General features: G+C 51.7%; 101 protein-coding genes and 1 pseudogene (1 of these 102 running past the window's edge). 38 read left to right on the top strand and 64 right to left on the bottom strand.

Features of this window, described 5'->3' with window-relative positions; all coding sequences use genetic code 11:
* Positions 1-513, bottom strand: the 5' end (the start) of a protein-coding gene (locus tag ABD949_RS26685) for a M20/M25/M40 family metallo-hydrolase (protein ID WP_345248844.1). It extends 975 nt beyond the left edge of the window; the window shows 513 of its 1,488 coding nt (coding positions 1-513); it begins with the start codon at positions 511-513; the stop codon falls past the left edge of the window.
* Positions 514-752: 239 nt separating this feature from the next.
* Here ABD949_RS26685 and ABD949_RS26680 point away from each other — a divergent pair, with 239 nt between their 5' ends.
* On the top strand, positions 753-2,816 hold the full coding sequence (locus tag ABD949_RS26680; RefSeq protein WP_345248842.1) for a S9 family peptidase: 2,064 nt from the start codon (positions 753-755) through the stop codon (positions 2,814-2,816).
* Between the two features lie 77 nt (positions 2,817-2,893).
* Here the strand turns inward: ABD949_RS26680 and ABD949_RS26675 are convergent, their stop codons facing one another.
* Positions 2,894-3,145 carry a hypothetical protein gene (locus ABD949_RS26675; protein WP_345248840.1) on the bottom strand — a complete coding sequence of 84 codons (252 nt, stop codon included), beginning with the start codon at positions 3,143-3,145 and terminating at the stop codon, positions 2,894-2,896.
* 148 nt (positions 3,146-3,293) lie between these two features.
* Between ABD949_RS26675 and ABD949_RS26670 the strand changes: the two genes are divergently transcribed.
* Positions 3,294-4,691 carry a DUF2254 domain-containing protein gene (locus tag ABD949_RS26670; RefSeq protein WP_345248838.1) on the top strand — a complete coding sequence of 466 codons (1,398 nt, stop codon included), beginning with the start codon at positions 3,294-3,296 and terminating at the stop codon, positions 4,689-4,691.
* Positions 4,692-4,695: 4 nt separating this feature from the next.
* Here the strand turns inward: ABD949_RS26670 and ABD949_RS26665 are convergent, their stop codons facing one another.
* Complete coding sequence (locus ABD949_RS26665) at positions 4,696-6,909, bottom strand: bifunctional alpha,alpha-trehalose-phosphate synthase (UDP-forming)/trehalose-phosphatase (protein WP_345248836.1); 2,214 nt, start codon at positions 6,907-6,909, stop codon at positions 4,696-4,698.
* Positions 6,910-7,239: 330 nt separating this feature from the next.
* On the opposite strand from ABD949_RS26665, the gene ABD949_RS26660 reads away from it, so the two are divergent.
* The 8 genes from ABD949_RS26660 to ABD949_RS26625 all read left to right on the top strand — a co-directional run bounded on the left by ABD949_RS26660 (position 7,240) and on the right by ABD949_RS26625 (position 14,847).
* A complete protein-coding gene (locus ABD949_RS26660) occupies positions 7,240-7,755 on the top strand; it encodes a GNAT family N-acetyltransferase (RefSeq protein WP_345248834.1) in 516 nt (171 codons plus the stop codon).
* A gap of 50 nt (positions 7,756-7,805) precedes the next feature.
* Entirely contained in the window at positions 7,806-8,825 is a 1,020-nt protein-coding gene (locus ABD949_RS26655) for a zinc-binding alcohol dehydrogenase family protein (protein WP_345248832.1), read from the top strand.
* 94 nt (positions 8,826-8,919) lie between these two features.
* Positions 8,920-10,407, top strand: a complete 1,488-nt coding sequence (locus tag ABD949_RS26650) for a xylulokinase (protein ID WP_345248830.1) — start codon at positions 8,920-8,922, stop codon at positions 10,405-10,407.
* A gap of 79 nt (positions 10,408-10,486) precedes the next feature.
* A complete protein-coding gene (gene xylA, locus ABD949_RS26645) occupies positions 10,487-11,827 on the top strand; it encodes a xylose isomerase (protein WP_345248828.1) in 1,341 nt (446 codons plus the stop codon).
* A 132-nt stretch (positions 11,828-11,959) separates the two neighbouring features.
* Positions 11,960-12,178 (top strand): PLD nuclease N-terminal domain-containing protein, encoded by a 219-nt coding sequence (locus tag ABD949_RS26640; protein WP_345248826.1) that lies wholly within the window; start codon positions 11,960-11,962, stop codon positions 12,176-12,178.
* The gene (locus ABD949_RS26635; protein ID WP_345248824.1) at positions 12,175-12,633 is read left to right on the top strand and encodes a nuclear transport factor 2 family protein; all 459 of its coding nucleotides are present in this window, start codon (positions 12,175-12,177) and stop codon (positions 12,631-12,633) included. The genes ABD949_RS26640 and ABD949_RS26635 overlap by 4 nt, the downstream gene beginning before the upstream one ends.
* A 205-nt stretch (positions 12,634-12,838) precedes the next feature.
* Positions 12,839-13,612, top strand: a complete 774-nt coding sequence (gene bla, locus ABD949_RS26630; protein WP_486348254.1) for a class A beta-lactamase — start codon at positions 12,839-12,841, stop codon at positions 13,610-13,612.
* A 125-nt stretch (positions 13,613-13,737) separates the two neighbouring features.
* Positions 13,738-14,847, top strand: a complete 1,110-nt coding sequence (locus ABD949_RS26625; RefSeq protein ID WP_345248821.1) for an aldose epimerase family protein — start codon at positions 13,738-13,740, stop codon at positions 14,845-14,847.
* Positions 14,848-14,853: 6 nt separating this feature from the next.
* On the opposite strand, the gene ABD949_RS26620 is transcribed toward ABD949_RS26625, so the two are convergent.
* The gene (locus tag ABD949_RS26620) at positions 14,854-15,690 is read right to left on the bottom strand and encodes an enoyl-CoA hydratase-related protein (protein ID WP_345248819.1); all 837 of its coding nucleotides are present in this window, start codon (positions 15,688-15,690) and stop codon (positions 14,854-14,856) included.
* Between the two features lie 105 nt (positions 15,691-15,795).
* Between ABD949_RS26620 and ABD949_RS26615 the strand changes: the two genes are divergently transcribed.
* Positions 15,796-16,926 carry a T9SS type A sorting domain-containing protein gene (locus ABD949_RS26615; RefSeq protein ID WP_345248817.1) on the top strand — a complete coding sequence of 377 codons (1,131 nt, stop codon included), beginning with the start codon at positions 15,796-15,798 and terminating at the stop codon, positions 16,924-16,926.
* Between the two features lie 3 nt (positions 16,927-16,929).
* Here ABD949_RS26615 and ABD949_RS26610 read toward each other — a convergent pair whose 3' ends face one another.
* The 3 genes from ABD949_RS26610 to ABD949_RS26600 form a co-directional block, all read right to left on the bottom strand.
* Positions 16,930-17,907: a radical SAM protein gene (locus ABD949_RS26610; protein WP_345248815.1), complete on the bottom strand. Its 978-nt coding sequence runs from the start codon at positions 17,905-17,907 to the stop codon at positions 16,930-16,932.
* A 71-nt stretch (positions 17,908-17,978) separates the two neighbouring features.
* Positions 17,979-18,821, bottom strand: a complete 843-nt coding sequence (gene accD, locus ABD949_RS26605) for an acetyl-CoA carboxylase, carboxyltransferase subunit beta (RefSeq protein ID WP_345248813.1) — start codon at positions 18,819-18,821, stop codon at positions 17,979-17,981.
* A gap of 99 nt (positions 18,822-18,920) precedes the next feature.
* Positions 18,921-19,637, bottom strand: coding sequence for a DNA alkylation repair protein (locus ABD949_RS26600; RefSeq protein WP_345248811.1), 717 nt, complete (start codon positions 19,635-19,637; stop codon positions 18,921-18,923).
* A 94-nt stretch (positions 19,638-19,731) separates the two neighbouring features.
* On the opposite strand from ABD949_RS26600, the gene ABD949_RS26595 reads away from it, so the two are divergent.
* Positions 19,732-20,292, top strand: coding sequence for an NADPH-dependent FMN reductase (locus ABD949_RS26595; RefSeq protein WP_345248809.1), 561 nt, complete (start codon positions 19,732-19,734; stop codon positions 20,290-20,292).
* A 57-nt stretch (positions 20,293-20,349) separates the two neighbouring features.
* On the opposite strand, the gene ftsZ is transcribed toward ABD949_RS26595, so the two are convergent.
* The 19 genes from ftsZ to rsmH all read right to left on the bottom strand — a co-directional run bounded on the left by ftsZ (position 20,350) and on the right by rsmH (position 40,361).
* Positions 20,350-21,744, bottom strand: coding sequence for a cell division protein FtsZ (ftsZ, locus tag ABD949_RS26590; protein ID WP_345248807.1), 1,395 nt, complete (start codon positions 21,742-21,744; stop codon positions 20,350-20,352).
* 86 nt (positions 21,745-21,830) lie between these two features.
* Positions 21,831-23,222 (bottom strand): cell division protein FtsA, encoded by a 1,392-nt coding sequence (ftsA, locus tag ABD949_RS26585; RefSeq protein ID WP_345249263.1) that lies wholly within the window; start codon positions 23,220-23,222, stop codon positions 21,831-21,833.
* Between the two features lie 5 nt (positions 23,223-23,227).
* Positions 23,228-24,001 (bottom strand): cell division protein FtsQ/DivIB, encoded by a 774-nt coding sequence (locus ABD949_RS26580; RefSeq protein WP_345248805.1) that lies wholly within the window; start codon positions 23,999-24,001, stop codon positions 23,228-23,230.
* Between the two features lie 33 nt (positions 24,002-24,034).
* The gene (gene murC, locus ABD949_RS26575; protein WP_345248803.1) at positions 24,035-25,423 is read right to left on the bottom strand and encodes a UDP-N-acetylmuramate--L-alanine ligase; all 1,389 of its coding nucleotides are present in this window, start codon (positions 25,421-25,423) and stop codon (positions 24,035-24,037) included.
* A 91-nt stretch (positions 25,424-25,514) separates the two neighbouring features.
* Entirely contained in the window at positions 25,515-26,609 is a 1,095-nt protein-coding gene (gene murG / locus ABD949_RS26570) for an undecaprenyldiphospho-muramoylpentapeptide beta-N-acetylglucosaminyltransferase (protein ID WP_345248802.1), read from the bottom strand.
* 14 nt (positions 26,610-26,623) lie between these two features.
* Positions 26,624-27,748, bottom strand: coding sequence for an FtsW/RodA/SpoVE family cell cycle protein (locus ABD949_RS26565; protein ID WP_345248801.1), 1,125 nt, complete (start codon positions 27,746-27,748; stop codon positions 26,624-26,626).
* 7 nt (positions 27,749-27,755) lie between these two features.
* On the bottom strand, positions 27,756-29,102 hold the full coding sequence (gene murD, locus ABD949_RS26560; protein ID WP_345248800.1) for a UDP-N-acetylmuramoyl-L-alanine--D-glutamate ligase: 1,347 nt from the start codon (positions 29,100-29,102) through the stop codon (positions 27,756-27,758).
* 118 nt (positions 29,103-29,220) lie between these two features.
* Positions 29,221-30,048 carry a mechanosensitive ion channel family protein gene (locus ABD949_RS26555; protein WP_345248799.1) on the bottom strand — a complete coding sequence of 276 codons (828 nt, stop codon included), beginning with the start codon at positions 30,046-30,048 and terminating at the stop codon, positions 29,221-29,223.
* A 1-nt stretch (position 30,049) separates the two neighbouring features.
* A complete protein-coding gene (locus tag ABD949_RS26550) occupies positions 30,050-30,238 on the bottom strand; it encodes a hypothetical protein (protein ID WP_345248797.1) in 189 nt (62 codons plus the stop codon).
* 9 nt (positions 30,239-30,247) lie between these two features.
* Positions 30,248-30,850, bottom strand: coding sequence for an RNA polymerase sigma factor (locus ABD949_RS26545; RefSeq protein ID WP_345248795.1), 603 nt, complete (start codon positions 30,848-30,850; stop codon positions 30,248-30,250).
* A gap of 163 nt (positions 30,851-31,013) precedes the next feature.
* Positions 31,014-31,847 carry a translation elongation factor Ts gene (gene tsf, locus ABD949_RS26540; protein ID WP_345248793.1) on the bottom strand — a complete coding sequence of 278 codons (834 nt, stop codon included), beginning with the start codon at positions 31,845-31,847 and terminating at the stop codon, positions 31,014-31,016.
* 123 nt (positions 31,848-31,970) lie between these two features.
* Positions 31,971-32,822: a 30S ribosomal protein S2 gene (gene rpsB / locus ABD949_RS26535; protein ID WP_345248791.1), complete on the bottom strand. Its 852-nt coding sequence runs from the start codon at positions 32,820-32,822 to the stop codon at positions 31,971-31,973.
* A 156-nt stretch (positions 32,823-32,978) separates the two neighbouring features.
* Entirely contained in the window at positions 32,979-33,365 is a 387-nt protein-coding gene (gene rpsI, locus ABD949_RS26530) for a 30S ribosomal protein S9 (RefSeq protein WP_345248789.1), read from the bottom strand.
* Between the two features lie 11 nt (positions 33,366-33,376).
* Entirely contained in the window at positions 33,377-33,820 is a 444-nt protein-coding gene (rplM, locus tag ABD949_RS26525) for a 50S ribosomal protein L13 (RefSeq protein ID WP_345248786.1), read from the bottom strand.
* Between the two features lie 140 nt (positions 33,821-33,960).
* Entirely contained in the window at positions 33,961-35,169 is a 1,209-nt protein-coding gene (gene mraY, locus ABD949_RS26520) for a phospho-N-acetylmuramoyl-pentapeptide-transferase (protein WP_345248784.1), read from the bottom strand.
* A 107-nt stretch (positions 35,170-35,276) separates the two neighbouring features.
* On the bottom strand, positions 35,277-36,755 hold the full coding sequence (locus ABD949_RS26515) for a UDP-N-acetylmuramoyl-L-alanyl-D-glutamate--2,6-diaminopimelate ligase (protein WP_345248782.1): 1,479 nt from the start codon (positions 36,753-36,755) through the stop codon (positions 35,277-35,279).
* Entirely contained in the window at positions 36,752-38,884 is a 2,133-nt protein-coding gene (locus ABD949_RS26510; protein ID WP_345248780.1) for a penicillin-binding protein, read from the bottom strand. Before ABD949_RS26510 ends, ABD949_RS26515 begins: the two co-directional genes overlap by 4 nt.
* Positions 38,874-39,311, bottom strand: a complete 438-nt coding sequence (locus ABD949_RS26505; protein WP_345248778.1) for an FtsL-like putative cell division protein — start codon at positions 39,309-39,311, stop codon at positions 38,874-38,876. The genes ABD949_RS26510 and ABD949_RS26505 overlap by 11 nt, the downstream gene beginning before the upstream one ends.
* A gap of 135 nt (positions 39,312-39,446) precedes the next feature.
* Positions 39,447-40,361 (bottom strand): 16S rRNA (cytosine(1402)-N(4))-methyltransferase RsmH, encoded by a 915-nt coding sequence (rsmH, locus tag ABD949_RS26500; RefSeq protein WP_345248776.1) that lies wholly within the window; start codon positions 40,359-40,361, stop codon positions 39,447-39,449.
* A gap of 162 nt (positions 40,362-40,523) precedes the next feature.
* On the opposite strand from rsmH, the gene ABD949_RS26495 reads away from it, so the two are divergent.
* From ABD949_RS26495 to ABD949_RS26475, 5 genes are all read left to right on the top strand, one after another.
* Positions 40,524-41,762 carry a TlpA disulfide reductase family protein gene (locus tag ABD949_RS26495; RefSeq protein ID WP_345248774.1) on the top strand — a complete coding sequence of 413 codons (1,239 nt, stop codon included), beginning with the start codon at positions 40,524-40,526 and terminating at the stop codon, positions 41,760-41,762.
* A gap of 10 nt (positions 41,763-41,772) precedes the next feature.
* A complete protein-coding gene (locus tag ABD949_RS26490; RefSeq protein ID WP_345248772.1) occupies positions 41,773-42,990 on the top strand; it encodes an MFS transporter in 1,218 nt (405 codons plus the stop codon).
* Between the two features lie 182 nt (positions 42,991-43,172).
* Complete coding sequence (locus ABD949_RS26485) at positions 43,173-43,652, top strand: MarR family winged helix-turn-helix transcriptional regulator (protein WP_345248770.1); 480 nt, start codon at positions 43,173-43,175, stop codon at positions 43,650-43,652.
* A gap of 78 nt (positions 43,653-43,730) precedes the next feature.
* A complete protein-coding gene (locus ABD949_RS26480; protein ID WP_345248768.1) occupies positions 43,731-46,169 on the top strand; it encodes a 3-hydroxyacyl-CoA dehydrogenase/enoyl-CoA hydratase family protein in 2,439 nt (812 codons plus the stop codon).
* Between the two features lie 63 nt (positions 46,170-46,232).
* The gene (locus ABD949_RS26475; protein WP_345248766.1) at positions 46,233-46,916 is read left to right on the top strand and encodes a TVP38/TMEM64 family protein; all 684 of its coding nucleotides are present in this window, start codon (positions 46,233-46,235) and stop codon (positions 46,914-46,916) included.
* Here the strand turns inward: ABD949_RS26475 and ABD949_RS26470 are convergent.
* Positions 46,909-47,715 (bottom strand): alpha/beta hydrolase, encoded by an 807-nt coding sequence (locus ABD949_RS26470; RefSeq protein ID WP_345248764.1) that lies wholly within the window; start codon positions 47,713-47,715, stop codon positions 46,909-46,911. The two genes, ABD949_RS26475 and ABD949_RS26470, sit on opposite strands and share 8 nt — an antisense overlap.
* 125 nt (positions 47,716-47,840) lie before the next feature.
* Between ABD949_RS26470 and ABD949_RS26465 the strand changes: the two genes are divergently transcribed.
* Together ABD949_RS26465 and ABD949_RS26460 are read left to right on the top strand one after the other, a co-directional pair.
* Complete coding sequence (locus ABD949_RS26465; RefSeq protein WP_486348253.1) at positions 47,841-48,980, top strand: acyl-CoA dehydrogenase; 1,140 nt, start codon at positions 47,841-47,843, stop codon at positions 48,978-48,980.
* 173 nt (positions 48,981-49,153) lie between these two features.
* Positions 49,154-50,080, top strand: coding sequence for an AraC family transcriptional regulator (locus ABD949_RS26460; protein WP_345248760.1), 927 nt, complete (start codon positions 49,154-49,156; stop codon positions 50,078-50,080).
* A gap of 36 nt (positions 50,081-50,116) precedes the next feature.
* Here the strand turns inward: ABD949_RS26460 and ABD949_RS26455 are convergent, their stop codons facing one another.
* From ABD949_RS26455 to ABD949_RS26445, 3 genes are read right to left on the bottom strand one after another with little or no spacing between them, the layout of a single operon-like run.
* Positions 50,117-50,923 (bottom strand): phosphoglycerol geranylgeranyltransferase, encoded by an 807-nt coding sequence (locus ABD949_RS26455; RefSeq protein ID WP_345248758.1) that lies wholly within the window; start codon positions 50,921-50,923, stop codon positions 50,117-50,119.
* Positions 50,844-51,416 (bottom strand): hypothetical protein, encoded by a 573-nt coding sequence (locus ABD949_RS26450; protein WP_345248756.1) that lies wholly within the window; start codon positions 51,414-51,416, stop codon positions 50,844-50,846. The genes ABD949_RS26455 and ABD949_RS26450 overlap by 80 nt, the downstream gene beginning before the upstream one ends.
* 59 nt (positions 51,417-51,475) lie before the next feature.
* Positions 51,476-51,937, bottom strand: coding sequence for a phage holin family protein (locus ABD949_RS26445; RefSeq protein ID WP_345248755.1), 462 nt, complete (start codon positions 51,935-51,937; stop codon positions 51,476-51,478).
* 528 nt (positions 51,938-52,465) lie between these two features.
* Here ABD949_RS26445 and ABD949_RS26440 point away from each other — a divergent pair.
* Positions 52,466-53,326: pseudogene (locus ABD949_RS26440) on the top strand (IS3 family transposase); the annotation flags it as partial.
* Between the two features lie 131 nt (positions 53,327-53,457).
* Positions 53,458-54,090, top strand: a complete 633-nt coding sequence (locus tag ABD949_RS26435) for an SGNH/GDSL hydrolase family protein (protein WP_345248753.1) — start codon at positions 53,458-53,460, stop codon at positions 54,088-54,090.
* 19 nt (positions 54,091-54,109) lie between these two features.
* On the opposite strand, the gene ABD949_RS26430 is transcribed toward ABD949_RS26435, so the two are convergent.
* Complete coding sequence (locus tag ABD949_RS26430) at positions 54,110-54,730, bottom strand: rhomboid family intramembrane serine protease (RefSeq protein WP_345248751.1); 621 nt, start codon at positions 54,728-54,730, stop codon at positions 54,110-54,112.
* Between the two features lie 15 nt (positions 54,731-54,745).
* Positions 54,746-55,717, bottom strand: a complete 972-nt coding sequence (locus ABD949_RS26425; RefSeq protein ID WP_345248749.1) for a polyprenyl synthetase family protein — start codon at positions 55,715-55,717, stop codon at positions 54,746-54,748.
* 184 nt (positions 55,718-55,901) lie between these two features.
* On the opposite strand from ABD949_RS26425, the gene ABD949_RS26420 reads away from it, so the two are divergent.
* Entirely contained in the window at positions 55,902-56,771 is an 870-nt protein-coding gene (locus tag ABD949_RS26420) for a mechanosensitive ion channel family protein (protein WP_345248747.1), read from the top strand.
* Positions 56,772-56,845: 74 nt separating this feature from the next.
* On the opposite strand, the gene ABD949_RS26415 is transcribed toward ABD949_RS26420, so the two are convergent.
* A complete protein-coding gene (locus tag ABD949_RS26415) occupies positions 56,846-57,550 on the bottom strand; it encodes a class I SAM-dependent methyltransferase (protein ID WP_345248744.1) in 705 nt (234 codons plus the stop codon).
* 173 nt (positions 57,551-57,723) lie between these two features.
* Between ABD949_RS26415 and ABD949_RS26410 the strand changes: the two genes are divergently transcribed.
* Together ABD949_RS26410 and ABD949_RS26405 are read left to right on the top strand one after the other, a co-directional pair.
* A complete protein-coding gene (locus ABD949_RS26410; protein WP_345248742.1) occupies positions 57,724-59,052 on the top strand; it encodes a sugar porter family MFS transporter in 1,329 nt (442 codons plus the stop codon).
* A gap of 24 nt (positions 59,053-59,076) precedes the next feature.
* Positions 59,077-60,309 (top strand): bifunctional alpha/beta hydrolase/OsmC family protein, encoded by a 1,233-nt coding sequence (locus ABD949_RS26405; RefSeq protein WP_345248740.1) that lies wholly within the window; start codon positions 59,077-59,079, stop codon positions 60,307-60,309.
* Between the two features lie 3 nt (positions 60,310-60,312).
* Here the strand turns inward: ABD949_RS26405 and ABD949_RS26400 are convergent, their stop codons facing one another.
* On the bottom strand, positions 60,313-61,116 hold the full coding sequence (locus tag ABD949_RS26400; RefSeq protein ID WP_345248738.1) for a Rossmann-like and DUF2520 domain-containing protein: 804 nt from the start codon (positions 61,114-61,116) through the stop codon (positions 60,313-60,315).
* Positions 61,117-61,252: 136 nt separating this feature from the next.
* Here ABD949_RS26400 and ABD949_RS26395 point away from each other — a divergent pair, with 136 nt between their 5' ends.
* The 3 genes from ABD949_RS26395 to mptB are packed head-to-tail and all read left to right on the top strand — an operon-like array spanning position 61,253 to position 64,919.
* Entirely contained in the window at positions 61,253-61,945 is a 693-nt protein-coding gene (locus ABD949_RS26395) for a glycosyltransferase family 2 protein (protein ID WP_345248736.1), read from the top strand.
* A 53-nt stretch (positions 61,946-61,998) separates the two neighbouring features.
* Positions 61,999-63,534 carry a cellulose synthase family protein gene (locus ABD949_RS26390; protein WP_345248734.1) on the top strand — a complete coding sequence of 512 codons (1,536 nt, stop codon included), beginning with the start codon at positions 61,999-62,001 and terminating at the stop codon, positions 63,532-63,534.
* Complete coding sequence (gene mptB, locus ABD949_RS26385) at positions 63,531-64,919, top strand: polyprenol phosphomannose-dependent alpha 1,6 mannosyltransferase MptB (protein WP_345248732.1); 1,389 nt, start codon at positions 63,531-63,533, stop codon at positions 64,917-64,919. Before ABD949_RS26390 ends, mptB begins: the two co-directional genes overlap by 4 nt.
* A gap of 29 nt (positions 64,920-64,948) precedes the next feature.
* Here mptB and lpdA read toward each other — a convergent pair whose 3' ends face one another.
* On the bottom strand, positions 64,949-66,343 hold the full coding sequence (gene lpdA / locus ABD949_RS26380; RefSeq protein WP_345248730.1) for a dihydrolipoyl dehydrogenase: 1,395 nt from the start codon (positions 66,341-66,343) through the stop codon (positions 64,949-64,951).
* A 224-nt stretch (positions 66,344-66,567) separates the two neighbouring features.
* Between lpdA and prfB the strand changes: the two genes are divergently transcribed.
* A protein-coding gene (prfB, locus tag ABD949_RS26375; protein ID WP_345248728.1) for a peptide chain release factor 2 occupies positions 66,568-67,645 on the top strand; the annotation gives its coding sequence in 2 pieces (ribosomal slippage) (positions 66,568-66,627 and positions 66,629-67,645; 1,077 coding nt in all).
* Between the two features lie 183 nt (positions 67,646-67,828).
* Here the strand turns inward: prfB and ABD949_RS26370 are convergent.
* The 29 genes from ABD949_RS26370 to ABD949_RS26230 form a co-directional block, all read right to left on the bottom strand.
* Positions 67,829-68,803: an NADPH:quinone oxidoreductase family protein gene (locus tag ABD949_RS26370; RefSeq protein WP_345248726.1), complete on the bottom strand. Its 975-nt coding sequence runs from the start codon at positions 68,801-68,803 to the stop codon at positions 67,829-67,831.
* 70 nt (positions 68,804-68,873) lie between these two features.
* Positions 68,874-70,049 carry a Gfo/Idh/MocA family protein gene (locus ABD949_RS26365; protein WP_345248724.1) on the bottom strand — a complete coding sequence of 392 codons (1,176 nt, stop codon included), beginning with the start codon at positions 70,047-70,049 and terminating at the stop codon, positions 68,874-68,876.
* A 170-nt stretch (positions 70,050-70,219) separates the two neighbouring features.
* On the bottom strand, positions 70,220-70,732 hold the full coding sequence (locus ABD949_RS26360; protein ID WP_345248722.1) for a GyrI-like domain-containing protein: 513 nt from the start codon (positions 70,730-70,732) through the stop codon (positions 70,220-70,222).
* A gap of 45 nt (positions 70,733-70,777) precedes the next feature.
* On the bottom strand, positions 70,778-71,731 hold the full coding sequence (locus tag ABD949_RS26355) for a helix-turn-helix transcriptional regulator (RefSeq protein ID WP_345248720.1): 954 nt from the start codon (positions 71,729-71,731) through the stop codon (positions 70,778-70,780).
* Between the two features lie 95 nt (positions 71,732-71,826).
* On the bottom strand, positions 71,827-73,626 hold the full coding sequence (locus tag ABD949_RS26350; RefSeq protein WP_345248718.1) for an acyl-CoA dehydrogenase family protein: 1,800 nt from the start codon (positions 73,624-73,626) through the stop codon (positions 71,827-71,829).
* Between the two features lie 184 nt (positions 73,627-73,810).
* A complete protein-coding gene (locus ABD949_RS26345; protein ID WP_345248716.1) occupies positions 73,811-74,989 on the bottom strand; it encodes an acetyl-CoA C-acyltransferase in 1,179 nt (392 codons plus the stop codon).
* A 203-nt stretch (positions 74,990-75,192) separates the two neighbouring features.
* On the bottom strand, positions 75,193-75,711 hold the full coding sequence (locus ABD949_RS26340; RefSeq protein ID WP_345248714.1) for an NADH-quinone oxidoreductase subunit J family protein: 519 nt from the start codon (positions 75,709-75,711) through the stop codon (positions 75,193-75,195).
* Between the two features lie 65 nt (positions 75,712-75,776).
* Positions 75,777-76,340, bottom strand: coding sequence for a NuoI/complex I 23 kDa subunit family protein (locus ABD949_RS26335; protein WP_345248712.1), 564 nt, complete (start codon positions 76,338-76,340; stop codon positions 75,777-75,779).
* An 18-nt stretch (positions 76,341-76,358) separates the two neighbouring features.
* Positions 76,359-77,513, bottom strand: coding sequence for an NADH-quinone oxidoreductase subunit NuoH (gene nuoH / locus ABD949_RS26330; protein WP_345248710.1), 1,155 nt, complete (start codon positions 77,511-77,513; stop codon positions 76,359-76,361).
* 11 nt (positions 77,514-77,524) lie between these two features.
* Positions 77,525-78,607: an NADH-quinone oxidoreductase subunit G gene (locus tag ABD949_RS26325; RefSeq protein WP_345248708.1), complete on the bottom strand. Its 1,083-nt coding sequence runs from the start codon at positions 78,605-78,607 to the stop codon at positions 77,525-77,527.
* Between the two features lie 31 nt (positions 78,608-78,638).
* Positions 78,639-79,979, bottom strand: coding sequence for an NADH-quinone oxidoreductase subunit NuoF (nuoF, locus tag ABD949_RS26320; protein ID WP_345248706.1), 1,341 nt, complete (start codon positions 79,977-79,979; stop codon positions 78,639-78,641).
* Positions 79,980-79,988: 9 nt separating this feature from the next.
* Complete coding sequence (gene nuoE / locus ABD949_RS26315; RefSeq protein ID WP_345248704.1) at positions 79,989-80,486, bottom strand: NADH-quinone oxidoreductase subunit NuoE; 498 nt, start codon at positions 80,484-80,486, stop codon at positions 79,989-79,991.
* A 2-nt stretch (positions 80,487-80,488) separates the two neighbouring features.
* A complete protein-coding gene (locus ABD949_RS26310; protein WP_345248702.1) occupies positions 80,489-80,929 on the bottom strand; it encodes a DUF29 domain-containing protein in 441 nt (146 codons plus the stop codon).
* 24 nt (positions 80,930-80,953) lie between these two features.
* A complete protein-coding gene (gene nuoD / locus ABD949_RS26305) occupies positions 80,954-82,189 on the bottom strand; it encodes an NADH dehydrogenase (quinone) subunit D (protein ID WP_345248700.1) in 1,236 nt (411 codons plus the stop codon).
* Positions 82,190-82,201: 12 nt separating this feature from the next.
* Positions 82,202-82,702, bottom strand: a complete 501-nt coding sequence (locus ABD949_RS26300) for an NADH-quinone oxidoreductase subunit C (protein WP_345248698.1) — start codon at positions 82,700-82,702, stop codon at positions 82,202-82,204.
* A gap of 71 nt (positions 82,703-82,773) precedes the next feature.
* Positions 82,774-83,319, bottom strand: coding sequence for an NADH-quinone oxidoreductase subunit B (locus ABD949_RS26295; protein ID WP_345248696.1), 546 nt, complete (start codon positions 83,317-83,319; stop codon positions 82,774-82,776).
* A gap of 58 nt (positions 83,320-83,377) precedes the next feature.
* Complete coding sequence (locus ABD949_RS26290; RefSeq protein WP_345248694.1) at positions 83,378-83,752, bottom strand: NADH-quinone oxidoreductase subunit A; 375 nt, start codon at positions 83,750-83,752, stop codon at positions 83,378-83,380.
* A gap of 213 nt (positions 83,753-83,965) precedes the next feature.
* On the bottom strand, positions 83,966-86,119 hold the full coding sequence (locus ABD949_RS26285; protein WP_345248692.1) for a T9SS type A sorting domain-containing protein: 2,154 nt from the start codon (positions 86,117-86,119) through the stop codon (positions 83,966-83,968).
* Between the two features lie 39 nt (positions 86,120-86,158).
* Entirely contained in the window at positions 86,159-88,804 is a 2,646-nt protein-coding gene (locus tag ABD949_RS26280) for a sialate O-acetylesterase (RefSeq protein WP_345248690.1), read from the bottom strand.
* A gap of 93 nt (positions 88,805-88,897) precedes the next feature.
* Positions 88,898-89,911, bottom strand: coding sequence for a GTPase ObgE (gene obgE / locus ABD949_RS26275; RefSeq protein WP_345248688.1), 1,014 nt, complete (start codon positions 89,909-89,911; stop codon positions 88,898-88,900).
* Between the two features lie 38 nt (positions 89,912-89,949).
* The gene (locus ABD949_RS26270) at positions 89,950-90,537 is read right to left on the bottom strand and encodes an adenylate kinase (protein ID WP_345248686.1); all 588 of its coding nucleotides are present in this window, start codon (positions 90,535-90,537) and stop codon (positions 89,950-89,952) included.
* A gap of 173 nt (positions 90,538-90,710) precedes the next feature.
* Positions 90,711-92,441, bottom strand: coding sequence for a tetratricopeptide repeat protein (locus tag ABD949_RS26265; protein WP_345248684.1), 1,731 nt, complete (start codon positions 92,439-92,441; stop codon positions 90,711-90,713).
* A gap of 97 nt (positions 92,442-92,538) precedes the next feature.
* The gene (locus tag ABD949_RS26260; protein WP_425576816.1) at positions 92,539-93,465 is read right to left on the bottom strand and encodes a PstS family phosphate ABC transporter substrate-binding protein; all 927 of its coding nucleotides are present in this window, start codon (positions 93,463-93,465) and stop codon (positions 92,539-92,541) included.
* A gap of 219 nt (positions 93,466-93,684) precedes the next feature.
* Positions 93,685-94,515: an energy transducer TonB gene (locus ABD949_RS26255; RefSeq protein ID WP_345248680.1), complete on the bottom strand. Its 831-nt coding sequence runs from the start codon at positions 94,513-94,515 to the stop codon at positions 93,685-93,687.
* A 5-nt stretch (positions 94,516-94,520) separates the two neighbouring features.
* Positions 94,521-95,057, bottom strand: a complete 537-nt coding sequence (locus ABD949_RS26250) for an ExbD/TolR family protein (protein ID WP_345248678.1) — start codon at positions 95,055-95,057, stop codon at positions 94,521-94,523.
* Between the two features lie 56 nt (positions 95,058-95,113).
* Entirely contained in the window at positions 95,114-95,740 is a 627-nt protein-coding gene (locus tag ABD949_RS26245) for an ExbD/TolR family protein (protein WP_345248676.1), read from the bottom strand.
* A 45-nt stretch (positions 95,741-95,785) separates the two neighbouring features.
* Positions 95,786-96,622 carry a MotA/TolQ/ExbB proton channel family protein gene (locus ABD949_RS26240; protein ID WP_345248674.1) on the bottom strand — a complete coding sequence of 279 codons (837 nt, stop codon included), beginning with the start codon at positions 96,620-96,622 and terminating at the stop codon, positions 95,786-95,788.
* A gap of 769 nt (positions 96,623-97,391) precedes the next feature.
* Positions 97,392-97,793, bottom strand: coding sequence for a DUF3037 domain-containing protein (locus tag ABD949_RS26235; protein ID WP_345248672.1), 402 nt, complete (start codon positions 97,791-97,793; stop codon positions 97,392-97,394).
* Positions 97,771-98,520, bottom strand: coding sequence for a HipA family kinase (locus ABD949_RS26230; RefSeq protein ID WP_345248670.1), 750 nt, complete (start codon positions 98,518-98,520; stop codon positions 97,771-97,773). The genes ABD949_RS26235 and ABD949_RS26230 overlap by 23 nt, the downstream gene beginning before the upstream one ends.
* A 362-nt stretch (positions 98,521-98,882) precedes the next feature.
* Here ABD949_RS26230 and ABD949_RS26225 point away from each other — a divergent pair, with 362 nt between their 5' ends.
* From ABD949_RS26225 to ABD949_RS26180, 10 genes are all read left to right on the top strand, one after another.
* The gene (locus ABD949_RS26225; RefSeq protein ID WP_345248668.1) at positions 98,883-102,071 is read left to right on the top strand and encodes a SusC/RagA family TonB-linked outer membrane protein; all 3,189 of its coding nucleotides are present in this window, start codon (positions 98,883-98,885) and stop codon (positions 102,069-102,071) included.
* 23 nt (positions 102,072-102,094) lie between these two features.
* Positions 102,095-103,870, top strand: a complete 1,776-nt coding sequence (locus ABD949_RS26220; RefSeq protein ID WP_345248666.1) for a RagB/SusD family nutrient uptake outer membrane protein — start codon at positions 102,095-102,097, stop codon at positions 103,868-103,870.
* A 170-nt stretch (positions 103,871-104,040) separates the two neighbouring features.
* Positions 104,041-106,800, top strand: coding sequence for a DUF1553 domain-containing protein (locus ABD949_RS26215; RefSeq protein ID WP_345248664.1), 2,760 nt, complete (start codon positions 104,041-104,043; stop codon positions 106,798-106,800).
* Between the two features lie 4 nt (positions 106,801-106,804).
* Positions 106,805-108,298, top strand: a complete 1,494-nt coding sequence (locus ABD949_RS26210) for a DUF1501 domain-containing protein (protein ID WP_345248662.1) — start codon at positions 106,805-106,807, stop codon at positions 108,296-108,298.
* A 67-nt stretch (positions 108,299-108,365) separates the two neighbouring features.
* Positions 108,366-109,976: an N-acyl-D-amino-acid deacylase family protein gene (locus ABD949_RS26205; protein WP_345248660.1), complete on the top strand. Its 1,611-nt coding sequence runs from the start codon at positions 108,366-108,368 to the stop codon at positions 109,974-109,976.
* Positions 109,977-110,019: 43 nt separating this feature from the next.
* On the top strand, positions 110,020-110,412 hold the full coding sequence (locus tag ABD949_RS26200) for a contact-dependent growth inhibition system immunity protein (RefSeq protein WP_345248658.1): 393 nt from the start codon (positions 110,020-110,022) through the stop codon (positions 110,410-110,412).
* Between the two features lie 30 nt (positions 110,413-110,442).
* Complete coding sequence (locus tag ABD949_RS26195; RefSeq protein WP_345248656.1) at positions 110,443-111,501, top strand: NHL repeat-containing protein; 1,059 nt, start codon at positions 110,443-110,445, stop codon at positions 111,499-111,501.
* Positions 111,501-113,498 (top strand): hypothetical protein, encoded by a 1,998-nt coding sequence (locus ABD949_RS26190; protein WP_345248654.1) that lies wholly within the window; start codon positions 111,501-111,503, stop codon positions 113,496-113,498. The genes ABD949_RS26195 and ABD949_RS26190 overlap by 1 nt, the downstream gene beginning before the upstream one ends.
* Before the next feature lie 23 nt (positions 113,499-113,521).
* A complete protein-coding gene (locus ABD949_RS26185; protein WP_345248652.1) occupies positions 113,522-115,045 on the top strand; it encodes a c-type cytochrome domain-containing protein in 1,524 nt (507 codons plus the stop codon).
* Positions 115,046-115,115: 70 nt separating this feature from the next.
* On the top strand, positions 115,116-115,343 hold a 228-nt coding region (locus tag ABD949_RS26180), incomplete at its 3' end, for a hypothetical protein (RefSeq protein ID WP_345248650.1).

Here is a 115,343-nt window from a genome sequence, read left to right as displayed (position 1 = left end):
TTTAGTAGGAGCTGCCAGGCCAATGTTCACCAGGGCCACCTTCCCCTTTAATTTTTCCTTTATAGCCGCAAAATCTCCTTCCAGGCCATTCCCCACATCAACAATTTCGCCGGAAACGTGGGCATCAACGGGCGAATGCGCCAGCGTTACCACCGGCACATCCCGGAAGTTATCACTTTTACGGGGTACTACAGACAGCGCCACCGTCCCGCGCATCCAGGATTCTACTTCAAAAGGTTCGTACTGAACCTCCTTAAAGCCATAGGATTTCAGCAGGTCGTGGGTATATACTTCGGCCTTGTTACCGTTGGTGCTGCCGGTCAGACGGTGCCCGATGGTAGCCGAGGCATCCTCCAGCGTTTCATACGCCCGGCTGTTTTCCATGACCTCCTTATTGATACGGGCGAAGGTTTTCTCCAGCGAAGGCCTGGCTACTTTACTATCTTCCGGGTAAAAGGCCGTTAAGGATAAAGCGCTGACAGAAAGCAGGACAACGTAAACTCGTTTGATCATAGATGATGCGGAACTCATCAATTTTTTCTAAAAGTACGAAAAAGATGGAATTATTAGGTGCTGCTATATAGACTCCTTTTTACCCGGAACCGTTTACTCCGCAGGAAGAAATTATTTGGTGCTACCTTGTCTGATATTACACCTGCCGGGCCACAGGCCACTCTTCAAAGTGTTACCTTCGTCAACGAATCAGGAAAAATATTGGTTTTACCTTCATCACCACGCTGACTATTTACAGCATGACACGAGCACAGACACCGCCCATTGCCCCCAAAAAACCTAACGAGTTAACCATTCACAGCCACACCCGAACTGACAACTACTACTGGTTGAACGACCGCGACAACCCCGAGGTCGTCAAGTACCTAAACGCCGAAAACGAGTACCTCGAACAGGTACTGGCCCCGGTTAAAACCCTTCGGGAGAAGTTGTTTGAGGAAATGAAAACCCGAATCAAACAGCAGGATGAGTCGGTACCCTATAAAGAAGGGACTTACTATTACTATACCCGCTACATAGAAGGAGGTGAATATCCGCTGTATTGCCGGAAACAAGGATCGCTGGAGAGCGTGGAGGAGATTATGCTCGACGAAAACGAACTGGCAAAAGAGCACTCCTATTACGATGTAGGCGGTCTTGAGGTCTCTGATAATGAGGAACTGATAGCATTTGGCGAAGACACCGTTAGCCGGCGGCTGTATACCCTGCGCGTTAAAAACTTAAAAACCGGTGAGATATACCCGGACGCCATTCCGGATACGGAAGGCGGCAACTACGCCTGGGCCACCGATAACAAAACGCTGTTTTACATCCGCAAAGATCAGCAGACGCTGCTGGGCTATCAGGTATGGCGGCATGTACTCGGCACCGACCCAATGCAGGACGTACTGGTGTACGAGGAAAAAGATAATCAGTTCTACATGGGCCTCTACCGGTCGAAGTCGAAGAAATACATCCACATCGTCTCCGACCAGAACGGGGTAGCAACCGAGTACCAGATGCTGGAAGCAAAAGACCCAACGGGTGCTTTCCGGACGTTTCTGCCGCGCCAGCACGGGCATGAATATGATGTGCTGCATGTTGGTGATACGTTCTACGTCCGCACCAACTGGGATGCCGAAAATTTCCGGCTGATGGAGGTACCCGAAGACCAAACCGCCGACCGCAACGCCTGGAAAGAAGTAATTGCGCACCGGCACGACGTGTACCTGCAGCAGATGGACATCTTCACGAACCATCTGGTACTGGGCGAGCGCAAAGAAGGCCTGATGCACCTGCGTATCATCAACCAGAAAGACCCAAGCGAGCACTACCTCGATTTTGGCGAGCCGGCATATGTGGCGGCAATCGGCTACAATCCGGAACTTAACACCAACGTACTGCGCTTCGGCTACTCTTCGCTGACCACGCCCAACTCGACGTACGACTACAACATGGACACGCGGGAGCGGACGCTGATGAAGCAGCAGGAAGTGCTCGGCGGGTTCAACTCAGCGAATTACGTATCCGAGCGCGTATATGCCACCGCCCGCGACGGCGTGAAGATTCCCATCTCGCTGGTGTACCGCAAGGGCACCCCCAAAGACGGATCAGCTCCGCTGCTGCAGTATGCCTATGGTTCGTACGGTATTTCCATGGACCCTACCTTCAGTTCTACCCGGCTGAGCCTGCTCGATAGAGGGTTTATCTTTGCTATTGCTCACATTCGCGGGGGGCAGGAGATGGGACGCCGGTGGTACGAAGACGGCAAGATGCTTAAAAAGAAGAACACCTTTACCGACTTCATCGACTGCTCTGAATTCCTGATAAACAAACAGTACACATCTAAGGAGAAGCTGTTTGCCATGGGCGGCAGCGCCGGGGGGCTGCTGATGGGTGCCGTGGCCAACCTGCGCCCGGACCTGTACCGGGGCATCATTGCCTCCGTGCCCTTTGTGGATGTGGTCACCACGATGCTCGACGAAAGTATTCCACTCACCACGGGCGAATTTGAGGAATGGGGAAATCCGAAGCAACAGCCGTATTACGACTATATGCTGTCGTATTCGCCCTACGACAATGTAGAGCCTAAAGCCTACCCCAACATGCTGGTGATGACTGGTCTCCACGACTCGCAGGTGCAGTACTGGGAACCGGCCAAGTGGGTAGCGAAACTACGTACGCTCAAGACCGATAACAATCAGTTGCTGCTGCACACCAATATGGAAGCCGGGCACGGCGGGGCTTCCGGCCGTTTTCAGGCGTTGAAGGAGATTGCGCTGGAGTATGCGTTTATGCTGAATCTGGTGGGTAAGTTAGAATAGAACGCTGATGACGCGGATTGGGCGGATTTTATAAAATTTTATCTGCGTGTCTTTGCCCAATCCGCGTCATCAGCGTTCTATTGCGTTTTACCCTTATAATCCCAGTGATCCTTAATCACCGCTCCACTTGAGTCTTTGACCAAACGCCGGGTGTAGCGGTCGCCTTTGATGGTGCCGTTTTCGTCAGCTTTGCCAATGAACAGCAGAATGGGATTTCCCTCTTCATCGGTCTTTAAGGCTACATCATAACGATTAAATTTCAGGGATACCATCGTTGACGGCTCGTATTTCTTAGCCAGCTTTTTCTGTAAGGCCTCTCCAATTTTCATATCCAGCAGGTATTGCACGTATAGATTATATACGCGAAAGCTGAAAATTGTTTAGCCAGGGCTGCTTTCTCACAATTGGTAAGGGCATATCGAAATAACGCTATCTCAATTTTAGAGTTATTTAATAAATCAGGCAATAGCAACGCATATGATCGTCAGCAGTATACATAAACTCAAAGGTCTGTGGCTTACCGTCAAAGCAGGTTTATGGTTTGTACCGACGGTTATGGTTACCACCTCAATTATACTGGCCATTACGTTCATTGAAATTGACAGTTGGGCCTCCGATGATTTTCTGGAGCAGTTCCCCCGCCTGTTTGGTGCCGGTTCTGATGGCTCCCGTGGTATGCTGACGGCCATTGCCACATCAATGATTACCGTTGCCGGTCTTACCTTTTCGTTAACCATCACGGCGCTTGCGCAGGCATCCAGCCAGTATACCTCCCGCATCCTGCGAAACTTTATGACTAACCGCACCAATCAGCTAGTGCTGGGCTTTTTTGTAGGCCTGTTCAGCTACTGCCTGGTGGTATTGCGCACTATACGCGGGGGCGATGAGGATAAATTCATTCCATCCCTTAGTGTATTGTTTGGGCTGGTACTGGCAATTGTAGGGATAGCCGTTCTGATTTATTTTATCCACCATATTGCTGTATCCATTCAGGCCTCGCATATTGTTTCGCTGGCGGCCGAAGAAACCATCCAGGCTGTACACCGGCTATTTCCTCAGGATGTTGGCAAAGAGGCTCCTGAAGCGGAGAATCAGGACGTGTTGAAAAAGCTGGAAAATGAACCTCAACGGCTCATACCTGCCAGCGCGTCGGGCTATCTGCAATCCATTGATGAGGATACGCTGTTCAATTTTGCCAAAGCCAACGATGTGGTAGTACAGATGGAAAAAGCAATTGGTGAGTTTGTTGTTCAGGATACGTTATTGGTGACGATAATAGGTAACCTTCAGGTAGAAGATGCTGATATTGAGACCCTAAATGAGGCTTTCACCATCAGCCGCTACCGAACCATTCACCAGGATGCTGCCTTTGGTATCCGGCAATTGGTAGACATCGCCCTGAAAGCGTTATCTCCGGGGGTGAATGATACCACCACTGCCATCCTGAGCATCGACTACCTCAGCGCTATTCTGGCCCAACTGGCTCAGCGACGCATTGAGAAACCATTTCGCACCGACGAATCCGGCAACCGTAAAGTACGGCTGATCGCTAAAAGCCTCACTTTTGACTCCTTCGTGGCAGAGGCTTTCGATCAGATTCGTGACAGCGCGGCCGGCAATACCGCCGTATTCATCCGGCTGCTGGTGGCTATCAAAACAGTTGCCTCTCAAACGGCCAGCGCTGGCCGTCTGGGCATCCTGCTTGAACAGGCAAAACGGGTGGCAGATTCGGCCAACCACTCCGTCGGGGCTGTGTACAACCGAGACCTGATTCGCCGGCAATTCGCCGATACCTTAAAGCAACTAAGTGCAGAAGAGCACATAAGTATTCTGCCGGCCGCCCCAATGGAAAGAAAGAATGCGAACCAGGCTTAGCGCCTTAGAGGGCTGGAGTGCTTTTGAACTGTTCCGCCAGTTCCCGCAATAGCGAGATCACCTGCGAGACGCTTTCCAAACGGTGTTTCGCGTTGGTGCTGCCTTTTCCTACTTTAATGGTGAAGTGGTTCGTTAAATTCAATGCACAGAACATGTCTTCATCCGTACGGTCGTCGCCGATAGCCAGAACCAGTTCATACGGATGGGCCAGCGTTAGTTGTTTAGCTACTTTTCCTTTATCAGTGTCTACGTTTTTGATCTCCACTACCTTGTTGCCATCCAGTACCCGGAGTTGATAAGGCAGCAGATGCTCCAGGGTATTAATGAGTTCGCGGGAGCGGAGAAAACCCGTATCCGGATCTGAGTTCCGGTAGTGCCACGCCAGCGAATAGTTTTTCTCTTCGACAAAAGAAGCTGGACAGCGGCTTACAAAATCATTCAGGAAAGGCCGGACCACCTCTTTCCAGGAACCATCGTCCAGCAGATCGTTTCGCCAGCCCCCCTCCTGTTTCAGGTAAGAGCCATGTTCGGCTACCATATCAATGGGTAAATGGCCAAGCCAGCTTTCCAGTGTCTCGTGATCACGGCCGCTGATCACTACGACCTTGTTACCAGGTATAGCTGCGAGACTACTCAGTACCGCTGTTACTTCTTCAGACGGAGCGGCCAACTCCGGTCTGGCTGCAAAATTAGCCAGGGTACCGTCGTAGTCCAGCAAAAGCAGCCGGGATTGAGCCTCGGCAAACCGAGTCAGCATGGTTTTTTTTCTGGCAGCTTTCAGCAATTGGGGGTGGCTCTTTTTCAAAATCTCCTGGGTTTGCAGCAGATCGTTCATGAAGCTGTTCGCCCATTTTTCTACATCGTAGCTGCTGAGCCGCTGCTGCATAATCGCCATGCGCCGGGTTTGCTCTTCCGGCGCCATCTCCAGGGCCAGCTTCAGCTGTTCGGCAACCTCAAACTCATCCAGCGGATCAATCAGCAACGCTTCGCCCAACTCATTGGCGGCTCCGGTCATCTCACTCAGCACCAATACGCCCTGCTGGTCTTTCCGGGTAGCTATAAACTCTTTGGCAACCAGATTCATACCGTCCCGAATAGGAGTAATAAGGGCTACATCGCAGGCGGTGTAAAGCGCTATCAGTTGCGGAAACGCCAGATAGGCATACTGGTACATAATAGGCAGCCAGGTCAGTGTTCCATACTTGCCATTAATCCGGCCCACAGCCTGCTCGATCATCTGCTTCCGCTCCCAGTACCGCTGAATCTCGTCCCGCGACGGCACTACCACCAGAATAAACACAATCCGCCCCCGCCATTCCGGGTACTCCTGCAGGAACGCATCCAGCGCATCGAGCCGCTGCATCACGCCTTTGGTGTAGTCCAGCCGGTCAACAGAGAAGATTATCTTCTGGTCTTTGTAGGCTGACTTTAACTCAACGCGCTCTTTTATAACCTCATTATCGCCGTAGGCTTCATTAAACAACGCGTAGTTTATACCAATGGGGTAGGCATTCGATTGCACCAGCCGCTCCTGATACGAAACTTTCCACATCTTATGCTGCATACCCAGCGCCAATTGCACCGACTGCAGGAAGTGAATTGTGTAGTCGGTTGTATGAAACCCCACCAGGTCGGCTCCCAGCAGTCCTGTCAGCAAATACGTGCGGCATTTCACCGGAAGGAGCCGCAGCAGTTCATAAGACGGAAAGGGAATATGGAGAAAGAACCCAATTGTAGCGTTCGGGTGACGCTCCCGGATGAGTTGGGGCAAGGCCAGAAAATGGTAATCATGTACCCAGACAATATCGCTCGGCTGAACCACCTCACTAACCACTGCGCATACGGCCTGATTGGCAGCCTGGTATGCTCTCAGATATTCATCCCGGTAGTCTACATAGGATGGAAAATAGTGAAAGAGGGGCCAAAGCACGGAATTAGCAAAACCATTATAAAAATCCTGGTTCGTTTTTCTATCCAGAAAAACAGGCACATATTCAAAGTCATCGTTATCGACCAGAGGCCGGTTTTTTTCCCAGGCGCGCTGAGTAAAATCGGCGCAGCCAATCCAGACAGGCTTCTGAGAAGAGCCGCTTAGATCCAGTGATTTAACCGCCGTCACCAGACCGCCAGCGGAGGGTTTTACCGAGGTGGTCCGGTTCTCCGTCTTAAAGGAAAATGGCAGGCGATACGAGATTATAATAAGTCGATTATTCTTCATAACGTATATGCATAGTATCTACTGTGTCGATAGGATAAGAACAGCCTGCAGCGGGTCTTCTTTGGCATAGGTTCTCTTATTCAACCGATTCTGCATAAAACAGTTACCAGTCAAATGGTTTTTTCTGTTCACAGAGAGAAGGGAAGCAGCGCGTGCACAACCTGAAAATACCGGAACACCCACCTTATCCGGTGTTTCTGCCGAACGTTAAACACCAGCTGCTTAACCCTGAAACATAAAATTCATTTCACAATTCTTGAACACAAATCTGTTTTAGCCCGTATATTTACTTAGCATTATCGGGCATTAACAATGTGCCCAGGTGGTAACATGAAATTTATAATACAACAAGAAGGGCTACCAGACCAAAGCTCCGTTTATGAAGTCATTGCCCGGGCGTTTGAGCGGGAAGACGAAAGTCGCCTGGTTAATCGAATGCGCCAGAGCAATGCGTTTGTTCCGGAACTGTCGCTGGTGGCTATGTATGAACAAAAAATTGTCGGCCATATTCTTTTCTCGAAGATTATCATTCACAATCAGCTTCGGATAACACCCTCTCTGGCGCTGGCTCCCTTAGCAGTTGAACCTGACTTTCAACGCCAGGGAGTTGGTAGCCTGCTGGTCCGTGAAGGATTGAAGCGAAGCCGTGAACTTGGTTTTACCTCCGTAGTCGTGCTTGGTCATGAGCATTATTACCCACGCTTTGAATTCATCCCCACTACCAAATGGGGTATCCGACCACCGTTTCAGGTACCGGCCGAAGTCTTTATGGCCGTAGAGCTGGTGAAAGATAGTCTGTCCGGTATACAGGGGACCGTTCGATATCCAGACGATTTTTTCGAGTAAAATATGCCTTTAGCCGTCTCTTATAAGTACACGTATTTATCTATACAGCTTTGCAGACGGTCACTCTTCAGGCCCCCGGCCAGCTTCATTACCACGAATCTACGTTTGACGCTACGTTACTACCCGGAGAGGCCCTCGTCCGAATCCATCGTATTGGTGTCTGCGGAACCGATTTGCATGCGTACCGGGGTCGCCAGCCATTCTTTACCTATCCTCGCATTCTGGGCCATGAACTTGGCGTTGAGGTTATCGAATTAGCCGATGAGGCTTCGACTCTGCAAATTGGCAGCCGGTGTTCGGTAGAACCCTATCTGAACTGCGGCCACTGCATTGCCTGCCGGCGCGGTAAGACCAACTGCTGCGCAAGCCTCCAGGTATTGGGCGTGCATACCGACGGCGGTATGCGCGAATACCTGAAGGTGCCCGTCCACAAGCTCCACCCCTCGCTTACCCTCTCATACGAACAACTCGCCCTCGTTGAAACCCTGGCCATTGGGGCTCATGCGGTTGAACGGGCCGGGCTGACGCCCCAGGATACCGTATTGGTAATCGGTGCTGGTCCTATCGGTCTTTCGGTAATCGAGTTTGTAAAATTGGCCGGCGTTCCGCTGGTCGTGACCGACCGGGAGGAAACCCGCCTTGCCTTTTGTCGTTCACAGCTGGGCGTGGCGCAAACATTACCGGCCAATGAGGACTTGCCGGTGCGTTTGCCGGAGTGCCTGAACGGTGATCTGCCAACCGTAGTCTTCGATGCTACCGGAAATCCGGCCTCGATGATGAAAGCCTTCGACTTTGTCGCGCAGGGCGGCAAGCTGGTTTACGTTGGGCTGTTTCAGGGTGACGTTACCTTTCAGGACCCTATGTTTCACCGGAAAGAAATCACCCTGATGGCCAGCCGAAACGCCTTGCCGGGCACGTTCACGACCATCATCCGGGCCATGGAGGCCGGCAGACTGGACACAACCCCCTGGATCACGCACCGGAGTTCACTGACGGCCGTTGCCGGAAGTTTTCCGGGCTGGCTGGAGCCCGGTAGCGGTGTCGTTAAAGCCATGATCGATCTCTCTTAACCGGCTTTAATGGTGCAGTCACTGGATATGGTTTGTCCAACTGCCTGAAGATGCTTTACTTCGCACCCGAATTTGTTTATGAATCACCTGCTGCATGTATCTTCTTGGATTTGACGTTGGAAGTTCGTCCGTAAAAGCCTGTCTGCTGGAAGCCGAAACCGGCACCGCCGTTGCTTCTGCTTTTTTTCCCGAAACCGAAATGGTTATTGAAGCCCCTGAACCGGGCTTTGCCGAACAGCACCCGGATGCCTGGTGGCAAAATGCCTGTCTGGCGTCGAAAGCAGTGCTCGCTAAGGCTACTGTTCCGCCGCAGGATGTCAAGGCCATCGGCATTTCGTACCAGATGCACGGGCTGGTGGTGGTGGATAAAAATCTAAACGTGCTGCGGCCGTCCATCATCTGGTGCGACAGCCGGGCCGTTTCGTATGGCAATCAGGCTTTTGAAGCGCTTGGCCGGGACAAGAGCCTAACGCACCTGCTGAACTCACCGGGCAACTTCACAGCTGCCAAACTGGCCTGGGTGAAAGCCAACGAGCCCGGTATTTATACCGAGGTGGATAAGTTCATGCTTCCCGGCGATTATATAGCGGCCCGCATGACCGGCGACATCGTGACGACCCCCTCCGGCTTATCGGAAGGTATTCTGTGGGATTTCCTGGAAAACCGTCCGGCCGAGTTTCTGATGCACTATTACGGGTTCGACGCATCACTGGTACCCACGATAAAACCAACATTTTCGGAACAGGGCCGCCTGACCGGGTCGGCAGCCGCCGAGCTGGGTCTGGCCCACGGTACACCCGTTACCTACCGTGCCGGCGACCAGCCCAACAATGCGCTTTCGCTGAATGTACTTGATCCGGGCGAGATTGCCGCTACGGCCGGTACGTCGGGCGTCGTATATGGCGTGAGTGAGCAGGCCAAGTTCGACCCACAATCGCGGGTAAATACCTTTCTGCACGTCAACCACACAGCCGATGCGCCCCGGTACGGTGTGCTGCTCTGCGTAAACGGAACCGGTATCCTGAACAGCTGGCTGCGCAATCAGGTGCTGCGGGGTTCGGTCAGCTACGCCGAAATGAATGATATAGCCGCCCATTCACCAGTTGGGGCCGACGGCCTGGTGTGTCTTCCCTTTGGTAACGGAGCCGAGCGGGTACTGGAGAACCGCGATCTGGGGGCAACGTTCCAGGGTCTGCAACTAACTCGCCACGGTCTGCCACACCTGATCCGGGCAGCTCAGGAAGGTATCGTCTTTGCGCTCTACTACGGCATTCAGGTGATGGAGCAGGTGGGCGTAGGGCTGAAAACGATCCGGGCGGGCGAAGCCAATATGTTCCTGAGCCCTATCTTCGGCGATACGCTGGCCAATCTGACTGGTGCCGAAATTGAACTCTACAACACCGATGGTGCTCAGGGAGCGGCCCGTGGGGCCGGTTTGGGGCTTGGCCTTTATAAGAATCGCAACGAAGCGTTTACCGGCCTGAAAGTCGTGCGGACCATAGACGCCGACATCCGCGACAAAGATCGCTACCAGGATGCGTACGGACGGTGGCTGGATCAGCTCTCCCCTGTTATGAAGTGAAATAATCCGGATAAAATCTCCTGGCAAAAGGAGATAAAGCCGATTGCCTGTCTTTAGTCTAAAATTAGCGTTAAAGCGTATGTCACAACTTAGTCTCACATTAGGCGAAAAGGAGTACTTCCCATTTGTTAAGGAAGCGATCAAATACGAAGGCCGCGAGTCGGATAACCCCCTGGCGTTTAAATGGTACGATGCCAACCGTCCCATTATGGGCAAACCCATGAAAGACCTTTTCCGGTTTGCTGTTGCCTACTGGCATACCTTCTGCGGAACCGGGGCTGACCCCTTCGGGCCCGGTGTGAAGCACTTTCCCTGGGATGCTAACGCCGACCGGCTGGCGGCCGCGCACGACAAAATGGATGCGGCTTTTGAGTTCATCACCAAAATGGGCATGGAGTTCTACTGTTTCCATGATGTGGATGTAGCCCCCGAAGGCAACTCCAATAGTGAATTCGAGAGCAACTTCCGTAAGATTGTCGATTACGCCAAGCAAAAGCAGCAGGCCAGTGGCGTAAAACTGCTGTGGGGTACGGCTAACCTGTTTTCGCACGAGCGTTACATGAATGGCGCTTCAACTAACCCTGACTTTCACGTACTGGCGCACGCGGGCTGGCAGGTGAAAAACGCCATCGACGCCACTATCGAACTGGGCGGTTCCGGCTATACGTTCTGGGGAGGCCGTGAAGGGTATATGTCGCTGCTGAATACCAATATGAAGCGGGAAACGGAGAACCTGGGCCGGTTCCTGCAAATCAGCCGCGACTACGCCCGCAAGCAGGGCTTTAAAGGTGCTTTCTACATTGAGCCGAAGCCGATGGAGCCCAGTAAGCACCAGTATGATTTCGATGCGGCTACGGTAATTGGTTTCCTGCGGCAGTTTGGCCTGGAAAACGATTTTGAGTTAAACCTCGAAACCAACCATGCTACCCTGGCCAACCATACATTCGCCCACGAATTGCAGGTAGCCGCCGATGCCAATATGCTGGGCAGCATCGATGCCAACCGGGGCGACTACCAGAACGGCTGGGATACCGACCAGTTCCCCGTCGATCTCTACGAACTCACCGAAGCGATGCTGGTAATTCTGGAAGCCGGTGGCCTGAAATCTGGCGGGGTGAACTTCGATGCCAAGACGCGCCGGAACTCAACCGACCTGGAAGATATTTTCATCGCCCATATCGCTGGTATGGACGCCTTTGCCCGTGCAGCCATCACGGCCGAAACAATCCTGAACAAGTCGCAGTACAAGAAACTCCGTACAAACCGCTACGCCAGCTACGACAGTGGTGAAGGGGCCCGTTTTGAGAAGGGTGAACTGACGCTGGACGACCTGCGAAACTATGCGATGCAGAATGGGGAGCCTAAGCAGATTAGCGGTAAGCAGGAACTGTTCGAGATGATTATTAACCAGTACATCTGATTCCTGACTATCTCGTTCATCAATAGAATAAACAAAAATGGGTCTACCAGGCAAACCGTCTGTGTAAACCCATTTTTGTTTATTTCAACTTACTCCTATATTGAGTCACTTCATGACTAAACGGCATATCTCATGCAACTATTCATTGGCATAGGCGGCCCTGAAATTCTGCTTGGATTACTCCTTCTTGGCTTAGTTATCATACTGCCACTTATTGCTGTCATTGATGTGCTGCGTAGTAAATTCCGAAGCGATACAGATAAGATTATTTGGCTCTTAGTTATATTGTTTCTGCCATTCTTTGGCTCTATTTTATACTTTATCATTGGTCGCAAACAACGCATTGAATGAAAGCCATTTTGCTTATCAGCAGCTTATTCCTTAGTTCCATTGCCCTAGCCCAATCCGGCGAGGAGCAGACCGTCCGTGCCACCATCACGCAAATGTTTGATGGAATGCGGAAAGCTGATACTACCTTGTTTAAGGCGGTATTTGCTCCCAATGCTACGCTGCAAAGTGTTATTAAAAACAAGGAAGGTGTCGTATCGGTACGGCAGGAGGCTATTCCTGGTTTTATAGCATCAGTAGGTAAGCAAACTGCCGGTGCCCTTGATGAGCGCCTTTCGGGGATGGATATAAAGATTGACGGTGAATTAGCCACTGCTTGGACACCGTATACTTTCTACTACAACAAGCAGAAAAGCCACTGTGGCGTCAATGTCTTCACCCTGGTTAAACTGAACGGCATCTGGAAAATTCAGAATATCATCGACACCCGTCGACGCGAGAACTGCCCTGATTTGTAATGTACGGGTTAGCTTCTAGCTGGCTTGGCCGGGGCATCTGGCGCATCAATAGCTAAAAGCTCAGTACTTCTATCCAGCCATTTACATTTCCATGAAATCCTGCTGCCTCCTTCTCATCCTCGTTTTTTCCTCATCCCTATTTGCCCAATCCGCGCTCCACATTCAACTTGATCAGATCACCCGTTCTGCAAACGGGCGCGTAGGCATAGCCGCCACCATAGTTGAAACCGACAAGTCGATAGATTTGCATGGTAATGAGCGGTTTCCCATGCAGAGTGTCTACAAACTGCCCATCAGCATGGCTGTACTGCAGCGGGTGGATCAGGGAACTTTAAAACTGGATCAACCTGTCCGGGTAGAAAAGCGCGACTATGTCTCGCCCGCTCAACACAGCCCTATTCGTGACAAATACCCAAATGGTACCGAACTCACATTAAGCGAACTGCTCCGGTATAATGTTTCCGAAAGCGACGGCAGCGCCTGTGATGTACTGTTACGCCTGCTTGACGGTCCACAGACCGTTATGCGGTATCTGCACGGTATCGGGGTTAAAAACATGATTGTGGCGAATACCGAAAAGGAGATCGGTAGCGATAATGCCGTACAATATCGCAACTGGAGTACGCCCAACGATGCCGTTATCATGCTCAAAGCCTTGCAGGAAGGGCGCACATTGTCTAAAAGCAGCCGTGACCTGCTGTTTCGGTGGATCACCGCAACGCCGACGGGTATGCAACGCATCAAAGCGCTTTTACCAAAAGGCACTCTGGTAGCCCACAAAACAGGTTCTTCCAGAACGTTAAACGGAATTACGGCAGCCACCAATAACATCGGCCTCATCACTCTACCCAACGGGCAGCACATAGCCCTGGCAGTTTTTGTCTCCGATTCAAAAGCAGACGATGCCGTACGGGATGAGGTAATTGCCAAAACAGCCCGGGCCATTTGGGACGCCTGGAGCCCGGTTCCTCCAAAATAACGTACAACTACCGAAATTTTCGGGCCACTCTCATTAGGTAAGCAGCGGGTTAGCCTTATTCCGGTATATTGACCGTACTAACCCTGATCCCAGTGAAAGCCTTTACATTAATCCTCTCCCTTGTTTTGAGTACACTGTTATACCAAACCGGTGCTGGTCAAACTACCACCCGACCGAAAGCTGGTATTGAAAAAGCTATATTCGGTCAATTCCCCGACGGTCGCCAGGCCGACCTGTTTACCCTGCGCAATGCCGCCGGTATGGAAGTGCAAATCACTAACTATGGCGGCTATATCGTTTCCTGGACGGCTCCGGACCGGACAGGCAAACAGGAAAGCATTACCCTAAACGTTCCTACCTTCGCTGATTACCTGAAAGGTACCCCGTCATTCGGACCCATTATCGGGCGGTTCGGCAACCGGATTGCCAAAGGGAAATTTACACTGGACGGGCAGGAATACACCCTGGCGGCCAACAGTGGCGGCAACCACATCCACGGTGGCCGGGTCGGCTTTGACAAAAAGCTCTGGACCGCCACACCGGTGCAAGGGGCAGAACCAGCGTTGAGGTTAAGCTATACCTCGCCCGATGGGGAAGAAGGTTACCCCGGTACGCTAGCCGTAAATGTTACCTACACCCTCCAGAAAGATAACGCTCTTCGCATCGATTACAAAGCCACGACCGATAAGCCGACTGTCATTAACCTGACCAACCACGCCTATTTCAACCTGTCGGGCATGAAGCGCGATGTACTTGGTCATGTGCTGAGCATAAACGCCGACCAGTACCTGCCTACCGATAAAAGTCAAATTCCGACCGGCGAGCTGCAACCTGTGTCCGGAACACCGTTCGACTTTACAAAACCGACCGTAGTGGGTGCCCGCATCAACGATACCACACATACGCAGATTCGGTACGGCCACGGCTACGACCACTGCTTTGTGTTTACCGATAAATCGAATAAGCTAAAGCTGGGCGCTACCGTTTATGATCCGGAGAGCGGTCGCTTTATGGAAATGTATACTACTGAGCCGGCCGTACAGCTCTATACAGGCAATCACCTGAACGGGCGGGTAACGGGCAAAGAAGGTATCGCCTATGGCCGTCGCTTTGGGCTGTGTCTGGAGACACAGCACTTCCCCGACTCGCCTAACCACCCGAATTTTCCGAGTACGGCGCTGCGGCCGGGGCAGACGTACAATTCAACAACTGTATATAAGTTTTCCGTAAAGTAGCCGCCACTACTCGTTCTGCCAGTTTGGGTGGCGCTTTTCCAGAAAAGCTGCCATACCCTCTTTGGCATCGGTGGTCTGCTGAATCTGCTGGAACTGCTCGTACAGGAATGCCTGACGCTGATCGGGAGCCAGGCTTTTTAGCTGCTGGTAGGCCCGCAGACCAAACTGTATGGCTTTCGGCGAAAACTGCTTCAGCTCCTGCACTAGCCGGCGTACGGCATTGTCCAGGTTCTCGGCTTCGGCCACTTCAGTGACTAAACCCAGCTGCAAGGCTCTGCTCGCCGGAATCGATCGGGCACGGAGGCAAAGATCCAGCACCGTGCGGGCTGGCATAAGGTCGAGCAGGCTGGCCATTACCTGGAACGGAAACAAGCCTCGCTTCACTTCGGGCAGACTGAACGATGCCGAATCAACCGCTACCACATAGTTGCAGCCGGCGACCAGCAAAAATCCCCCTGCATAGACAGACCCCTGCACACGAGCAATACAGGGCTTGTGGACACTGGCAAAAAGCTCAGCCAGCCGGACCGGTCCGGCGGGTTCCGGCACCAGGTTACAATCGATTTCAGCTTCTGCCCCCTCTGCGGGTTGCGATAAACTTTGCAGGTCCATGCCTGCGCAAAACACATCGCCCTTTGCGCCGAGGACTATCATCCATACCGCTTTCTCGTAGTGAGCATAGGTTAAAGCAAAAGCTAACTCATTGAGCATTGCCGGATTCAGCGCATTTTTTTTCTCGGGCCGGTTCAGGGTCAGGGTTAAGACATGGTCATCGAGATGAGCCAGGATGTACCGGAAAGAATGGTTATGAAAACTAGCGGTTTGATGCTGTGTGTAGAGCATAAGCGTTGCGGATAATCGTTCAATAAAAAAGGTGTAACGGGTATACGGCGGAATATACTTTTTGAGTTGAAAAGTCGTACTCTTTCCTCTCAAACGCTCCTGACCATGAAAACTGCTACATTGATTGCCTTGTTTTGTCTGCTAACGATCCGTGTTTTGGGTACACACCTGATGGGTGGGTATATTCAAGTCAAGAAAACAGCCTCCTCAACACTGGAGTATGAGTACAATGTCATTCTGTTTCTAAACACGGGAGAAGGTAACGATGCCTCTACGCAACAAGAACAGGTGTCACTCTGTTTTGGCGACGGCACTACCGGCCAGGCGATGCGCATCAGCCGGCAACCGCTGGAGCAGAATCGCAATATAGGTATCCATATCTACCGGGCCACGCACACGTACGCCGGACCAGGTGCTTATACGGCATCCGCATCGGTCAACAACCGTACGCCTGTTCGAAACCTCACAGATGCGGTAAATAAGGCGTACTTTATGTCTACAACATTTTCCACCAACCTATCGAACAGCACACCCGTTCTAGGCATTCCGGCCAATGGTTTCAGCGCAGCCGCTAACCAACGTACCACGTTTAATTTACGGTCTACTGATACCGATGGCGATAGTCTTGTTTATTCTCTGGCTTACCCCTTAACCAGTATCCCTGCTCAAATGGGGGGTGCATGCGCCCAGAATGTATCAACGATTTATCCGTTCCAGTTCCCGAACGATGTTACCCAGCGCGGTACGTTTAAATTGAACAGCCGCACGGGTGACCTTGTCTGGGACGCTCCCGTTGAAGTGGGTAGGTTCAGTTTTGCCATGAGTATTGAAGAATGGCGTAACGGAACCAAGATTGGTACCACCCTATACGAAATGATTATTATAGTCGAGGATAGAAATAGTCAACCGGGTACCCTCCCTCCCTATGAATCGGCTTTTACCGGTCCTGTAATTACCAGTCTGGCACCAGGATACCCTAATGAGGACATTCACATTTCGGTATTTCCAAACCCTACCTCCGACCGCGTTCAGGTACGCGTCAGCAGCCGACGGGCGTCAACGCTAAAACTTCAAATGATGAGTAGCAATGGCCGTGTTCTGGGCGAATGCAGTTCAGCCAGCCCCGAAGCAGAACATCTGTCGGAATTTGGTATGGTTAATTTACCTACGGGCTTGTATCTGCTCCGAACAGAGATCGGCGGACGGAGTTACATGCAGAAGATTGTGAAGCAGTAGCAGCTACAGCAACTGTTTCCAGGTACCTTTGATGCGGTTGTATTTAAGGGTACTGGGCAGGGCTTTCCACCAATACTTGTTCAGCTCTACGGCAAAGGACGGCTGCATGTAGCAATTGATGGCGCAGCCCTCACAGGCCGGTAGACGCCCCTCGAGTGCCACAAGCTTTTGCACCTCCTGCGAGCGGTAGAGGTCGTATAGCTGACCGTCAATGGAAAACTCCTTCAAACCAAGGTGGTAACAGGGCAGTACCAGTTTGTTTTCGGGAGAGATAACGAGCGTAGTACTGCCAGCCTTGCAAATCGGATTATCGATGTGGTTGCCACCATCCCGACGCAGGGAAATGAAGGCGTCGTTGAGGTAAACATTCTTCTGCCGTCCCCACCAGGTCATCTGCTGCAGCGCCTTTTCGGAAAACCGCCCGCCGGTCTCTACGGCATTGTATTCAAAAACAGGGTTGAGAATGAGCACCAGATTGTTGGGCAGACAGATTTCCTCGTGCAGTTGCTTGATCTGGTGGACGTTGTGTTCGAAGACGGTAAACAGAATATCGGGCCGCTCCCCGAGTTGCTTCGCCCGGGCAATAGACTCCATCACCTTGTCAAAGCACTTAATACCCCGCGAGCGGTCATGCTCCTCGGCAACGGGAGAGTCGAGCGAGAAATGCAGCATGTCCACCAGCCCACGTAGTCGCTCCGCGTATTTGGGATACAGCAGGCCGTTGGTCGTTAAGGTCGTAACAAAACCCGCCTGTTTAGCCTCTCTGAGCAGTAAATCAAGCTGACGGTGCAATAGCGGCTCTCCGCCGGTAAAATCAATCACTTTGACGCCCAGCCGCTTCAGGTCGCGTAGGTTATCTCGCACGTTCTCTACCGTCACATACGGCGATGGCCGCTCCCAGATGTCACAAAAACTACAGGTCGCATTGCAGCGATACGTCACGTAATAATTGCAGAGAACGGGATGGGAAACTAAGCGCATGGAGCCGGGGGCCGGGAACCGGGAGCGTGGGGCAGAGCTTTTACCCCCTGCTCCACACCCCATGCCACCGGCTATTGAAGCATTTGCAGCAGACTGGATACTTTGTCTTTGAGGTCTTTGCGGTCGACGATAAAGTCGAGAAAGCCGTGCTCAAGAACAAATTCGGCACTCTGGAAACCTTTGGGCAGGTCTTTGCCGATGGTTTCGCGGATCACGCGGGGCCCGGCAAAACCGATTAGAGCCTCCGGTTCAGCAATATTGAAGTCGCCCAGCATGGCAAAAGAGGCTGTAACCCCGCCGGTAGTAGGGTCGGTCAACAGCGATATGTAGGGAATTTGCGCTTCGGACAGCAACGCCAGCTTGGCCGATGTTTTGGCCATTTGCATGAGCGAGAAACCGGCTTCCATCATCCGGGCCCCACCCGATCGGGAGATCATCAGGAAAGGCGTCTTCGTCTGTAACGAGTGGTCAATCGCTCTGGCAATCTTCTCACCTACCACCGAGCCCATTGAACCGCCGATAAAGCCGAAGTCCATACAGGCAATGGTAATGTCCACCTCGTTCATCTTTCCGTACGCTGTGCGGACGGCATCTTTCAAACCTGTTTTCTTGATGGTCGAGCGGACCCTGTCGGGATAGGTTTTGGTATCGGTAAACGTCAGCGGATCGGCCGAAATCATGTCGGCGTCCAGTTCAGTGAACTGATTATTATCGAACAGCAGACCAAAGTACGCTTCGGAACCTATTTTTTCGTGGTAGTTACAATGCACGCAGGTATAGGCATTCAGTTTATGCTCCCGCGTATGCATGATTTTTTTACAGTTCGGACATTGGTACCACAATCCGTCGGGGGCCTCCCGCTTCATCTCAGTTGGGGTAATAATGCCTTTTTCTTTGCGTATGAACCAGGACATGTATCAGCTTGCAGTTTAACGTGTTTAGTCTGCGCTTAATAATAACTTAACACCATTGGCAATAGGGATGCAAAGATACCATAAAATTGAGTTGAACAACTACAGCAGTAGGTAGTACTTTCGACGACCCGGTTCAAACCGCTCAATGGCGTAGCGGAGGGCCGTTCGGGGCATCTGCCGGATATGGTCATGCAAAAACTCCTCCAGCGCTTCCGGATTCCGTTTACCCACCTCCCGCAACATCCAGCCCGTAGCTTTGTGAATCAGATCATGTTTGTGATTCAATAACAACTCCGCAATGGCGAACGTGTCGGCCAGCTGATTTCTGCGGATAAAAGCAAGAGTAGACACAATGGCAATGCGCTGGCTCCAAAGATGGTCCTGCCGCGCCAGATCATACAGAATGGAGCGATCCTGATCCAGCAGGTAGTTCCCAATCACTTCCGGGCAGGTTACATCCACCAAATCCCAGTTGTTGATGTATGTCCGGTTGGCCAAATATCGCTGGGCAACGGCTTCCCGCTGGATTGCACCGGCAAGGGCCGCTCCAGCTTTTTTACACTGGTACGTCCAGATGAGCAGCCCCGTCATCCTGACTTCGTGGTAAGGATCATGGATCAAGTACTCTACCTCATCCGTTGAGAGGTGCAGGTACTGACGGGCTATCTCCCGCTGCTGCGGCATGGTCAGGCCCAGAAACTGATCACCCTCGCCATACTGGCCGGATCCGGTCTTGAAAAATCGCGCTACCAGCGGAGCCCGCTCAGGATCAGCTAGGGCATGAATGGCCTGTTGGACATCGTCTACTTTGATCATTCGTACGTTGAACTTATTTACCAGTGGGTTGTTATGAAAAAACCGGTAGCTGTTTGTCTGTTGTGCTACCCAGAATTGTCTACCGACCGCCTGTATGAATCCCGTTGACAGTCCAGCCTTTACGGACGATACAATTATTGTCATTGTCGGTACCAACCGGCGCAACTCCCTGACCAAACACATCGCTTACTACTACCAGCAGATCCTCAACAAGCATCACGCCGACAGTTATTTGCTCGACCTCAGCGGTTTACCGGCCGATTTTACCGCTACCGCGCTGTACGAAAATACAGGAAAGAATCCGGAATTTAACCATTATAAAAACATTGTTGAACGGGCCAAAAAGATGGTTTTCATCGTGCCTGAGTATAATAATTCCTACCCGGGCGTGCTAAAAGCGTTTATCGACGGCATGAGTTACCCAAGCGGACTTTCCAACAAAAAGATAGCTCTCGTTGGTTTATCAGCTGGTCACCAGGGCGGTGCGCTGGCGCTGAGCCACCTCAATGACATATTTAGCTACCTGGGGTCAAACACGCTGGCGTTGCGGGTAAAACTGGCCCAAATCAAAACTTATTGGAAGGGAGACAGTATTCAGCATGAACTTTATAATGAGCTACTCCACCAGCAGGCCCGCCAAATTATAGCGTTTTAAAGATGACATAAAAAAGCCCCCGAGCAGTCGGGGGCTTCTGATAAATCTATAAACAGATTAATCGTTGAGCCGCATTCGCACCAGTTCATTCTCGGCACCAAGCGGCAATTCGTGCAGGTTAACTTTATGACGCTGGTACGTTGGAGTGTCCAGCTCCCGCTCTGTATAGCGATTGTTCAGAAAGCCATTAATCATCTGCTGAATCTGTACACTGTCTTCCGGCCGTTCCTCGGCGATGAGGACATCGGCAAAGGAGTGCATATTATTAATGGTTGAGGTGGGTGCGTGTACAAATACCGGATTAGTCGGTGTTACCCGCTCTCTTTCAGCAGAAGATACCATCTCCATGGGATCAACTCCTACCAGTTCCTCCTCCGGCTCTTCTGACTCGCTGAGTTCAACCTCATCTACTACTGGATCCTCTTCCGGTTCCGGCTCGGGAGTAAGTTCAACAACCGGTTTGCCAAGCGATTCCTTAAACTCGTTCATCGTGTCAAAACCGGCAGCAATGACCGTTACCCGTAGTCTGGGCCCCAGGCTATCGTCAAAGATGGCTCCCAGCTTGAACATCCGGGCTTCTTCGCCAATTTTGGACAGAATATAGTCCGAAATGACTGTCTGCTCGTCAAGGGTTACTTCATACTCGGAACTGGACGAAATCGTCAGCAGAATTCGTTTGGCTCCGCGAATGTCACGGTCATTCAGCAACGGTGAGTTCAGCGCTTCCTGAATAGCCTGCAGAGCTCGCTCCTCGCCCTCGGCATCTGCCGAGCCCATTACCGACTGACCGGCATTCTGTAACACCTTCTTCACGTCCATGAAGTCAGCGTTGACATCGCCCCGTGTCGTAATGATCTCCGCGATGCTTTTAACCGCCGTCGCCAGCACGTTGTCGGCATGGGCAAAGGCTTTGCGCAACGGCAGCTTACCGTAGAGTTCAGCGAGTTTATCATTCAGCACCACTAGTACAGTATCGCAGCTCTTTTTGAGCAGTTCAATACCCTTCATGGCCTGTTCTTTTTTGTCGCTTCCTTCATATTTGTAAGGAGCCGTTACAATAGCCACGGTCAGCAAACCCATTTCACGCGCCAGCTGAGCCACTACGGGAGCTGCACCCGTACCGGTTCCCCCGCCCATACCAGCCGTAATAAAGACCATTTCAACGGGTTTGCCCAACAGATGCCGCAGGTCTTCAATGCTTGCTTCGGCCGCTTCTCTGCCTACTTCGGGGTCGGTTCCGGCCCCTAAGCCAGCCCCCAGTTGCAACCTGGTTTTCACGGGACTACTCAACAAGGCCTGCCGGTCTGTATTACAAACGGCAAAGTCAACGTCTTTGATCTCCATCTCCACCATGTGCTTAACGGCATTACTCCCCCCCCCGCCTACACCAATTACTTTGATGATCGGCTGGTTGTCGTCCGGGATTTCATACGTATAGCCGTGATCCAGCATAATATTGTTAGCTAATGAATGGTCTGTCTTTTCTCTTGCTATGTACTAAAAACCGGCCCACCAGAGCCGGTCTCACGTGTACTCGGTTAGTAGGTCTCTGTATTGCCGATGTCGTCGTTGAGGAAACGCTTGACCGCTCCCCAGACCCGGACACCGAATCCTTCTTTCTTTTCCGGCTCTTTTACCTTCTCTTTTTCGCGACCGTACGATTCCTCCTTGCGCCCGTAAACCGGATTCTGAGGGGCAGAAACCATGGGACGAGGTTCCACCTGGCGGCCGGGATCACTCACAAACGAGATTCGTTCATCCAGTTGTTTGAAGCCTGCCCAGACTAACCCCAATGCGGTAGCATAGGCGGGGTCGCCTACCAGATCAGCTCTGGGGTTATGCTCCAGCTGGTCCGGATAGCCAATGCGTACATCCATGCCGGTTACGCGCTGAAATATACGCTCGATACCCGGCACTGATGCGGTGCCGCCGGTAAGGACAATGCCCCCCAGTAGTTTGTGCTCGTACCCCGATCGGATGATTTCGGCCTGCACCATAGCCGCAATCTCTTTGAGCCGCTCCTCCATAATGATGGCTACATTCTTCAGCAGCACATCTTTGGGCTGACGGCCAACCAGGCCCGGTACCGAAACCACCTCGTTGCGCTTCACTTCCGTCGGATCGGCATTGCCAAACTTGGTTTTCAACAGCTCAGCCTGGTGCGGCAGCACCTTACACCCTTCCTGAATATCAGCCGTTAACGTGTTTCCCGCCCAGGGGAATACCGTCATGTGCCGAAGTACGTTCCGGTGATAGATGGCCAGATCAGTAGTGCCCCCGCCAATATCGACCAGGGCCACGCCCGCTTCCCGTTCCTCGCTGGTGAGAACAGCCAGACTGGATGCTAAGGGCGACAGCAGCATCTGCTCGCGTTTAATACGACCATTATCAGCGCGCTCCACACACTTTCGGGTGTTGGTAGCGGCATTGGTTTGCGCCGTAATAATCTGAAATTCCGCCCCGAGCTTCACCCCGTTACGTCCCACGGGATCTTCGACCCCCAGTTCGTTATCGACGGTAAAATCCATGGGCAGGACATGAACGATTTCCATACCGGCGGGAATGACCGTTCGGTACATATCTCCCAGCAGATGATTGATGTCGGTAGTGGTTACCTCATCACCGGGAGAGCTGCGGGTAATGCTGCCGCTCTGGCGACGGGCTGCTATATGCTGCCCGCTAAAATTGACGTTGACAACCTGAATATCGAGATCGGACTGGTTAGCCGCTTCCGAAATAGCCTGTTCAATTGCCCGTGCAGTTTTGGTAATATTGACTACCGAGCCCTTGTTAACACCGTCCGAAGCGGCCCGGCCTACACCGAGCACTTCGATCGTTGCGTGATCTTTGTTGCGAACCAGCCGCCCGGCAACAGCACACACCTTGGTGCTGCCAATATCGAGCCCTACCACAATCTTTTCGTCCGTCATTGTCTTTATTCGCACACAATTTGGTTACGGTACTGAACACTTACTCGTTTATACGCCTGGGCACCATTCAGGGGTAACACGTGTTTATAAAATACTTTTAACTTTTTAAATTTTGTCTCAACATCAGTCGGCTCGCCAATTTCGATCTGATGCTCTCCCACCTGCGGAAACAGAATAACCTCTCCGTTTCGATCCACCTCCAACTCAGCGACCTGTGCCCGCCAGAACGGGTCAGCATGGATAAACCGGAGCAGGTTCAGCAGCGGTTGTGTCTTTTCGGTGGACAGTGAACGCCGGTTCTCAAAATACCCTCCGGTTACTAAAGGCACCCGTGCCGAGTAATTCATGGATAAGGCAAAAAACCGTCCTTCTTCACTGATATACCGTCCCGATGCCGTCCGGAGTCCGTTTCCCGAAGTAATTAGTCGGGCCAGGGGCCGGGGTTGCTCTATATCGACGATCAGGTTACCGCTTAAATCACGCGATAGCTGGCATTTGCTGATCAGGCCATATTGCGCCAACCGTTTTTCCAGTTCCCGCAGGTCAATGTCGGTAAACAGGTCTCCTACGATAGGGTCTGTACCATCCCTGGTCAGGTAACGCTTTACGTCCCGCTGGCTCAAAAACCGGTGGCCGTCAAGCTCTTTAATCCGGACGATAATAGCCTGACAACGCTTCTGATTATGTCTGACTTCGGTAAAAGCCAGCAAACCTAAGAGCAATAATCCGGCTCCCAGCGTCCATAACCACGTTTTTTTTACTCCTAATGTAGAAAACATCTGTAAATAAGCTAGCTGCGCATACAGATAAATTTATTCATTGGTTAGTAATTGGCCTTTTATACCCTCCAGCATCTGGTCAATGTCACCGGCACCGATGGTTACAACCAATTCTGTTGGGCTTTCCCGCAAAACGGCTAACAACTCGTCTTTGGTGCATTGCCGCTTACTTTTCGAGTATACGTTCCGAAATATGATGTCTGATGTCACACCCTCCATCGGTAATTCACGTGCCGGGTAAATGTCCAGCAAAATCACATGGTCGGCCAGCGACAGGCTTTCGGCGAATCCTTCGGCAAAGTCACGCGTTCGCGAAAACAGGTGCGGCTGAAAAATCGCTGTAAGCTCCCGATTCGGGTATAAAGCTTTTACCGAAGACAGAAACGCCTGGATTTCGGTTGGGTGATGAGCATAATCATCAATAAATACCACTTTCTCCGACTTGAGATGGTACTCAAACCGGCGCTTTACTCCCCGGTAGCTGTTCAGCGCATCACGGATGGCAGCCGGAGCTACCCCCAGTTCAAGCGCTACAGCCGAGGCTGCAATGGCATTCTCAACGTTATGAAAACCGGGTACTGTTAATCGGATATCGGAGATAACGCCCTGCGGATACATCAGGTCAAACACGAAGCAGGCATCGTCGATCCGCAGGTTGCGACTGTAGTAGTCGCCCTCCTCCAACGCGAACTCGCGCGACTCCGCCTTTGTTTGTCCGGCCAGTCCTAAACCTTTTTTCTGGAACAGCACGCCCTCAGGCTTTATCTGGTTAACGTAAGCCCCAAACGAGTCTAGCAGGGCATTGCGGTCACCATAAATGTCGAGGTGGTCGGCATCGGTCGACGTCACGATTGCCAGGTGCGGATACAGGGTCAGAAACGACCGGTCAAACTCATCCGCTTCTACCACGCATACCACAGATGACAGGTCCTCGGCCGGCTCGTTGAGCAGGAAATTGGTCCCGTAATTTTGGGTGATACCGCCCAGGAAAGCTGCGCAGTTTACCCCGGCATGACGCAAGATATGCGCCACCATCGAGGAGGTAGTCGTCTTCCCGTGGGTTCCGGCTACGCCTACGGTTTTCATCTGCCCTGCCAGTAAACCAAGCACTTGCGAGCGTTTCTGCAGCGTAAAGCCGTTTTCGGTCAGGTATATGTATTCTTTGTGGGTCTTCGGAACGGCGGGTGTATAGATCACCAGGGTTTCGGCCGGGTTTTGCCGGAAAGCGGCTGGTATCTTTTCAACATCTTCGTCGAAGTGAATTACCATGCCTTCCTGTTGCAGGGCCTCCGTCAGCGGAGTAGGTGTCCGGTCATAGCCGGCAACCGGGTAGCCATTGACCCCAAACCAGCGGGCCAGAGCACTCATGCCGATACCCCCAATACCCAGAAAATAGACGTATTTAACGGAATCTAAACTCAAATTTTTAGCAATTTTCGGTATGACTACTCGTCCCCGGCAATTTCAGAAAAGTGGCTGAAAGGCCTCTAAACAATTTATTAAATGGTACTTTTTAAAGTTCGGCCAGATTCAGCACCGCTTCGGCAATCTGGCGGCCGGCATCCGGCTTAGCCAGCTTTATAATATTCTTACTTAGCTCCTGCTGCTGGGCGGGGTTGTTAATTAGTGCCAGCGTGGCCGTAATCAATTCAGTCCGGGCGGCCCGGTCGCCAATGAGCAGGGCCGCGTTATGCTCCACCAGGCTCATCGCGTTTTTTGTCTGGTGATCGTCCGTAGCCGCCGGAAACGGCACCAGAATCGCCGGCTTACCGACCAGACACAACTCCGACACCGACAACGCGCCCGCCCGCGATACCACCACATCGGCGACACCATAGGCCTTATCCATTTCGTAGATGAAGTCATACGGTTTGATGAGCGGAGAGCCGGCTTCTGCTGCGGCCTTCCGTGCCCGTTCGATAAACTGCGGGCCCGTTTGCCACACCACCTGGATACCGGCGTCGATAAAGCGGGAAAGCCCCTGCTCCATGGTCTCGTTCAGGGTGCGGGCGCCCTGACTCCCGCCAATCACCAGCAGCGTTTGCCGTCCGGGCTCCAGCCCAAATGCCTGCTGGCCGACTTCGCGTTGCTGCGCGGCAAACTGGATGTCTTTCCGTACCGGATTACCCGTTGTGATAATCTTATCGGCTGGAAAGAACTTGTCCATACCGGGATACGCCACACAGATGGTTTTGGCCCAGCGGGACAACAGCTTATTGGTCAGTCCGGCGTAGGAGTTCTGCTCCTGAATTAAGGTTGGAATACCTTTTAACGATGCCGCCAGCAGCAGCGGTCCGCTTGCGTAGCCCCCAACCCCTACGGCTACGTTGGGCTTAAACTCCCGGATAATCTGCTGCGCCTTCATAAAGCTGCGCCCCAGCTTCACCGGAAAGGCCAGGTTCTCCAGCGTCAGCTCCCGTTTAATACCCACCACCGGCAGGCCCACAATCTTATAACCCGCTTTTGGTACCTTCTCCATCTCCATCTTCCCCTCCGCCCCGACGAACAGAATGTCAATGGCTGGATCAATAGCCTTGAGTTCGTTGGCGATGGCAATGGCCGGATAGATGTGTCCTCCCGTTCCGCCCCCACTTATGATTACACGCATTTTTTTAAAGTCTACTAGATATTACTTTCATCCGCTTCGTCGCGGCTCACGCTGAGTACAATACCGATAGCCGTGCCTGTGAAAAGCAACGATGTGCCGCCCATACTGAGCAACGGCAAGGGTAAACCGGTTACCGGCACCAGCCCAACGGCTACCGACATGTTGATAATCGCCTGCAAGACGATACTGAAGGTTAGTCCGGCAGACAGTAGCCCACCGAATGGGCGGGTGCTTTTTCGGATCGCTCGCATACCCCGCGCCAGCAGCCAGATGTAGGCAGCCACGGTAAGTAGCCCACCGATCAGGCCATATTCTTCGACGATGATGGCAAAAATGAAGTCGGAGTATGGGTGAGGCAGAAAGTTGCGCTGGTGGCTGTTGCCGGGTCCCTGACCCTGTATACCGCCGTTGGCTAAGGCAATGTAGGACTGCTCTACCTGGTAATCTATTTTTTCGGTATTACTGAAGCGCTCCAGACGGCCTTTTACCGTTTCGAAGCGTTGCCCCAGGAACAAAGCCAATCCACCAACTATCACGCAAAAGACAACCATGCCGATCAGGTATCGTACCGGCACCCGGCCGATGTACATCAGGAGAAAGCAGGTTATACCCAGCAATACTGCGGTAGAGGTATTGGTTAACACTATTAAGGCGCAGATGATACCGATCCAGCCAATCATGTTGACCAGTACCTGCGGATCGTACTTGATCCGCTGCCGCTTCGCCAGCATGGCGGCCAGATTGGCTATTAAAGCCAGCTTGGCTAAGTCAGATGGTTGAAATGTCTGGTTAATAACCGGGATGGTTATCCAGCGGGAGGCATCGTTGAGGTTGGTTCCGTTGAAGTACGCCCAGATCAGTAATGGAACCGATAACCACATGCCGAATTTAGAAAGCCGGGCGTAATGCACGTAGTTGAACCGGTGGGCGATGTACATGCACGCTAAACCAGCTACAACCAGCGAACCGTGCTTAAACAGGTATAGTTCGGTATTGCCTTCCATCTTCTGATAGGCAATGGTGCCTGTTGCACTGTACACCACCAGTACGCTCAGGATTGATAGAAACAGGACAATCCACCAGATCTGGCGGTCGCCTTTCAGGTGGTCTTTTGCCCAGTCGCGAAGAGATAAGGTCATAGTGCGTTTAGTTAGCGATCGACTGTACGGCTTCTTTAAACTGATTGCCCCGGTCTTCGTAGTTGCGGAACAGATCGAAACTGGCGCAAGCGGGTGACAGCAGCACCATATCGCCCGGTTGCCCCCATTCCAACCCTTTAGCCACGGCGTCTTTCACATCCTGCGTTTCGTACAGAATGGGTACGATGCCGGTGAAATACTCCGTTAATTTACGATTATCTTTTCCCAGGCAAATTAAGCCTTTCACTTTCTGACGCACCAGCCCATCCAGCTGGCTATAATCATTGCCTTTGTCGAGGCCGCCGGCAATCCAGATAACGGGTTCTTCCATACTGGCCAGGGCGTAAAATACCGAGTCAACATTGGTGGCTTTGGAGTCGTTGATGAACGCTACACCATTGACGGTACCAGCCGGTTCGAGCCGGTGGGATGCATTTTTGAATGTTCTTAGCCCTTCGGCGATCGCGTCACTGTCTACGCCCACAGACTGGGCCGCCAAAACTGCCGATAGCATGTTAATGGCGTTATGTGGACCTTTCAGCGGCAGTTCGGCCATATCCAGTTCAAAAGACAGTGACCGATTGTGGGCAATCAGCCGGCTATTCTGTAAGTATCCGCCGGGATTGATAGCCTGCTCCAGCGAGACAGGGAGCCGGTTTACTTCCGGGGAGCGTTTTGCCAGTTCATCAGCTACGGCCGGGCTCTCCTGGAAGTAGATAAAGTCGTCCTGCGGCTGCATGTTCTGCAGGATGCGAAATTTGGAGTTGACGTAATTCTGGAAGGTGTATTCGTACCGGTCGAGGTGGTCGGGGGTGATGTTCAGCAGAATGGCCGTGTGCAGCCGGGTCCGGTACATATCGTCCAGTTGAAAGCTGCTTAGCTCCAGTACGTAATAGTCGAACGTATCGTCGATTACCTGTTTGGCAAAGCTGTCGCCAATGTTGCCGGCCAGTCCCACGTTCAACCCCGCTGTTTTCAGCAGGTGGTAGGTCAGCAGCGTAGTGGTTGTTTTGCCATTACTCCCCGTAATACCGATTAGCTTAGCCCTGGTGTAACGGGCGGCCAGTTCAATTTCTGAGACAACGGGAATGCCCTTGGCTTTTAGTTGCTTTACCAGGGGGACCTTTTCCGGTATGCCGGGACTTTTTACTACTTCATCAGCCTCCAGGATACGCTCTTCAGTATGCTGTTCCTCTTCAAAGGGAATACCGGCTTCGCGCAGAATGGAGCGGTATTTTTCCAGCAACTGACCTTTGTCGGACAAAAATACCTCGAAGCCTTTTGCCTGAGCCAGCAGGGCGGCTCCGACTCCACTTTCACCACCGCCTAAAACAACTAATTTCTGCGCTGCCATGCCGTTCCGGTTTGATTAACTTGGTTTGGGTCGGCAAAAATAAACGAATAGTAGAAAAGCCCCGGTCACATGACTGAGGCTTTTTTAGCCAAAGCGTAATATTTATGGGCTTTTTAGCCTAATCGAACACTTCTATCCTCTTCGATTGAAGCGTCTGTAGCGGAAAGATGGTGGTTGAGTCGCCCGTCCGGAGCGTCAGTGAGGTGTTGTCGATCTGCACAATGCTCCCTTTTACGTCATCAATCTGAACCGTCTGCCCCTCCCGAAACTTGTTTTTGGAGTAGAACGACGATAGCATATTCGCCAGCACATCGCGGGAGGCAATGCCGTAGCCCACAGCAAAAGCGAAGATGATGCCCCCAATAAGCAGGTTAAAACTGGACTCCAGTAGCTCGGTATTAATACCCGCTTGCCCCAGGGCACTGATAACGGTAATGATCAGAAAGAAGAAGAACACCACCATACCCAGCAACCGCCCGGACGCTATATTGAAAGACTGACAGATACTAATTACCGCCCGCTTTAGGGAATCGGCAACCAGGATACCGATGATGAGCATAATGGCTGCGGCTACCAGTTGTGGAATAAAATTAACCAGCGACAGCACCATGCTGGTAATGGCCGCTACACCCAGCGTTTCGGTAGCCGCCGTAATAAAAACCAGCAGGATAAAATAGTACAGGACTTTAGCAACAACTTCGCTCAGCTTGATTTCTACGTTTAGTTGTTTGATAATGTCGATCTCGTTGAGCTTTTCCCCTATCTTGTCGAAACCGACGCGCTTCAGCACCTTCCGGATAACCGAAGCTACCCCTTTCGCCAGTACCAGCCCAATGAGCAGAATGACCAATGCGCCAATCAGCCGGGGCACAAACGAAACAAACTGGTTAATCAGCGTCTGAAACGTGTTGATCAGGATTTCGGTCAGGTTCGGTAGGTTGTTCATGTTACGGGTTAGTTTCAGATTTAGACTGGCCAGTATCTGCCATAGCGGCTGCCACATCAAACAGGCTACCGGTATAGAGCACTACCACCTGGAGGGCGTTCCGGATAAGGTCAATCTCCGACACCAGTTCGGTTTTCAGGTGGGCCGGGCAACTGGCATCCGGCTCCAGCTGTTTGAATGGGTTTTCCATAAATTGGGTTTAGCGGAATGGCCATTTGAATGTAGTCAGCAGTTTCAGCAGTAACGCCAACCAGAATAGCACGCCCTCCAGATAGTACTTGCGCAGCTTCTCCTTCGACCGCTTCAGTCGCATCTTTACGGCACTTTCGGTCAGCCTCAGCATACTCGCAATATCGCGGATACTCAGGTCATCCTGGTATTTCATCAGCAGCAGACTTTGCTCTTCAGATGTCAGATGGTCCAGCGCCTTGTGCAGACGGTTAGCTTCCATTTCGGCTACTTCGGCGTCGTCGGAATCGGTATAATCCGGAAAATTTTCGTACCCTTCTTCCACATATACTTCCTTCTGCTTATGGCTGCGCAGGTGATCCATGCAGTAGTTATAGGTGACGGAGTACAGCCAGGTGGAGAATTTTGCCTGCTCTTTAAAACTCCCCAACCTGACAATAAGCCGCAGAAAAATGTCGTGTGTGAAGTCTTCGGCCTTTACCGGATCTTTGGTCAACTGTAAGCACCTACGGTACACCTTGTCACAGTACCGCTCGTAAAGGGCTTCAAAGTAGACGTTACGCTGGGTGACGACGTACGAGCGGATCAACTCCTCGTCGGTATACTCTTTCATTCCGGCAGTACTTATTTTCTGAGACGAGTTTATGCTCGTTTGGTAACGCTGCTCAAGCTGTTTGAGCAGCAGATTAGCTGGCAGTAAAATATGAAGCAATCTATTGAAAAACAAAAAAGCCCTGACCAACAGGCCAGGGCTAACGAAGTGTAATTATAAAGCATTAACCAATCGATACGCGCTTGAACTCAGATACCGTCAAGCCTTTGCTGGTACGATCCAGCAGTTGAGCAATCGTTACAGAATTATCTTTTACAAACTCCTGGTTGAGCAGCGTATTTTCTTTGTAGAATTTCTGCAGCTTACCCATGGCAATTTTCTCCAGCATAGCCTCGGGCTTGCCTTCCTGGCGGGCCTGCTCTTTACCGATTTCGATTTCGCGCTCAACGATGGTCGAATCAACGCCATCTTTGTCAAGAGCAACCGGCTTCATAGCGGCAATCTGCATGGCGATGTCCTTACCTACTTCGGTTACGTCGGTACCGTTGGCATTTTTCAGACCTACCAGTACACCCAGTTTACCGTTCGAGTGGATGTAAGAGACTACCTTCTCAGCCGTTACGTTTTCGTAAGCTACGACGTCGATTTTCTCACCGATTTTACCCATCAGGTCAACGATATGCTCCTGCAGCGTGCGACCATCTTCCTGCGGAGCCGCCAGCAGCGCTTCTTTGTTTTCGGCGTTAGTGGCCAGAGCCGTTTCTTTTGCCCGGTTAGCCAGGTTCTGGAAGTCAGCTACTTTGGATACCGGCTCGGTTTCGCAGGCCAGAGCGATCAGTTTACCATTGGTACCGTCTTCGCTCACTTCGGCCAGCACTACACCTTCAGCCGTTGTGTTTTCGGCACGTTTGTCAGCAATTTTCTGACCCTGCTTCCGCAGAATCTCTTTTGCTTTGTCGAAATCGCCATCGGCCTCGGTGAGGGCTTTCTTACAGTCCATCATACCGGCTCCCGTTTCCTGCCGAAGTCTGTTAACGTCTTGTGCGGTAATAGCCATAGTAAATTATAGAGATTGAATGATTGTCAGAATAATGTTTGCTTGCCTTCCGGCGGAGGATTATAACGGAATAGCCCATAGCAGGGCTACGGGCTATTCGATTCGTTACCTTAGAGAGTGGGATTATTCGCCCCGATCTTCTTCGGCAATCGCTGCGGGTGAGCCGGTAGCCTCGGCACCTTCAACCAGTTTCGACTCATCTTCGGCCTTCGCCTGAATCAGTGACTGGTCTTCCTGGCGCTTGGCTTCCTCTTCTTCCTGCAGACGCTGATCGTCTTTATCTTGCTTACGCTCCAGCAGGCCTTCTTCAATCGCTTTTCCGATGGCCAGCGTAATCAGTGAAATGGATTTATAGGCATCATCGTTGGCCGGGATTGGGAAATCAACCAAATCCGGGTTCGAGTTAGTATCGCACATCGCGAAGACCGGAATACCTAACCGGTTAGCTTCGGCAACGGCAATATGCTCGCGCTTTACGTCCACCACAAACAGGGCTGCCGGCAGGCGCGTCAGGTCAGCTATACCGCCCAATACGCGCTCCAGTTTATCTTTTTCGCGGGTTAGCGTCAGTCGCTCACGCTTAGCCAGGTTGTTGACAGTTGCCTCGTCTTTCAGCATCTTCTCCAGGCTTTGCAGTTTCTTCAGCGACTTCCGGATGGTGGCGAAGTTAGTCAGCATACCACCCAGCCATCGGTCGGTTACGAACGGCATTTTCAGCCGACGCGCTTCTTCCGACACAATTTCCTGGGCTTGCTTCTTCGTTGCCACGAACATCACCTTGCGGCCCGACCGAACAACTCCTTTGATGGCATTTGAAGCCTCCTGCAGGCTGGCCAACGTTTTGTTGAGGTCAATAATATGGATACCGTTCTTCTCCATGAAGATGTACGGTGCCATTTTGGGATCCCACTTACGCGTCAGGTGACCAAAGTGTACACCAGCGTCGAGCAGGTCTTTATATTCTACTTGTGCCATTTTGCTTAATGAACAATGAATAATGAATGATTAAAAAATACGCAGCACAGTACGTCGGCATCATCTAAGTACTGTCTGGACAAATAAAGCAGGGGGCTTGGAGCGGGGGGCAGGGTGTATTCAGTCTGCCCCAGGCACAATGCCCTATGCTGATGATTAGCGCTTCGAGAACTGGAACCGACGGCGGGCCTTGGCGCGACCGTATTTCTTCCGCTCGACCATGCGCGAGTCACGCGTCAGGAAGCCTTCCTTCTTCAGGGCCGGACGGAACTCCGCGTTCGACTCAACCAGTGCGCGGGAGATGGCCATCCGGATGGCTTCAGCCTGACCGGCGATACCACCACCACGAACGTTTACTTTCACATCGTAGCTCTCATTGGCGTTGATGGTTGCGAAAGGCTGCTTCGTAATGATTTGCAGAATCTCAGAGGGGAAGTACTGGGTGTACTCTTTTCCGTTTACCTGGATGGCACCGGTACCGGGTGACAGATACACACGGGCAACAGCAGTTTTCCGGCGGCCAATGGTGTTAATTCTTTCCATTCTTTTGGTTCTTACAACTTAATTTCTTTCGGTTGCTGTGCTGTGTGGGGGTGCTTGTCACCGGCATAAACATGCAGGTTGGTGAACAGGCGACGGCCCAAACGATTTCTTGGCAGCATGCCTTTCACGGCGTGCTCGAGTACGCGGGTCGGATGTTTCTCCAACAACTCGCGGGGCGTAGTAAAACGCTGACCACCCGGGTAACCCGTGTGACGAACGTATACTTTGTCAGTCATCTTGCGGCCGGTCAGACGGATCTTTTCGGCGTTGATGATAATCACGTTATCTCCACAATCAACGTGCGGGGTAAAATTGGGCTTATGCTTGCCGCGGATAATAGCGGCCACCTGGCTGGCCAGACGACCTAATACCGCGCCCTGAGCATCTACGATCACCCAATCCTTCTGCGCCGTTTCCTTATTGGCAGAGATGGTTTTGTAGCTTAACGTATTCACTGGATTTTGAGCGTATTGATTGATTTACAGACGATTTGCAAACACAAAAAACTCCCGTCCGAAAACGGGAGTGCAAATATAGGTGATAATCAGGTGAAAGACAAGAAATTTGTCGTTCTAACTCGTAACGACTATCCACTCTATCGCAGTTTCAGCGTTACCAGACTAATAACCGCCAGCATAATGCCGACAATCCAGAAGCGGGTTACAATTTTGGCTTCGTGGTAGCCTTTCTTCTGGAAGTGGTGGTGCAGGGGAGCCATCAGGAAGATTCGCCGGCCTTCCCCGTACTTTCTCTTGGTGTAGCGGAAGTAGGTTACCTGGAGAATGACCGACAGGCTTTCGACAAAAAAGATGCCGCACAGGATCGGAATGAGCAGCTCTTTCCGAATGGCCAGGGAGAGTACCGCAATTACCCCGCCCAGCATCAGGCTACCGGTATCGCCCATAAAGACCTGCGCCGGATAGGAGTTATACCAGAGAAACCCGACCAGGGCCCCCACAAAGGCCGCACAGAAAATCACCAGTTCACCCACATTGGGAATGTACATGATGTTCAGGTACTGCGAGAAGATCTTGTTACCCGACAGATAAGCCAGTACCCCCAGCGTCAGCACGATGATGACGGAGGTACCACCCGCCAGCCCGTCGATGCCATCGGTAAGGTTTGCCCCGTTGGATACGGCCGTAATGATGAAGGTAACTATCAGCACAAACAGTATCCAGGTATACTGCTCCGGAATAAAACCAGGCAGCAGCGAGCTGTAATCAAACTCGTTGTTCTTGACGAAGGGAACCGTAGTTACCAGCGATTTAACATCCCGGTACACATCCGGCGCAATGGATGTGCTGAGTGTACGCGGCTGGTAAATCCTGATTTTGACGTACTGATTAAAATAGAGCGTTAAGCCAACAATGAGCCCCAATCCAACCTGACCGACAACCTTAAACTTACCAGCCAGTCCTTCTTTGTTTTTTTTGAAGACCTTGATATAATCATCCAGGAAGCCAATGAGGCCGGTCCAGACGGCCGTTACCAGCAGCAGAATAATGTATACATTGGATAGCTTGGCAAACAGCAGCGCCGGAATCAGCATGGAGGCCAGAATGATAAACCCACCCATGGTAGGCGTACCCCGCTTTTTCATTTGACCCTCCAGACCGAGGTCACGAATTTCTTCGCCGATCTGCAGACTTCTGAGTTTATTGATGATGCGACGACCAAAGATGGCGGCAATCAGCAGCGACAGCGCAAGGGAACCGGCAGCGCGGAAAGACAGGTATCGGAACACCCCGGCTCCGGGTAGATCAAACTGCTGATCTAAGTAGGAGAATAGATAATAAAGCATACTGGGTAAGCTGAAAATCAGTGTATGAACCGGCAGCTACCCGAAATGTTCAGACACCAATGGAGCCATCAAAGTTACAGCGCTTATTTCGGTTATTCTAATTTCTTCTAATGAGTATCGACCGAACCAGACTTCACTTCCGCAAAGGCGTCCCGCAGCACTTGCCGGTCATCAAAGTCATGTTTCACCCCTTTTATCTCCTGATACGTCTCGTGTCCTTTACCGGCTACCAGGATAATATCATGAGGTTTGGCCATCGATACGGCTTTTAGGATGGCTTCGCGCCGATCGGGAATGGTCTGTGTTTTCTTGAAGTCGATGGGCGGTACACCGGCCTGCATCTGCTCCAGAATAGCCATTGGGTCTTCGTCGCGGGGGTTATCGGACGTCATAATGACCTTGTCGCTGAATTTGCAGGCAATCTCGGCCATAATGGGGCGCTTGGCGGCATCGCGGTTACCGCCACAGCCGACAATGGTGATCACCTGCTCATCGGCCTGCCGCAGCCCGTCAATGGTCTCCAGCACATTCTGCAAGGCATCGGGTGTATGGGCATAATCAACAATACCCACGATCTGCTCCTCGGATACCACCTGCTCAAAGCGGCCGGGGGGCGGCATCAGGCCGGAAAGCTGGGTCAAAACCTCTTCCGGGTCTTCGCCCAGCAGCACGGCGGCTCCGTATACGCCCAGGATGTTATAGGCATTGAACCGGCCAATGAGCTTGAACCAGACCTCCTTTCCGTCGATTTCCATGTGCAGCCCAAACAGGCTATCGGCCAGCAGCTTGCCCTTGAAGGTCGCCAGTGTTTGCAGCGAAAAGCTTTCTTTGCGGGCAGCGGTGTTCTGCAGCATCACCATCCCCCGCTTATCGTCGATGTTGACCAGCGCAAAAGCGGAAGCGGGTAACTGATCGAAGAAGCCTTTTTTAGCTTTGATGTAATTATCGAATGTACCGTGAAAATCGAGGTGGTCGTGGGTGATGTTGGTAAAAATGCCGCCGGCAAACGTCAGCCCGGCAATACGCTGCTGCACCACGGCATGGGAGCTTACCTCCATAAAGCAGTGGGTGCAGCCGTGCTTCAGCATGTCGGTCAGCAGCGCATTCGTGGTGATTATATCCGGTGTCGTGTGCGTAGCCGGAATAACGGTATCATCAATCTGGTTCTGTACCGTCGAGATCAGCCCTACCCGGTAACCCAGCGCCCGGAATAGCCGGAAAAGCAGCGTAGCCGTAGAGGTTTTTCCGTTGGTACCCGTCACCCCCACGAGCTTCAGCTTGCGAGATGGATGGCCGTAGAAGTTTGCCGCGGTCAGGCCCTGAGTATAGGCACTATCCTGCACCTGCACGTAAGCAACGGCCGGTGCAGGATTGGCCGGCATCTCCTCGCAAAGGATAGCCGAAGCACCCTGCCGCACCGCCGTGTCAATAAACTTATGCCCGTCGGTTACCGTACCCCGAACGGCAACGAACAGGCTGCCGGGCCCGACCTTTCGGGAATCCAGCGTAATGGTATTAATAACTGCCTCCATATCACCCGCCGTAGCGAGGATCGGCACTTTATACAAAAGTTCTTTGATGGTCATTCCAACGTGAGTGTTATTTGTTTTATCCCGGACAGGGCCATACCGGGTTCAATGGATTGTTCGGTTACTTTGCCCCGTCCCTGCACCGACACACGAAGTCCTCTGTTTTCGAGCAGGTGCAAGGCGTCGCGCAGCGTGAGCCCCCGTACATCGGGTACCTGATTCGGCCGCGTTTCCTGACTACGCCAGGTCTCCCGGTTACCGTTCGCTACCGTGCGTACCCAGCCTTCAGTAGCCGGCTGACTGCCAAGGCCCGCTTCACTGGCAATAATATGCAAATCATTGGCGTAACCGGCCTTGAGCCCTGGTACCGAATGGGGGCCCCGACGAGCCATCATGGCCGGTTCGTGAATGTTAATATCATACCCGTAAATGCGATCAGCGACCTCCCTGAACACCGGAGCCGCCACACTCCCACCGTACAGGGCATTAATATGGTCACCGTGCGGATTATCCACCACCGTTATGCAGCTATATTTAGGCTTGTCTGCCGGGAAATAGCCAATAAACGATGTATAGTAACGTCCTACCTGATAGCGACCGCTTATGATCTTCTGGGCCGTTCCGGTTTTACCGGCAATGCGGTAGTTAGGGCTTTGAATTTTCTTGGCTGTTCCCTGGGTCACCACCCCTTCCAGCATTTCCCTGACAAGTTTGGCCGTTTGGGGCGAACAGATTGGCTCAGGTGCGGTGTAAGGCTTAATTTCTTCGAGTACCTCATCGGCCAGCCTGATTTGCTTGACAATCATAGGTCGCACCCATTTTCCGTTATTAGCCACGGCATTGTAAAACGTCAGCATCTGCAAGGGCGTAATTGCCATTTCGTAGCCATAGGCCATAAACGCCAGAGAGGTTTTACTCCACCCTTTTGAGTTTGGATTGCGGACAAACGGCGTCGCTTCGCCCTGCATCTGGATGCCGGTCGGCTTGGTTAACCGAAACTGGTTCAGGTAACGGCAGTAAGTTTCAGGCCGGGTGTAGAAGTAATCGCGCATGAGCAGGTGGATACCCACGTTGGACGACTTTTCAAACACCTGCCGGGCCGTCAGGATACCAGAACCATGGCCACTGGCATCAGCAATGGTCAGGCCGTGGTAGCGCATGGAGCCACCACCGGTGTTTACCTTTTTCTCGGGCGAAATAGCTTTTTCCTCCAGCAGGGCCATCATCGTCGCCAGCTTAAAGGTTGAACCCGGATCAGTGCGGCCGGCCAGCGCGTGATTAAAGGTTTCCAGGTATCGGACAGAACCACCGGTCGTGTAGCGGGTCAGGTTGGCCATCGCCCGGATCTCGCCGGTAGCCACTTCCATCACAATCACGCACCCTTTGTCGGCCTGGTAATTATCAAGGGCATTTCGCAGGGCCGTTTCGGCTATATCCTGAAAGTTAACGTCCAGTGTAGTGATCAGGTCATGGCCCGGCTCCGGTTTCAGGCTGGGGCCGCTACCAACCGGTTTAGGAACGCCCCCGGCCAGAATTTCAACTGTGCCCACAGCATCCTTACCAGCCAGATGCGTCTGGTAACTGGCTTCCAGGCCAATCAGCCCCCGGCCTGTTTTCGGGTTCAGGTCGCCAATGGTTCGCTTGGCCATTTGCTCAAACGGATGATACCGCTTGTAAATGGGGCGCAATACACCACCCCGGGCCGCCACTTTGGACGTACTGCGAAAAAAAGGCCATTTCCGCATCTCCTGCCGCTCCTGGTAGTTGATCAGCCGCCGGCTCAGCCGGACATACCGCTGCCGCTCGTTGTCTCTGGCCGACTTTAGCATCTCTTTATAGTCCTGCGTCGAACGATCTTTGAACATCCTGGCAAGCAGAACAGACAGGGAGTCAATCTTGTCATCAAAGTACTTGTCCTTCGCTACGTGCGGGTCAAACCCAACTTCGTAAAAGGGCAGCGATGTAGCCAGCAGGCTATTGCCGTCGGCCGCGTAGATGTTACCCCGCTTGGCCCGAAGGGTATCGCTTTTGATTCGGATGCCATCAATGCGCTGACTCCAGTACTTACCTTTGTACTGCTGGAAGAACTGCACGTGCACCAGCCGCCCGACGATCGTCACGGCCACTACGATGATAAAAATATACGCTTGCGTGGCCCTACGAAGAATATCCTGCTTAATATTCATCTCGTTTTACGACTATTTTTTGGGGTGGTATGATCGTATCTTTCTGGATACCTTTATCGTCTTTGGTAACTTGCCTGTTAACCAGGCCAAAGGCTGCCACACGTTTGCCAATCTCGGATTGTTTGCTGCTTCGCATAAATTCTGCCTGAAGGCTCGTGTAGTGCGCACGCAGTTCGTCTACTTCGGTCTTCGTACGCAGCATCCGCCGGACCAGCCGCTCGGCATTGTGGTTCAGGCCAATGTAAATGGTCAAGAGCAGCGAAACCCACAGAATGCGGTCCAGGTTGCGCATCGGCCACGCGTCTTCGCGCCCGAAAAGCCGTAAAGCGGTTTCGTCAACCCACCGCTGTAGCCGGTTCGGTTCCTTTTTCTGCCGAACCTTAGGCGGTGCTTTCTCCGTCGGTGTCTTAAATGTATTCAGCGCCATTTTTTTGTGGTCTGCAATTTTTAGTAGGCAATAGGTAGTTCTCGGTGGGCAGCAGGCAATTGAAAGTATCCAGAAAATAAAGCCTGACGTTTGCTAACCTATTCTGTCCACTGCAAACTGCCTACTAAAACTTGCCTACTCTATCTTCTCCGCTATTCGCAGTTTCGCACTCCGCGCCCTGGGGTTCCGGCTTACTTCTTCCGCAAAGGCCTCAATGGGTTTGCGGGTAATCGCCTGCAAGGGTTTCTGCTCGTTGCCGAACAGGTCCTTTTCTACGTCGCCGTGAAACTTCCCTTTATTGATAAAATTCTTCACCAACCGGTCCTCCAGCGAATGATACGACATCACCACCAGCCGGCCGCCGGGTGCCAGCGCATCCGGTACCTGTTCCAGGAATTCCTCCAGCACTTTCAGCTCTTCATTTACCTCAATACGTAAGGCCTGAAATACCTGAGCGAAATACTTGTTCTCCCGGTTTCGGGGCGCATAGCGCTGGAGTACCATCTTCAGATCGTTTACGGTTTTCATCGGCCGGTTCAGCCGCGCCGATACGATGGCCCCCGCCAAAGTGCGGGCGTTGGTTACCTCGCCATACATACCCAGAATGCGGTGCAGCTTTTCCTCCGGATACTCGTTGACGATCTGGGCAGCCGTAACGGGTGCCTGCTGATTCATCCGCATATCCAGCTCAGCGTCAAAACGCGTCGAGAAACCCCGCTCGGGGGTGTCAATCTGGTGCGACGATATACCCAGGTCGGCCAGAATACCGTCTACTTCCTTAATGGCATACAAGCGCAGGTAGCGCTTCAGATGCCGGAAATTGGCGGCTATAAAAGTAAGCCGTCGATCGTTCAGCGCATCAGCATTGGCTTTGGCATCGGCATCCTGATCAAAAACCAGCAGTCGGCCGCCCTCCAGCCGCTCCAGAATAGCCCGGCTGTGCCCTCCGCCCCCAAAGGTAACATCGACGTACGTACCACCGGGTTTAATAGCCAGTCCGTCCAGACAGGCCTCCAGCATCACCGGCTCGTGGTAATTAGTAGTGTGCATACAGTAGCATTTCCCGGCCACTTTTTTGTCTTTCAACCAGACAACCCTGAATCGCCAATTGGTCAGGAACCTTAGCGAATCGGTGGCCGTTACAAACATAGCAATTTCGGCGAAATGCCACCGACCGGCTGATAAAGCCACCCGCACAAACTTCCTGAATGAATGAAAAAGTTACTGTTCTGGACAGTTCTTACGATTGGGCTACCCATAGCCTGCACCAGTGATCAACCTGTTTCGGTAAAATCCGGTACCTGGCGGGCCGTTCTAAAGACTGCCGGCGGAGAACTTCCGTTTGGATTAGATATTCAGCCGAATGCCGACGGCAAGACTTATACCGTGTTTGCGCTTACCGCCAATGAGCGGCTTAAGATGGATACAGCCACGGTGCAAAACGATTCTCTTCGTATTCCGATGGGCATTTTCGAATCAGAACTGGTGGCGAAAGTGACCGACAACCAGTTACAGGGCATCTGGCGCAAGCGACGCACTGGGAACGACTATCAGATTTTACCGTTTGAAGCACAGCACGGGGTTAACTACCGCTTTGCGCCCAATGGCCAACCGGCAAAAGCGAGCGTTTCCGGTAAATGGGCTACGCTCTTCCGCGCCGTCGATAGCAAAGATACCACGCTGGCCGTTGGCGTGTTTGACCAGCAGGGCGATAAACTCACCGGGACGTTTCTGACCCCTACCGGCGATTACCGTTACCTCCAGGGCAATGTCTACGGCGATAGCCTGTTTCTGTCAACGTTCGACGGCAACCATGCTTATTTATTCAAGGCAAAACAGCAGCCGGACGGTAGTCTAAGCGGTACTTTTCGCTCCGGCGCTACCTACGTCGAAAACTGGACCGCCCGCCTGGACCCCAATGCCACGCTGCCCAACCCGGCTACGCTGACGTACCTCAAGCCCGGCAACAAAACGATTAGCTTCCGTTTCCCGGATGCAACTGGTAAAGTGGTGTCCAGCAACGACGAGCGGTTTAAGAATAAAGTTGTCATTCTCCAGATTCTGGGCTCCTGGTGTCCCAATTGCATGGACGAAACCAACTTTCTGAGCCCCTGGTACCAAAAGAACCGGCAGCGGGGTGTGGAGGTTGTGGGTTTGGCTTTTGAGAAATCAGCCGATTTGACCGAGTCTGCACCCAAGTTGCAACGGATGGTCAACCGCTTTAATGTCGATTACCCGGTGGTGCTGGCCGGAACGAATGATAAAGCCGAAGCCTCCAAAGCCTTACCGGCCCTGAACCGGGTGGTCGCCTTCCCAACCACCATTTTTCTGGATAAGAAAGGAAACGTTCGGCATATTCATACCGGTTTCTCCGGTCCGGGTACCGGCAAGTATTACGATGAATATGTCGAAGAATTTAACCGGCTGGTAGATAAGCTACTGGCGGAGTAACACTATTATAATGTCTCGTCAGGAAAAACTGCTGTTGTTTGTGCTGGGTTGCATCAACTTCACGCACATTGTCGATTTTATCATCATGATGCCGATGGGACCGCAGTTGATGCGGTACTTCAATCTGAGCACCGAAGAGTTTGGTTTTCTGGTAGCTGCCTATAGCCTGAGTGCCGGCGCTTCCGGTTTTCTGGCCGCGTTTGTGGTCGACCGCTTTGATCGGAAAAAGGTCATTCTGTTCGGCTACATCGGGTTTGTAGTCGGCACCCTTGCCTGCGGGCTGGCTCCTACGTTCGGTTTGCTGGTGGCGGCCCGTACCATAGCCGGTTTGTTCGGTGGTATATTAGGTGCGCAGGTGATGGCTATCGTGAGCGATGCCTTTCCCTACCAGCGCCGGGCGCAGGCCATGTCATTTGTTATGACTGCTTTCTCCGTGGCTTCGGTGGTGGGTATTCCGCTGGGGTTGTATCTGGCTACTGAAATCAGCTGGCATGCTCCCTTTCTGGCCTTAGGCGGCTTAGGTGGCATTGTTACCGGATTAATTATCCGGTTTGTTCCCCGCATCAATGCCCACGTGCAGCAGCGAGGCAGCCGGCCGCATCCGATTACCGCCATCACGGCCGTAGTAAAAAACCCAAACCAGCTACGGGCCCTCTTGCTGACTACGGTACTCATGCTGGGACATTTCAGTATAATTCCCTTTCTGTCGCCTTCGCTGGTGTCTAACGCCGGCTTCAGCGAAAGCCAGTTGTATCTGATCTATCTGGTTGGGGGTGCGCTGACCATCTTTTCGGCTCCGTTGGTGGGTAAACTGGCCGACCGTCAGGGCAAACTGCCTGTTTTTATGGTCTTCGCGGTATTGTCGCTCCTTCCGATTCTGCTGATTACGCAAATGGGGCCTTCGCCGATGACCTATGTGCTCTTTGTATCGGGTATCTTTTTCATTTTTACCAACGGCCGCATGATTCCTACACAGGCTATGGTATCGTCGGTAGTGTTACCCCAGCAGCGGGGTAGCTTCATGAGTTTCAACTCGTCGGTGCAACTTCTGGCCCAGGCTGCGGCTACGTACGGAGCTGGGCTAATCGTTCAGAAATCGCCAACCGGCCAGTTGCTTCACTACGACTGGGTTGGGTATGTAGCCATTACCATAATCTTCCTGAGCATTTTTATTGCCCGCACCGTTAAGCCCATCGATGTGGCGGTAGTTGCCGTTCCTGCCGAGTAATTCCGGATGTACCCCAGGTCCTCTGAATAGCTTTTCGGTGACGAAAATGCTGCAGGTAACTTGGGGTAGACTTTTTAAGTCCATTTTAGTCATACCAGATTAATAGTATGCTTGCATAATATCTTCAAAAACTTGTAGATTTACCGACCTTGACAAGCACATGGAATAGAAGCGAGACGGGTATGAAAAAGGAGAAGACGGTTGATTTTCATGTTAAATGGGCCTGGCATGCCATTTCGCGGATGTATAATGCGTATGCCGCCCGGTACGATATGACAATGGCCATCGGCTATGTCCTGCTGAACATCGATATTGAAAACGGTACACCGGCCACCAAAATTGGTCCGTTACTGGGCATGGAGCCCCGAAGCCTAGTCAGAATGCTGAAAAGCCTGGAGGACCGGGGCTGGATACGACGCGAGACCGATGAGAACGATAAGCGCTTTGTGCGTATTATGCTGACCGAAGAAGGTAAAAAGAAGAGGGAGATAGCCCGCGACGGCGTTATCCAGTTCAATAATATGATACGCGAACGGATTCCCCTGGATAAACTGGTGGTCTTTTTTGACGTTATAAAAGAAATCAACCGGATTGTCGAGGAGGAAAACGGCCGGCTGAAAGAAAGCTCATCGTCCGAGACGGAAGCATTAACGATGGAATAACGTTCCTGCTTTAATGACAAGTTATGGCAACAGCAACGGAGATACTAATCCACTGATTACAGAATTACAGTACATTTCATGGAAGCAACCCTCGAACAACAGAAAACCGCCATCAAAAACCGCAGCATCCGCCGGGTAGCCGTATTAGGCTCCGGCATCATGGGCTCCCGCATTGCCTGTCACTTCGCCAACATCGGCCTTGAGGTGCTGCTGCTCGATATTGTACCGAACGAACTCACACCCGCCGAACAAGCCAAGAGATTGTCGCTGGATAAACCAGTGGTTCGGAACCGAATTGTTAACGAAGCCTTTCAGAGCACCCTCAAGGGGTCACCAGCAGCGCTGTATAGCCCAAAATTCGCCGACCGGGTCAAACTGGGCAATTTTGACGACAACCTGCAGGAGATCAGCAAATACGATTGGGTAATTGAAGCCATTGTTGAACGGCTTGATATTAAGCGGTCACTGTATGAGCGCGTAGAGCAGTTCCGTAAGCCCGGTACGCTGGTTACCTCCAATACATCCGGTATTCCAATTTATATGTTGTCGGAAGGGCGCAGCGACGATTTTCGGCGGCACTTCTGCGGGACGCACTTCTTCAACCCACCCCGCTACCTGCGCCTGCTCGAAATCATCCCTGGTCCGGATACCGACCCCACCATCATCGATTTTCTGATGAGGTACGGCGACCTGTACCTGGGCAAAACCACCGTGCTGGCCAAAGACACCCCAGCCTTTATTGCTAACCGGCTCGGTATCTACGCCATGGTGCAGACCATTCGGGTAGCCGAAGAGATGGGTCTGACGGTCGAAGAAGTCGATAAGCTGACGGGGCCAGTCGTGGGCCGGCCAAAATCGGGTACCTTCCGGCTGTCGGATGTGGTGGGGCTGGACACAACGGTCAATGTCTCCAACAACCTGCACCAGGCCTTAACGCATGACGAGTCGCGGGATGCGTTCCAGTTGCCGGCCGGTATGCAGAAGCTGATGGAGAACAAATGGCTGGGCGATAAGACCGGTCAGGGATTCTATAAAAAGACGAAAGACGATAAGGGGAAGACGCAGATTCTGGCCCTTGACCTCAAAACCTTTGAGTACAAGCCTTCGGAAAAGGTAAAATTTGCTACCTTGGAGACCACCAAGAACATCGATAACCTGAAAAAGCGGTTTTCGGTGCTGCTGGCGGGTCAGGACAAAGCGGGCACGTTTTACCGCAAAACCTTCGCCGATGGGTTCCGTTACGCCACTTTCCGCATACCGGAGATTTCCGACGAACTGTACCGCATTGACGAAGCCATCAAAGCCGGTTTCGGCTGGCAGTTGGGTCTGTTTGAAACCTGGGATGCTATCGGGGTGCGCAAAGGGCTTGAGATAATGGAGGCCGAGAACATGAAGCCGGCCCAGTGGATATACGAGATGCTCGACAGCGGAGCCGATTCATTCTATAAGGTGGATAATGGGGTTCAGAAGTACTACGACATTCCAACAAAGAGCTACAAGGCTATTCCCGGAACGGAAAGCTTTATTATTCTGGAGAACTTAAAGAACAACGTAGTCTGGAAGAACGCCGGCTCTACACTGTATGACCTTGGCGATGGCATTGTGAACCTGGAGTTCCATACCAAGATGAACACCTTCGGGGCCGAAGTTATCGAAGGCATCAACAAGAGCATTGCCATTGCCGAAAAAGATTTCCGTGGACTGGTCATCGGCAACGAATCGACAGAAGCGTTCTCGGCGGGCGCTAATCTGGCGATGTTATTCATGTTCGCCATTGAGCAGGAATTTGACGAGATCAACCTCATGATTGCGCAGTTTCAGCAAACGATGATGCGGGCGCGGTACTCGGCTATTCCGGTGGTGACGGCACCGCACAGCCTGACGCTGGGCGGTGGCTGTGAACTGAACCTGCACGCCGACCAGATTGTCGCCCATGCCGAAACCTACATGGGGCTGGTGGAAGTGGGTGTTGGGCTGATTCCGGCCGGTGGTGGTACCAAAGAAATGGCTGCCCGTGCCTCTGACCTGTACCAGACCGGCGATCCGGAATTAAATATCCTCCAGAGCATCTTTATGAACATCGCGACGGCGAAGGTATCGACTTCGGCGCAGGAGGCTAAAGAAATGAATTACCTGCGGCCCGGCAGCCAGATTGTGCTGAACCGCAGCCGCCTAATTGCCGAAGCCAAGCAGGCAGCCCTGGAACTGGCCGACAATGGCTACACGCAGCCAAAGCCACGAAATGACATTAAAGTACAGGGCCGTACAGGCATTGCCTTATTCAAAGCAGGGGTTACCGCGATGCGCATGGGCCGCTTCATCTCCGACCACGATGTAAAAATTGCCGACAAACTGGCGTACGTCATCTGCGGGGGCGACCTGAGCTACCCGCAAATGGTAACGGAGCAGTACCTGCTCGATCTGGAGCGTGAAGCCTTCCTGTCCCTCTCGGGCGAAAAGAAAACCCTGGAGCGGATTCAAAGTCTGTTACAGGGTGGCAAACCGCTGCGGAATTAATCGTTGCCAAGACCGCAAAGTCGGGCAAACCCAACGTTTGCCCGACTTTTTTGTTACATATACGTGGAAGAGCAAGTAGTAGAGAAACTAACGTATCCGGCTATTGCCAGCGTCGTGCTGACGGTCATACCTTTGTTTACCACCTCCTTGGTGGTGTACTATATCGTTATGCACGAACCGGTTATTGCCGCTTTTAATGGCTGGCATTGGCTTATTGCAACCATTGTCTGCAGTATTACCTCCACTATTTCGCTAACGTTACCAACTTTTCTGGCCCTCGTATTCGGGTATTTCCTGGGTTGGCATGCCCTGGCTCCCCTGCTGTTCCTGAATATGGTGGCTATTATTCTGGTGTACATCATCGTCCACTGGCTCGACCACGATCAGGTGCGTGCTGTGCTGGAACGAAACCCGAAAGTCAGAAATATGCTGGCCCGCATTCGGGAGCAGGAAGTGCGGTTTATCTTTTTTGCCAAGCTATCGCCTATTCTACCTTTTGCCGTCACAAACATCGTCTTTGCTTTATCGGGCGCCCGGCTGCGAAATATCCTCATTGGTGGTTTTCTGGGAATGGTTCCGCGTACCATTCTGGCTATCTGGACCGGCAGTCAGGCACGGGAAATTCGTACACTTTTGGAAAACCCGAATGAAGGAAGCTGGACCAAAATAGCGTTTGCGGTATTGCTGTTAGTATCTATTGTTGGTCTTTTCTCCGTGCTAAAACGCGCCCTCTCCCGTGCTAAATAGCAGTTGCAGCCTTCTCAATCAGTCGGTGGTGCCCCGTCTTCAGCATAATCAGTTCATAAGTATGTAGCCTTCGGGTGAGGGGTTTAGTAAAATGAACAGGCAGCACCCGGTCGAAGCAACCGACGAAAAAACGGATGCGGACAGCATGATGATTCAGGGTATGGGCCAGTGTATCCAGCTTTACCTTCAGCTTCCGAAAACCTACCCAGGAGCGGTACACCCGCTCCCGCTGATCAACCGTTGAAAGGGTACTTTGGACAAATCGAAGGACACTACGATCGACCAGTCCCAGCGCAGCCAGCCCACGACCAGCCCGGCTAAATAGCGGCATATGGTCGATGAAATACCGGAAAAGCGCCCGTCCTAACGCAGTACCGGTCGCTAATTTATACCAGGGGCTAATTGTTATACCATCAGGGGCCAGCAGAATCAACTGATCAAGACGGTCGGCAAACGCTTCGGCAATGACCAGCGCAAACTTCCCCCCCATGCTGAAGCCCATCACCGAAAACCGGCTAATGCTTTTTTCTTTCAGAAATTCCGAAACAATTCGGGTCCAGTCAGTTTTTGTAAGTACAAACTCCTCAGAGGCAGGACCGGGGCTGGCACCGTGGAAGAATAAATCGAAGCTGTAAATGGTAAACTGTTGTCCAATGGTATCAGCCAGGGGCAGGAAGCACCCACTGTCCTGCCCAATGCCATGAAACGCCAGGAGTATAGCCGGTCCATACCCTACTTGCCGGTAAGCCAGTTGGAACGATTGGTAAGTAATATGCTGTATATCCGGTGTGGGCGTCATGCAAAGGCCGTACTTTAGTATGCAAGCATACGAATTTTGCAATAATTTTTTTAAATTTACCTATCACTACATCATTAACAAACTGAAACAAGAACATGGCATTAGCAACGCTGGAACTACAAGGCATGAATTTCAACCTGACAGAGGAACATCTGGCCGTACAGGAAGCGGCCCGTGATTTTGCCCAAAATGTCCTCCTGCCCGGCGTTATTGAGCGCGACAGTGAAGCAAAGTTCCCCAAAGAACAGGTGAAGGAGATGGGCGAACTGGGCTTCCTGGGCATGATGGTTGCGCCGGAATATGGCGGGGGTGGCATGGATACCCTTTCGTACGTGCTGGCAATGGAAGAGATCTCGAAGATAGATGCTTCCTGCTCAGTTATCATGTCGGTCAACAATTCCCTGGTTTGCTGGGGCTTGGAGGCCTATGGCACCGAGGAGCAGAAGCAGAAATACCTGACCCGCCTGGCCTCCGGTGAAGTAATTGGCGCGTTCTGCCTATCGGAACCCGAGGCCGGCTCCGACGCAACCTCACAGCATACCACCGCCGTTGATATGGGCGACTATTACCTGCTCAACGGCACCAAAAACTGGATAACCAACGGTGGATCTGCTGATATCTACCTGGTCATGGCCCAGACGGATGTGGCCAAGAATCATAAAGGCATCAATTGCCTGATTGTAGAAAAAGGTCAACCGGGTTTCACCATTGGTAAAAAAGAGGATAAGCTGGGCATCCGGGCATCGGATACCCACTCGCTGATGTTCACCGATGTGAAAGTTCCGAAGGAAAACCGGATTGGCGAGGATGGCTTTGGGTTTAAGTTTGCCATGTCGACCCTGAATGGCGGACGGATTGGTATTGCCGCACAGGCATTAGGTATTGCCGCTGGCGCCTACGAACTGGCCCTGAAATATGCCCAGGAACGCAGGGCTTTTGGTAAGGCCATTTTCGACCACCAGGCGATTCAGTTTAAGCTGGCCGAAATGGCTACTAAAATTGAAGCGGCCCGGCTGCTGGTTTACAAGGCGGCCCGGCTGAAGGACGAAGGCAAAGATTACGTACAGGCTGCGGCTATGGCCAAACTCTTCGCGTCTGACGTAGCCATGTGGACAACAGTAGAAGCCATTCAGGTTCACGGCGGTTACGGCTACGTAAAAGAATATCATGTGGAGCGGCTCATGCGCGACGCCAAGATTACTCAGATATATGAAGGAACCTCGGAAATACAAAAATTAGTGATAGCCCGGGAGATAAGCCGATAACCGTTTTCTGGTAAAAAGTAAATTTTTCAAAATGAGAGCGCGGAAATTTATCGTTTCCGCGCTCTTTTTTTTATTATTCGGAAACTTTTATACTTGTATTAGTTTTGTACAAATTATTAGATTTGTGCAATAAACAGCAAATCATTGCCACCAGCCCATTAAATATCTGGTATATGGAAGACTATAACAAGATTATAGAATCTCTGGGAGTAAAATTTATTAAGTCTCGAAATATTCGGGTTTTACAACCTATTACTATAAAGAATTTTTACGATGTAGAAAACTCGCTGACTATTCTGTACGATGGTGAGGTTTCCTTCGGTGAAGAAAAACAAAAAGTAGACGAAGGCGATATGCTTTTCATCCCTGGCGGAAAGCACATCACCGTAACCTATGGTGACGGCAGCAACCCTAAAACGGTGAGCAACGAAGAGTTTATGACGCACCGGGAGCTGTATTTCGAAGCGAACCGCGATCCGGAGCGAATTGGTAACCTGCCTAACTCTTTTGGCTACGTCTCGTTCGAAGCGAAGGTATTCGACTCCGTAAACTTCTTTACCTCCCTGGACATACCGCCGTTCATCATTAAGGGCGAAGAGCATCTGGCGAATACCATCAACCAGATTCTGGCTGAAGACATGAATGATTCGGCAGGCAAAGGCCGGATCATTAAGATCAAAACAGAGGAGATTGTCATTGAAGTGATCCGGTACATTCTGAAGCACCGGCTGTTTGTTGAGCAATTGGTAACCAACAGTACCTACTTCAAAGACCCACGTCTCATCGACATCTTTGCTTACATTAAGGAGAATCTGGGCGGTGACTTATCAAATAAGGTGTTGGCCAACGTTGCCAACGTGTCTGAAGACTACGTAGGGCAGTATTTTAAGATGCTAACGGGTATTAACCCCCAGGACTATATTGAATACCAGCGGATGGAAGCAGCCGTAGGGCTGTTGCGGACCAGCAAGAAGAGCATCCGGGCTATTGGAGCCGAAGTAGGCTACAAAGACACGGCTTACTTCTGCCGACGGTTCAAAATGATGTTCGGCATTCCGGCCGGTAAGATGCGCCGTCGGGAGTCACTAATGAACGTGTAAAAACAAAAAGAGCAGGCTGACACCTGCTCTTTTTGTTTATGCCTGCACCGGTGCCTGATTATACGAGTGAACAACGGCAGCCAGTTCGGGTAAAAAATCGGGGTCCTGCTCAATAGCGTTCCCGACAACGATCAGGTCGGCACCGGCCTGAAGAGCTGCATGTGCTTTTTCAATAGTATTGATTCCTCCCCCCACCAGTATGGGCACGTCCACCGCCTGCCGGACGGCCGCAATCATTTGCGGTGACACCGGCCGACGGGCTCCGCTACCCGCATCCAGATAAATAAGCTTCAGGCCCAGCATTTCGCCAGCCATGGCAGTACAGGCTGCTACACTGGGCTTATCGTACGGCAACGGAGTCGTATTGCTGATGTATGAAACGGTAGTCTGCGCTCCGCTATCGACCAGCATATACCCGGTTGGCAAAATTTCCAGGCCACTATTCTTCAGCAAAGGTGCGGCAATCACATGCTGGCCAATCAGAAACTCAGGATTGCGCCCCGAGATGAGTGATAGCAGCAGGATTCCATCAGCACCCGGTTCGATATGAAGGCAGTTCCCCGGAAACAGGATGGTTGGGGTCTGGGTATGCTGCCGGATGGCATCAACCAGCTGGCGATGAGCGTAATTGGTAATCAGGCTACCACCAACCAGAAAGAAATCAACATGGTATTGGGTTGTACGGGTAAGCAGCTCTATAAACGAGTCTTGCTCGACCTTATCGGGATCGAGCAAGACGGCATACGCTTTTTTACCAAGTTGCTTAGTACGGATTAGTGTATCCAGAAGCCGGTGACGAGCCCCGGTAACCGGTTGAAGATGATGCGGATGCGTTTGTTGCATTATTCTGACGTAATCGCGATAAGAATTCCGAAGCCTGCTGCTTAGCCAGATTCGTAAGGATTGAAGTGACCAGACCGCCTACCATACCGATTATCGCGGATTTCTTAGGCTGCTCTTTTATCTCTTTGGTCAATTGCTTATTCGACTTTGGTGTTACGTGCTTGGCATCGCTTTCCTCCTGTTGGCCGACGAAATTCGTCCGATAGCTGTTTCTATCGTTATCGTCGTCATCCTCATCATAGTCCTCATCATCCAGCTCACCGTACTTTTCAGCGTAGCGATACTCGTCTGATTTAGGCAGGATGGCATCGGCAATCAGATAAACGGCCAAACCTACACCAGCTACAAAAGCAACTGTTTTACCTACTTCTTTGGCATCGCCTTTCAAAGATTGTACATTATCTTCAATAGACGACTTGTATTGCTCGGTTGCCTCCTGCAACTGAGCCCTTCTGGCTGAGGTATCAGCAAAAGGTATGTTCGGGTCTTGCATTGGTTTTGCAGGTCTAAATTAATAAAAAATTCATTTGTGAAAGGAATTCCCGGTCTGACTTAGTGCGCGCCTGATCGCTGCTGCTCCTGCTCCCAACTTCTTCCGCTCTCCTGCATCGTGGCTCTGGTCTGGTCCATCAACTCACGGATGGCCTCTGACTTTTCTTCTGCTTTATGATCCTGACGAGCTTTAATCGCCTTATATGCTGTATTCCGGATCCAGTTCTGAATACCATTTTTGGCAAAGAACCATATGGCCGTCAGAATCAGGAAAAATCCGGCAACAATTAGAAAACCAAGGTAACGGCTATCAAGAACGTGGTTCAGGAATGCCGCCAGCAGCGTAAAAACAAAAATGGTTGTAATTGTGGCTAATAAGGCCAACCCTACAAAGTAGGTACCCGTAACGGCTCCTTCCTCTACCTTGCTGCGAGTCTCCAGTTTGAAGAGTTCAATCCGGGCTTCGAGGTAGCGAAATATATTTTCCCGTATCTCGTCTAATTTCTCTAACATGGTTGCCATACATTAGTGAGCACACTATCCTGTTTACAAAAAATTATCCATTTTGTTTGCCAAACTGAGTTTGTGGCATGATTCTTCACCGCCCTTTGTTAAAAACCTAATTTATAGCGTATTAAATTGACTTTTCAAGAAAGGTTGCTAAAAAAATATACCGGCCGGATTGGTAGCGGCAAAGGTGTAGTTGCTGTTTGGTTACAGCATTGTAGAATATTCTCCCTAATGGGTGTTGATAACTGAGATGGTCTAATAAATCGGCACAGTGAACTTGTCTAATTTTGCAAGATCATGCAACCTAAAAACAAACCTCTCAAGCGTCGCAAGTATGACCGCGCCGGCGGGCCGGTGGAGACAAAGAGCCCAAAGGGGAGAAAAAACCCTATCAGCCGGACCCGCCAGTGAGTTGCTACTGGAAAATCAACGGTTGCAACAACGGGTTCAGCAACTAGAGATTGAACGAGAGATCTTAAAAAAAGCCCGCCGGGCGGCCCCGTTGAGCATTTTCAGCCGGGGGAGTTAAGGTCTGTTTACGATTTTATCCAGGCTGCTAGTGCAGAGTTTTCTGTTTCTACACTGTGTAGCGTCATGAATGTGAGCCGAACCGCCTATTATCGCTTCCTGCGCGGGGCCAGTTATCAGCCTAGTAGCACTCAGCAAGAGTATATTCAAGCCGTTGAACAAGTGTTTAAGACGCATAAACGTCGATACGGCAGTCGTCGTATTGTCGCTGAATTGCAGGAAGCAGGTCAGCCTATTGGCCGTCATCGGGTCCGTACAATCTTAAAAGCAAAAGGTTTAGTGGCGATTCAACCCAAAAGCTTTGTACCTCGTACCACTGATAGCCGTCATAACAAAGGTTATTGGCCTAACCGACTGCTTAATGAACCATTACCTGTGGCTCCTAATCAAATTTGGGTTAGCGACATCACCTACTTACCCCTGGTGGATGGGCAATGGGCTTACCTGGCGAGTTGGATGGACCTGTTCTCCCGTCGAATTGTGGGGTGGCGCGTCGATGATAACATGGAGGACACTTTGGTGGTCAAGCCCTTAGCCACAGCTCTTGAGTTACGGCAACCACCTAAGGGGTTGATTATTCATTCGGATCGGGGCGGTCAATACGTTTCTACTGAGATAAAGACCTTACTTGATCGCTGGCAGCTACAGCCCAGTATGAGTCGGGCTGACGATCCTTACGATAATGCGTATGCAGAGTCGTTCTGGAGCCGTTTCAAAGCGGAAGTATTAGAGGATGGTGCGTTTATGAATTTGGATGATGCGCGAACAGAGATCTTTGATTACATTGAAGTGTACCATAACCGAGTTCGTCGACATTCGTCTTTGGGCAACAAGAGCCCAGTAGTATTTGAACAGGATTTTTACACCAGATAAGAGAATTCACTGTAAACCTAAACCGGACCACCTCAACCTTAGAACGCGCAAGGACGATCTTACTTATGAAGGCCTTATTCACTTTTACGCTAGCTTTACTGGCCTGCTGTTCTTCTCAGCAGAACGATGTTATGACTACCGACCCAATAACTACCCGGCATACCTTTACCTTTCTCTCCCTCGGCGACTCATACACGATTGGCGAAAGTGTACCCGAAGCTGACCGGTGGAGTGTTCAGTTAGCCAAAATGCTTAGGAATGAGGGTGTAGATGTCGCTGCTCCGGAAATTATTGCCCGCACCGGCTGGACTACCGATGAGCTACAGACAGCCATCAAAGCCAGCAACAACCAGAAGACCTACAGCCTGGTATCGCTGCTGATTGGCGTCAATAACCAATACCGCGGTCAGACTTTGGAGACGTACCGCACCGAGTTTCGCGAGTTGCTGCAAACCGCCACCCGCTATGCCGGAGGGAACGCCGGGCGGGTATTCATCTTGTCGATTCCCGACTGGGGTGTATCACCTTTCGCGCAGGGACGCGACCGCCGGAAGATTGCCGCCGAGATAGACGCTTTCAATGCTGTGGCGCAGGAAGAAGCTGCAAAACTGAATATTGCCTACATCGACATTACAACTACCTCTCGTACAGCAGCCGGAGACCCTTCACAGATTGCCTCCGACGGCCTTCATTTCTCCGGCCAGCAGTACCGCCAATGGGCCGAACAGGCGTTGCCAGTCGTAAAGACATTGCTGGCAAAGTAATAAGCTGGAGATTTCATGTTTAAAAAAGACGCCAGCCGGCAATTTGCTCAACAAAGGATGGCACCACGGGCGGGTACACAATAGCCATACAAAGTACGCCAAACAGAGCTCCGTAAAAGTGCGCGTCGTGGTTGATGAAACCGGCCCCGCGCCGGGATTCGTAATAGGAGTAAATCAGATACAGGATACCAAAAATAAATCCCGGCATACAAAAAATACCGTACAGGCACAGGTCCTGTAGGGGAAAGAACAGAATAGCCGCGAAGATGATAGAAGAAACCCCGCCCGACGCCCCCAGTGAATTGTAGCGGCTGTTGTTACGGTGCTTGATCAGGGTGGGAATGTCAGAAATAATAATACCGGCTATGTAGAAAAGGAGCAGAAAAAAGCCTCCGCTCGGCCCGAACAGGCCCAGAAAAATACGCTCAATCAATCCGCCAAAAATCCAGAAACTGAACATATTGAAGAACAGGTGCCCAAAGTCGGCATGCAGAAAGCCGGAGGTAATCAGGCGGTAATACTGTCCCTTATGGGCTACTTTGTATGGATTCATCACCCAGCGGTCCATAAGAGACGTATCTCTCCACGCCCACAGGCTCAGCACAACGGTAATAATAACTATGGCGATGGTAATACTCATGATCGTAGGGTTACATCAGCTTTCGCGCTCCACCAGTTGGCGGGTAAATGTCAGCAGCATGTCTTTGCGGGCAGGCTCAGCCTCAATTTGGTCAAAATTAGCAAATCCCTCGGCAAAATACTGGTTAATCCGGGATTCGGTGATTTCGCGGATGCCCAACTGGTCATAAATAGCCGTAACGGCCTGCACCTTTTCCTGCTTATCAAATTCGGTCCGGCTCAGCCAGCCAGTGAGTTCATCTTTAAGGCTGCCGGTGGCCTGCTGGAGCGCTTCTATTAAAAGAAACGTTTTTTTGTTGGCAATAATATCTCCGCCGACCTGCTTGCCAAACTTAGCCGGGTCACCGTACACGTCCAGCAGATCATCTTTCAACTGAAAGCCGATGCCTATATCAATGCCCCCTTCGCGCAACCGGGCCGCGTTGGCTTCATCGGCTCCCCCAATGATACCACCCAGCTCCAGCGCAAAGCCGAGCAATACAGACGTTTTCAGCTTGATCATCTCCAGGTACTCCGTTTCAGTGACATCCCAGCGGGTTTCAAAATTCATATCCCACTGCTGTCCTTCGCAAACTTCGGCGGCTGTCCGGTTAAAGCGCGCCAAAACCCGCTTCAGGTGAGGAGTCTCCACATCCAGCAATAATTCATACGCGTTGACCAGCATGACGTCGCCCGACAGAATGGCGATATTATGATTCCACTTTTCGTGCACCGTTGGCTGCCCCCGGCGTAGCGGAGCCTGGTCCATAATATCATCGTGCATGAGGGTAAAGTTGTGGAATACCTCGACAGCCACCGCTGGTTTGAGTGCCTTTTTCCAGTCGTCGGTGTACAGGTAGGCGGCCATGAGCGTCATGAGCGGACGAAGGCGTTTGCCACCCAGATTCATAATGTAGCGGATCGGGTCGTACAGCTCGGCGGGGTACCGGCCGTACTGGGTCTGTAGAATCTCCTGATGAAGTGCCTCAATAAAATTGGCTGGGATCATTCCTGTGGGTTTTGGCCCAAAAATAGCAAAATTCGCTTAGCCGGTAACCATTGGATTACTTAAGGGAAGGCTGCGTCGACACGGTAGGATAACGACCTGCGCCCCTACCCTCCTAGGAAGTTTGGGAAACAGTAGGGATAGCTGGCGGTTTTTATAAGAAACCTCAACGTCTGTTCTTATGCTAATGGAAGTGAATGAAATGGTCCGGCTGATCTACCAGCGGCTCGAAGCGTGGTCTAAAATTGCCATCAGTAACCTGCCTAATCTGGTTGTTGCCATTCTGGTCATTCTTATCTTCAACCTGATTGCCCGAACGGCTCGGCGGGTACTGGTTCGCATTCTGAGCCATGTCAATGGCAACGCGTCTCTGGAAGGCCTGCTTGAAAGTATTGTAGTGCTGGTAATCAATGTAATTGGACTGTTCTTTGCGTTGGGCGTGCTGGGCCTCGACAAAACAGTTACGTCCCTGCTGGCCGGGGCGGGAGTCATTGCGCTGGCGGTTGGTTTTGCCTTCCAGGATCTGACGACTAACTTTATCTCCGGCACCATGATTGCCATTCAGCGACCTATTGAGCTCGGAGACACCATTGAGACCAACGGCTTTACCGGCCGTGTTATCTCGATAAAACTCCGGTCGGTCGTGCTGGATAATATGCAGGGGCAGGAGATTGAGATTCCCAGTAAGGATGTTTTTCAGAAGCCGATTATCAACTACTCCCGTTCAGGCGAACGACGCCTGGAGATTGTTGCCGGCGTTTCCTACCTGGACGACCTAAACAAAGCCCAGGAGGTAGTTCATAAAGCTATCAACACATTACCGTTTATTCGAAAAGACCGGCCGGTTCAAATGCTATATCGGGCTTTTACAGGAGAAATGGTTCAATTTATGGTCTGGTTCTGGATCGACCAGACGTTGACCAGCGCCCCACTCGCTACCAGCGAAGCCATCAAAACAATCAAAGATGCCTTTGATACGAATAAAATCTTAATCCTGTTTCCCCCCCATACCTTCGACCTAAAAAAGAGGCTACAGGAACAGCCGCCTAATTCGTAAACAGCAAAGCCGGAGCAGCAGCCCCGGCTTCCTTTTTTCAGCAATAGTGCTTTATAATCGCTTAGCTATCTGAATCAGGAATCGTAAGAAAAGCTGTAACGGTTGATTACCGATTCGGTAGTGAGTGACCGTCTGGCGCCATACAATTTTTGCATCATAAAGCCGTGCTCGATCAGGTACTCCAGCCCGAACTTATGAACCATACCATGATTGGGCTGCAGTGAGCTTTCAACATGATTAATGGCATAGTTGGAAAAATAACGTTCTACCTCAGCCGGTGGTATACTGAACGGCGGGGTATCCATTGTGGGTGCGTATTCCAGCGTATTCAGGAAATAGATACAGCCCGGCTGGGTCAGTTCTTCCAGCTTCCTCAGGTAATTCATTCGCATGGAGAATGGCAACGCTACCAGCGAAGCCCGGTCATAGACGAGATCAATTTCGCCCACTTCTTCGGGCGTCAACGTAAACATATCCGCGCAGAAAATGGTGATGTTACCCGACACAAACCGGTTGCCGATTCGCTCGTAGGACAGTTTGTTTTCGTCAAAGAACTGAAATACAGCCTTCTCTACGATTTCTACACCGATCACCCGCTCGGCATACAGGCTAAAGTAGACCATATCGACGGCTTTGCCGCAGAGCGGAACAAAGATGGACTTTCCTGTCAGGACCTCCGGTGTCAGGTGCTCCATAACGAATGGGTGGATGTCTCGACGGTGGAAGCTGGTGTAGTGCCCTTCTAACTCCCAAGATTTAAACCAGAATTGCTTTTCCATTGCTTACTGTTCTTTTGTGGTGTGGCTATTTTGTGCAACAAAGGTAGCGGCACCTGCAGGTCTTCAGGTAGAGGGGAATCCCGCAATTTTGAATTCGCGTACTTATACTGGAGTAGACAAAAGGTAACATAAGTTAGTAAACGGTTCTTATCTTAGCAGAAATAAAGACCACTATGAACAACCGAAAAGTCTTTCTCTGGTCGATCGTCGTTGCCCTTGGTGGGTTTCTCTTCGGTTTCGACACGGCGGTGATTTCAGGTGCCGAAAAAGCCATTCAACAGTACTGGAGCCTGAACGTGTTTGAACATGGCCTGACGGTATCTATTGCCCTGATCGGTACCGTGATCGGCGCCCTGTTCGGCGGCATTCCCTCCGATCGGCTGGGCCGCAAGACCACCCTTTTCTGGATTGCCCTTTTATACCTGTTGTCGGCTATCGGCTCAGCGGTGGCCACCGACTGGTATGTGTTTCTGTTCTCCCGGTTTATCGGCGGGTTGGGCGTGGGCGCATCGTCAGTAACGGCTCCAATGTATATCACGGAGATTTCGCCCGCCAAATCACGGGGCCGGCTGGTAGCTTTGTTTCAGTTCAACATTGTTTTTGGGATTCTGGTCTCTTACCTGTCGAACTACGCACTACAGGGCATTGGCGAGGATGCCTGGCGGTGGATGCTCGGCGTTGAAGCGCTGCCGGCACTCCTCTTTTTAATCACCATTTTGGGGGTTCCGGAAAGCCCGCGCTGGCTGATCACCAAAAAAGGCGAAGTTGAAAAAGCCAGAGCGGTACTGGCGCAGATTGACCCGGCCAATGCCGATGCTATAGTCAGCGATGTGATTACTACACATCAGTTGGTGCAGGACTCCCCCTCAGAATCCCTGTTTTCGGCCAAATACCGGACGCCGGTGATGCTGGCGGTGCTGTTTGCGGTGTTTAATCAGGTATCTGGCATCAACGCTATTATATACTACGCACCCCGAATTTTTGAGATGACGGGACTGGGAACCAGTTCGGCGCTGCTGTCGTCGGCGGGCGTGGGCCTCATTAATTTTATTTTCACGCTGCTGGCGATGAACTTCATCGACCGCTTTGGCCGCCGGGTATTGATGCTGATTGGCTCCGTCGGCCTAATCGTTACCCTAGGGCTGGTAGCCCGGTCTTTTTACGTGCAGGATTTCAGCGGCATGACCGTGCCTATCTACCTGTTTATTTACATCGCCTTTTTTGCCTTTTCGCAGGGAGCGGTTATCTGGGTATTTATTTCCGAAATTTTCCCGAACGAAGTACGGGCCAGCGGGCAGGCGCTGGGCAGCTTTACGCACTGGCTGATGGCCGCCATTATTGCGTTTACCTTCCCGTACATCGCCGATACCTTCGGGGGCGGCAATACCTTTTTGTTCTTCAGCATCATGATGGTGCTGCAGTTGCTGTTTGTCTGGCGGATCATGCCGGAAACCAAAGGCACCTCGCTGGAGCAGATCGAGCGAACAATTGTTGCCCACTGACGTTGGTTACTTAACCTGCTGCCTATGAAATCAATCAAAGTTTCGTTCCAGAATAAAGATGGCCACGTACTCTCCGGTCTGCTCGAACTACCCATCGACGGGCGGCCTCATGCGTTTGCCCTGTTCGCCCATTGCTTTACCTGCACCAAGAACTTTACCGCTATCCGCAACATCTCCAGAGCGCTCAGCCTGAATGGCATCGCCGTTTTCCGGTTCGACTTTACCGGCCTGGGTGAGAGCGAAGGGGAATTTGGCGACACCACCTTCTCCTCCAACATTGCCGACTTGCTTAGTGCCGCCGAACACCTCGAAACCCACTATCAGGCACCGGCCCTGGCCATTGGTCACTCACTGGGCGGTACGGCCGTTTTAATGGCCGCCAGTTCGTTACCGTCTGTAAAAGCGGTAGTGACCATTGGCTCGCCTTGTGACCCTGACCATGTAAAGCATTTGCTGAAAGGAGACCTGACTCAGATCGAAAAAGAGGGCAAAGCAGAGGTTAGCATTGGCGGACGGACTTTTACGGTGCAGAAGCAGTTCCTGGATGATCTAAGCCGATTTGAGCCAGCCACCGATATTCACGCATTACGGCGGGCACTGCTGGTGCTGCATTCCCCGCAGGATAGAACCGTCAGTATCGACAATGCCGCAGCCATTTATCAGGCGGCCCGTCATCCCAAGAGTTTTATCTCGCTCGACGGTGCCGACCACCTGATGACCAAGCCGGAGGATTCGCTGTATGGGGGCGAGATGATAGCCAGCTGGGTCAAGCGCTACATTGACATCCCACAGGCTGAGCCACTGACTTCGCACAAACGCGTTGCCGTGCGCATTGGACCGGACTCCCTGACCACGGAGGTGAAAGCGGGCAATCACTCGCTGCTGGCCGATGAACCGAAAGCGATACCCGGCGGGCACGACCTGGGGCCAACCCCGTACGACCTAGTCACAGCCGGTTTAGGTGCCTGCACCGCCATGACCCTCCGGATGTACGCCGACCGCAAGCAGTGGCCATTAAAGAACGTGATCGTGCATTTGCAGCACGACAAGATTCACGCGCAGGACTCAGAGCATACCGAGAAGAAACCCATGCTTGACCAGATTTCGCGGGAGATCGAGGTAGAAGGCGACTTAACCGACGAACAACGCAACCGCCTGCTGGAGATTGCCGAAAAGTGTCCGGTACACCGCACGCTGCACTCCTCCGTTCAGATTGTCTCGACGCTGCTTGAACTGGAAGATTCAGATGCTGAATAGGCCCTAACGGCGATACCGCTGAGCGATGCTTTCGGATAGTGGCTGGTAAACAGGTAACCATTGGGGTTGATGAGCGGCCAGGTATTCGGTATGCATCTGCATAATGGTCTGGTCACCCCGGCGAGCGGGGCCCGTCTGCACCTCGGCCGGATGCTTGGCGTTCATGGCTTTCCGGAAGGTCTCGGCAATCAGCGGCTTCAGCAAGTCAAACTCCAGATTTTCGGCATCGGTCAGGTCTTTGGCCAGCGCCAGCAGGTGGTTGGAGAAGTTGCAGGCGAACACAGCCGCCAGATGCAGCACCTTCCGCTCCTGCGAGTTTACCAGATAAACAATCGTGCTCAGCTCCTGCCCCAAGTGTACCAACTGCGCTTCGGTATCCCGGTCGCTGGCTTCAATACAGAGGGGAATCTGTTCGAAGTCCAGCAGCGGCTGCCCTTTACTGAATGTCTGTAAGGCGTAAAATACGCCGGTTCGCACCGGTACGTCGCTGTATACTCCTAGTAGCTGCTGCAATAGGCTCAGTGGTTTACTGCCCGACGTATGCACCAGTATGGCGTTTTCGGGAAGTACAATCTGGGCACAAACCTCGTCAATAGCGTCATCGGGAACGGCGAGGATAAATAGCTGAGAGGCACTGTCGGCAAAGTTCAGGTCCGGCTGGGTATGGGCATCGTAGAGTATACCGACGAGCTGCCGGGCACCTTGTGCTTGCCGGCTGTACACTTCATTAATGTGATGCCCGGCATTTTCCAGGGCCGGGGCCAGATGCCAGGCCAGATTGCCCGCTCCGATAAATGATATTTCCATGATGCTTTACTACTAGCTTACCAATCCGTGTTCATAATTTCCCAAATATGGTTAATACCCATTAATGTCGGTAGCCAGACAACAGATTCTAATCCAGAACGTGTAGCTTTGACAGTTGAATGAAGCTTTGTTGATTTTGGAACAACCCGTCATAGTCGTTATCATTCCGGCGTTTAATGAAGAGAACTCCGTCGGCAATGTGATACGCGAAATTCCGAAGGAACTGGTGCAGGAAGTTATCGTTGTCAACAACAACTCCAACGACCAGACGGCGGTACAGGCAGCGCAGGCCGGGGCGACTGTTCTCGACGAACCGGTACAGGGATATGGCCGGGCCTGCCTGCGGGGCATAGCCTACGCTAACAATCGGCAACAAAAACCGGACATTGTGGTTTTTTTAGACGCCGACTACTCAGACTACCCGGTCGAAATGACGGCTTTGGTAAAGCCGATTGTAGAGGAAAAGGTTGATTTGGTAATCGGTTCGCGGGCACTGGGCAACCGGCAGTCGGGCTCTATGACTCCCCAGCAGGTATTTGGCAACTGGTTAGCCACTACGTTGCTGCGGTGGTTATACGGCGTACGCTACACAGACCTGGGGCCGTTTCGGGCAATGCGATTTGATAAACTGCTGGCGCTACAGATGCAGGATACTACCTACGGCTGGACCGTAGAGATGCAACTGAAAGCCGCTAAGCAGGGGTTGCGGATTATGGAGGTGCCCGTCAGCTATCGCCGGCGAATCGGTTTTTCTAAAATATCGGGAACAGTCAAAGGCACGGTATTGGCAGGCTATAAAATTATTACCACCATATTTAAGTATTGGTAAAGCCCGTTGATACTGGCATGAGGAGCGGCAAATAGACACTATTTGTCCAACACATGGAAGCACTTATTTTAATTCTATACGGTCTCACACTGGTGCTGTTGTTCACGTATAACCTGGGCCAGCTCAGCCTGATTATTATTTACCTCCGTACACAGGCAAAGCGGAAGGCGAATATCATTACACCTGATTCTGTCGATTGGAATAACCTGCCCGTCGTGACGGTTCAACTTCCTATTTACAATGAGCTATATGTAGTTGAGCGGCTTATTGATGCGGTAGCTGACCTACGTTACCCAAAGGAAAAGCTGGAGATTCAGGTGCTGGATGACTCTACCGACGAAACCGTTGGTATTCTGGCCCGTAAGGTAGCCGAATACCAACGCATGGGTTACGACATTCAGCACATCCGGCGTCCGGAGCGGAAAGGCTTCAAAGCCGGTGCGCTCGCCTACGGCCTCGACTTTGCCAAGGGACAGTTCATTGCTATTTTTGATGCCGACTTCGTACCCGACCCCGATTTTCTGCTGAAGACCCTCCCCCACTTTTCCAATCCGAAGATCGGTATTGTGCAAACCCGCTGGACACACCTCAACGAAGATTATTCACTGATTACCCGCCTGCAGGCCTTCGGGTTGAATGCTCACTTCTTCATTGAACAGGGTGGCCGTAATGCCGCCGACTTCTTCATGAATTTCAATGGTACGGCGGGGGTCTGGCGTAAAGAAACCATTCTGGACGCCGGTGGCTGGAGCAGCGATACCCTGACTGAAGACCTCGACCTCAGCTACCGCGCTCAGCTAAAAGGCTGGAAGTTCGTCTACCGCGAAGACATCGGCTCCCCCGCCGAATTGCCAGTCGCCATGAATGCGCTGAAGTCACAGCAGTACCGCTGGATGAAGGGAGCCGCCGAGTGCGCCCGCAAGATTATGCTGAAGGTGCTGAAAGCACCGGGTGTGCCATTCGTCGCCAAAATACACGCCTTCTTCCACCTGTTCAGCAGCTCAACGTTTATACTGGTGCTGGCGCTGGCCATCCTGAGCGTACCAGTCTTATATATCCGGAGCATTCACCCGGAGTGGGAGTCCGTATATTACCTGATTAACTTCTTCCAGTTCAATCTAATTATTCTGATGCTGTTCTACGGCATACCCTTCTGGTTGTCGGGTCACCAGAAGCCGACTCAGTTTGGGTGGTATTTTCCGATGTACTCATCGCTGATGATGGGTTTATCGCTGCACAATACCATTGCCGTTATTGAAGGCTATATCGGCCGGAAAACCCCGTTTGTGCGTACCCCCAAGTTCAATGTAAACACCGCCAAGGATAGCTGGCAGAATAATATCTACCTCAACCGGGGTATTACACTACTGACGGTACTGGAAGGGCTGATGGTCCTGTATTTCCTGGGCGGTATTGCCCTGGGCTTTTACCTGCATGATTATCGAATGCTGGTATTCCACATCATGCTGACGACTGGCTTTGGTATGGTCTTCGTATATTCGCTGACCCACTCCATGCGCCGGCCATCGGTACCTGGCTCAACAGCCAGTGATCGGCCCATGCCAAGTCCGGTGGGTTTAACCACATGACCCTTACACCGTTTCGCATTGGCTGGCTGGCGTTGTCGGCTGGTCTTTACATCTTTATCGCGTATGGCGTGCCGCGTGAGCAATTCGGCACGCTTCTTTCTTTATACGGCCTGCTCTTTTGGGGCTATCTATTACGCGTGCGGCCATTGTGGTACCATCGCCTTGCGCAGCCAGGTGATAGTGGTACTATACCAGGTTTTTCAGAAGCGCCTGACCGCTTCCTGTTTGCAGCCTCCATTGCCTTTCGACTAACATTGCTGTTTGCCCTACCAAGACTATCTGATGACTTTTATCGATTTATCTGGGATGGCCGGCTGCTGGTGCATGGCTTCAATCCGTATCTCTATCTTCCCAGTGGGATTATTAACAGTCCCCTGGCTGATAGAGCCGGTGTAGACGGTAACCTGTTCATCTACCTCAACTCACCCGACTACTACACCGTTTATCCTCCGCTCAACCAGGCTCTGTTTGGCCTGGCGGCTATGCTGTCGCCAGACAATGTTTTAGGGAATGTAGTAACGTTAAGAGTTTCGATTCTGCTTGCGGAGCTTGGTGTTTTATGGCTACTGGTCCGTCTGCTAAAGCACTTCAACCGGAATCCCAATCTGGCGCTCCTGTACGGTTTGAACCCGCTGGTTATTCTGGAGCTTACCGGCAATGTGCATTTTGAAGCCATCGTTATCTTTTTTGTGCTAATGGCCGTATGGCTACTGGTAAAGAACCGGTGGGTATTATCGGCCGGGGCGCTGGCGCTTGCAGTTTGTACCAAGCTGCTGCCCCTGCTTTTTCTGCCCTTAGCAATTCAGTACTTAGGCTGGCGACGGGGTATTGCTTATGCTGCCTTAACCCTGGTTTTGACAGGTATTCTGTTTCTTCCTTTTGCCAGTGTGGCGCTGGTGCAGAATGTCTTTTCCAGTATTAATCTGTACTTCCAGAAGTTTGAGTTCAACGCCAGCGTGTATTACCTCATCCGGGAAGTTGGCTTCTGGATAAAAGGCTACAACATCATTGTGCAGGCCGGATTTTGGCTTTCATTAGTTACGACACTGGGCGTTTTATGGATAGCCTTTAATAAAAAGCTAACCAATTCTGTTTCTACCAAGCTTATACTTACCCTAACTCTCTACTTTGCGCTGGCCACCACCGTACATCCCTGGTACGCTACTACATTAATAGCGGTCAGTGTGTTTACCAACTTTCGCTTTCCGCTGGTTTGGTCGGGACTTATCTGGCTGTCTTATGCTACCTACCAGAGCGGCTTACCTTACCGGGAGAATCTGCTGCTGACGGCGGTAGAATACCTGGCCGTTGTAGGGTATGGCCTTTATGAGTACTGGATAAACAAAAACCCTCACCAAATGCCGGAGCATGTGATGAGGGCTTAATTAGCCGCTTCTGCGGTTACTTACAATTATTACAAGTGAATCGCTTCGCCGTACGCCACTTCGGTAGCTTCTTTTACGGCTTCCGACATGGTTGGATGTGGGTGTACAGACGTCAGGATTTCGTGACCGGTCGTTTCAAGTTTGCGGGCCGCTACCACCTCAGCAATCAGCTCGGTTACGTTGTAGCCAATCATGTGAGCACCTAAAAACTCACCGTACTTGGCATCGAAAACAACTTTCACAAAGCCTTCCGGCGCGCCGGCGGCTTTCGCCTTGCCGGAAGCGGTAAACGGAAACTTACCAACTTTGATGTCATATCCTGCCTCACGGGCCGCTTTCTCGGTATATCCTACCGAAGCAATCTCCGGTGAACAGTAGGTACACCCCGGAATATTATTGTAGTTCAGCGGTTCTACATGGTGACCGGCAATTTTATCGATACAGATGATACCTTCGGCGGAAGCAACGTGCGCCAGTGCCTGTCCCTTGGTAACGTCGCCGATGGCGTAGTAGCCTTCTACATTACTCCGATAGAAGTCATCCGTCAGAATTTTACCCTTCTCTGTTTTAATGCCAGTCTCTTCCAAACCGATGTTCTCGATGTTGGAAACTACCCCAGCAGCCGATAAGACAATATCAACCTCAAAGGTTTTTTCGCCATCCTTCGTTTTGACAAACACCTTACAGCCTTTGCCGCTGGTATCTACTTTGGTTACTTCCGAACTGGTATAGATGTCGATGCCCATCTTCTTGTACTGCTTGGCGAGCTCTTTCGAGATTTCCTCATCCTCAACCGGCACAATGTTGGGCATAAACTCAACGATGGTCACTTTGGTACCCATGCTGGCGTATACGTAGGCAAACTCGACACCGATGGCTCCTGAACCAATAACCAGCAGGCTGGCTGGCTGCTTTTCCAGTACCATAGCTTCCCGGTAACCAATAACTTTCTGGCCATCCATAGGGACTGCCGGTAACTGCCGCGCCCGGCCGCCGGTGGCGATGATGATATGCTTGGCGGAATATTCAGTGGTTTTGCCGTCGTTGTCGGTTACGTCCAGCTTTTTACCCGGCTTTATTTTGCCCGTTCCGTAGATGACATCGATTTTGTTCTTCTTCATCAGGAACTGAACGCCTTTGCTCATGCTCTCGGCTACGCCACGGCTGCGTTTGATAACGGCATTGAAGTCGGCGCTGGAGTCATTGACGGTAATGCCGTAGTCTTTAGCGTGTTTAATGTATTCAAAAACCTGGGCGCTTTTCAGCAGTGCTTTGGTGGGAATACAGCCCCAGTTCAGACAGATACCGCCGAGGCTTTCGCGCTCAACAACGGCTGTTTTCATGCCTAACTGCGAGGCCCGAATTGCGGCTACGTAGCCACCCGGCCCGCTGCCTAAAACGATTACATCGTATTGTGATGCCATCTTTCAGATTGTATAGTGGTCAGAAAATAAATAGCTCAACTACCTGCTTGAGGAACGCAAAGTTAGGCCGAAAAGTTGATATGCCGCACCGACCGCTAAATCATCTTCGGCAATGGCCGGCTACACCAGCGGACCCGTTCACATAAATTCTGCCGATGACCCAAAACAAGGGGTATGCCGGGAATTGTTTTATCTTTGCGACCTTGTAAAAACCAAACATCGAGATGACAACAGACCAGTTGAAAGACTTGAAGGCCAGAGTTGAGGCCTTGAGGGGGTATCTTTGACTACGACACCAAGAAAGAACGCTTAGCCGACCTCGAACAGCAAACCTTCCAGCCCGAGTTCTGGAATGATGCCGAACGCGCCGAAAATACCATGAAGCAGGTCCGTGCCCTAAAGGGCTGGATTGGTGGTTACGACAAGCTCGATGGCGAGATGGGCGACCTCGAAACACTCTTCGAATTCTACGAAGCCGGCGAGGTTACGGAAGAAGAGGTTGATGAGGAAGGCCAGAAGGTAACAGCTACGCTGGAAGAACTGGAGCTGAAGAAGATGCTCAGCAACGAGGAAGACCAGCTTAGTGCCGTACTGGAAATAAATTCCGGTGCCGGTGGTACCGAAAGCCAGGACTGGGCCGATATGCTTTACCGCATGTACCTGCGCTGGGCCGAGAAGCACGGCTACAGCGTAAAACAGGTCGACTACCAGGAAGGTGATACGGCCGGTATTAAATCAGCCACCATTGAGGTCGAAGGACCGCTGGCTTATGGCTATTTGAAATCAGAAAATGGCGTACACCGCCTGGTTCGGGTTTCACCGTTTGATTCCAATGCCCGCCGGCATACGTCGTTCGCGTCGGTTTACGCTTACCCGCTGATTGATGATACCATCGAGATTGAGGTAAATCCGGCCGATATCGACTGGGACACTTTCCGGTCAGGCGGTGCCGGTGGACAGAACGTAAATAAAGTCGAAACGGCCGTTCGGCTACGGCATAAACCATCCGGTATTATCATCGAATGCCAGCAGGAACGGAGCCAGCTACAGAACAAAGAAGTAGCCATGCGCCTGTTGAAATCAAAGCTATACCAGATTGAGGTAGAAAAGCGGAATGCTGCCCGCGCCGAGGTAGAAGCCAGCAAGAAAAAGATTGAGTGGGGATCGCAAATCCGCAGCTACGTCCTCGACGACCGCCGGGTGAAAGACCACCGCACCGGCTATCAGACCTCCAACACCGAAGCGGTACTGGACGGTGACCTGGACGAGTTTATTAAGTCCTTTTTGCTGATGCAGGAGTAGGCTATGTACGGGTCAGCCTCCGGCTGGCCCAGCCGCGCCAGCGGCTAACAAATCAGTCCAGAACAATTGCGCCAATAACCACACGTGTCAATCTAAAGCGTTCTGGCCAGCGGCTAGCCTGGAGGTTAGCCGCTGGCGCGGCTGGGCCGGCCGGAGGCTGACCCGTACATAGTACACTGCCTACTACGGCACTACCAAAATCTTTCCCATCACCCGCCGGCTCAGCATTTCATTAAGCGCGTCGGAGGCCTGTTCTAGCAGGTAGGTGGCGTGGATGTGCGGCTTGAGCCTGCTCTGCTGAATAAAGCCGAGCAGTTTCTGGAAGTTCTTGAAGTTTTCCTTCGGCTGTCGCTCCGCAAAGGAACCCCAGAATACCCCGACAACGGAGCAGCCTTTCAGCAACGGCAGGTTCAGCGGAATGTTCGGTATCTGACCGGCGGCAAAACCCACGACCAGATAGCGCCCGCGCCAGTTCATGGAGCGTAAGGCCGGCTCGGCTAAATCACCACCGACGGGGTCATAAATTACATCGACACCCTTGCCGCCGGTGATTTCTTTAATCCGCTCCCGCAAATCCTGCGTAGAATAGTTAATTGTTTCGGTGGCACCATACTGGCGGCACAGTTCCAGCTTCTCATCAGTAGAGGCCGCAGCAATGACATTCGCCTCCATGATGTGGCCCAGCGATACGGCCGCTAAACCAACGCCACCGGCTGCGCCTAATACCAGCAGCGTCTCGCCCGATTGTAGCTGCGCCCGGTCTTTTAAAGCGTGGTAGGAGGTACCGTAGGTGTACATCAGCGAAGCCGCCGTCTGGTAATCCATACCCGGTGGCATGGGGAAGGTGCGGTAGCCATCGGCCAGCACACCTTCGGCAAAGCCACCCCAGCCGGTCAGGGCAAAGGCATTGTCACCCGGTTTCAGGTGGGTAACGCCTTCGCCTACCTCCCGAACTATGCCAGCCACTTCGCCCCCCGGTGCAAACGGGAACGGCGGCTTGAACTGGTATTTACCCTGAATTATCAGCGTATCCGGGAAATTGACACCGCAGGCTTTTACCTCAATGACCACTTTCCCTTTTTCCGCAACCGGCCACGGAATATCCTCCACCTGCAAACTCTCGGGTGGACCAAACTGGCGACAAAGTACTGCTCTCATCTGTACAACGGTTTTCCAAACCGTTTTAAGCGTTAGCGAATCAACTACAATCTATCACCCAACCCGTATATCATTTACTGGCCGTCGCAGCCGAATACGGAGACTTACTCACAAACCCACTCTCCTTCAGGTCAATCTTGCGACCCGTTTCAGCGGCCCGGTAGATGGCCTGCAACAGCCGAACGTCGCGAAGACCCTCTTCACCCGTAATATGGTCGGGGAGCTTCTGACCGTCCAGCAGCGTCTTACAGACACCATCCATATGCACGGCTTGGTGGGTGACGATGGGCTGCTCAATCGGACCTTTACTGGTGTTACCTTTCAGCGGGCCGTACCCGAACGCCGGACGAAGTTCAAACCAGCCATTCTCGGCGGCCGCATACAGGCGTTCAACCCCGGCGCTGTAGCTGGTAGTAGAGTTGGAAACAGCCCCGCTGGGTAGCTCAAACTGCCAGAACATGGTTTCTTCTACTTCCTTAAACTTTTGTGGGTTCGTTTTAGGGCCAAACTGCGCCGTTACGGAGATAGGTTCTTCACCGGTGACGTAGCGTACACCATTGACGGCGTAGATACCCACGTCCATCAACGGACCGCCACCGGCCATGGCTTTCTTCAATCGCCATTGGTTCGGGTCGCCCGCCTTGAAGCCGTCGCTGGCTTCTACAAACTTCACCGCCCCGAATACCTTCTGCTGACCCAGCCGCATCATTTCCAGGGTAAATGGCTCATAGTGCAACCGATACCCAACGGCCAACTGCCGGTTTGCCTTTTTACAGGCGTCAATCATATCCTGACATTCCTTTACGGTAATCGCCAGTGGCTTTTCGCAGATAACGTGCTTACCTGCCCTGGCGGCCCGAATGACGTATTCAGTATGCATGTTGTTGGGCAGCACCACATACACTACGTCGATATCCGGATTATCGGCGATGCGGTCGAAATTCTGGTAGTTATAGATGTTTTTGTCCGGGATGTTGTACTTCTGCTTCCAAGCTTCGGCCTTGGATGGAGTGCCGGTAACAATACCAGCCAGCCGGCAATGCTGCGTCTTTTGCAGGGCAGGTGCCAGCTGGTTGGTGCTGTAGCTACCTAAACCAACTAAGGCGATGCCTAATTTCCTGTCCTGAAATAGTGGGTCGGCTTGGGCAGCCTGAGCCAGAAAGGGTAGCGAGAGCGCCGAGGCACCGACACCGGCCGACATCTTTTGCAGAAAATCACGCCGGGAGAAAGTGAATGAATCGTTCATGAATGGAGTTAGGGTTAGTAATCAGATGATAAACATACGAAAAATGTCAAGAGCCTGTATGCTAATTTGAGCCTGGGCCGGCAACAACAAAAACCGGAAGCCTGATTGGGCTTCCGGTGTACTCATTCCGTTCGTCTACTATTCAGCAGGTTGTGTGCTGGTAGAGGGGGTTATTCAATGCTGACCTGGATTTCGGTGACGTTATTGGCCGGGGTATCAACATCCACAACAGCGTAAATCTCACGCACGTTGCTACCGTCCTGATAACCCAGCCGGTAAAACTCAGCAAAGAACGCGTCATACACCGCCATAAGGTCACTCCAGGGACCGGTGTGGGTGTACGATACGCACCGAAATGAATCAAACTGCTGAAAGGTAAACGTTTCCGGCTCACCATGAGCTTCACTGATGGGTAAGGTAATTTCCAGTTGAAATTCATTGTCCATATCACCGGTCGCTCCGGTATACACCCACTGCACCGGTCCGTTTACCTCCAGATTCAGCCGCTCTGCCTCTTGAGTTAGCTGGCTGGCGACTACGCCGTAGTACTGCGATAAATCCTTCAGGGTGGTTCGGGTAGTAAAGCAAAGAGCGGTGAACGGCGGCACGACCTTTTCAGTGAGTTGGACGGCTGGGGTAGAAACGGTTTGTGTTGTAATGGTATCTGTTGTTTTAAGGACCATAACAAAGGTAAACCGGGGCAGTGACAGCCCTATGTCAGTAGGCTTTCAGGAAATCTCGGGTAAATAATGGTCGCGAATTTCGGCCGCCAGTGACCGCATCAGCGTCTTCAGCGACTCCGGCGATTCTACCGATACATCATCCCCAAACATCAATATCCAGCGACTCAATCCCTCCAGAAAACGGGTTTTGAAATGCATTCTTACCGTATCGCCCAAGCTCTCTTCGGATTCATAGCCGTAGACGTATTTCTGCTCCTGCATAAAACGCACGACATTCTTCCGGAAGACTAGCGTCACATCGGTCTGCGGCATAGCCTCGACTTCCCGCGACAGGTACTGTTGTAGTGATAATAGCCGTCGGCTGGTAAACCGCTTGCCGGTATTGGTAAGCTGCCGGATACGGTCGACGCGGAAGTCGCGGTAATCCTGACGCAGGGTACAGAAGCCAATCAGGTGCCAACCACGGCCGTAGTGGTACAGGCCAATGGCTTCTACTTCGCGCTGGGTAATCTGCTCGTTGTAATTGGACAGGTACTCAATGGAAAGGACCTGCTGCTGGGCAATGGCTTCCTGGATTTCGTTCAGGAGGTGGTCGGAATAAGGCGTTGGCCTGGTTAATGAGTGGATGGCAATTTTAGGCTCCAATTCCTCCAGATATTCCTTTTCGGAGCCTTTCATCACTGCTTTAATTTTGTAGAGCGCCGATTGGAATGGTTCGGTAAGTGACTTATCCGCTAGCTTCTCTACAAACTTCCCGCCGACCAGCAACGCACTGGCTTCGGCGTTGGTAAACATGACCGGGGGCAAGTTGTAGCCTTCCAGAAAATACCCGATGCCAGCTTCGGCTCCGATGGGTACACCCGCTTCTTCCAGCGACCGAATATCGCGGTATACCGTCCGAAGGCTGATGGAAAACCGGTCAGCCAGTTCCTGGGCTTTTACAACTTTTTTCGTTTGCAGGTGAATTAATATAGCGGTTAATCGGTCAATGCGGTTCATGGCAGAGGAAGCATTTGAAACCGCTATATAACAAGAAAGCCGGCCCTAAAACAAGGCCGGCTTATCGGTTTTCAGCTGTTGTGAATTGTATTATCTTAGAAGATGTACCGGTTCTCTTCAATCATCGCATCAGCAATCCGGCGACGAGCGTTCTTCAGGTTCATCGGTTCAATCTTGGTAAAGCGTTTCAGGCCCATCAGCATCACGCGCAGTTCGTCGCCTTCGGCAAACGAGGTGATGGCAGCCCGTCCGGCATTATTTACTTTTTCCACGGCTTCGTGCAGGTAGCACAACGCCATATCTTTCTGTAGCGCAACGGCGGCTTCGCCTTTGATACCGATAAGTTTTTCAACTCGTAGCAGGGCAGATTCGGCGGCATACACTTCAATGCCCATATCAGCAATGCTCATCAATATTTCCTGCTCTTCCGACAGTTTTGTCATGAACTTCTGCACAGCAGCACCGGATACCATCAGCACGGCTTTCTTCAGGTTACACAGAACCTTCTTCTCGGCTATGAACAGACCTTCTTCCTCGTCGGCACCGAAGTCAGGAATCGACATGATTTCTTTGCCTACGGCCATGGCCGGACCCATCAGGTCGAGTTCGCCTTTCATGGCCCGCTTCAGCAGCATGTCGACCACCAGCATCCGGTTGATTTCGTTGGTACCTTCGAAAATGCGGTTGATGCGGGCGTCTCGGTAGCTGCGGTCCATTGGGGCATCAGCCGAGTAGCCCATACCGCCGTAGATTTGAACGCCTTCATCTACCACGTAATCGAGCACTTCGGAGCCGTGTACTTTCATAATGGCACACTCAATAGCAAATTGCTCCAGGGCTTTCAGCTTGGCATCCGCATCGCTCATGCCTTTGCCTTTCAGGTCCTCGATGAGGTCGTCGATATTCTGACCGGCCCGGTAGCTCGCCGATTCCGACGCATATATCTTCACGGCCATCTCGCCCAGTTTGTGCTTAATAGCCCCAAAGTTGGCAATAGGGGTACCAAACTGCCGACGCTCATTAGCGTACCGAATAGCATTGGTCGTGACTTCTTTTGAGCCACCAACAGCCGCAACGCCTAATTTAATACGGCCAATGTTCAGGATATTAACGGCAATCTTGAAACCATTGCCCCGCTCCGACAGCAGGTTCTCCACCGGTACTTTAACATCGTTGAAGAAAATCTGCCGGGTATCAGAGCCTTTGATACCCATCTTATGCTCCGGCTCATTCATCGTGATTCCCTCGTAGGAGCGCTCTACAATGAAAGCGGAGAGATTTTTGTCATCCTCTATCTTAGCAAAGACGATATACACATCGGCGAAACCACCGTTGGTAATCCACATCTTCTGACCATTCAGGATGTAGTACTGACCATCCTCTGACAGTTTAGCTTTTGTCTTGCCAGAGTTGGCATCTGAGCCTGAATCCGGTTCCGTCAGACAGTAAGCTGCTTTCCACTCACCGGTCGCCAGTTTCGGCAGGTACTTGGCTTTCTGCTCTTCGTTGCCGTAGTACACGATGGGCAGGGTACCAATACCTGTATGGGCCGACAAGGCTACGGAGAACGAATGACCGGCACCGGTTACTTCAGCCACCAGCATGGAGGTGTTGAAGTTCATACCAAACCCGCCGTACTCTTCCGGTACAGATGTTCCCAGCAGACCAAGTTCACCGGCTTTGTCCATCAGCGAGGAGATCAGATCCGTGGTCTTGGCTTTATCGATTTCTTCCAGACGCGGCCAGATTTCTTTCTCCAGAAACTCCCGGCAGGTAGCGGCAATCATCCGCTGCTCTTCGGTAAACTCCTCGGGAATGAACACTTGCGATGCGTCAGTATCTTTGATCAAAAACTCACCGCCCTTGATAGAAGCTTTGTTGTCGGTTGCAATCATGGCTATAGATAAATGAGTTTATTTGTTATGCGTGCATACTAATTTACAACAAAGGAAATCAAAAAAATAATAGTATGCAAACATACTATTGTATTATTTTTCTGCTATTCAGCTACACCTCGAAAAAGGAAAAAGCCCTGTTCCAGCTATTGGAAACAAGGCTTTTTTCTATATACGTCAACCGTCAGTTTAGCACTTCATAAATACCCGCTACGCCCTGACCACCGCCAACACAAGCTGATACCATGCCGTATTTCTGACCGTTTAGTTGCATTTCGTCAATCAACTGCACCGACAACCGCGCACCGGTAGAACCCAGCGCATGACCCAAAGCGATAGCACCGCCATTCGGGTTAATCTTGCTCCTGTCCAGGTCCAGCTCCTGAATGACGGCCAGTGACTGAGCCGCAAACGCTTCGTTTAATTCTATCATTTCAATATCGTCCTGCTTCAGGCCGGCCTTCTGCAAGGCGATGGGAATAGCCGCTACCGGACCAATACCCATAATGCGGGGCTCTACACCGGCCGTAGCGTAAGACATCATCCGCGCCTTCGGCTTAAGGCCCAATTCGTTTACCAGCCGCTCCGACATCACAATCACAAATGCCGCTCCGTCGGAAGTCTGCGACGAGTTACCGGCTGTTACGGAACCACCTGCGGCAAATACCGGCTTCAGTTTGGCCAGGGCTTCGGCCGTTGTATCCGCACGGGGGCCTTCGTCTTTAGTAACCGACCACTCCCGGGTTTTCTTCTTTCCAGCTTCGCTGTCGAAGTAGGTTTCTTTTACCGAGATAGGCACAATCTGATCGTCGAACTTGCCGCTTTGCTGGGCCGCCAACGCTTTCTGGTGCGACTCATAGGCAAACTCGTCCTGTGCATCGCGGCTGATTTTGAACTGATCAGCTACCTGCTCGGCCGTCAGACCCATCCCAATGTAATAGTCTGGATTCTTCTGCGCAATCTCATAGTTCAGCGCCGTTTTCCAACCCATCACCGGCACCAGCGACATACTTTCGGTGCCACCGGCAATAATGCAATCAGCCAGACCGGAGTGAATCTTGGCCGAAGCAATGGCAATAGCCTCCAGACCAGAGCCGCAGTAGCGGTTGATGGTCATACCCGGTACACTGTTTGGTAACGACAGCAAGGAGATATAGCGGGCTATCTGCATGCCCTGCTCGGCTTCGGGTACGGCGTTGCCGACAATTAAGTCTTCAACACGAGCCGGGTCAAGCTGGGGTACCTGCTGCAACAAATGTTTAATTACTTCAGCCGCCATATCGTCGGGTCTTGTAAATCGCAACCCGCCCCGTGGGGCTTTGCCAACGGCTGTCCGATATCCGGCTACTACGTATGCGTCCATATCTGGTTTAGTTGTTGGTATCTTCTGATTTTACTACTGCAATAACAAAAATTTCCTGCGAAAAATCACAAGGCAGAAACGGAATATTATGCAAGCATACTATTAGACCCAAAATTCACCAGAGTGGAAAGATGTACCGGACAAAAAAAGAGGCTACCAACCCGGCAGCCTCTTCTGAGCTTGTATGCGTTTCTGTTATCGGCTTAGAAATGCCGTTCGCCAGGTTCGCGCTTGCCGAGCATGACGGCCCCGACCATGGCTACCAGGAACAGAACCGATGCCAGTTCAAAGGGAAGCAGGTAATCGGTATACAGCACTTTACCCAGGCTTTCGACCAGACCGACCTGCGAATTGTAGTCGGTAGGGTTATAGGAGCCAACCTGCGCAACGCGGAAAATAGCCAGCATCAGAATCATCAGCACCCCGCCTACAACCACGGCCGCCATCTTGGTCATGTTTGTCTTCGACTCCTCATCTTCTTTTCTGAGGTTCAGAAACATAATAGTGAACAGGAAGAGAACCATGATAGCACCGGCATAGACAATGATGTTGACGGCTGCCAGAAACTGCGCGTTCAGCAGAATATAGTGACCGGAAAGACAAAAGAATGTTCCGATCAGGGCCAGAACGCTGTGAATGGGGTTGCGCGCTGTAACAACGCTGATGGCGCTTAGCAGCGTGATACCGGTCAGAATGTAAAAAAGTATTTCGGTAGTTTTCATGTCAATACCTATAAAGAAGAAAGCCTGACCGGTATGGTAGCAGGTCAGGCGTGTCGGTGGCTATATTACGTACCGGCTCGCGATAAGCTTGGCTCGGTTGGCGTGGCCTTTACGTCCGTGTTGGTCCGGATGTAGCGGTCGTCCAGCCGTTCTACCAGCTTGTCTTTGCCGTAAATTACATCGTCGCGTTCGGTAAATACCGGAACAAACCGGTCGTGGCGGAGGTAGACGGCCTGCTTGGGACAAGCCTCCTCGCACAGCCCACAGAAGATACAGCGTAGCATGTTAATTTCATACACAGCCGCGTATTTCTCTTCCCGGTACAGCTTTTCTTCGCCCTTCTCCCGTTCGGCGGCAACCATCGAAATGGCTTCGGCCGGACAGGCTACCGCGCACAAACCACAGGCGGTACAGCGTTCGCGGCCTTCTTCATCGCGCTTCAGCACATGATGACCGCGAAACACCGGTCCCAGATACCGTTTTACCTCCGGGTACTGGATTGTCGGCTTCTTCTGAAAGAAGTGTTTTATGGTGATGGCCAGTCCCGAAGCAATTGCCGGCAGATACATCCGCTCGGCCAGCGTCATCTCTTTGTTACTGACTTGTTTTGATCTATTAGTTAACTGCATAGTTGTCTTTGTTTAAGACTACGGGACACTTGTCCTTACCTGACGGCGCGGAGCCTTAATGGCGTTGGTAGCGGCCAGTACGACCATTACAACCACGATCAGCCAGGTTGCATATTTAATGTTATACAGCAGCCCAAGCCCAGTAATGACGATGTTCAGGATCGACAGCGGGATCAGACTCTTCCAGCCCAGGTTCATCAACTGATCGTAGCGGAACCGCGGAATGGTCCAGCGTACCCACATGAAAAAGAAGATGAAAAAGAAGATTTTGGCAAACAGCGCCATCGTGCCAATCAGCGTAGCCAGGTTATGGCCAACTACCGCACCCAGTGAGCCTGTCAGCGTTTCGCGTACCCAGTCCATACCGGGATAGTGGAAACCACCAAAGTACAGGGTAGAGATGATCGCCGACGACACAAACATATTGATGTACTCAGCAAAGAGGTAGAAACCCAGCTTCATGGAGCTATACTCCGTATGGTAACCACCTACCAGTTCCGTTTCACACTCGGGCAAATCAAACGGTGTCCGGTTACACTCGGCAAAGGCACAGGTCAGAAAGATGATAAAGCCCAGCGGTTGTGTAAAGACGTTCCACTCAATGAAACTAGCCTGCTCGCTGACAATATGCCGCAGCGACAGGGAGCCGGTCATCATCAGAATAGCAATGATCGATAGTCCCAGCGCAATTTCATAACTGATGTTCTGCGAGGCAGCCCGGATAGCACCTAACAACGAAAACTTGTTGTTGGAAGCCCAGCCACCCACCATGATGCCGTACACCCCCAGCGATACCACGCCAAAGACGTATAGGATACCAATATTTACGTCAATGGCCTGTACCGGCACCATTACATCACCAAACCTGATGCTTTCGCCGAAGGGAATTACGGCACTAGACATCAGGGCTGTCAGCATGGCCAGACAAGGTCCCAGAATAAACAGCCATTTGTTGGCCTTCGACGGAATGAAGTCTTCTTTGAAGAACATCTTACCCGCATCGGCTAAAGGCTGTAGCAAGCCAAAAGGTCCCGCCCGGTTTGGACCCAGGCGATCCTGTAGAAAACCGGCAACTTTCCGTTCGGCGTAGGTCGAATACATGGCAATTAGCAGCGTCAGACCGAAGACGACGAGGATAATGATTGCCTTTATAATTAATTCCGTTAGGTTCATAGTATGTTGTCTTACGGTTCTGGTTCGTTAGCCGAGGGTAATTTGGCAAAGCGCTCGACCGGCAACTGACGGATAGCCAGTTGAGAGGTATCCCGCTTGTCGTCGATTTGCTTGTACTGCGTAGCCGCCAGCTTCAAGCCAAAGTCTGGCTTTTTCAGATCTCCCCGGTACTTATTCGCTGAGATAACAGAGCCACGGGCAATCTTAGTTGGTCCTTCGATAACCCAGTCGCTCGTCTGCTTCTTCTCAAACCGGCAGGTGTTGCAGATGAACTCAGTCACCTCGTTCCACTCGTTTTTGCGGGCGGTCACGCGGATTACCTCTTCTCCCCGATACCACAGCGTTACCTTACCCGAACAGGTCGGGCAGTCGCGGTGCGCATCAACTGGCTTGGTAAACCATACGCGGTTCTTGAACCGGTACGTTTTATCGGTCAATGCTCCTACCGGGCATACATCAATGACGTTGCCGGAAAAATCGTTGTCTACGGCTTTCTCAATATAGGTACTGATCTCGGCAGCATCGCCCCGGCCCAGTACGCCATGAACGCGCTTATTGGTAATCTGGTCGGCAGTATACACGCAGCGGTAACACAGGATGCAACGCGTCATGTGCAGTTGGATGTATGGGCCAATATCGTGCTTCTCAAATGTCCGGCGGTCTTCCTCATAACGGGTCGACGCCAGGCCGTGATTAAACGCAAAATTCTGCAGGTCGCACTCACCGGCCTGGTCACAAACCGGACAGTCGAGCGGGTGGTTCAGCAGCAGGAACTCAACGATACCTTTGCGGGTATCCAGTACCTGCGGATTGGTTTTGTTTTCCACCACCATGCCATCCTGCACCGGCGTAATGCATGACGCCACCAGTTTGGGCATTGGGCGCGGATCTTTGGCTGAACCGGCAGCCACCTTCACCAGACAGGCCCGGCACTTTCCTCCACTGCCCTTCAGCGGCTGGTAGTAGCACATGGCCGGTGGGGCCACATCGCCACCGATTTTCCGGGCCGCCTGCAAAATGGTCGTACCCGGCTCCACCTCGATTTCAATGCCATCGATAGTGACTTTATGTAGTTGCGGCTTATTTTCTTCCATTTTCTTCTTCTGATAAAGCGTTACAGTGGCTTTAGACTAAGGCCATTTCGCCTTTATATACCGCACCCGGCTGAGTCGCTTCCTGCGGATGGGTAACGTGCCATTCAAACTCCTCGCGGAAGTGACGGATGGCACTCGCTACCGGCCAAGCCGCAGCATCGCCCAGCGGGCAGATGGTATTTCCTTCAATTTTCCGGGCAACATCAACCAGCAGGTCGATGTCGTGCATATGGCCGTGACCATGCTCAATCCGGTGGAGTACCTTCTCCATCCAGCCCGTTCCTTCCCGGCAGGGACTGCACTGCCCGCAGGACTCGTGATGATAGAACCGCGAGAAGTTCCAGGTATTCCGAACGATACAAGCCGTTTCGTCAAACACGATAAAGCCACCCGAACCCAGCATCGTTCCCGTCTGAAAACCTCCATCGGAGAGCGATTCGTAGGTCATCAGTCGGGGTTCGTTGTTGGCCAGCTTCAGAATCAGGTTCGCCGGCAGAATGGGTACAGATGAACCACCCGCCACAACCGCTTTCAGGTAGTGCCCATCGCGAATGCCGCCACACCACTCATCCGAGTAGATGAATTCTTCGACCGGTACACCGAGTTCGATTTCGTATACCCCCGGCTTTTTAATGTGGCCAGACGCCGAAATCAGCTTGGTACCGGTACTACGGCTAATACCAACGGCGGCATACGCATCTCCCCCGTTGTTGATAATCCAGGGCGTAGTGGCAATGGACTCAACATTATTCACCACAGTTGGAGACTGGTACAGGCCCTTAACCGCCGGAAAAGGCGGCTTGTTCCGGGGGTTACCCCGCTTGCCTTCCAGTGACTCCAGCAGGGCCGTCTCTTCTCCACAGATGTAGGCACCACCGCCCGGCTGAACGATCAATTCCAGATCGTAGCCGCTGCCGAGGATGTTTTTCCCTAAAAAGCCTTTCGCTTTTGCTTCTTCAATCGCCCGCTCCAGAATATAGATGACATACATCAGCTCCCCACGAACGTAAATAAAGGATTTGTTTGCTCCCAGCGCAAAGCTGGAGACAATCATGCCCTCGATGAGCAAATGCGGTATATGCTTCATCAGGTAGTGATCCTTAAAGGTACCCGGCTCAGATTCGTCGGCGTTGCAGACGAGGTAGCGGGGTACACCTTCAGGCTTGGCCAGGAAGCTCCATTTCATCCCCATCGGGAATCCGGCTCCACCCCGACCACGCACACCTGATTTCTTTACTTCTTCAACAACCTCGTCGGGCGTCATGGTCTTGATCGCCTTCTCAACGGCTGTGTAGCCCCCCTGCTTCCGGTAGACATCAAAGGTCTCGATGCCGGGGACGTTGATATGTTCAAGCAGAATCTTTTTTCCCATTGTTACGGCTTATTTCGACAGTTCATTGATGATTTCGTCGACGCGTTCGTTTGTCAGATGCGTGTAATACTTCTCCCGAATCTGGAATACCGGCCCCATACCACAGGCGGCCAGGCATTCTACCTCCTTCAGCGTAAACAGACCATCGGCGGTGGTTTCACCAGCATCAATGCCCAGCTTTTGCTTCAGGTAGGCGTATACTTCTTCACCACCCATCAGGCAGCAAGGTCCGGTGCGGCAATATTCAATCACATGTTTGCCAACCGGGTCCATGTGAAACATGGTATAGAAGGTAGCAACCTCATACACCTCAATCGGCTGGATGTCGAGCATGCGGGCTACGTAGTCCATCACTTCCGGACTCAGCCAGCCCCACTGCTCCTGCGCAACATGCAGCAAGGGCAGCAGGGCCGACTTTTGCTTCCCTTCCGGGTAGCGGGCAATTATTTCTTTCGCTTTCGCCAGTCGCTCCGGCGTAAACTCTACGGTGTTTTGCGTTTCGGTCATACTTACAGCAGGTATTCGTCCTCAAAGACTTCCCGCCAGGTTAGTTCAGCAGGCTCAAATTTATCCTTACGGGAAAGGTTCATTTCAGCTTTTGCTTCTTCTACGGCACCAGCAAAAGCTTTATGCCAGATTTCCTCTATATAACTATTTGTTAAGACGGGTGTATCTTCCTGTAGCTCGCGAATCTCCTGCCGGGCGCTGACAATGCTGCGTACCCAACTGGTTGTCCGCTTATCCGGCTGATACCGCCACTTCAAAATATGGAGCATAAGCCTTCTCAACTGACTGATCAACGCCCGCCTTTCTGCTTTCGACATGGCTTCGTACAATTCGTCCAGACCTTCCCTGGCTTCTTCATATTCCTTGTCGTCGAGCAATTTGCGAATGGCTCCCACCGTTTCCAGGTGGGAGTTTACAATCAAATCCTGCCAGTCGGGTTTCATAGGCCCTCCTTTCCTTCCTCTTGGTTACGCGTCCAGTTCGCCGGCGATTACGTTCAGGCTACTCATGATCACAATGGCATCTGACAATGTCGAGCCTTTGCACATCTCCGGAAAAGCCTGGTAGTAAATGAAGCAGGGCCGACGGAAGTGCAGGCGATACGGTGCCCGGCCGCCGTCACTGATCAGGTAAAAGCCTAATTCACCATTACCCCCTTCAACCGCGTGGTATACTTCACCAGCCGGCGCGTCGATCTCACCCATTACAATTTTGAAGTGGTAAATCAAGGCCTCCATATTGCGGTACACCTCCTGCTTCGGTGGCAGGTAGTATTCTGGCGCGTCGGCGTAGTAGGGGCCTTCCGGCAGGTTCTCCAGTGCCTGCTCAATGATGCGCAGGCTTTGCCACATTTCTTCGTTGCGCACCATGAAGCGGTCGTAGGTATCGCCGTTTTCCCCAACGGGAATATCAAACTCGAAGTCCTCGTACGATGAATACGGATTCATCACCCGCACGTCGTAGTCGACACCGGCAGCACGCAGGTTAGGCCCTGTAAAGCCGTAGCTCAGCGCCCGCTCCGCTGTAATGGGACCCACATCAATGATGCGATCCATGAAAATGCGGTTCCGGTTAAATAAACTCTCAAACTCTTTGAGCACTTTCGGGAAACGCTTGACGAACGCCCGGATTTTGCGCAGTGCTTCCGGTGAGAGGTCACGCTCCATACCACCGATACGACCCATGTTGGTGGTCAGACGAGCACCACACATCTCTTCGTAAATTTCGTAGATGTTCTCGCGCTCCTCAAACAGGTACAGGAAGCCCGTGAATGCGCCCGTATCAACGCCCAGGATGCCATTACAGATGAGGTGATCGGCAATGCGCGCCAGCTCCATCATAATGACCCGGATGTACTGCGCCCGCTTCGGCACCTGAACGCCCAGTAGCTTCTCTACCGTCATATGCCAGCCCATGTTATTGATCGGCGACGAACAGTAGTTCATCCGGTCGGTCAGGGTGGTAATCTGGTAAAAGGGCCGGCGCTCGGCAATTTTCTCAAACGCCCGGTGGATATACCCGATGGTCTGCTCGCCCGAGACGATCTTCTCCCCATCCATCTGCAGAATGTTCTGGAAGATACCGTGGGTGGCAGGGTGGGTAGGACCGAGGTTAAGGGTAGTGAGTTCGTTATCGTATTGAAGTTGGCCGCCGGCCTTGGCAGGCACGTCGGCTCTATTGGCTACATCAAAAACTGTGTTCATTAGCTTGTTGCGTTAACGGCCGAAAAGCGCATCAATTTTATCCTCACGGGTCTGATCTTCCAGCGGATACTCTTTCCGCATCGGGAAATAATCCATCTCATCAATATTCAGAATCCGGACCAGATTTGGGTGTCCGTCGAAAATGATGCCAAAGAAATCGTAGGTTTCGCGCTCCATCCAGTTGGCGCAGGCATACAGCACCGTCGCCGACGGAATATGCAGATCAGCTTCAGACAGAAATACCTTGATGCGGATACGGAAGTTATGTACCAGACTGTGCGCGTGATATACGACACAAAACTCCCGGCCCGGATCATCGGGATAATGAATCCCGGTAAGATCGGTCAGAAAGTTAATCTGGTATGCCTTATGGTCTTTCAGGTATTGAAGCATCGGAATAAGCTGCTCCCGCGTTGTTGACAGCGTCAGCAGCCCAAACGGATCTTCAAAATCATATACATCTTCCCCAAACTGTCGGATCAGCTCTTCGGCTACTTCCTGGTTTGTCAGCATGTTTTATAGTGAGTGATTGGCAGAAACAGCCATAAACGTCAAGTTAGGGCTCATGGCTGTTTCTATAGCGGTTATTCGATGTTATACGATTCCAGCAACGCCTGGTACTCGGGCTGATTACGCCGGCGCAGCGATTCATTTTTGGCGAGTTCCTGCACCTGCATCAGCCCTTCAAGGATCTGTTCAGGACGGGGCGGACAACCGGGAACATACACGTCTACCGGAATAACCCGGTCAATACCCTGCAATACACTGTAGGTATCAAAAATACCTCCGCTGGAGGCACAGGCACCGATGGCAATTACCCAGCGAGGTTCGGCCATTTGCAAATAAACCTGCTTCAGCACCGGAGCCATTTTCTTGGCAATGGTTCCGGCTACCAATAGCACATCGGCCTGACGGGGTGAGAAGCTCGGACGCTCCGCCCCAAAACGGGCAATATCGTAATGCGCTCCCATGGTTGCCATGAACTCAATGCCACAGCAGGAGGTTGCAAACGGTAAGGGCCAAAGCGAATTGGCCCGGGCCATACCAATCAGTTTATCCATTGAAGTGGCAAAGAACCCTTCGCCGGTATGGCCTTCAGGCGCTTCAACCATCTTTATATTACTTGCCATAGGTGTTTTCGTTATGTCCGAAATAAGAACGAATAATCATGTCTATCCGTTCAGTAGATTACTCCCATTTCAGGACTCCTTTACGAATGATATAGTAGAATCCTGCCAGCAATAACCCCATAAACAGAATCATTTCAATAAAGCCTGTCATACCCAGACTTTTGAAGTTTACAGCCCAGGGATAAAGGAAAATTACCTCTACGTCGAACAGGACAAACACAATCGCGATCAGGAAGTATTTGATGGAGATTGGCGTGCGGGCATCTCCCTGTACCGGAATTCCGCTCTCAAAGGGTTCATCCTTCTTTTCGCTCTTCCGGTTTGGACCAATCATGTGGGTGACAATCATGGTACCGACAATGAAAGCCAGCGCTAATCCCAATTGAATTACAACCGGAAGATAATCCGACGGTAAGTATGTTGTTGATTCCATATGTGTTAACATGCGCTAAAAGCGCTGCAAGTTAGCTATAAATCGTACACAAAGGTTTTCTGAACGGAGACATTCTGTTCCCGCCAAAAGCAACTTCAAAATTAGCAGATTAAGATTGCTTAACCAAGAAACACCTTGCATGTCGGCAACCGGGATATAATACAAAAAGCCCTCCTGTGAAGGAAGGGCTTATACTAATGAAGACCAAATTGTCTAGTGCAGAATCAGAACCCGTTTGGCGACATTGAATCCATCGGCTTTAACCCGAACGATGTATTGCCCCAGGGTCAGCCCGGCCACGTTGATAACTTTACGCTCATCCATTACAGGTACTTTCATGGAGAACACCTCCTGCCCGCTCAGGGTAAAAATTTGAATTTGGGCGTTTTGCAGATTCTCCAGGGTCTCTACGGCTATGTTTCCGTCTCTCGATGGATTCGGATAAACGCTGAGCCCCAGATTATCTTCGTCAACCACAACATCCAGGGTGTTCGAGAAGGTAGAGACACAGGTCAGGTTATTACCAGTGCCGAGTGTAAAGACGGTCTTTGTCCGGGCGCTGTATGTACCACTGGTGGTCACTTTCGCTACCATTTTGTTCTGGTTAAGCAAATTACTTCCTCGTCGCCAGTCGAATTGTTGCTCCGGAGCAACACCCGGAAAGCTGGCTTGTATAGAGAAGGGGCCTACCTGTTCAACAGTTGGCGTTTGCAGTTTGGGCCGGACAATCAGGTTGATGGGCGCAGAAGGAGCCGACTGGCAGCCATATATATTCTGAGCGAACACTGTGTAATTACCAGGCGTTGCAACGGCCACTGTCCGATTAGCCACGCCATTACTCCAGACCAGTTGGTTTAATGCCGGCGAAATCCCGGTTAAGCTAAGGGCAGAATCGGCACATACCTGCTGCTGGGCGGCCGCCGGTTCATTCGGTTGCCGGGACAGCGCAATGGTGGGCTGAGCTGGCTGAATAGGCCCGGTTATGTCGATGGTCGGGGTGATGTACGTATTTCCTTTTGCATCTTTCAGAATAGCCCGGTAGGTACCTGGCTGAGTCACATTTATGGATCGGCTATTCTGACCCGATTGCCACCGGTAAGCACTATAGAACTCTGGCAGTGATACAGTCAGCGCGTTGTTGGTACTATTACAGGTGACGGTGACGGTTGGAGAAGGCAATGGCAATAGAGGCAGTGAACTGGAAAAGAACACCGTGTTCATGCTTTCGTACCAGGCTTGAGCGAGTTGCCGCAGACCATCACCGGAAAAGTGGACACCATCTGGCCGCGGGATCTGAATTACATCTGTGTAAGGGCCGGGATATACATTGTTATTATAAGTATTAATGACGTCGTTCTGTGCCTGAATGATATTTTGGCTGGTTTCGCCGGCGTTAAAAGAAGAACGTGCCAGGATCCAGGCTGGGTAGCGGTCGGTATCTGCTCGTGTTTTGTTGACCAAAAACTGCATGGCGGCCCGGTACTCCTCTCTGCCCAGCCGTAACGGGATATTATCGGTTTCACCCTGCTGCCATAAGACAGCCCGCAAGCCCTGTAAAGAGCAATAATAGCGTAACGCAATCACGAGGTTTGCATAGGGCATCCCCTGCGGAAAATTCTCGAAAGGGGTTCCTATTGCAAATATATTTTTGGTTATCTGACCATTTGCACTTTCAGTCCAGTTGCGGATAGTTGTTCCTGACCAGGCTGTATTGATAAACAGTACCGGAACATTATACTGCTGGGCAATCAGATCACCCAGCATACCCCAGCACCATGCACTTTGCCCCCGTGGCCCAATGAGTGCACTGGCGTTGAGCTGGGTAAAGGTAGGCGCTGGCGGATCGGCCAGTGAGTTTTCTGTAACATTATTGTACGCAACGGCATTAACCCGATCGTCGGCGGCTCCGGCGGCTCCGTAATCCTGAAACCCCTGGGCATTTGACTGTCCGGTTATAATGAAAACTTCGCCCACGCCAACCTTCCGCATCACATCCTGCCCAATAACTGCCCCTCTGGACATAGCGCGAACCTCCAGCCGGTACCAACCACCAAATACGCGTAATGGACCCTGATAAACCCCGCCCTGAGGTTTGCGTTGTACGGTAGTCCAGTCGGTATTGATACCCTGGCCCGGCACTTCGGCGAGTACCCTGGCCTGAATACTATCTACTGGCTGATAATAATTTCCGGAAATAAATATGTTACTAACATTATCGTTACCTCGCTGGAAAACGGCGCGACTTTGCGGGTACGTTATTTTAACAACGCTCCCGTCTGTATTCCCGTTTTGAGCCTGCCCACTCGCTACGGCGGCAAACAAGCCCAGGAATGTCAGCCATCCTTTACTCAATGAGCATTTTCTCATAGTAGGTTAAACATAGACAAGTTTACGAACAGATTCAAATTACCAACCCAAAATTACCCGCTTGGCTACGTTGAAGTTTGCAGATCTCACCTGAATGATAACAGAACCGGCCGCCAACCCTCGTAAATCCAAACGTTTGCGCTCGTTAAACTCCTCAACCGTGGTGGTGAATAACTGCTGTCCCGACAAGGTATACACGGTGACTAAGGCATTCTTCAGATCCTCGAAAGTCTCCAGAATCACTTCTTTCTCCGGGCTTGGATTTGGGTATACACTCAATCCCTGATTATCGGTAAAGGGAATGAACTGAAATGATGCTGATGGCGTCGAATAGCACGTCAGATCACTGCTGTACACAATAAACGACCGGGCCGAATAATTACCCGCCTTGGTAGCCTTGATAAAGTTCTTCTGAATACCGAGTGAATCTGTATCCCGCTGCCAGTAATACATATCACCCAGCAATGTTCCGGTAGCCTCCAGCGTGTAGGTACCTACCTGCTGGATAACGGGTTCACTGGGTAACGGCTTTACATCAACCCGAATGTTATCGCTTGGCGGTGAGAAACATCCGTTGTTATCGACAACTCTGGCAGTATAGTTACCCGACTTGGTGACGATAATAGTAGGGACTTTCTCCTGCGTACTCCAGATTTTCTCCAGAGGACTTTCAGCGGTGAGGGTTACCTGATCACCATCGCAAAAGGTTGTCCGGCCGTTGGCCGTCACCCTGGGAGAAGGCGGTAAGGGATTGACCACAACCGATACGACATTGGAAGGAGCCGAAAGGCAATTAAAGACATTACGCGTCCGGACAACATAGTTACCTGCCTGATTTACGGTGATACTACGCGATGACTGCCCGCTTTCCCAGGTATACGCCTGCTCCTGAGTAGCCGTCAGGGTTACGTTCTGGTCCGCGCAGAACGTTGTAGGCCCACTGGTGGCAATAACGGGTGTTGGCGGTAGCGGATTAACCACCACATTAATAGTTGAGGATGGCGGAGAGGTACAGCCGTTCTGGTCGGTAGCCGTAGCGGAGTACGTACCCGGAGAACGAACCTCTATGCGCTGGCCACGATCACCGTTACTCCAGTTGTAACTGAACCCTGAGTTAGCAACCAGGACCGTATTCTCACCCTGACAGAACGTAGTAGGTCCTTCGGCATTGATTGATGGTGCGCCCGGCAGGGGATTAACTGCTACGTTGACTGAACCGGAAGAAAACTCACAACCGCTGACATCCCGGTATCGGATGGAGAATGTACCAGGACTGTTTATCGTCTGTTCACTTCCATTAAAATTATTACTCCAGGTTATGTTGCTGGTATAGTTTGACTTTAACGTAACGCTGCCGCCGGCGCAGAACGTGGTAGGTCCGGAAGCAGCAATGGATGGGGCATCTGATACCCGCACAGGAGCTGAAAACAGTGTGTTCCCATTGCCATCTTTTACCTTCGCCTGGTAGTACCCTGCGCCCCGCACAATGGTCTGTCCGTTTTCGCCTGTATTCCAGTTTATAGCGGAGAAATTACCATTAACCGTAAGCCGCAGGTTATTATTATCGGCACAGGCGACGGATACAGATGGTGCCAATGCCGGGGCTATCGGCTGGGCATTGGCAAAAAAGGCATCGTTCAGACTGTTGTTCCAGGCATTTGCTACCTCTACCAATCCGCCAGGACCAAAGTGAACCTCGTCGCTCTGAGAACTTCTGGGTATCTGAATCTGGTCTGTATTTGGACCAGGGTACACGTTATTACCACCGATAACCTGATTCTGACCTGCCAGCACGTTCTGATCACTACCTCTGAAGTCATCGTAGGAGGCTCGGGCTACCACCCAGGCCACGTTTTTGTTTGAGTCCTGCCGGCTGCGGTCAATAACCGTCCGCAAATCGGATGCATAACTATCTGCGCTTGTATTGGCAAAATTATCAGCTTCGCCCTGATGCCAGAGTACCGCCCGTACGCCTAACATATGTGCGTAGAACTGAAGCGCGATTCGGAGGTTGGCGTACGGTTGCCCTGTTGGATAGGCTGCGGGTATGTATATACTATAGGAGGTGCCCCCGCCGATGCTCTCACGCCAGTTCCGAACCGCCGTACCACTCCAGGCGGCATTAAAGAATAGAATGGGTACATTCAACCGGCGGGCGAGCTGATCACCCAGCATGCCCCAGTTCCAGGAACCTTCCCCCCTCGGCGCTACATCAATATGACTTTCCAGCTTCTGAAACTGCGGGAATGGGGGATCGTTCTGCGAGTCGAACCGATCGTAATAATTAACCGCATTAACGCGGTCGTCGGTAGCGCCGGGCGAAGTTCGGTTAATACCCTGTGCATTGGACTGGCCGGCAATCACAAATACCTCCCCAACCCCAACGCGTTCAACTACCTGATGGCCTACCTGCTGGTCTCCGCTCATACCCCGTACTTCCAGGTTGTACCAGCCTCCCTGAACCGTCAGATCGCCGGCAAATGTGCCCCCCTGCGGATTGGATTGAATAACCTGCCAGTCGCTGCTGGTGCCCTGGCCGTCGCGGGCGTTTACTTTGGCTTCAATGCGATTGACCGAATTGGTATAGATACCGGTAATTCGAATAGTGGCATTGTTGGCCTGGTTTCGCTGAAATACGGCCCGACTGACCGGAAAGCTTACCTGAATCTGAGCATATGCCAGCATTGGACACAGGCATACCAATAGCTTTACAAAAGCAACTGTATATATCTTCATGGTGTGTAATGAACCGGCGGATTTAATGGTCCACCTGCTGCGTTAATCCGTAATAGCCTCCTCAGGCTTAGTTAATTGATGCCAGATGGCGTCTTTTAATTCCTGTAACCCCTCCTGCCGGATGGCCGAAATAAAAACAGCCTGGATGGCAGGCGGAAGGTTTTTTCGTACCTGTGCCATCTCCTCCTCCCCTATCAAATCGATTTTTGAAATAGCTAGCAGCCGCCTTTTATCCAGCAGTTCCAGGTTAAATTGTTCAAGTTCGTTCAGCAACGTCTGGTATTCGGCCGCCACATCTTCGCTGGTAGCCGGTACGACAAACAGCAGAATGGCGTTGCGTTCAATATGCCGCAAAAACCGCAGCCCCAATCCCTTTCCCTGCGCAGCCCCCTCTATGATTCCGGGGATGTCGGCCATGACAAATGATTTATAGTCACGATAGGCCACTACGCCCAGATTGGGCACCAGCGTTGTAAATGGGTAATCGGCAATTTCGGGTTTTGCCGCCGACATAACAGACAGTAAGGTCGATTTCCCGGCGTTTGGAAAACCCACCAGGCCCACATCGGCCAGGAGTTTAAGCTCCAGGATGATCCAGGCCTCCTGACCAGCCTCACCGGGCTGTGCGTATTGAGGAGTCTGTTTGGTCGACGATTTAAAGTGATCGTTTCCCAGACCGCCCCGTCCGCCCGGCAGGAGAATCAGTTCCTGTTTGTCTTCGGTTATTTCGGCAAGTTGTTCATTAGATTCAGCATGGCGGGCTATCGTTCCCAGCGGCACCTCAATGATAACATCTTTACCCTGGGCACCTGTGCGTCGGCCGCCTTCTCCTGCCTTACCAGGGTCAGCTTTAATGTGTTTCTGATACTTCAAGTGGAGCAGCGTCCAGAGCTGGGCATTTCCCCGCAGGATAATATGCCCTCCCCGGCCACCATCCCCACCATCAGGTCCACCTTTATCAACAAATTTTTCCCGTCTGAAATGAACTGACCCGGCGCCACCGGCCCCTGATCGGCAGTTTATCTTAACGTAATCTATAAAATTGGACGAAGCCATAGAATTGGGTTTCCTTCCCACGGCTAGTAGCTACCTGCTCAGCTTTCCAGGGATTGGGCCGCTTCGACTTTCTGACAGATCAACCCAAAAATCTGGTCGATCTCTCCAATACCATCAATGGCCACATATTTACCCTGCTGCTCGTAGTAACTGGCTACGGGAGTTGTTTTTTCGTTGTATTCCTGAACTCTCCGGCGGATGAGTTCCTCATTCTGATCGTCGGCCCTGCCGGATGTCTGGCCTCGCAATAATAGCCGCTTGGTAAGCTCCTCCTGATCCACTACCAGCGCTACCATCACCGTTATGCCGGTATTGTGTTGACCCAACAGGGTGTCCAATGCTTCGGCCTGCCGAACTGTACGCGGAAAGCCATCAAAGATGAAACCGGCAGCTGACGGGTTTTCGTTCAGCTTAGTGTCAATCATGCCGATCACCACCTCATCGGGTACCAGTATGCCTTTATCCATCAGGGATTTCGCCTGCAGGCCCAACTCTGTGCCAGCCGCGATTTGAGACCGAAGCAGATCGCCTGTTGATAAATGAACAAGATTGTACTTATTAATTAATTTTTCGCTTTGAGTGCCTTTACCAGCACCCGGTGGGCCAAATAGTACAAGATTGAGCATACGGTTTATAAAAAGGAGTGTTAGTCAACCACTAAGCAGGTACAAAAATAGTATTAACCCCCAAAATTAGCAGGTTGTTTTATATACACGACAGGCTTTTTATTAACTGGAAACAAAAAAGCGCAACCGGTAAGGCTGCGCTTTTTTGTTTAACCACTTTCGTTTTAGTCCAATCAGGTAGTCTTCTTTGCCGGTGCTTTCGGCTTGGCGGCCGGTGCAGGCGCTGCCTTAGGACCTTCAAGCGCCTGTTTGGCGTCCTTATCGTTAGGATCAAGTTCGAGCACTTTAGAGAGGTACTCCTTCCCTTTGGCTTCATCCTTTTTCGCCATATGATAGCCACCCAAAAACTTATAGGCAGTAATTAAATTCCGCTGGTATTGTGCCTTTTTATTGGCGTCAGCAGCAATTTCGTTGTTTGCCAGTTCTATAAATTTCTCGTAATGCGGAGCGGGTGCGCCGTTTGCCAAGGCTTCTGAGGGCGAGTTCATGAAATAATTGATCTGCCCTTTATAGAAGTGTGCCGTGGCAAACTCAGGCGTATTCTGAATTACCTTGTCGAAAGCCTGATCTGACTTTTGCAGGTAAGTTGTCCGGGCCTGACGAGCAGCAGCAGTATCGCTTTTCAATTCATTTGCAGAACGGAAAGCCTGCAGGAAGCTGCTCAAGCCAAGATAGTAATAATCATTATTTTTTGGCTCTTTATCATTAGCGATCGTCTTCTCAAAATAAGTTACCGCCCGGTCGTAACGCTTATCGCCATAAAACTTCTGGCCAATCTCCCGGTACAGGTTTTCGGTTGTATCCTCAGGAGCAGCCTTCTCCAGATAGACAATGCTTAGAGAGTCACCTTCCGGTGTACCAGCCTGTCCATAGGCACGACCCAGGTACTTGTAATCATCATAGATAACTTTCTCCGGAGCAGTGCTGATAAAGCGGTTCAGCGTTTCAATAGCCTGGTCATTCTTACCCAGCGCAGAGTAGGCCCAGCCATACATCCGGTCGATAACCGGATTATTTACTTTGCCTTTTAATTGATCCAGCTTGCTGATAGCCTTCTGATAATCCTGCGCCAGAAAATCGAACTGAGCCGAACGGAGAATCATTTCCGGATCGGTGTTCTGGCTCTTCTGCAGATAAAGGTCCATATTTGAAGCGGCTGACTTATAGACCCTTGACCCGAAGAAAGCTTCGGCTAAGTCGCGGTACGTAGGCGCAAATTCAGGATCACTGTCAATCGCTTTCTTGTAGAAGTCCTGAGCTAACTTGTAGTTTTTACCGCGCAGATACACCTTACCTATTTTGTAGTTCGCTTCTGCCGTATTGGGCTTTGCCATCAAAACATCTTCGTAGCGGCTTACTGCGTTACCACCATCGTTCTTGATCATGTAGGCGTCACCCATGATCATCTTGATGTCGTTGTTGGTATTTTTCTTGTCCAGCTTGGCAGCCATATCCAGCAAACTAAGGGCGCGGGCCGGATCATTCTTTTCAAACATCGTGTACATTTCCCCGGCCCGAAGCAGTACATCCATATTTTTGCCCTTCGTGGCCTTCACAGCCTCATCAATCTTAGCCTGTGCGGTAGCCAGGTCATTTTTAGCTAAAGCAACCCCTGCCAAACCAACATTATTCAAATGGTTCTTCGGGTCAGCCTGCAAACCCTTTTCAAAAGCCGCTTTGGCCTGGTCTGGCTGATTAGCCTTTAAATAATAATACCCCAGGTAAAACTGATTGTCAGCCGATGGCGAACTGGAGGCTAATTGCTTAAACGACTGCTCAGCCTTTGCAAAGCGCTCGGACTCAAGGTCACGTAAAGCGGACTGAACATCCTGGGCAAACAAAGGAGCCGTGGCAAACACACCTAAACAGAGGGCCGTCAACAGCGACTTTTTTTGAATCTTCATCACAAAATCCAGGTTGAGAATTGAAAAATACTTTTTTGACTGTGCTAGTAAAACAATAGACAAAACTAAAAAATTGCACGCAAACCAAAAAAATTGGTTATCTCTCCAGATATACTTCCCTATTATATGGTATAGCCGGCCATAAGCCCAATTTTTCGATGATCAGTGTTCCGGCGTCCCGGGATACATAATTGATCAGGCCACCGCCCAAACCCGGATGCGCTTCCCGACTCACAATGTATACGCCCCGCCGGAAGGGATAGTTCTCGAGACCGAGATCTTTCTGGAACGGCTGGAAGTAATCTTGCCGCGACGTCGGATTTAATTTTTCTGAAATCCCCATTACCCGAAGATCCTTCGACAACTCGGCTGACAGAGGTTCATCACCGTCGCTGATCCAGTTGACACCAATAAAACCAATAGCAGAAGGATTCGTTCGCACGTATTCTACTACTTCACGGTTCGATTTTACCGTAAAAATCCGCAGTTTGCTAACGTCGGTTATATTAAACCGCTTCAGCATGTAGCTCAGGTTGCTGGAGTTGTTGTTGTCGAAAACTAACGTTACAGGCCCAGACTGCCGGCTGCCAGCCATTTGCGACCATTGAGTGATCCGACCGGTAAACAATCCCTGCACTTCCGATACGCTAATCAGGCTATCACCATTGGCCTTGCTGACAATTAGGGCCACACCGTCCGTCGCAATCCGCTCAGTCTTTCCCTCTATCTTCCGTTGATCCAGTACTGCCCGCTCCTGCTGCGTCAGTTCCCGTGCTGTAAATACCAGTCGGGCGCTGTCGCGCAACATGGTGGCAATGGCCTCCTGTTCAGGTTTGTAGACGATGTTGAAGTGGGCGTCGGGATACAGACCCATATACGCTGACGTGAGTTGATCTACCAGCGGTTTAAACGATTCATCGGCGGCAATAGTGATGGTTCCCCGTGCTGGTGTATCCAGATTTTGCTTAGCCGAACAGCCGAAGAGGCTAAGGGTCAGCAAAACGGCTGTAATTGACTTGCTGATGTTAATCACTTTCCTGATAACGTTGATAAGCCCGGAGGCCCCTGAAGCCTCCGTAAATGATAAGCAGTACCGCCAATATGTACCGGAACGTCCCGGTAGGCAGGAATCCAAAAGACTGAGAGGAGGCCATCAGTCCGATGCCTCCTCCCACATATGCCAGTGCCATCAATCCTGAAAGATACAGATTCAGTCTATCCGACATTCTGTTTCGTTCTCTCATTACTCCAACTGGAAGCTGATCGGCAAGTTGTATTTTACCCGTACCGGACGGCCCGACTGCTTACCAGGCTTCCATTTAGGCATTGATTTTACAACTCGTACGGCTTCTTCGTCGGTACCGAAACCAAGACCTTTCAGCACGGATACGTCCTGAATACTACCGTCTGTGTTAACAACAAAGCTCACAAACACTTTACCAGCTACGTTAGCCCGCTGGGCAGCCGCCGGATAGCGGATGTTCTTACCCAGCCACTGACCTAGAGCCGACATACCACCGGGGAATTCCGGGTTCTGTTCTACCACCGTAAAAATTTCCTCTTCCTTCGGAGGAGCCACTTCTACGGCAGCTTCAACTTTGGTCGGACCCGTTGAGGCTTCGGGAGCCACGATCACCTCTTCGGCGTTGGGGTCACCTTCCTGCGTTTTTTCAGCAGCCACAGCCTCTTTCAATTCCTCAACGGTCGGCGGGGGCGATTCTTCCGGTACTTCCTGGTCTGGTTTAACTTCAGGAGGGAGGAATTTCACCGTGTTCACCTTAGGCACCTCAACCGGCGGTGGTGGTGGCGGTGGCGGTTCGTTCGGATCAATCGGCGGTGGTGGTAACTTCATCAAATCTACCTCTACCATGGCCGTCTGGTCTTCGTCACCAGAAGAAATCAAATTGATAAGGGTAGGGGAGACCATCGCCAGCAGGAACGCTGTCGAACCAATCACCAACGATCGATAAATCGTTTTCGGATAGGTCTTCCGCAATGAATACGCACCATACGCCTGGTTTCGATTGGCAAACACTATATCATCCAGTGTTGCATTCGATGGAGTTTCTGCCATGGTGTTTAAAGATCTAATTGGGCTTTATCCTTGAGAAGCTTCTTCTCATCCGGGGTTAACTCATCTACCAGCGCGTACCGTTTGGTTTTTGTAATAGCCATTTCGTCAAGAACGTCTACTGTATTCTTATACGTAGCTTCTTTAGTCGGCTTGATAACTACTACAAACTTGTCACCGGGTACTTTGCGGGAATTATCCTGGATAGCTTTACGCAGGTCATAACCGTGACCTACTGTCACTACTTCCGGATCTTCGTTGGCCGCTTTTCCGAAAATATAGTGAACCTTATTGTCCTTACCCAGGAAAATAGTCATTACACTCGAGGCCTTGATCGGCTCGGTTTCTGCCTCTTTTGTCTTATCAGGCACGTTAAGCGTCATCGAAGACGGCTTGCTTAAGGTGGTAGCAAGAATAAAGAATGTGATCAGCAGGAAGCCCAGGTCCACCATCGGCGTCATATCAACGCGGGTAGATGCCTTTTTACTTCGAACTTTACCGCCACCTTTCTTACCACCACCACCACCGGTGTCTATTTCTGACATCGTTTTATAACTTAAAAGCGGTGAAAAATATTACAGCTGCGCGCTTATACAGGCTATCAGTCGTTCGTCCAGCCGGCAGGAGGAGCCTCCGTACCGGTAATCAGGTTGAACTTGTTGATATTCTGTGCCTGCAGGGTTGACAGCACGTTCTTAAAGTTCGGAAACTTTGAATAGCTATCGCCCTTTATGGCAATACGTAGTCCATTATTAGCCTTGCGGGCATTAAATACCCAGTCTTTCAGCTCATTCTCTGCAGCAGCTCCGGTTGAGTCAACCGGAATACCCGGCTGCTTCACCTTCATGCGCTGCTCGTTATCAAGAGACAGGAACGACTTTAGCTGACTGATAGGTACTCCAAAGCTTGCCATCAGAGCAAAAGCTTTCTTTTCTTTATCCGTAAAAGAAAGTCCTTTGGCTGCAGCAACGTTGTCAAGCATGGCAATTCGGTTGTTCTGGTTATCAATCCCAAAATAGACCTTGCCTTCCTTATCAAGAGCAATGGTCATGATATCTTTATCAGGAACTTTGATACCTGATATTGATGACGGCGGATCAACGGCGGCTGCTTCCTGAGACCGGAACTGAGCCGTCAGGATAAAGAACGTCAGCAGCAGGAACGCCACATCACACATGGCGGTCATGTCCATCGCCGGAACTTGCCGTTTCGGTTTTATAATAGGCATGTCTTACTGGTTGTTTTAATTATGGTAAAACGGAACCGGTAAGCATTAATAATGAGCAGAGAAGTTCTGCTGAATGCTCAAACCGATTTCGTCAATATTATACGTTAATTCGTCAATGCGGCTGGTAAAGAAGCTATACATGATCGTCGCGATAGCGGCCGTACCAATACCGAGGGCCGTATTTACAAGGGCCTCAGAGATACCTGTCGAAAGGGCGGCTGTATCCGGCTGACCCGTGGCACCCATAGCACTAAAGGCGCGAATCATACCCAATACCGTACCCAACAGGGCAACCAGGGTAGATACTGACGCCAGGGTAGCAATAATCGTCAGGTTCTTCTCCAGCATGGGCAGCTCCAATGAGGTGGCTTCTTCTACTTCTTTCTGAAGCGCAACCAGTTTCTGCTCTTTGTTCAATTCAGGATCAGTTGCTAACTGCTGGTACTTTAAAAGCGCTGTTTTTACAACGTTACCAACCGAACCTTTCTGGCGGTCACACTCCTTAATAGCCGCTTCGATTTCATTCCGATCAAGGAATGCCTTGATCTTACGAACAAAATCATCGATGGAACCTGAGCCTTTAGCGCGGTTGATAGTGATGAAACGCTCAATTGAGAATACCAAAACAATTAAAAAACAGGTAAACAGCAGAGGTACAATAGGTCCTCCTTTGTAAACAATACCCATGTAGTCGCCAGCCAGAGGTTGTTTCTCATTGTCGCCATCCTGGAAGTGGCTGCCATCGCCAAATACAAACATGTACGTTAGAACGGCAATGACAAACAGAACAGGAATGACAAACGCAGGGTTCAAACCACCGGATTTTTTCGGCTTTGCCGGTGCTGACTTAGCTGGTGCTGGAGTTGGAGCTTGTGTTTTCATTGAACTAACTGTAGGGTTAAATTGAAACTAAGGTTTTGACGTTAAAAAAGTGAAAATTTTAGTCTGATTGCATTTCCTGAAATTAAATTCTGGAAAGTTGCCATCGAATCTACTACAAAAGTATGCTTTTTCTGCCTAATATGCCGCAAGTGTCTTTAGCAAATTTTTTGGCAGTTTGTCAATTCCTTAATATTTAGTTGTACAAATCCCGCAGGTTAACCCAATAGACTTCTTTTTTAATCTTCTGGCAACCAAGCACCTTGGTGGTGTGTCTCTATGTCACTCTTTCGTGACAAGGCAATCATTTCGGGTGGAGAACGTGTCATAAGCAAGCTGGTTTACAAGTTAAATAAGCCGGTCCCTTCAGTCAGTTTTCTGATTAGATGCTGCGTTTCTGACAATTCCATAAAAACTTCAGAGATTTTTTCGGGCTTACCATTGCCTAACCGCCTGTGCGGATTGCCTCCTGGGTAGCGTTGATGTAGAGAGGGTGTGTAAAATAATCTACACTGTGGAAATGAATTGTAGAGTTGTTTGCTCAGCGTTGCTATTTAATGGAGAAAAAAAAGCTGCCCATTGGCAGCAGCGTCGTCACATCAAGAGGAGGTAGACCAGGGAACAGAGTAGTTAAACGATTGGAACCTCCTGAAAAGAAAAAAAGTCGGACAATCTGCCGACCATTTCTGTACCCACCGTAACTTGTACTTAAACTTAAGTCACAGAATATAGGGCAACAAGTGTGCCAAAACCCAGCTTCCCTCCTGCCAGTTTATATTCTCCCGGCAGTTTGCTGAACCAGCTGAGCAAATAAGTGGTCTAAGGTTTTAGCGGCATCCTGGCATAAGCCGGGATGTACCGCTGAAGTTTGTACGATCGTGCTGCGGGTGGCCGTTAGCCAGCGGAACCGCTCCGCCAGCGACAGCTTACCAATCGTGCCCCCTTCAGTCCGACCAGCACAGATGCGTTTAAACGCCAGTAACCGATCTTCCAGCTCCTGCCGGTCCAGGTCGGCGCCAAAGGCACGCAGCCGCTCCTCATTAATCTCGTAAGTTGTTTTTAAAAAAGCCTGGGCCGGACAATAGAGAATAACGCCGGTATTTATAAACTCTTCGCGTTCAACGCGGGGGACCACGCGGATTACAGCGTACTCAAACAAGTGCTTCTCTGGCATACTGCGCTTCCTGGACAAATACGTCGGATGTTGCCATCCGGTTAATTAAAAATTGCTGGTAGATCTGCCGCTGCTCATGGGCAGACTCAAAATCGAGCAGCCAACTATCAGGAAGCAGGGAAACCACAGCCTGAAAACGCTCAGGACTCAGGATACGACGGGCCTCGGCATCAATTGCGTTGAGTTCGGTGGCCTGAGGGAGCAGCACATGGTCTTTAATCTGTCGGAAAGGTCGACGGCTTTGCTTCTCCCAGTTGTCCCAGGTATGATGGAAGTAGAGCGACGCCCCATGATCGATCAGCCAGAGCTGTTTGTGCCACATGAGCATGTTGGTATTGCGGGGGGTACGGTCTACATTCATCAAGAGGCTGTCCAGCCAGACAATCTGCGAGGCCAGCCGCGCATCTACTGTGGTCACCAGCGGGTCAAACGTAATGGCCCCTGAGAGATAGTGCAGTCCCAGATTAAGCCCCGCACTAGCTTTTAGCAAATCCTGAATTTCTTCATCCGGCTCCGAGCGGCCAAACGCCGGGTCTACCTGCGAGAAAACAATCTCGGGCACCCGCAGGCCAAGCAGGCGGGCAATCTCTCCGCCAATCAACTCAGCAATCAGGGCCTTTACCCCCTGCCCTGCCCCCCGAAACTTTAGCACGTACAGAAAATCGTCGTCGGCCTCAACGATGGCTGGCAGCGAGCCACCCTCGCGCAGGGGCGTCACGTATCGCATGACACTTACGGTTCTGATTTCAGGTTGACGGATGTTCACAGGGGCAACTGTTGTCCAGTATTTGATTTCATGCTTTATAACTGCGCCAACGTAAAGTTATCCTCAAATTGGCGCAAATTCCTCCTGAGCGTCAGAGCGTAGCAAATCCAAAAATAATGTATTGATTTTTAACAGGCTAGTTCGGTAACCACAAGTAGATATATACTGGCCACTGCTTATACATACCAATACGCTTTATCTACAAATTTCAAGAAAAAATAAGTATTATTCTATTTACCAGTTAAAACACGCTCAAAAAGTCTTCCACTGTTGCTTATTTTAAACCAACCATAATCTAATTAATCACGTAAATCTCTATTCCTATGCAAAAGCAACTACCTGCTGGCTGGCAATTAATTCGCAGCTTTTGGTTAAGCTGTGCGTTGGCCCTGGTTTGTATGGCCCATACAGCCAGAAGCCAAAGCGTATCGGGCCGCATTATCGCAGCCGAGAATAATGAACCTCTCCCAGGGGTAAGCGTCCTGATTAAAGGGACTACGCAGGGAACCACCACTGATAATGCAGGCCGATATACCCTCCGGGTACCCAATGCCAACGCTACCCTGGTTATTAGTTTTATCGGGTATGTGAAGCAGGAAGTTGCCGTGCGCGGCCGCTCGTCCATTGATATTACGCTGGAGACGGATACCAAAGCACTTGATGAGGTAGTAGTAGTGGGCTATGGTACACAGGAAAAAGTAAACCTGACGGGCTCAGTGGGTGTGGCCGACCGGAAGCGGCTCGAAAACCGCCCGATTGCTTCCGTCGGGGAAGGTCTGCAGGGGGTTATTCCTAACCTGAACGTTAACGTCCGGAATGGTGATCCGTCTCAGGCGATTACGTTTAATATCCGGGGTTACGAGTCGATCAACGGCGGATCTCCGCTTGTTCTGGTCGATAACGTACCCATGGATCTGAACCGGGTTAATCCGAACGATATTGAAAGCATTTCGGTGCTTAAAGATGCCTCGGCGTCTGCCGTTTATGGTGCCAGAGCTGCGTTTGGCGTGGTGCTGGTAACGACCAAAAGCGGTAAAGCCGGCAAAGTAAACGTGAACCTGAGTACTCAGTTTTCGCTGGCCAAGCCCATTTTTAATATGGATGTGGTAACAAACCCGTACGACTTTGTGCAGGCTCGTAACATGGCCAACATCCGGACCAGTGGTGTTCCTACCTATGATGCAGATATGGTAGCCGGCACTAAGGCATACTCCGAAAACCCGGCCAGCGCTCCTCTATGGAAAGTAGTGAACGGAAACCTCCGGTATTACGGGTACAATGACTACCAGAATAGCATTATGACTGACTTCGCCCCGACCAGTCAGCATGACCTGTCGGTATCAGGCGGCTCCGATAAATCCAAATACCTGGTTTCGCTCGGTTACTTTTCCAAAGATGGTTACCTGCGGTACAATAACGAGCAGTTTAAGCGCTATAACGTCCTGATGAAGGCTGACTTTAAGGTTAACGACTGGATCAGCCTGGATGAGAAAGTAATTTTTAACTCGCAGAACAGCGATAAGCCGCACTTCTACAACTGGGATGTAAACATCAATTCGCTGGCGCGGGTACCGCCCATTATGCCGATCCAGTTTCCGGACCTTCCGTTCTACGTTAACCCCGGCGACCGCGAAAAATATGCGCCTTATATAGGAAAGTATTTTGGGGGTACCAACTTCTTTCCCTACCTGCTCGATGGTGGCCGGACTACCTACACCAACAACGACTTGTGGCTGACCCAGGGCGTTACACTGACTCCGCTGAAAGGCCTGCGAATCCGCTCCGATTTTTCGTATAATATTTTCAACCGTATGTACGAGGATGTACAGAGCAAGATTGAAATTGTAGATGCAAACCTGCTGGCGGCTAACCTGGTCAGTAATGGGTTTAGTGGCGACGACTGGATCAGAAACGAAAACAACTACAACCAGTACTACGTATTTAACGCCTACGCCGAATACGCACTGCCCCGCATCGGAAATCACAATGTGACTGCCATGATTGGTTTTAACCAGGAGCGTGGTCTGAACCGGTACGTGGGTGCGCAGGCCAGGGCGCTGATTACTCCCCTGGTTACAGACCTGAACGCCACAACCGGTACGCAGCAGACCTTCGGCGGTAAATCGCATGTAGCGCTGCGCGGAGCATTTTACCGCTTGAATTACAACTTTAATGAGCGCTACCTTGTCGAGTTCAACGGCCGTTACGATGGTACGTCCCGTTTCCCCAAGGCGAGCCGGTTTGGCTTCTTCCCCTCGGTATCGGCCGGCTGGCGGATCAGCAACGAGAAATTTATGGCCGGAACCAGCTCATGGCTCGACAACCTGAAGCTACGGGCTTCGTATGGTACTCTGGGCAACCAGCTTCTGGGCAACAACTTCTACCCCTACGTTTCTACCATGGGGACGGGTCAGTCGCCTTATATGTTTACCAACGCCCTGATTCCGTTTGTCTCGCCCGCCGGTCTGGTGAGCCCGACACTGACCTGGGAAAGCGTTGTTTCGAAGAACGTTGGTCTGGACGTAACCATGCTGAGAGGCCGGCTGGATGCGTCGTTTGACCTTTTTACCCGCGACACCAAAGATATGCTGATGGACGTCTCCTACCCGGCCATTCTGGGCACGGCGGCTCCGAAAGAAAACGCGGCCGACCTGCGCACCAAAGGCTGGGAACTGGCCCTGACCTGGCGGGATAAGTTTAAGCGTGACTGGAGCTACGATGTGTCGCTGGCCTTGTCGGACTGGACCGCTACCATTACGAAGTTTAACAACCCCAGCGGAGCACTTCCCAACAACAGCAACATTTACTATGTAGGGCAGAAGCTGGGCGAAATCTGGGGCTTCGAAACGGCAGGGATCTTCCAAACGGCCGACGAAGTAGCCTCGGCAGCCAAACAGACTAATATCGGGGCTAACTGGCGACCGGGCGACATTCGGTATGTCGACCTGAACGGTGATGGCGTTATCAGCTTAGGAAAGAATACTCTCGCCGATCCGGGTGACCGCAAAATCATCGGAAACACCACGCCACGGTATACCTTCGGGATCAATGGCGGTATCGGTTATAAAAGCTTGCGGCTGACTATGTTCTTCCAGGGTATCGGCAAAAAAGACCACTGGCCAACCTCCGACAACTGGACCTGGTTCTTCCCCTTCAATGCCGGTCACGTAGAGAAATACTACATTACCGACACCTGGCGCGAAGACAACCGCGATGCCTACTTCCCGGCCGCGCATATCTCGACCAACGACAAGAAGAACGTTCAGGTGCAGTCGCGCTACCTGCAGAGTGCCGCCTATATCCGTCTGAAAAACATCTCACTCAGTTACGAGCTGCCGCAGGGATTCCTGAATAAGATTGGCGTAGGCCGGGCGCAGATTTTCGCCACGGGTATGAACCTGTGGGAATACACTAAAATGCGCAAGCCGCTTGATCCGGAGGCCATTCAGGCCCCAGCCATCGAATACCCGATGCAGCGCATTTCGACGCTGGGTCTTAATGTATCGTTCTAATTCCTTACCTAATAGACAACAACATGAAGAAATATATTGTAGCGTCTGGTCTTGTGTTTGCCGCAACCGGACTATTTACCGGCTGTAACGACGATTTTCTGGAGCGTTACCCGCAGGACCGGGTGACCAACCAGACCTTCTGGAACACAGAGAATGACCTGAGGGTATACAACAACGGCCTGTACGATATGGCCCGTAATGATGATAACGTACCTATTCTGCACGCGCATTACAATGGATTCGAGAGCCACTGGGGCAGCGTCTGGTTTCTGGACGAGTTTGCCGACAATATGGCCCCGACGCACCCACGGCACGCGTTTTTCCAGCAGGTACGCTCGGGTAAGCATACCGTACCCACTACCCCACAGTGGTTTGGCTACCGGGGCTGGAATTTTATCCGGGCCATCAACGTAGGGCTGGCTAATTATGACAAGGCCAATGTTGCCCAGAACATCAAAGACCGGTACATTGGCGAGGCCCGGCTGTTCAGAGGCTGGTTTTACGCCGAGAAAGTCACCAAATTCGGCGATGTGCCCTGGGTAGAAAAAGAACTCAATGTCGACTCGCCGGAACTGTTCGCAGCCCGTACCGCCCGGGAAGCGGCCATGGATAAAGTGCTGGAAGATCTCAACTTTGCCTCTACCAAACTTCCCGACAGCTGGGGCGACGGTAATGCACCGGGCCGCCTGAACCGCTGGTGTGCTCTGCTGGTTAAGTCGCGGGTCTGTCTGTTTGAAGGAACCTGGCGCAAATACCATGGCGGGAAAGACGCCACTAAATGGCTTGAAGAAGCCGCCAAGGCATCAAAGGAGCTTATGGACAAAGGCCCCTACCGGCTTTACAGCACCGGTAACCCCGATAGTGATTACAACGCCTTCCACCGCGTGCTGAACCTGGCCGGAAATCCGGAAGTACTATACTGGCGCAAGTACCAGCTGGGGGTGTTTACCAACCACGTTCAGTCTTATTTTGAATACGCGGGTGGCGCTACCAAAAGTATGGTGGAAGAGTACCTCTGCACGGATGGTAAACCCATTACGGTATCTCCGCTGTATAAGGGTGATGATAAGATTGAGGATGTCTTTGAAAACCGGGATCCGCGCTTGCGCCAGACGGTTCTGCACCCGGCCGATGCCGCCAAATACAAATACCATTTGGCCGATGGCCGGTCCTACCCGCGTATCCAGGGTATGGCAGGTGGCTATATCTCCACCACGGGTTATCACATCATCAAGCACTACAACGCGGACGATATGATCGGAAAAGCGTTTGATACAGCAGAGTCGCCGGCTATTATTTTGCGCTTTGCGGAAGCCCTGCTGAACTATGCCGAAGCTCAGGCCGAGCTGGGAACGATTACTCAGGCAGACCTTGATATTAGCATTAACAAGCTCCGTGACCGCGTTAAAATGCCGCATCTGAAGATCGGTGAGGTTCCGGTTGATCCCCGTTATGCAGCTGATGGCGTGTCTCCGCTGATCGCCGAGATCCGGCGCGAACGCCGGGTCGAGTTGTTTATGGAAGGCTTCCGGTACAATGACTTACGGCGGTGGAAGCAGGGCAAGAAACTCACCACCCCGACCATGGGAATTCGGTGGGATGCGGCAGCTATTGCCCGTTATCCGGGTGCTACGATCAAAACAATTGTTGATCCCGTATCCGGTAAAACCTACATTGATGTGTACCAGGGAACGGACTGGGCAACTCCGGTATTCGACGAAAATAAGCACTACCTCTGGCCGATACCGCTTAATGACCTGGCTCAGAACCCGGCCATTAAGCAGAACCCAGGTTGGTAAGTCAACTCTGATTTATTAATAGAAAGCCCGGCTGGCACAGCATTAGGTCTGTTGCCGACCGGGCTTTCTGCACTTTTAGGGGTTTTTCTGCTAAATTTTGTAGCTTTAAGGTGGGTAAAATCCCTTCGTTCAGGTATTTCCCATGTATCAGTAGCTACAAAACGTACACCATGAACCCTCAGCGCATAGCGGTTATGGCCATAGCCGTGGTGGTTGTCTTATCGTCGTTTTCCTTTCTGGGTGTCTTTGAGGACAAGGTGGATTTCAATACCCAGATCAAGCCGATCCTTAACAAGAACTGCATCGCCTGCCACGGAGGGGTCAAAAAAGCGTCTGATTTCAGTCTGCTGTTCAAGCATGAAGCTATGGCCCCGGCTAAGTCCGGTAAGCTGGCCATTGTACCCGGCGATGCCGACGCCAGTGAACTGATCCGGCGGCTGACGCTGAAGGACCCGGAGGAGCGTATGCCGCTTGACGAACCTCCGCTGAAAGCTGAAGAAATCGAACTGCTTCGCAAATGGATCGATCAGGGTGCCGAATGGGGTGACCACTGGGCGTACCAACCGGTTCAGCGCCCGGAGCTACCTGCATTAGGCACATTTTGGAACCGATTGGGACTGGGAGAGAACAAAGACCAGCAGTGGGTCAAAAACGAAATTGACTACTTTGTCATTGATAAACTAAAGCAGGAAAAGCTTACGCCCTCGCCCGAAGCCGACCGGGCCACACTGCTGCGCCGGGTATCATTTGACCTGACCGGCTTACCACCAACCGAAAAACAACTCCGCGATTTCCTGAACGATACCTCAGAGAACGCTTACGAAAGTATAGTTGATAGCCTGCTGGCCTCGCCCGCCTACGGTGAAAAATGGACCGCCATGTGGCTCGACCTCGCCCGCTACGCCGATACAAAAGGCTACGAACGCGACCCTGGTCGGAAGATCTGGCGCTACCGCGACTGGCTCGTCAAAGCCTTCAACGAAGACAAACCCTTCGACCAGTTTACGGTAGAACAACTGGCCGGCGACCTGCTTCCCAACCCCTCCGATGAGCAACTCGTAGCCACCGGTTTCCACCGCAACACGATGAACAACGACGAGGGCGGCACACAGGACGAGGAGTTCCGGGTAGCGGCCGTGATCGACCGGGTCAATACCACCTGGGATGTCTGGCAGGGTACCACCTTCTCCTGCGTGCAGTGTCACAGTCACCCATACGATCCATTCACCCACGAAGAGTATTACAAATACCTGGCGTTCTTCAACAACGCCCGTGACGAAGACGTAACCAGCGACACCCCAACCCTGCGCTTTTACAAGGGGAAAGACTCAATAAAGGTTGAGCAACTGAAGCAATGGGTTACCACCCACACCACCAGTCCCCGGCAGGTACAGGAAGTTATGCACTTTGTAAAGCTGGTTGAGCCAAAGATCAACTCGCATGATTTTGATGAGTACGTCAATGCCTCGCTGCTGGACGCGAAATACTTCGGCATTCAGGATAAGGGTTCGGCACGCATCAGGAATATTAACTTGACGGGCAAAAACCGGCTTATTCTGGCTTGGGGTACAAAAGCAGAAAATGCAACCATTACCCTGCGCCAGGACAGCCTGACCGGTCCTGTTCTGATGAAGCTGCCGGTTCCGGTAACGGGCAGCGGCTGGAAAGATACCGTTATGATTTACCCGTTACCCGCCATTAGCGGCCGCCACAACCTGTACCTGACCCTCAATAGTCCCAAGACTCCAAAAGAGTGGGTCATGGTTAAGTGGATTGCCTTTCAGACAGCCTTACCCGGTCAGCCTGCGACGCATTTAGGTGAGATGGATAAGACACTGGCTACGGTGCTGAACGCAAAAGTGGATGAAAGCACCCCGGTCATGTACGAAGGCACCGGCGACCTCGCCCGCAAGACGCACCAATTTATCCGGGGTAACTGGCTGGTCAAAGGCAAAGAGGTAGAGCCTGATGTCCCTAACTCGCTACCGGCGATGGACAAAAACCTGCCGCGCAATCGCCTGGGTCTGGCGAGGTGGATGGTCAGCCGGCAGCACCCACTGACCGCCCGCGTGATTGTAAACCGACTGTGGGAGCAGCTCTTTGGAACGGGTATTGTTGAGACCATTGAAGATGTAGGTACCCAGGGATTTCCGCCTACCCACCGCGAACTACTCGACTACCTGGCGGTGGATCTGATGGAACCGCACCACTGGAGCCTGAAGAAGCTTTTGAAGCAAATTGTGATGTCGGCTACCTACCGGCAGCGCTCCGAAACTTCCCCCGAACTGCTGAAGCAAGACCCGTTCAACAAGCTACTGGCGCGGGGACCTCGTATCCGGCTATCGGCTGAGCAGGTGCGGGATCAGGCACTGGCTGTCAGTGGCCTGTTGAGCAACAAGATGTACGGGCCCAGCGTAATGCCTCCCCAGCCGGATGGTATCTGGCAGTCGCCCTACAACGGCGAGAGCTGGAAACCTAGTCAGGGCGAAGACCGCTACCGCCGGGCGCTGTATACTTACTGGAAACGAACGGCCCCGTACCCGTCGATGGTGACTTTCGATAGCCCCAGCCGCGAGTTCTGTCAACTACGCCGGTTACGGACCAATACACCCTTGCAGGCGCTGGTCACCCTCAACGACCCGGTCTATGTTGAGTCGGCTCATATGCTGGCAGAACTGATGCAGTACTGTGGCCGTACGCCGGAGCAACAGATTCAGGCCGGGTTCCGCCGGATCATGCTCCGCGACCTGGCACCCAAAAAGCTGACGGTACTCACCCGTCTGTACCGCGATACCGAGACATACTACAAACATCATCCGGAGGACATGAACAAGCTATTGGCCTGCCAGGGCGGCACCCCGCAACTGGCCGCCCTGACGGTTACGGCCAATGCGATGTTGAATCTGGATGAGGTGATTACGAAGGAATAGCATCATGGAAAAGCTCCTGAAAGAACTTCAGCAAACCGCCTTGCAGCGCGAAACCCGGCGGCACTTTCTGCATACCTGCTCAACGGGGCTGGGCACCATGGCGCTTAGCTCCCTGCTGGCCGGCTGTGGCTTCTTCGGCCGGAAAGACGAGCCGGCAACTGCCTTGCCGACGCTCATCGATCCGATGAGTCCGCGCAGTGCGCAGTATACCCCTAAGGCCCAGCGGGTAATTTACATCCACATGGCCGGGTCGCCTTCGCAACTGGAGCTGTTTGACTACAAGCCGGAGTTGCAGAAATACCACGGCAAAGACTGTCCGGAAGAGTTGCTGGCAGGTAAGAAATTCGCCTTCATCCGTGGAGTTCCCAAAATGCTCGGGCCGCAGGGCAAATTTGCGCAGCATGGTCAGTCGGGAGCGTGGGTATCTGATTACCTGCCCCACCTGCAAGGCGTGGTCGATGATATTACGTTCCTGAAGGCGATGCATACAGACCAGTTTAACCATGCTCCGGCACAGTTGATGATGCATACCGGCAGTGCCCGCCTGGGCCGGCCAAGCATTGGCTCGTGGGTAACCTACGGACTGGGAACGGAGAATGACAACCTGCCCGGTTTTATTGTACTGGCGTCGGGTGGTAAGCAGCCCGATGCCGGCAAGTCCATATGGGGCAGCGGCTTTCTGCCATCGGTGTATCAGGGTGTGCAGTGCCGCACCGAAGGCGACCCGGTGCTGTACGTCTCCGACCCGGAAGGTATGCCCCGCGACATTCGCAAGCAGACCATTGAAGCCATTAACCAAGTCAATCAACAGCAGTACGAAGAGGTAAAAGATCCCGAAATTCTAACCCGGATTTCTCAGTACGAAATGGCGTTCCGGATGCAGATGTCGGTGCCCGATGCCATGGACATTAAAGGTGAACCGAAGTACATCCTGGATATGTATGGTGTAGACCCGGAGCAGGGCTCCTTTGCCCGTAACTGCCTCCTGGCGCGTCGGTTAGTGGAGCGGGGCGTCCGTTTTGTGCAGCTGTTCGACTGGGGCTGGGATACCCACGGTACCAGTAAGGATGGCTCCATTGAAGAAGGGTTGCGTAACAAGTGCCGGCAATCCGACCAGGCCGTTACGGCTCTGCTAAATGACCTTAAACAGCGTGGCCTCCTCGACGAAACGCTGGTGGTCTGGGGCGGAGAGTTCGGCCGGACACCCATGCAGGAGAACCGCGACGGGCAGGTATTACCCTTTATGGGCCGCGACCACCACCTCGACGCCTTCACGGCCTGGATGGCGGGTGGCGGAGTGAAGCGAGGCTTTAGCTACGGGGAAACCGACGATATTGGCTACTACGCCGTCAAGGATAAAGTCCACGTCCACGACCTCCAGGCAACCATTCTACACCTGCTCGGCTTTGATCATACCGAGCTGACGTACCAGTTTCAGGGCCGCCCGTTCCGCCTGACGGATGTGGCCGGTAAGGTAATCAGGCCTATTCTGGCGTAAATCACCTTGCTTTCTGAGACAGATCGGAAATAAAATAGTAACTTGTATCTGACTTGTGCAGACGCTTATGTTAAGAAAGTTTATTCTGTTTAGTTATCTCATCAGCGCTTCCGTAGCCCTGGTGCAGGCCCAGCAGTATGACGTGCTGATTAAAAACGGCCGGGTAATCGATGGCGCTGGTAACCCCTGGTACCATGCTGATGTAGCGATCAAAAACGGTAAAGTAGCCAGTATAGGGACAATTCCACCGACGGAAGCCAAAACCGTCCTGGACGCCAGAAACCAGATTGTTGCGCCTGGCTTTATCGACATTCACGCCCACGTGGAAACCAGCATTGAGGAGGGGCCTACAGCCGCCAATTTCGTCCATAACGGAGTAACGTCCCTGATCACGGGTAACTGTGGCAGCTCCAAAACAAACCTGAAGAATTTTCAGGACTCCTTGAGAGCAATGGGGATATCGCTCAATATTGGTTCACTGGTTGGTCATAACTCTGTGCGGCTGAAAGTGATGAAGGCTGCTTTTCGCGAACCGACCGCAAAGGAACAGGCAGCCATGGAGGCATTGGTCGAACAAGCCATGAAGGACGGAGCCGTAGGACTGTCGACGGGTCTAATCTATACCCCCGGCTCCTTTGCGAAAACGTCCGAAATTGTTAACCTGGCAAAAGTAGTTGCCCACTACGGCGGTGTCTATACCTCACATATTCGGAGTGAAGCCCAGGAGGTAACCAAAGCCATTGAAGAGGCCATTCAGATTGGTCGCGAAGCCAGACTCCCGGTTCAGATTTCCCATTTCAAGATAGCCAGCCGACCGCTGTGGGGATTTAGCAACAAAACGATTGGATTAGTCGAAGCCGCCCGCCATGAGGGCATTGACGTGACGATTGACCAATATCCTTATACCGCATCGAGTACTACCCTCCTGAGTTCGGTACCCAACTGGGCGCTGGCCGATGGCGACTCTATGATGCTGGTGCGCTTTCGTGACCCTGCCACACGGGCCCGTATTATCAAAGACATGCTGGAAACCTTCAAAAAGAACGGCCGTGATAACCTGGAGTATGCCGTCATTGCCTATAATCCGGCCGATACGACGCAGAATGGAAAGAGCATCCGGCAGATTAATCTGAAAGCTGGTCGGAAGGACAATATCGAAACGGAGTCTGATCTGGTGCTGACCCTGCTGGAAAAGGTAACGCCACAACGTGTGCAAATGGTTTATCACACCATGTCGGAGGAAGATGTGGAGAGCATTATGCGATACCGCAACACGATGATTGCCTCGGACGCCGGCGTAGCCCGGTATATGTCAGGGGTACCACACCCCAGGGCGTATGGTACAAATGCCAGGGTGCTGGGCCGCTACGTGCGCGAAAAGCAGATCATTTCACTGGAAGAAGCTATCCGGCGGATGACCTCCCTGCCGGCTCAGCGGTTCCGGCTGACAGATCGGGGCCTGCTCAAGCCCGGTTATGCCGCGGATATTGTCATTTTTGATGAAAAGACCGTGGCGGATCAGGCTACGTACGAAAAGCCCCATGCGTATTCTACCGGTTTTTCGTATGTGCTGGTAAATGGAGAGACCGTAATTGAAAACGGCAAACACACCGGCAAGCGCCCAGGGCAAGTACTGGTAGGCAGCGGCTATCAGGTGAAAATGGCCGCTAAAAAATAATAGCTGAACGCAAGCAGAAACGGTATAGGCCAAGTACCTGACAATGGAAAGCAACTGGAAGGAACAGTCTCTGGAAGAATTAGAGCATACCGCATCCGAAGAGCCTGACTTTGCCGACAACCTGGCTCAGAAAATTCATGCGCTCCGCATGGCTCCCCTGAGCCGGTTTACAGTCGAAGATGTAAGACTGATGATTCATCACGGCCTTTCACTCCCTTTCACAGTGCCATTGGCGATTGACCTGTTAAGCCGGAATTTATTCGCGGAAGGAGATTATTACCCAGGCGATCTTTTACAGAGTGTATTAAATATTGAACCAAGTTTCTGGTACCAGAACCGCCCGCTCTGGCAATCCCTCCATCGGCTTCTGCTGAACCGGGAGTGGGAACTGGAAGAGCGTCATATCAGTGCCGACCTTTTTATGGAATTATCCTGAACGAAATAACTTTTAACATCCTAAACTCACATGAAAACCTCCCGCCGAACCTTTCTGACGCAGGTAACCACCGCTACGGCCGCCAGTATCGCTATTCCCAATATTGTCTTTGGTGCCAAACCCAACCGTGATGAGATTACCGTTGGTCATGGGGCCTACCGCTACCGGGTGGTGCCGGGCTGGGGTGTGCTGGATGCCGGCAAGAACCCCGTCAACGACTGCCATGAAATGGTACAGGACGCCAAAGGCCGCATTATCCTGCTGACCAATGAGACTAAAAATAACATCCTGATCTACGACAAATCCGGCAAACTGCTGGAAAGTTGGGGCAACAGCTACCCCGGTGGTCACGGTCTCTCCTTAGCCAATGAAGGGGGTGAGCAGTTCCTGTTCATCTGCGACCCCGACCGTAACCAGGTCGTCAAAACAGACCTGAAAGGCCGCGAACTGCTGAAGATCGACTACCCGAAAGAAACCGGCAAATATTCGTACCCCGGCCAGTTCAAACCCACGGAAACAGCCATCAACCCAGCCAACGGCGATATTTACATAGCCGATGGGTACGGTCAGAACTACATTACCCAATACAACAGCAAAGGTCAGTACATTCGTCACTGGGGCGGCAAGGGGCAAGCCAACGATCAGTTTGACTGCTGCCACGGTGTGCTGGTGGACACCCGCAATAAGGCAAACCCGACGCTGCTTATTACTGACCGTCGGCACAACGCCCTGAAGCGGTTTACCCTGGACGGCAAATACCTTTCTACTATTGCCCTGCCCGGCTCCTATATCTGCCGGCCCGTACTGCATGGCGATATGATCTACGGAGCTGTCTTTCGTAGCACATCAGATTCGTATCCCGAGTCAGGCTACATTCAGATACTGGATAAAAACGACAAAGTAGTCTCAACGCCGGGTGGCTCGGCCCCTGTCTACCAGAACGGTATGCTACAGGAGCAGCGTAAGGACCGGACCTTTACTACCTTTATCCATCCCCATGATGTACTGGTCGATGAAGACGAAAATGTTTATGTAGCGCAATGGGCGTCGCGGAAGACCTATCCCGTAAAACTGGAGCGGATTTCCTGATGCGTCGGCGTACACTGCTTTGCGTCAGTCTTTTACTATCCGGGATTGCCACGGCTCAGCCCACCAAAACTCCGCTGCGCCGGGCCGATAGCTTTTTTGGCCTGCACTTCGATTTTCACGCGGGTATAAACGATAAGTCAATCGGCCAGACACTCACCGACGGTATGGTTGATACCCTACTGCGCCGGGTAAAGCCTGATTTTATTCAGGTCGACAGTAAAGGGCACTCCGGCGTAACCAGCTACCCCACGAAGGTGGGTCACGCCTATAGCAATTTCACGAAGGACCCGCTCCGGCTGTTCCGTGACGTTACACGGCGGCATGGTGTGGCGCTATACGTGCATCACTCCGGCGTCTGGGACTCAGAGGCCCTGCGAAAAAACCCGCAATGGGCGAGAATTACGCCCGATGACAAATTCGACGACCGAAACACCTCGCTTTTCGGCCCCTACGCTGATAGCCTGCTGATACCACAGCTAAAGGAGATCAGCGATTACGGCGTAGATGGTGTTTGGGTCGACGGCGACTGCTGGGCCGTACAACCCGACTATAGTCCAGCCGCCCTGGCCGCCTTCCGCAAAGAGACCGGCATTCAGGAGGTTCCCCACAAAAAAGGCGATCCTTACTTTGACGACCTGCTGGAGTTCAACCGGAAAGCGTTCCGGCGGTATGTCGGCCATTACGTGGATGAACTGCACCGCTACAAACCCGGCTTCCAGGTAGCGAGTAACTGGGCGTTCTCCTCGTTCATTCCCGAGCCGGTCGATGTCAACGTCGATTTCATCTCTGGCGACCTGAGTGCCACCAACGGGGCCAACAGCGCGGCCTTCGAAGCCCGTTGCATTGCGCCACAGGGTAAGCCATGGGACCTGATGGCGTGGGGCTTTTCGTCGAACTACGATGGGGTCCATTCGCCCAAACCGGCCCGCCAGTTGTGTCAGGAGGCCGCTCAGGTGATTTCCATGGGCGGGGGCTTTCAGGCCTATTACACGCAGAACCGCGACGCCAGCATCAAACTCTGGGAAGTTCAGGTGATGGAGGAACTGGCCCGGTTCTGCCGCGCCCGGCAGGCGTACTGCTACAAAGCAACCCCTGTGCCGCAGGTAGCCCTGCTTTATTCGACCACAGGCTACAAGCATGTAACCCCCAATGTGTACCGCCCCTGGAATGGTGAGCATAACGCCATGCGGGGTATCCTGGACCTGCTGCTGTACAACCAGTTGCCGACGGAGATTCTGATGGAGCACCATCTGAAAGGCCGTATGCAGCAGTACCCGCTCATTGTTATTCCGGAATGGGCAAGTCTGGACCCGGCTTTCCGCGATGAGCTGCTGCAGTATGCCCGTAATGGCGGTACGCTGCTGGTAGTGGGCAGCGATGCTTTGCAGCATTTTCGCGAATCGCTCGGTGTCCGGATCGGTGCTTCAACAACAGGCACATCCTACATCGGCCTACCGAATCAGATTACGGGTACGGCCTCTGCCTACCAATCATTCACTCCGCTGGAGGGTACCCGTACAATTGGCGGTGTTTACCGAACCGGTGATATGCGCAATTATCAGGGTCCGGCGGCATCCGTAGCGCCTTTAGGTAAAGGTCGGATTGCGGCTGTCTATCTGAACCTGGGTGACCAGTATCAAAAACGGGAAACCGTTCAGATCCGGAATCTCTTTGCCGCTCTTGTCCGAGAAGCTTTTCCCAATCCAATGGTACAGGTAGAAGGCTCCAGGAAAGTGCATGTGGCGGTGAACCGGAAAGATAGCCGGCTGCTGGTCAACCTGATCAATATGTCTGGCTCCCATGCCAACAAGGCGGTTCATACCATTGATGATATTGAGTCGGTAGGACCCTTGCAAATCTCGATCCGGTCAGCTCAACGCCCAAAAAGAATTTTGGTCCAGCCGGGTAACCAACCGGCCTCCTTTACTTATCAGAGTGGTATTATATCCGTAAAAATTCCTAAATTAGATATTCATTCCATCCTTCAGGTGGACTAATTGCCTTGTGATTTCTCTATTCCATGAATGACCTGATCATATTACAAGCGCCCACCCCTGCTTCCGATTGGGTGCTCTTTTTTGGCCATTTCCACCCGGTTGTGGTGCATTTACCCATTGGCTTTGTAATTGTAGCCGGTATTCTGGAACTGGGCCGACTAACGAACCAGATACAGATCAGCCGTTCGGCTATGGCCACCATCTTTTTATGGTCGGCCATCAGCGCGACGGCGGCCTGTGTGTTTGGGTATCTGCTGTCGCTGGGGGGCGGATATGACGAAGAACTGCTGGATCAGCATATGTGGCAGGGAATCGGCGTAGCGGTGTTTACTTGGCTGGCGTGGTTTGTCAAATCCGAGCGCTGGGGCGATATGCTGCCCATCAGCCAGTTGTTTTACCTGCCGGCATTGACGCTAACCGTCATCATGATAACGCTGGCCGGCCATTACGGCGGCTCCCTTACCCACGGTTCTGACTACCTGACCGCCTACACGCCCGAACCGTTCCGGTCTATCGCCGGTATTCCCCCGCGTGAACAGGAGGTAGCGTTTAAACCCATCACCGACTTGAATAATGCGCAGGTGTACGAGCAGATTATCCATCCGATTCTGCAAAACCGCTGCGTACAGTGTCATAACCCGAAAAAGTCAAAAGCCGACCTGCGGCTCGATACCCCGGAGATGATCCGGAAAGGCAGCGAGGACGGTCCCATTTTCGTAGCGGGTAAAGCCGACGAGAGCGAAATGATTAAAGTCTGTCTGCTGCCGCTGGAAGATGACCACCATATGCCGCCAAAAGGCAAAACCCAGTTGACCGACAGTCAGGTGGCCATTCTGACCTGGTGGATTAACCAGGGTGCCCCCTTCGACAAGAAAGTGGCTGATTTGAAAGTTACCGACGATGTTAAGCCCGCGCTGGCCGCGCTGACGACAGGAGGTTCAGGTGGTACGCTGGCGGGCTCAGGACCGGCACCAGAGTCTCCGGTTTTGACTATGAAGCTTCCGGCTCCGGACGTAAAAACGGTAGAAGAGTTACGAAAAACGGGTCTGCTGGTATTGCCGTTGGCCAAGGAGCAGAACCAGTTGGAGGTTAGTGCGGTTAATGCTCGCACCTTCAGCGATGCGCAGGCGGCTTTGCTACCCAAACTGGAACAACAGATCGTCTGGCTGAAACTAGGTGACACCGAAATCACCGATGCCACATTAGCGCAGGTGGCTAAACTAAAAAACCTCCAGAAACTGCATCTGGAACAGACCAAGGTGACCGACGCGGGGCTAAAGAACCTGAAAGCGCTACCTTATCTGGAATACATTAACCTGTATGGTACCCAGGTCACCGATGCCGGTCTGCGCGAACTGGCCGGCCTGAAGAACCTCAGGACCATCTACCTCTGGCAAACCAAAGTGACCGATGCGGGCGTAGCCGAACTGAAGAAAGCGCACCCTGGTGTTGACGTAAACATGGGTCTGGCGGAGAATACCATTGCGGAATTCATGAAAGTAGATACCCTGGCCGCAGCGACTGACCCGAACCGGACAAAAAATTAAGGAGCGATACGGGGTTAAATCGGATACGGTTTTGCCTCTATAGAACGAGTAGTGTACAAACATGCCCGTTATGCGTCAGCCGTTTAGTTCATCTGGCCGGGGAGCGTGGCCGATCGTCGTAGCCATTATACTAACGGTTATCAGCCTGTCGTGCAGCCATGTGGAAAAGCCGACGGAACTGATAGCGGCCGAGAAGACCCTGCCTGAGACGGTCGACTACAACCTGCACATCAAGCCCATCCTCTCTGACCGCTGCTTTGCCTGCCACGGTCCCGATAAAGCCAAACAGCAGGCCGGC

It is taken from the genome of Nibrella saemangeumensis, from assembly GCF_039541915.1.
GTDB lineage: Bacteria > Bacteroidota > Bacteroidia > Cytophagales > Spirosomataceae > Nibrella > Nibrella saemangeumensis.
This window is presented reverse-complemented; position numbering and strand designations above follow the sequence as displayed.

Bases quoted from the DNA above. Each gene is read 5' to 3' on its own strand.
- ABD949_RS26680 (WP_345248842.1), top strand. From the start codon at position 753: ATGACACGAGCACAGACACCGCCCATTGCCCCCAAAAAACCTAACGAG.
- ABD949_RS26675 (WP_345248840.1), bottom strand. From the start codon at position 3,145: ATGAAAATTGGAGAGGCCTTACAGAAAAAGCTGGCTAAGAAATACGAG.
- ABD949_RS26670 (WP_345248838.1), top strand. From the start codon at position 3,294: ATGATCGTCAGCAGTATACATAAACTCAAAGGTCTGTGGCTTACCGTC.
- ABD949_RS26665 (WP_345248836.1), bottom strand. From the start codon at position 6,909: ATGAAGAATAATCGACTTATTATAATCTCGTATCGCCTGCCATTTTCC.
- ABD949_RS26660 (WP_345248834.1), top strand. From the start codon at position 7,240: ATGAAATTTATAATACAACAAGAAGGGCTACCAGACCAAAGCTCCGTT.
- ABD949_RS26650 (WP_345248830.1), top strand. From the start codon at position 8,920: ATGTATCTTCTTGGATTTGACGTTGGAAGTTCGTCCGTAAAAGCCTGT.
- xylA (WP_345248828.1), top strand. From the start codon at position 10,487: ATGTCACAACTTAGTCTCACATTAGGCGAAAAGGAGTACTTCCCATTT.
- ABD949_RS26640 (WP_345248826.1), top strand. From the start codon at position 11,960: ATGCAACTATTCATTGGCATAGGCGGCCCTGAAATTCTGCTTGGATTA.
- ABD949_RS26635 (WP_345248824.1), top strand. From the start codon at position 12,175: ATGAAAGCCATTTTGCTTATCAGCAGCTTATTCCTTAGTTCCATTGCC.
- ABD949_RS26620 (WP_345248819.1), bottom strand. From the start codon at position 15,690: ATGCTCTACACACAGCATCAAACCGCTAGTTTTCATAACCATTCTTTC.
- ABD949_RS26615 (WP_345248817.1), top strand. From the start codon at position 15,796: ATGAAAACTGCTACATTGATTGCCTTGTTTTGTCTGCTAACGATCCGT.
- ABD949_RS26610 (WP_345248815.1), bottom strand. From the start codon at position 17,907: ATGCGCTTAGTTTCCCATCCCGTTCTCTGCAATTATTACGTGACGTAT.
- accD (WP_345248813.1), bottom strand. From the start codon at position 18,821: ATGTCCTGGTTCATACGCAAAGAAAAAGGCATTATTACCCCAACTGAG.
- ABD949_RS26600 (WP_345248811.1), bottom strand. From the start codon at position 19,637: ATGATCAAAGTAGACGATGTCCAACAGGCCATTCATGCCCTAGCTGAT.
- ABD949_RS26595 (WP_345248809.1), top strand. From the start codon at position 19,732: ATGAATCCCGTTGACAGTCCAGCCTTTACGGACGATACAATTATTGTC.
- ftsZ (WP_345248807.1), bottom strand. From the start codon at position 21,744: ATGCTGGATCACGGCTATACGTATGAAATCCCGGACGACAACCAGCCG.
- ftsA (WP_345249263.1), bottom strand. From the start codon at position 23,222: ATGACGGACGAAAAGATTGTGGTAGGGCTCGATATTGGCAGCACCAAG.
- ABD949_RS26580 (WP_345248805.1), bottom strand. From the start codon at position 24,001: ATGTTTTCTACATTAGGAGTAAAAAAAACGTGGTTATGGACGCTGGGA.
- murG (WP_345248802.1), bottom strand. From the start codon at position 26,609: ATGCGTGTAATCATAAGTGGGGGCGGAACGGGAGGACACATCTATCCG.
- ABD949_RS26565 (WP_345248801.1), bottom strand. From the start codon at position 27,748: ATGACCTTATCTCTTCGCGACTGGGCAAAAGACCACCTGAAAGGCGAC.
- murD (WP_345248800.1), bottom strand. From the start codon at position 29,102: ATGGCAGCGCAGAAATTAGTTGTTTTAGGCGGTGGTGAAAGTGGAGTC.
- ABD949_RS26555 (WP_345248799.1), bottom strand. From the start codon at position 30,048: ATGAACAACCTACCGAACCTGACCGAAATCCTGATCAACACGTTTCAG.
- ABD949_RS26550 (WP_345248797.1), bottom strand. From the start codon at position 30,238: ATGGAAAACCCATTCAAACAGCTGGAGCCGGATGCCAGTTGCCCGGCC.
- ABD949_RS26545 (WP_345248795.1), bottom strand. From the start codon at position 30,850: ATGAAAGAGTATACCGACGAGGAGTTGATCCGCTCGTACGTCGTCACC.
- tsf (WP_345248793.1), bottom strand. From the start codon at position 31,847: ATGGCTATTACCGCACAAGACGTTAACAGACTTCGGCAGGAAACGGGA.
- rpsB (WP_345248791.1), bottom strand. From the start codon at position 32,822: ATGGCACAAGTAGAATATAAAGACCTGCTCGACGCTGGTGTACACTTT.
- rpsI (WP_345248789.1), bottom strand. From the start codon at position 33,365: ATGGAAAGAATTAACACCATTGGCCGCCGGAAAACTGCTGTTGCCCGT.
- mraY (WP_345248784.1), bottom strand. From the start codon at position 35,169: ATGCTTTATTATCTATTCTCCTACTTAGATCAGCAGTTTGATCTACCC.
- ABD949_RS26515 (WP_345248782.1), bottom strand. From the start codon at position 36,755: ATGACCATCAAAGAACTTTTGTATAAAGTGCCGATCCTCGCTACGGCG.
- ABD949_RS26510 (WP_345248780.1), bottom strand. From the start codon at position 38,884: ATGAATATTAAGCAGGATATTCTTCGTAGGGCCACGCAAGCGTATATT.
- ABD949_RS26505 (WP_345248778.1), bottom strand. From the start codon at position 39,311: ATGGCGCTGAATACATTTAAGACACCGACGGAGAAAGCACCGCCTAAG.
- rsmH (WP_345248776.1), bottom strand. From the start codon at position 40,361: ATGCACACTACTAATTACCACGAGCCGGTGATGCTGGAGGCCTGTCTG.
- ABD949_RS26495 (WP_345248774.1), top strand. From the start codon at position 40,524: ATGAAAAAGTTACTGTTCTGGACAGTTCTTACGATTGGGCTACCCATA.
- ABD949_RS26490 (WP_345248772.1), top strand. From the start codon at position 41,773: ATGTCTCGTCAGGAAAAACTGCTGTTGTTTGTGCTGGGTTGCATCAAC.
- ABD949_RS26485 (WP_345248770.1), top strand. From the start codon at position 43,173: ATGAAAAAGGAGAAGACGGTTGATTTTCATGTTAAATGGGCCTGGCAT.
- ABD949_RS26480 (WP_345248768.1), top strand. From the start codon at position 43,731: ATGGAAGCAACCCTCGAACAACAGAAAACCGCCATCAAAAACCGCAGC.
- ABD949_RS26470 (WP_345248764.1), bottom strand. From the start codon at position 47,715: ATGACGCCCACACCGGATATACAGCATATTACTTACCAATCGTTCCAA.
- ABD949_RS26465 (WP_486348253.1), top strand. From the start codon at position 47,841: ATGAATTTCAACCTGACAGAGGAACATCTGGCCGTACAGGAAGCGGCC.
- ABD949_RS26460 (WP_345248760.1), top strand. From the start codon at position 49,154: ATGGAAGACTATAACAAGATTATAGAATCTCTGGGAGTAAAATTTATT.
- ABD949_RS26455 (WP_345248758.1), bottom strand. From the start codon at position 50,923: ATGCAACAAACGCATCCGCATCATCTTCAACCGGTTACCGGGGCTCGT.
- ABD949_RS26450 (WP_345248756.1), bottom strand. From the start codon at position 51,416: ATGCAAGACCCGAACATACCTTTTGCTGATACCTCAGCCAGAAGGGCT.
- ABD949_RS26445 (WP_345248755.1), bottom strand. From the start codon at position 51,937: ATGGCAACCATGTTAGAGAAATTAGACGAGATACGGGAAAATATATTT.
- ABD949_RS26435 (WP_345248753.1), top strand. From the start codon at position 53,458: ATGACTACCGACCCAATAACTACCCGGCATACCTTTACCTTTCTCTCC.
- ABD949_RS26430 (WP_345248751.1), bottom strand. From the start codon at position 54,730: ATGAGTATTACCATCGCCATAGTTATTATTACCGTTGTGCTGAGCCTG.
- ABD949_RS26425 (WP_345248749.1), bottom strand. From the start codon at position 55,717: ATGATCCCAGCCAATTTTATTGAGGCACTTCATCAGGAGATTCTACAG.
- ABD949_RS26420 (WP_345248747.1), top strand. From the start codon at position 55,902: ATGGAAGTGAATGAAATGGTCCGGCTGATCTACCAGCGGCTCGAAGCG.
- ABD949_RS26415 (WP_345248744.1), bottom strand. From the start codon at position 57,550: ATGGAAAAGCAATTCTGGTTTAAATCTTGGGAGTTAGAAGGGCACTAC.
- ABD949_RS26410 (WP_345248742.1), top strand. From the start codon at position 57,724: ATGAACAACCGAAAAGTCTTTCTCTGGTCGATCGTCGTTGCCCTTGGT.
- ABD949_RS26405 (WP_345248740.1), top strand. From the start codon at position 59,077: ATGAAATCAATCAAAGTTTCGTTCCAGAATAAAGATGGCCACGTACTC.
- ABD949_RS26400 (WP_345248738.1), bottom strand. From the start codon at position 61,116: ATGGAAATATCATTTATCGGAGCGGGCAATCTGGCCTGGCATCTGGCC.
- ABD949_RS26390 (WP_345248734.1), top strand. From the start codon at position 61,999: ATGGAAGCACTTATTTTAATTCTATACGGTCTCACACTGGTGCTGTTG.
- mptB (WP_345248732.1), top strand. From the start codon at position 63,531: ATGACCCTTACACCGTTTCGCATTGGCTGGCTGGCGTTGTCGGCTGGT.
- lpdA (WP_345248730.1), bottom strand. From the start codon at position 66,343: ATGGCATCACAATACGATGTAATCGTTTTAGGCAGCGGGCCGGGTGGC.
- ABD949_RS26370 (WP_345248726.1), bottom strand. From the start codon at position 68,803: ATGAGAGCAGTACTTTGTCGCCAGTTTGGTCCACCCGAGAGTTTGCAG.
- ABD949_RS26365 (WP_345248724.1), bottom strand. From the start codon at position 70,049: ATGAACGATTCATTCACTTTCTCCCGGCGTGATTTTCTGCAAAAGATG.
- ABD949_RS26360 (WP_345248722.1), bottom strand. From the start codon at position 70,732: ATGGTCCTTAAAACAACAGATACCATTACAACACAAACCGTTTCTACC.
- ABD949_RS26355 (WP_345248720.1), bottom strand. From the start codon at position 71,731: ATGAACCGCATTGACCGATTAACCGCTATATTAATTCACCTGCAAACG.
- ABD949_RS26350 (WP_345248718.1), bottom strand. From the start codon at position 73,626: ATGATTGCAACCGACAACAAAGCTTCTATCAAGGGCGGTGAGTTTTTG.
- ABD949_RS26345 (WP_345248716.1), bottom strand. From the start codon at position 74,989: ATGGACGCATACGTAGTAGCCGGATATCGGACAGCCGTTGGCAAAGCC.
- ABD949_RS26340 (WP_345248714.1), bottom strand. From the start codon at position 75,711: ATGAAAACTACCGAAATACTTTTTTACATTCTGACCGGTATCACGCTG.
- ABD949_RS26335 (WP_345248712.1), bottom strand. From the start codon at position 76,340: ATGCAGTTAACTAATAGATCAAAACAAGTCAGTAACAAAGAGATGACG.
- nuoH (WP_345248710.1), bottom strand. From the start codon at position 77,513: ATGAACCTAACGGAATTAATTATAAAGGCAATCATTATCCTCGTCGTC.
- ABD949_RS26325 (WP_345248708.1), bottom strand. From the start codon at position 78,607: ATGGAAGAAAATAAGCCGCAACTACATAAAGTCACTATCGATGGCATT.
- nuoF (WP_345248706.1), bottom strand. From the start codon at position 79,979: ATGGGAAAAAAGATTCTGCTTGAACATATCAACGTCCCCGGCATCGAG.
- nuoE (WP_345248704.1), bottom strand. From the start codon at position 80,486: ATGACCGAAACGCAAAACACCGTAGAGTTTACGCCGGAGCGACTGGCG.
- ABD949_RS26310 (WP_345248702.1), bottom strand. From the start codon at position 80,929: ATGAAACCCGACTGGCAGGATTTGATTGTAAACTCCCACCTGGAAACG.
- nuoD (WP_345248700.1), bottom strand. From the start codon at position 82,189: ATGAACACAGTTTTTGATGTAGCCAATAGAGCCGACGTGCCTGCCAAG.
- ABD949_RS26300 (WP_345248698.1), bottom strand. From the start codon at position 82,702: ATGCTGACAAACCAGGAAGTAGCCGAAGAGCTGATCCGACAGTTTGGG.
- ABD949_RS26295 (WP_345248696.1), bottom strand. From the start codon at position 83,319: ATGGCAAGTAATATAAAGATGGTTGAAGCGCCTGAAGGCCATACCGGC.
- ABD949_RS26290 (WP_345248694.1), bottom strand. From the start codon at position 83,752: ATGGAATCAACAACATACTTACCGTCGGATTATCTTCCGGTTGTAATT.
- ABD949_RS26285 (WP_345248692.1), bottom strand. From the start codon at position 86,119: ATGAGAAAATGCTCATTGAGTAAAGGATGGCTGACATTCCTGGGCTTG.
- ABD949_RS26280 (WP_345248690.1), bottom strand. From the start codon at position 88,804: ATGCTGGCATATGCTCAGATTCAGGTAAGCTTTCCGGTCAGTCGGGCC.
- obgE (WP_345248688.1), bottom strand. From the start codon at position 89,911: ATGGCTTCGTCCAATTTTATAGATTACGTTAAGATAAACTGCCGATCA.
- ABD949_RS26270 (WP_345248686.1), bottom strand. From the start codon at position 90,537: ATGCTCAATCTTGTACTATTTGGCCCACCGGGTGCTGGTAAAGGCACT.
- ABD949_RS26265 (WP_345248684.1), bottom strand. From the start codon at position 92,441: ATGAAGATTCAAAAAAAGTCGCTGTTGACGGCCCTCTGTTTAGGTGTG.
- ABD949_RS26255 (WP_345248680.1), bottom strand. From the start codon at position 94,515: ATGGCAGAAACTCCATCGAATGCAACACTGGATGATATAGTGTTTGCC.
- ABD949_RS26250 (WP_345248678.1), bottom strand. From the start codon at position 95,057: ATGTCAGAAATAGACACCGGTGGTGGTGGTGGTAAGAAAGGTGGCGGT.
- ABD949_RS26245 (WP_345248676.1), bottom strand. From the start codon at position 95,740: ATGCCTATTATAAAACCGAAACGGCAAGTTCCGGCGATGGACATGACC.
- ABD949_RS26240 (WP_345248674.1), bottom strand. From the start codon at position 96,622: ATGAAAACACAAGCTCCAACTCCAGCACCAGCTAAGTCAGCACCGGCA.
- ABD949_RS26235 (WP_345248672.1), bottom strand. From the start codon at position 97,793: ATGCCAGAGAAGCACTTGTTTGAGTACGCTGTAATCCGCGTGGTCCCC.
- ABD949_RS26230 (WP_345248670.1), bottom strand. From the start codon at position 98,520: ATGCGATACGTGACGCCCCTGCGCGAGGGTGGCTCGCTGCCAGCCATC.
- ABD949_RS26225 (WP_345248668.1), top strand. From the start codon at position 98,883: ATGCAAAAGCAACTACCTGCTGGCTGGCAATTAATTCGCAGCTTTTGG.
- ABD949_RS26220 (WP_345248666.1), top strand. From the start codon at position 102,095: ATGAAGAAATATATTGTAGCGTCTGGTCTTGTGTTTGCCGCAACCGGA.
- ABD949_RS26215 (WP_345248664.1), top strand. From the start codon at position 104,041: ATGAACCCTCAGCGCATAGCGGTTATGGCCATAGCCGTGGTGGTTGTC.
- ABD949_RS26210 (WP_345248662.1), top strand. From the start codon at position 106,805: ATGGAAAAGCTCCTGAAAGAACTTCAGCAAACCGCCTTGCAGCGCGAA.
- ABD949_RS26205 (WP_345248660.1), top strand. From the start codon at position 108,366: ATGTTAAGAAAGTTTATTCTGTTTAGTTATCTCATCAGCGCTTCCGTA.
- ABD949_RS26200 (WP_345248658.1), top strand. From the start codon at position 110,020: ATGGAAAGCAACTGGAAGGAACAGTCTCTGGAAGAATTAGAGCATACC.
- ABD949_RS26195 (WP_345248656.1), top strand. From the start codon at position 110,443: ATGAAAACCTCCCGCCGAACCTTTCTGACGCAGGTAACCACCGCTACG.
- ABD949_RS26190 (WP_345248654.1), top strand. From the start codon at position 111,501: ATGCGTCGGCGTACACTGCTTTGCGTCAGTCTTTTACTATCCGGGATT.
- ABD949_RS26185 (WP_345248652.1), top strand. From the start codon at position 113,522: ATGAATGACCTGATCATATTACAAGCGCCCACCCCTGCTTCCGATTGG.